General features: G+C 63.6%; 102 protein-coding genes and 1 pseudogene (2 of these 103 running past the window's edge). 51 read left to right on the top strand and 52 right to left on the bottom strand.

Annotated elements, in window-relative coordinates; translation table 11 throughout:
- Positions 1-890 carry the 5' portion of an AAA family ATPase gene (locus MJ8_RS23160; RefSeq protein WP_201415551.1) on the bottom strand. Its footprint begins 670 nt before the window's first position, so the window shows 890 of its 1,560 coding nt (coding positions 1-890); the start codon lies at positions 888-890; its stop codon lies beyond the left edge, outside the window.
- Between the two features lie 59 nt (positions 891-949).
- Positions 950-1,321, bottom strand: coding sequence for a c-type cytochrome (locus MJ8_RS23155; protein WP_412177071.1), 372 nt, complete (start codon positions 1,319-1,321; stop codon positions 950-952).
- On the opposite strand from MJ8_RS23155, the gene MJ8_RS23150 reads away from it, so the two are divergent.
- Together MJ8_RS23150 and MJ8_RS23145 are read left to right on the top strand one after the other, a co-directional pair.
- Positions 1,320-2,351, top strand: coding sequence for a universal stress protein (locus MJ8_RS23150; protein WP_318528189.1), 1,032 nt, complete (start codon positions 1,320-1,322; stop codon positions 2,349-2,351). The genes MJ8_RS23155 and MJ8_RS23150 overlap by 2 nt on opposite strands.
- A 142-nt stretch (positions 2,352-2,493) precedes the next feature.
- Positions 2,494-3,030: a cytochrome b gene (locus tag MJ8_RS23145; protein WP_201411026.1), complete on the top strand. Its 537-nt coding sequence runs from the start codon at positions 2,494-2,496 to the stop codon at positions 3,028-3,030.
- Between the two features lie 292 nt (positions 3,031-3,322).
- Here the strand turns inward: MJ8_RS23145 and MJ8_RS23140 are convergent, their stop codons facing one another.
- The 3 genes from MJ8_RS23140 to MJ8_RS23130 all read right to left on the bottom strand — a co-directional run bounded on the left by MJ8_RS23140 (position 3,323) and on the right by MJ8_RS23130 (position 5,284).
- Positions 3,323-3,532 carry a hypothetical protein gene (locus MJ8_RS23140; RefSeq protein WP_225248004.1) on the bottom strand — a complete coding sequence of 70 codons (210 nt, stop codon included), beginning with the start codon at positions 3,530-3,532 and terminating at the stop codon, positions 3,323-3,325.
- A gap of 259 nt (positions 3,533-3,791) precedes the next feature.
- The gene (locus tag MJ8_RS23135) at positions 3,792-4,271 is read right to left on the bottom strand and encodes a MaoC family dehydratase (RefSeq protein WP_201411025.1); all 480 of its coding nucleotides are present in this window, start codon (positions 4,269-4,271) and stop codon (positions 3,792-3,794) included.
- Positions 4,268-5,284, bottom strand: a complete 1,017-nt coding sequence (locus MJ8_RS23130; RefSeq protein ID WP_201411024.1) for an aldo/keto reductase — start codon at positions 5,282-5,284, stop codon at positions 4,268-4,270. Before MJ8_RS23130 ends, MJ8_RS23135 begins: the two co-directional genes overlap by 4 nt.
- A 160-nt stretch (positions 5,285-5,444) precedes the next feature.
- On the opposite strand from MJ8_RS23130, the gene MJ8_RS23125 reads away from it, so the two are divergent.
- The 4 genes from MJ8_RS23125 to MJ8_RS23110 are packed head-to-tail and all read left to right on the top strand — an operon-like array spanning position 5,445 to position 9,414.
- Positions 5,445-6,590: an acyl-CoA dehydrogenase family protein gene (locus MJ8_RS23125; RefSeq protein WP_201411023.1), complete on the top strand. Its 1,146-nt coding sequence runs from the start codon at positions 5,445-5,447 to the stop codon at positions 6,588-6,590.
- Positions 6,587-7,369: a 3-ketoacyl-ACP reductase gene (locus MJ8_RS23120; RefSeq protein ID WP_201411022.1), complete on the top strand. Its 783-nt coding sequence runs from the start codon at positions 6,587-6,589 to the stop codon at positions 7,367-7,369. Before MJ8_RS23125 ends, MJ8_RS23120 begins: the two co-directional genes overlap by 4 nt.
- A 27-nt stretch (positions 7,370-7,396) precedes the next feature.
- The gene (locus MJ8_RS23115) at positions 7,397-8,545 is read left to right on the top strand and encodes a dihydrodipicolinate synthase family protein (protein WP_201411021.1); all 1,149 of its coding nucleotides are present in this window, start codon (positions 7,397-7,399) and stop codon (positions 8,543-8,545) included.
- An 8-nt stretch (positions 8,546-8,553) separates the two neighbouring features.
- Positions 8,554-9,414, top strand: a complete 861-nt coding sequence (locus MJ8_RS23110) for a sugar phosphate isomerase/epimerase family protein (protein WP_201411020.1) — start codon at positions 8,554-8,556, stop codon at positions 9,412-9,414.
- Between the two features lie 121 nt (positions 9,415-9,535).
- Here MJ8_RS23110 and MJ8_RS23105 read toward each other — a convergent pair whose 3' ends face one another.
- Together MJ8_RS23105 and MJ8_RS23100 are read right to left on the bottom strand one after the other, a co-directional pair.
- Positions 9,536-10,306, bottom strand: coding sequence for an enoyl-CoA hydratase/isomerase family protein (locus MJ8_RS23105; RefSeq protein WP_201411019.1), 771 nt, complete (start codon positions 10,304-10,306; stop codon positions 9,536-9,538).
- On the bottom strand, positions 10,303-11,820 hold the full coding sequence (locus tag MJ8_RS23100; RefSeq protein ID WP_263649709.1) for an acyl CoA:acetate/3-ketoacid CoA transferase: 1,518 nt from the start codon (positions 11,818-11,820) through the stop codon (positions 10,303-10,305). Before MJ8_RS23100 ends, MJ8_RS23105 begins: the two co-directional genes overlap by 4 nt.
- Positions 11,821-11,985: 165 nt before the next feature.
- On the opposite strand from MJ8_RS23100, the gene MJ8_RS23095 reads away from it, so the two are divergent.
- Entirely contained in the window at positions 11,986-12,807 is an 822-nt protein-coding gene (locus MJ8_RS23095; RefSeq protein ID WP_201411017.1) for an aldo/keto reductase, read from the top strand.
- A 134-nt stretch (positions 12,808-12,941) separates the two neighbouring features.
- Here MJ8_RS23095 and MJ8_RS23090 read toward each other — a convergent pair whose 3' ends face one another.
- From MJ8_RS23090 to MJ8_RS23060, 7 genes are all read right to left on the bottom strand, one after another.
- Positions 12,942-14,546, bottom strand: coding sequence for a GMC family oxidoreductase (locus MJ8_RS23090; RefSeq protein WP_201411016.1), 1,605 nt, complete (start codon positions 14,544-14,546; stop codon positions 12,942-12,944).
- Positions 14,546-16,042, bottom strand: coding sequence for an aldehyde dehydrogenase family protein (locus tag MJ8_RS23085; RefSeq protein WP_201411015.1), 1,497 nt, complete (start codon positions 16,040-16,042; stop codon positions 14,546-14,548). The genes MJ8_RS23090 and MJ8_RS23085 overlap by 1 nt, the downstream gene beginning before the upstream one ends.
- Positions 16,043-16,113: 71 nt before the next feature.
- A complete protein-coding gene (locus MJ8_RS23080) occupies positions 16,114-17,145 on the bottom strand; it encodes a zinc-dependent alcohol dehydrogenase (RefSeq protein WP_201411014.1) in 1,032 nt (343 codons plus the stop codon).
- An 8-nt stretch (positions 17,146-17,153) separates the two neighbouring features.
- A complete protein-coding gene (locus tag MJ8_RS23075) occupies positions 17,154-18,095 on the bottom strand; it encodes an ABC transporter permease (protein ID WP_201411013.1) in 942 nt (313 codons plus the stop codon).
- Positions 18,096-18,104: 9 nt separating this feature from the next.
- Positions 18,105-19,610: a sugar ABC transporter ATP-binding protein gene (locus MJ8_RS23070; protein WP_201411012.1), complete on the bottom strand. Its 1,506-nt coding sequence runs from the start codon at positions 19,608-19,610 to the stop codon at positions 18,105-18,107.
- A 7-nt stretch (positions 19,611-19,617) separates the two neighbouring features.
- Entirely contained in the window at positions 19,618-20,583 is a 966-nt protein-coding gene (locus MJ8_RS23065) for an ABC transporter permease (RefSeq protein WP_201411011.1), read from the bottom strand.
- Between the two features lie 74 nt (positions 20,584-20,657).
- A complete protein-coding gene (locus MJ8_RS23060) occupies positions 20,658-21,770 on the bottom strand; it encodes a sugar ABC transporter substrate-binding protein (RefSeq protein WP_201411010.1) in 1,113 nt (370 codons plus the stop codon).
- 190 nt (positions 21,771-21,960) lie between these two features.
- Here MJ8_RS23060 and MJ8_RS23055 point away from each other — a divergent pair, with 190 nt between their 5' ends.
- The 6 genes from MJ8_RS23055 (at position 21,961) to MJ8_RS23030 (ending at position 29,418) form a co-directional block, all read left to right on the top strand.
- Positions 21,961-22,671, top strand: a complete 711-nt coding sequence (locus MJ8_RS23055; RefSeq protein WP_201411009.1) for a TetR/AcrR family transcriptional regulator — start codon at positions 21,961-21,963, stop codon at positions 22,669-22,671.
- Between the two features lie 1,041 nt (positions 22,672-23,712).
- On the top strand, positions 23,713-24,639 hold the full coding sequence (locus tag MJ8_RS23050) for an ArsR/SmtB family transcription factor (RefSeq protein WP_201415549.1): 927 nt from the start codon (positions 23,713-23,715) through the stop codon (positions 24,637-24,639).
- 102 nt (positions 24,640-24,741) lie between these two features.
- A complete protein-coding gene (locus MJ8_RS23045) occupies positions 24,742-26,247 on the top strand; it encodes an alpha-N-arabinofuranosidase (RefSeq protein WP_201411008.1) in 1,506 nt (501 codons plus the stop codon).
- 114 nt (positions 26,248-26,361) lie between these two features.
- Positions 26,362-27,636 (top strand): extracellular solute-binding protein, encoded by a 1,275-nt coding sequence (locus tag MJ8_RS23040; protein WP_201411007.1) that lies wholly within the window; start codon positions 26,362-26,364, stop codon positions 27,634-27,636.
- A 58-nt stretch (positions 27,637-27,694) separates the two neighbouring features.
- Complete coding sequence (locus MJ8_RS23035; RefSeq protein WP_201411006.1) at positions 27,695-28,579, top strand: carbohydrate ABC transporter permease; 885 nt, start codon at positions 27,695-27,697, stop codon at positions 28,577-28,579.
- Positions 28,576-29,418, top strand: coding sequence for a carbohydrate ABC transporter permease (locus MJ8_RS23030; protein ID WP_201411005.1), 843 nt, complete (start codon positions 28,576-28,578; stop codon positions 29,416-29,418). The genes MJ8_RS23035 and MJ8_RS23030 overlap by 4 nt, the downstream gene beginning before the upstream one ends.
- 161 nt (positions 29,419-29,579) lie before the next feature.
- Here the strand turns inward: MJ8_RS23030 and MJ8_RS23025 are convergent, their stop codons facing one another.
- Entirely contained in the window at positions 29,580-30,653 is a 1,074-nt protein-coding gene (locus MJ8_RS23025) for an ABC transporter ATP-binding protein (RefSeq protein ID WP_201411004.1), read from the bottom strand.
- A gap of 499 nt (positions 30,654-31,152) precedes the next feature.
- Between MJ8_RS23025 and MJ8_RS23020 the strand changes: the two genes are divergently transcribed.
- The 5 genes from MJ8_RS23020 (at position 31,153) to MJ8_RS23000 (ending at position 34,099) form a co-directional block, all read left to right on the top strand.
- Positions 31,153-31,311 carry a hypothetical protein gene (locus tag MJ8_RS23020; protein ID WP_201411003.1) on the top strand — a complete coding sequence of 53 codons (159 nt, stop codon included), beginning with the start codon at positions 31,153-31,155 and terminating at the stop codon, positions 31,309-31,311.
- A gap of 260 nt (positions 31,312-31,571) precedes the next feature.
- Positions 31,572-32,138, top strand: a complete 567-nt coding sequence (locus MJ8_RS23015) for a sigma-70 family RNA polymerase sigma factor (RefSeq protein ID WP_201411002.1) — start codon at positions 31,572-31,574, stop codon at positions 32,136-32,138.
- Between the two features lie 141 nt (positions 32,139-32,279).
- Entirely contained in the window at positions 32,280-32,441 is a 162-nt protein-coding gene (locus tag MJ8_RS23010; RefSeq protein WP_201411001.1) for a hypothetical protein, read from the top strand.
- A 115-nt stretch (positions 32,442-32,556) separates the two neighbouring features.
- The gene (locus tag MJ8_RS23005) at positions 32,557-33,363 is read left to right on the top strand and encodes a nucleotidyltransferase (protein WP_201411000.1); all 807 of its coding nucleotides are present in this window, start codon (positions 32,557-32,559) and stop codon (positions 33,361-33,363) included.
- Positions 33,356-34,099 (top strand): metallophosphoesterase family protein, encoded by a 744-nt coding sequence (locus MJ8_RS23000; RefSeq protein ID WP_201410999.1) that lies wholly within the window; start codon positions 33,356-33,358, stop codon positions 34,097-34,099. The genes MJ8_RS23005 and MJ8_RS23000 overlap by 8 nt, the downstream gene beginning before the upstream one ends.
- Positions 34,100-34,306: 207 nt before the next feature.
- Here MJ8_RS23000 and MJ8_RS22995 read toward each other — a convergent pair whose 3' ends face one another.
- Together MJ8_RS22995 and MJ8_RS22990 are read right to left on the bottom strand one after the other, a co-directional pair.
- The gene (locus MJ8_RS22995; protein WP_201410998.1) at positions 34,307-35,320 is read right to left on the bottom strand and encodes an ATP-dependent DNA ligase; all 1,014 of its coding nucleotides are present in this window, start codon (positions 35,318-35,320) and stop codon (positions 34,307-34,309) included.
- Between the two features lie 11 nt (positions 35,321-35,331).
- Positions 35,332-35,775 carry a PPC domain-containing DNA-binding protein gene (locus tag MJ8_RS22990; protein ID WP_201410997.1) on the bottom strand — a complete coding sequence of 148 codons (444 nt, stop codon included), beginning with the start codon at positions 35,773-35,775 and terminating at the stop codon, positions 35,332-35,334.
- Positions 35,776-35,975: 200 nt separating this feature from the next.
- On the opposite strand from MJ8_RS22990, the gene MJ8_RS22985 reads away from it, so the two are divergent.
- The 3 genes from MJ8_RS22985 to MJ8_RS22975 are packed head-to-tail and all read left to right on the top strand — an operon-like array spanning position 35,976 to position 39,902.
- On the top strand, positions 35,976-36,596 hold the full coding sequence (locus MJ8_RS22985) for a (2Fe-2S)-binding protein (RefSeq protein ID WP_225248003.1): 621 nt from the start codon (positions 35,976-35,978) through the stop codon (positions 36,594-36,596).
- A 1-nt stretch (position 36,597) separates the two neighbouring features.
- Positions 36,598-37,620: an FAD binding domain-containing protein gene (locus MJ8_RS22980; protein ID WP_201410996.1), complete on the top strand. Its 1,023-nt coding sequence runs from the start codon at positions 36,598-36,600 to the stop codon at positions 37,618-37,620.
- 2 nt (positions 37,621-37,622) lie between these two features.
- On the top strand, positions 37,623-39,902 hold the full coding sequence (locus MJ8_RS22975; protein ID WP_201410995.1) for a xanthine dehydrogenase family protein molybdopterin-binding subunit: 2,280 nt from the start codon (positions 37,623-37,625) through the stop codon (positions 39,900-39,902).
- Between the two features lie 333 nt (positions 39,903-40,235).
- Here MJ8_RS22975 and MJ8_RS22970 read toward each other — a convergent pair whose 3' ends face one another.
- Positions 40,236-42,692, bottom strand: a complete 2,457-nt coding sequence (locus tag MJ8_RS22970; protein WP_201410994.1) for a membrane-bound PQQ-dependent dehydrogenase, glucose/quinate/shikimate family — start codon at positions 42,690-42,692, stop codon at positions 40,236-40,238.
- Positions 42,693-43,607: 915 nt separating this feature from the next.
- Here MJ8_RS22970 and MJ8_RS22965 point away from each other — a divergent pair.
- The 3 genes and pseudogenes from MJ8_RS22965 (at position 43,608) to MJ8_RS22950 (ending at position 48,108) form a co-directional block, all read left to right on the top strand.
- A complete protein-coding gene (locus MJ8_RS22965) occupies positions 43,608-43,901 on the top strand; it encodes a hypothetical protein (RefSeq protein WP_201410993.1) in 294 nt (97 codons plus the stop codon).
- A 658-nt stretch (positions 43,902-44,559) separates the two neighbouring features.
- Positions 44,560-46,942: pseudogene (locus MJ8_RS22955) on the top strand (phosphoketolase).
- Positions 46,939-48,108: an acetate/propionate family kinase gene (locus MJ8_RS22950; RefSeq protein WP_201410992.1), complete on the top strand. Its 1,170-nt coding sequence runs from the start codon at positions 46,939-46,941 to the stop codon at positions 48,106-48,108. Before MJ8_RS22955 ends, MJ8_RS22950 begins: the two are co-directional and overlap by 4 nt.
- Positions 48,109-48,215: 107 nt before the next feature.
- Here the strand turns inward: MJ8_RS22950 and MJ8_RS22945 are convergent, their stop codons facing one another.
- From MJ8_RS22945 to otnK, 11 genes are all read right to left on the bottom strand, one after another.
- Positions 48,216-48,653: a DUF2267 domain-containing protein gene (locus MJ8_RS22945; protein WP_201410991.1), complete on the bottom strand. Its 438-nt coding sequence runs from the start codon at positions 48,651-48,653 to the stop codon at positions 48,216-48,218.
- 184 nt (positions 48,654-48,837) lie between these two features.
- Complete coding sequence (locus MJ8_RS22940) at positions 48,838-50,505, bottom strand: N,N-dimethylformamidase beta subunit family domain-containing protein (protein ID WP_201410990.1); 1,668 nt, start codon at positions 50,503-50,505, stop codon at positions 48,838-48,840.
- Positions 50,506-50,542: 37 nt separating this feature from the next.
- A complete protein-coding gene (locus MJ8_RS22935; RefSeq protein ID WP_201410989.1) occupies positions 50,543-51,388 on the bottom strand; it encodes an SMP-30/gluconolactonase/LRE family protein in 846 nt (281 codons plus the stop codon).
- Between the two features lie 23 nt (positions 51,389-51,411).
- A complete protein-coding gene (locus tag MJ8_RS22930) occupies positions 51,412-52,437 on the bottom strand; it encodes an ABC transporter ATP-binding protein (protein WP_412177124.1) in 1,026 nt (341 codons plus the stop codon).
- Positions 52,434-53,417, bottom strand: a complete 984-nt coding sequence (locus tag MJ8_RS22925; protein WP_412177123.1) for an ABC transporter ATP-binding protein — start codon at positions 53,415-53,417, stop codon at positions 52,434-52,436. The genes MJ8_RS22930 and MJ8_RS22925 overlap by 4 nt, the downstream gene beginning before the upstream one ends.
- Positions 53,417-54,181: an ABC transporter permease gene (locus MJ8_RS22920; RefSeq protein ID WP_412177122.1), complete on the bottom strand. Its 765-nt coding sequence runs from the start codon at positions 54,179-54,181 to the stop codon at positions 53,417-53,419. Before MJ8_RS22920 ends, MJ8_RS22925 begins: the two co-directional genes overlap by 1 nt.
- Positions 54,182-54,249: 68 nt before the next feature.
- Positions 54,250-55,263, bottom strand: coding sequence for an ABC transporter permease (locus tag MJ8_RS22915; protein ID WP_201410986.1), 1,014 nt, complete (start codon positions 55,261-55,263; stop codon positions 54,250-54,252).
- A gap of 30 nt (positions 55,264-55,293) precedes the next feature.
- Positions 55,294-56,781, bottom strand: a complete 1,488-nt coding sequence (locus MJ8_RS22910; protein WP_225248323.1) for an ABC transporter substrate-binding protein — start codon at positions 56,779-56,781, stop codon at positions 55,294-55,296.
- 358 nt (positions 56,782-57,139) lie between these two features.
- The gene (locus MJ8_RS22905) at positions 57,140-57,850 is read right to left on the bottom strand and encodes a GntR family transcriptional regulator (RefSeq protein ID WP_201410984.1); all 711 of its coding nucleotides are present in this window, start codon (positions 57,848-57,850) and stop codon (positions 57,140-57,142) included.
- A 127-nt stretch (positions 57,851-57,977) separates the two neighbouring features.
- On the bottom strand, positions 57,978-58,628 hold the full coding sequence (locus MJ8_RS22900) for a class II aldolase/adducin family protein (protein ID WP_201410983.1): 651 nt from the start codon (positions 58,626-58,628) through the stop codon (positions 57,978-57,980).
- Positions 58,628-59,905 (bottom strand): 3-oxo-tetronate kinase, encoded by a 1,278-nt coding sequence (otnK, locus tag MJ8_RS22895; RefSeq protein WP_201410982.1) that lies wholly within the window; start codon positions 59,903-59,905, stop codon positions 58,628-58,630. The genes MJ8_RS22900 and otnK overlap by 1 nt, the downstream gene beginning before the upstream one ends.
- Positions 59,906-60,013: 108 nt before the next feature.
- On the opposite strand from otnK, the gene MJ8_RS22890 reads away from it, so the two are divergent.
- Positions 60,014-61,246 (top strand): aminotransferase class III-fold pyridoxal phosphate-dependent enzyme, encoded by a 1,233-nt coding sequence (locus MJ8_RS22890; protein WP_201410981.1) that lies wholly within the window; start codon positions 60,014-60,016, stop codon positions 61,244-61,246.
- A 106-nt stretch (positions 61,247-61,352) separates the two neighbouring features.
- Here MJ8_RS22890 and MJ8_RS22885 read toward each other — a convergent pair whose 3' ends face one another.
- The 3 genes from MJ8_RS22885 to MJ8_RS22875 form a co-directional block, all read right to left on the bottom strand.
- Positions 61,353-62,030, bottom strand: coding sequence for a GntR family transcriptional regulator (locus tag MJ8_RS22885; protein WP_201410980.1), 678 nt, complete (start codon positions 62,028-62,030; stop codon positions 61,353-61,355).
- 102 nt (positions 62,031-62,132) lie between these two features.
- On the bottom strand, positions 62,133-63,110 hold the full coding sequence (locus tag MJ8_RS22880; RefSeq protein ID WP_201410979.1) for a transketolase family protein: 978 nt from the start codon (positions 63,108-63,110) through the stop codon (positions 62,133-62,135).
- Positions 63,107-63,994, bottom strand: coding sequence for a transketolase (locus tag MJ8_RS22875; protein ID WP_201410978.1), 888 nt, complete (start codon positions 63,992-63,994; stop codon positions 63,107-63,109). The genes MJ8_RS22880 and MJ8_RS22875 overlap by 4 nt, the downstream gene beginning before the upstream one ends.
- A 103-nt stretch (positions 63,995-64,097) precedes the next feature.
- Here MJ8_RS22875 and MJ8_RS22870 point away from each other — a divergent pair, with 103 nt between their 5' ends.
- On the top strand, positions 64,098-65,465 hold the full coding sequence (locus tag MJ8_RS22870) for an aminotransferase (protein WP_201410977.1): 1,368 nt from the start codon (positions 64,098-64,100) through the stop codon (positions 65,463-65,465).
- 11 nt (positions 65,466-65,476) lie between these two features.
- Entirely contained in the window at positions 65,477-66,940 is a 1,464-nt protein-coding gene (locus MJ8_RS22865) for an NAD-dependent succinate-semialdehyde dehydrogenase (protein ID WP_225248001.1), read from the top strand.
- A gap of 83 nt (positions 66,941-67,023) precedes the next feature.
- On the opposite strand, the gene MJ8_RS22860 is transcribed toward MJ8_RS22865, so the two are convergent.
- Positions 67,024-67,704, bottom strand: a complete 681-nt coding sequence (locus MJ8_RS22860) for a GntR family transcriptional regulator (RefSeq protein ID WP_201410976.1) — start codon at positions 67,702-67,704, stop codon at positions 67,024-67,026.
- Positions 67,705-67,785: 81 nt separating this feature from the next.
- A complete protein-coding gene (locus tag MJ8_RS22855; protein ID WP_201410975.1) occupies positions 67,786-68,340 on the bottom strand; it encodes a VOC family protein in 555 nt (184 codons plus the stop codon).
- Between the two features lie 133 nt (positions 68,341-68,473).
- On the opposite strand from MJ8_RS22855, the gene MJ8_RS22850 reads away from it, so the two are divergent.
- On the top strand, positions 68,474-69,394 hold the full coding sequence (locus MJ8_RS22850; protein WP_225248000.1) for an aminotransferase class IV: 921 nt from the start codon (positions 68,474-68,476) through the stop codon (positions 69,392-69,394).
- Entirely contained in the window at positions 69,361-70,161 is an 801-nt protein-coding gene (locus MJ8_RS22845) for an SDR family NAD(P)-dependent oxidoreductase (protein WP_225247999.1), read from the top strand. The genes MJ8_RS22850 and MJ8_RS22845 overlap by 34 nt, the downstream gene beginning before the upstream one ends.
- A gap of 3 nt (positions 70,162-70,164) precedes the next feature.
- On the opposite strand, the gene MJ8_RS22840 is transcribed toward MJ8_RS22845, so the two are convergent.
- From MJ8_RS22840 to MJ8_RS22825, 4 genes are all read right to left on the bottom strand, one after another.
- Positions 70,165-72,351 carry a thiamine pyrophosphate-dependent enzyme gene (locus tag MJ8_RS22840; RefSeq protein ID WP_201410974.1) on the bottom strand — a complete coding sequence of 729 codons (2,187 nt, stop codon included), beginning with the start codon at positions 72,349-72,351 and terminating at the stop codon, positions 70,165-70,167.
- Between the two features lie 144 nt (positions 72,352-72,495).
- Positions 72,496-73,911, bottom strand: a complete 1,416-nt coding sequence (locus tag MJ8_RS22835) for an FAD-binding oxidoreductase (protein WP_201410973.1) — start codon at positions 73,909-73,911, stop codon at positions 72,496-72,498.
- A complete protein-coding gene (locus MJ8_RS22830; RefSeq protein WP_201410972.1) occupies positions 73,911-75,032 on the bottom strand; it encodes an NAD(P)/FAD-dependent oxidoreductase in 1,122 nt (373 codons plus the stop codon). Before MJ8_RS22830 ends, MJ8_RS22835 begins: the two co-directional genes overlap by 1 nt.
- Positions 75,033-75,034: 2 nt before the next feature.
- A complete protein-coding gene (locus MJ8_RS22825; protein ID WP_201410971.1) occupies positions 75,035-75,724 on the bottom strand; it encodes a GntR family transcriptional regulator in 690 nt (229 codons plus the stop codon).
- A gap of 159 nt (positions 75,725-75,883) precedes the next feature.
- Between MJ8_RS22825 and MJ8_RS22820 the strand changes: the two genes are divergently transcribed.
- The 8 genes from MJ8_RS22820 to MJ8_RS22785 all read left to right on the top strand — a co-directional run bounded on the left by MJ8_RS22820 (position 75,884) and on the right by MJ8_RS22785 (position 87,106).
- Positions 75,884-77,254: an aspartate aminotransferase family protein gene (locus MJ8_RS22820; protein WP_201410970.1), complete on the top strand. Its 1,371-nt coding sequence runs from the start codon at positions 75,884-75,886 to the stop codon at positions 77,252-77,254.
- Between the two features lie 234 nt (positions 77,255-77,488).
- On the top strand, positions 77,489-78,547 hold the full coding sequence (gene torT, locus MJ8_RS22815) for a TMAO reductase system periplasmic protein TorT (protein ID WP_201410969.1): 1,059 nt from the start codon (positions 77,489-77,491) through the stop codon (positions 78,545-78,547).
- Between the two features lie 160 nt (positions 78,548-78,707).
- A complete protein-coding gene (locus MJ8_RS22810) occupies positions 78,708-80,195 on the top strand; it encodes a sugar ABC transporter ATP-binding protein (RefSeq protein WP_201410968.1) in 1,488 nt (495 codons plus the stop codon).
- On the top strand, positions 80,192-81,217 hold the full coding sequence (locus MJ8_RS22805; RefSeq protein WP_201410967.1) for an ABC transporter permease: 1,026 nt from the start codon (positions 80,192-80,194) through the stop codon (positions 81,215-81,217). Before MJ8_RS22810 ends, MJ8_RS22805 begins: the two co-directional genes overlap by 4 nt.
- Before the next feature lie 23 nt (positions 81,218-81,240).
- Positions 81,241-82,203 carry an ABC transporter permease gene (locus tag MJ8_RS22800; protein WP_201410966.1) on the top strand — a complete coding sequence of 321 codons (963 nt, stop codon included), beginning with the start codon at positions 81,241-81,243 and terminating at the stop codon, positions 82,201-82,203.
- 26 nt (positions 82,204-82,229) lie between these two features.
- Positions 82,230-84,290, top strand: coding sequence for a hydantoinase/oxoprolinase family protein (locus MJ8_RS22795; RefSeq protein ID WP_201410965.1), 2,061 nt, complete (start codon positions 82,230-82,232; stop codon positions 84,288-84,290).
- A 27-nt stretch (positions 84,291-84,317) separates the two neighbouring features.
- A complete protein-coding gene (locus tag MJ8_RS22790) occupies positions 84,318-86,111 on the top strand; it encodes a hydantoinase B/oxoprolinase family protein (protein ID WP_201410964.1) in 1,794 nt (597 codons plus the stop codon).
- A gap of 83 nt (positions 86,112-86,194) precedes the next feature.
- Positions 86,195-87,106, top strand: coding sequence for a DMT family transporter (locus MJ8_RS22785; RefSeq protein WP_201410963.1), 912 nt, complete (start codon positions 86,195-86,197; stop codon positions 87,104-87,106).
- 32 nt (positions 87,107-87,138) lie between these two features.
- On the opposite strand, the gene MJ8_RS22780 is transcribed toward MJ8_RS22785, so the two are convergent.
- The 4 genes from MJ8_RS22780 to MJ8_RS22765 are packed head-to-tail and all read right to left on the bottom strand — an operon-like array spanning position 87,139 to position 90,494.
- Positions 87,139-87,840, bottom strand: a complete 702-nt coding sequence (locus MJ8_RS22780) for an RraA family protein (RefSeq protein WP_225247998.1) — start codon at positions 87,838-87,840, stop codon at positions 87,139-87,141.
- Positions 87,840-88,955: a mannonate dehydratase gene (locus MJ8_RS22775; protein WP_201410962.1), complete on the bottom strand. Its 1,116-nt coding sequence runs from the start codon at positions 88,953-88,955 to the stop codon at positions 87,840-87,842. The genes MJ8_RS22780 and MJ8_RS22775 overlap by 1 nt, the downstream gene beginning before the upstream one ends.
- 2 nt (positions 88,956-88,957) lie before the next feature.
- Positions 88,958-89,743, bottom strand: coding sequence for an SDR family NAD(P)-dependent oxidoreductase (locus MJ8_RS22770; RefSeq protein WP_201410961.1), 786 nt, complete (start codon positions 89,741-89,743; stop codon positions 88,958-88,960).
- Positions 89,744-89,759: 16 nt separating this feature from the next.
- A complete protein-coding gene (locus MJ8_RS22765) occupies positions 89,760-90,494 on the bottom strand; it encodes a FadR/GntR family transcriptional regulator (RefSeq protein ID WP_201410960.1) in 735 nt (244 codons plus the stop codon).
- A gap of 185 nt (positions 90,495-90,679) precedes the next feature.
- On the opposite strand from MJ8_RS22765, the gene uxuA reads away from it, so the two are divergent.
- The 13 genes from uxuA to MJ8_RS22700 all read left to right on the top strand — a co-directional run bounded on the left by uxuA (position 90,680) and on the right by MJ8_RS22700 (position 105,255).
- Entirely contained in the window at positions 90,680-91,864 is a 1,185-nt protein-coding gene (gene uxuA, locus MJ8_RS22760) for a mannonate dehydratase (protein ID WP_201410959.1), read from the top strand.
- Between the two features lie 100 nt (positions 91,865-91,964).
- The gene (locus MJ8_RS22755) at positions 91,965-93,107 is read left to right on the top strand and encodes an extracellular solute-binding protein (protein WP_201410958.1); all 1,143 of its coding nucleotides are present in this window, start codon (positions 91,965-91,967) and stop codon (positions 93,105-93,107) included.
- Positions 93,107-93,958, top strand: a complete 852-nt coding sequence (locus tag MJ8_RS22750; RefSeq protein ID WP_201410957.1) for an IclR family transcriptional regulator — start codon at positions 93,107-93,109, stop codon at positions 93,956-93,958. Before MJ8_RS22755 ends, MJ8_RS22750 begins: the two co-directional genes overlap by 1 nt.
- Positions 93,959-93,985: 27 nt before the next feature.
- Positions 93,986-95,017, top strand: a complete 1,032-nt coding sequence (locus tag MJ8_RS22745; protein WP_201410956.1) for a sugar ABC transporter substrate-binding protein — start codon at positions 93,986-93,988, stop codon at positions 95,015-95,017.
- Between the two features lie 224 nt (positions 95,018-95,241).
- Positions 95,242-96,225 carry an ABC transporter permease gene (locus MJ8_RS22740; RefSeq protein WP_201410955.1) on the top strand — a complete coding sequence of 328 codons (984 nt, stop codon included), beginning with the start codon at positions 95,242-95,244 and terminating at the stop codon, positions 96,223-96,225.
- Entirely contained in the window at positions 96,215-97,747 is a 1,533-nt protein-coding gene (locus MJ8_RS22735) for a sugar ABC transporter ATP-binding protein (RefSeq protein ID WP_201410954.1), read from the top strand. Before MJ8_RS22740 ends, MJ8_RS22735 begins: the two co-directional genes overlap by 11 nt.
- A gap of 63 nt (positions 97,748-97,810) precedes the next feature.
- On the top strand, positions 97,811-98,806 hold the full coding sequence (locus tag MJ8_RS22730; RefSeq protein ID WP_201410953.1) for an ABC transporter permease: 996 nt from the start codon (positions 97,811-97,813) through the stop codon (positions 98,804-98,806).
- A gap of 1 nt (position 98,807) precedes the next feature.
- Positions 98,808-99,593, top strand: a complete 786-nt coding sequence (locus MJ8_RS22725; protein ID WP_201410952.1) for an SDR family NAD(P)-dependent oxidoreductase — start codon at positions 98,808-98,810, stop codon at positions 99,591-99,593.
- Positions 99,594-99,611: 18 nt separating this feature from the next.
- Positions 99,612-100,817: a CaiB/BaiF CoA transferase family protein gene (locus tag MJ8_RS22720; protein WP_140756038.1), complete on the top strand. Its 1,206-nt coding sequence runs from the start codon at positions 99,612-99,614 to the stop codon at positions 100,815-100,817.
- Positions 100,817-101,602 (top strand): enoyl-CoA hydratase/isomerase family protein, encoded by a 786-nt coding sequence (locus MJ8_RS22715; protein WP_225247997.1) that lies wholly within the window; start codon positions 100,817-100,819, stop codon positions 101,600-101,602. The genes MJ8_RS22720 and MJ8_RS22715 overlap by 1 nt, the downstream gene beginning before the upstream one ends.
- Positions 101,599-102,612 (top strand): hypothetical protein, encoded by a 1,014-nt coding sequence (locus tag MJ8_RS22710; RefSeq protein WP_201410951.1) that lies wholly within the window; start codon positions 101,599-101,601, stop codon positions 102,610-102,612. Before MJ8_RS22715 ends, MJ8_RS22710 begins: the two co-directional genes overlap by 4 nt.
- Complete coding sequence (locus tag MJ8_RS22705) at positions 102,609-104,396, top strand: CoA-transferase (RefSeq protein WP_201410950.1); 1,788 nt, start codon at positions 102,609-102,611, stop codon at positions 104,394-104,396. Before MJ8_RS22710 ends, MJ8_RS22705 begins: the two co-directional genes overlap by 4 nt.
- Before the next feature lie 10 nt (positions 104,397-104,406).
- Positions 104,407-105,255 carry an SMP-30/gluconolactonase/LRE family protein gene (locus MJ8_RS22700; protein ID WP_201410949.1) on the top strand — a complete coding sequence of 283 codons (849 nt, stop codon included), beginning with the start codon at positions 104,407-104,409 and terminating at the stop codon, positions 105,253-105,255.
- Positions 105,256-105,307: 52 nt separating this feature from the next.
- On the opposite strand, the gene pqqE is transcribed toward MJ8_RS22700, so the two are convergent.
- From pqqE to MJ8_RS22665, 7 genes are all read right to left on the bottom strand, one after another.
- The gene (gene pqqE, locus MJ8_RS22695) at positions 105,308-106,450 is read right to left on the bottom strand and encodes a pyrroloquinoline quinone biosynthesis protein PqqE (RefSeq protein WP_201410948.1); all 1,143 of its coding nucleotides are present in this window, start codon (positions 106,448-106,450) and stop codon (positions 105,308-105,310) included.
- A complete protein-coding gene (gene pqqD / locus MJ8_RS22690) occupies positions 106,447-106,746 on the bottom strand; it encodes a pyrroloquinoline quinone biosynthesis peptide chaperone PqqD (RefSeq protein WP_225247996.1) in 300 nt (99 codons plus the stop codon). Before pqqD ends, pqqE begins: the two co-directional genes overlap by 4 nt.
- Positions 106,743-107,501: a pyrroloquinoline-quinone synthase PqqC gene (gene pqqC, locus MJ8_RS22685; protein WP_201410947.1), complete on the bottom strand. Its 759-nt coding sequence runs from the start codon at positions 107,499-107,501 to the stop codon at positions 106,743-106,745. Before pqqC ends, pqqD begins: the two co-directional genes overlap by 4 nt.
- The gene (pqqB, locus tag MJ8_RS22680) at positions 107,498-108,430 is read right to left on the bottom strand and encodes a pyrroloquinoline quinone biosynthesis protein PqqB (RefSeq protein ID WP_201415540.1); all 933 of its coding nucleotides are present in this window, start codon (positions 108,428-108,430) and stop codon (positions 107,498-107,500) included. The genes pqqC and pqqB overlap by 4 nt, the downstream gene beginning before the upstream one ends.
- Positions 108,431-108,855: 425 nt before the next feature.
- On the bottom strand, positions 108,856-109,758 hold the full coding sequence (locus MJ8_RS22675) for a substrate-binding domain-containing protein (protein ID WP_201410946.1): 903 nt from the start codon (positions 109,756-109,758) through the stop codon (positions 108,856-108,858).
- Positions 109,730-110,254, bottom strand: coding sequence for a c-type cytochrome, methanol metabolism-related (locus MJ8_RS22670; protein WP_201410945.1), 525 nt, complete (start codon positions 110,252-110,254; stop codon positions 109,730-109,732). Before MJ8_RS22670 ends, MJ8_RS22675 begins: the two co-directional genes overlap by 29 nt.
- Positions 110,255-110,412: 158 nt before the next feature.
- On the bottom strand, positions 110,413-112,332 hold the full coding sequence (locus tag MJ8_RS22665; RefSeq protein ID WP_201410944.1) for a methanol/ethanol family PQQ-dependent dehydrogenase: 1,920 nt from the start codon (positions 112,330-112,332) through the stop codon (positions 110,413-110,415).
- Between the two features lie 694 nt (positions 112,333-113,026).
- Here MJ8_RS22665 and MJ8_RS22660 point away from each other — a divergent pair.
- Entirely contained in the window at positions 113,027-113,380 is a 354-nt protein-coding gene (locus tag MJ8_RS22660) for a hypothetical protein (protein WP_201410943.1), read from the top strand.
- A gap of 37 nt (positions 113,381-113,417) precedes the next feature.
- On the opposite strand, the gene MJ8_RS22655 is transcribed toward MJ8_RS22660, so the two are convergent.
- The 3 genes from MJ8_RS22655 to MJ8_RS22645 all read right to left on the bottom strand — a co-directional run.
- Complete coding sequence (locus MJ8_RS22655; RefSeq protein WP_201410942.1) at positions 113,418-114,158, bottom strand: ABC transporter ATP-binding protein; 741 nt, start codon at positions 114,156-114,158, stop codon at positions 113,418-113,420.
- Entirely contained in the window at positions 114,127-114,879 is a 753-nt protein-coding gene (locus tag MJ8_RS22650) for an ABC transporter permease (protein WP_225248322.1), read from the bottom strand. Before MJ8_RS22650 ends, MJ8_RS22655 begins: the two co-directional genes overlap by 32 nt.
- A gap of 71 nt (positions 114,880-114,950) precedes the next feature.
- Positions 114,951-115,343, bottom strand: partial view of an ABC transporter substrate-binding protein gene (locus MJ8_RS22645; RefSeq protein WP_201410941.1) — the 3' portion only. It continues 597 nt past the right edge of the window; 393 of the gene's 990 nt are visible here — the last part of the coding sequence; its start codon lies off the right edge, out of view — the gene reads right to left on this strand; it ends in the stop codon at positions 114,951-114,953.

The following is a 115,343-nucleotide window of genomic DNA, read 5'->3' as shown; positions in this document are numbered from 1 at the left end:
ACGTGAGCGCGCACCGCTGCCCGCACCGCCATCAAAAAAGGCAGAAGAATGAAGCCGTCCTCGTCATCGGCGTCGTCCAGATACCGGTTCATCACCAGATTGGCGAATTGCGGGAAGCCGCGATGCCACAAATCCATCAGCAGGAATGCGAGGTCGTAGAGGACGTCGACCGTGGCGATCCGGTCGTTGAACTCGATGCAGTCGAACAGGCGAGGCTCGCCGTCGAAGACGCAGATGTTGCGCAGATGCAGGTCGCCATGGCAGCGGCGGACCTTGCCTGCCGCCTCGCGCCGGTCAAGAAGGCCGGCATGGCGGGCGAGGGCATTGCGAAACGCCGCATCGAGCGCTTCGATCTCCCCTGCGTCGAACACGTGGCTCGTCGCAAATCCAGCCGCATTGATTTCAAGCACGCCGCCGATGTTCGCCGACCCGCGACCGGCATGGATCACCTCGGCGTTGCGGTGATATTGCGCGACCATGCGCGCCACGCCTGTCATCAGCGCGGGTGTCAGCGTCCCCGCGGCGGCCATGCGATCGAGAAGCTTCGACTGATCGAAGCGAACCATCTCGATGACGGCGTCGACCAGTTCGCCCGACCCATCAAAGGCAAGCCTGTCTCCTGCGCGCGTGATACGCTGGACATCGAGATAGAGGCCGGGCGCCGTTCTGGAGTTCAATTCCACTTCCTTTTCGCATGCGGCGACCCGCAACTGCGGCGTCGAAAAATCGACATAGGGCAGCTTGACCGCCCGCTTCATCTTGAATGCGCGCTGGCCGACGAGGAATATCCGGGAAATGTGGGTTTCAATCGTCTCGACGGGACTAGCCTCACCATAGGTGGCAGGGTCCTTCAGCATGTCGACCACGACGTCTTGGTTCTGAGCAATCATCATATGCGCCTTGACCTTGGTTGCATCCATCCTTCGGCTCGTCAGCTCCACATGTCGTGCTAGCGCTGGAGCGTCATGACGTAACCGGCCAGGTTTTGAATGCGTTCCGTGGTGACGGCCTCTCCACCGTAGGGGCCGTACTTCTTCACGTCGTCGGGTAGGAACTGGTTGCCCCAGACCGGCATGTCGCGCTCCCCATGCTCGGGCACGAGGCCGCGGCCGTCGATCGTCGCGTAGACCCGCCAGTACGGAAATTCCCCACCATTGCGCCTCGTGAGCGTGGTCAAATTCGCGGGGTGCTTCCGCAATACGTCGGCCATCGGTCCGTCGCCCTTGCCGTCCAAACCGTGGCAGACGGCGCAGGAATTCAGATATTCCTGCTGTCCATTGCTCATCTCCTGTGCCGTCGCGGCTCTCAGCGTCAGCGCCATGAAACACATCGTCGTCCGGAATTTCATTCGGTCCACCTCCAGCCATCGGATCAGGCCAAGGCGTATCGCGCGGTTGCGCGTTGACCGGGATCAATCTCGAGACGGGATCAGTTTGATCTGGCGCAAGGACGGTTTCCGACCATCTGGCTACCGCTACTCCTCTGTGAAATTTCCCGAACAAGGAGCTGCCGCTATGCCATCCAAGACATTGCTCACGGTTACAGGGCCCGATCAGGGAGATGACGATCTGAAGCTTGCCACCGGCCTGTGCGAAGAGATCAATGCCCATCTCTCGGTGCTTGTTCTGGTCATCGCGGCGCCCCCCTCTGGCGGAGCATATGCCGAGGTGGTTTCGCCGGCTTGGCTCGCGGAGCGACAAGCTGAAATGGAAATGCTGCAGAAGCGGATTTCGGCCGTTTCCAAAATGCTGTCGGCGAGCCCGGTATCGACGGACCTGAGCGACGACTACCCCGACCATGCCTGGGCAGATGAGGTCATTGGCCGGCGCGCGCGTTACGCCGATCTAACTGTCCTTGGGCCAGACTTGCTAACGAGCCAAACGCTCAAGGAGAAAGTCATCGAGGGCGCGCTGTTTTCGTCCGGGCGGCCACTGCTGCTTGTCCCCAAAGGGCCGACTGTGACGTTGAAGCCAAAACGCGTCCTCGTCGCATGGGACGCCAGCCTGGAAGCGTCGCGCGCTTTGCGGGAGTCGCTCAACATTCTTTCAGGCGCCGACGAGGTGCGGGTCGCCATGGTCAACCCGATCGAGGACGAACGGCATCACGGCGCGGAACCCGGGGCAGACGTGGCAAGCTATCTCTCCCGTCATGGAGTGAAGGTGGCAGTAGACCGACTGCCGAGCTCAAACCACTCTATCGCCGATGTTCTGCGCCGACATGCCGTCGACACTGGCGCCGAACTCATGGTCATGGGGGCTTACGGCCATTCCCGGCTGCGCGAGAGGATTTTCGGCGGCGTCACCAGATCGATGATCGAGGACCCGGGGCTGCCGATCATCATGGCTCGTTGAACCTGTATCCAGCGAGAGGCGAATGCCTTATTTTTCGCTGTCCGAGTGGCCCATATGTTGTCTCGGCGCCGGTGGAGCTATCTGGAACATATCGGCGTTTGTGCGATTGTGAGAGCGCCAAACGAGCTCAAGGGCACCTTTGATGCATCGCTATTCCCAGATCACGATCGCAATTCATTGGCTGACGGCGGTGCTCGTGGTGGTCGCGTGGCTCACGGCCGTAGGGGGCCGACACGCGCGGACAGATCCCTCCTACGTCCACTTTACGGTAGGCCTAGCCGTATTGCTGTTGGTTATTCCTCGCCTACTGGCCCGATGGCTGGGCGCCGCGCCCATGATCGAAGATCCGCAGAACCGATGGCTAGATCTTGCAGCGCGTGCCGCACACACTTTGCTCTACGTTCTCCTCATCGCGCTGCCGCTGAGCGGTTGGTACGCCGCCTCGCGGCTCGGCGTGCCGGTCTCGTTTCTTGGTATCGATCTGCCGAGCCTAGCGGCGCCAGTGCAAGGCGCGTCAGGAGAGATTGCCGACTTGCACGAAACCGGCGGAACACTGATCCTTTGGCTCGCAGGTCTGCACGCGCTGATAGCGCTCTGGCATCAATTCGTCATGAAAGACCGGACACTCGAGCGCATGAATCCGTTGGCGCCGTCCGATTTGAGGGGGGATCGTCGCTAGGGAGCGACCATCGAATCGTGTCGCATTGCGCGGGGATGGTATGTGTGTTCGCACTTGGCTTGCAGTTCGTACCGCGAGGGTGTTTTTGAGCACGTGATCCCTTTCGACGTCGGATTTGCGGCGGAACCATACGGGACGATGCGAGAAGCGTTCTGGTTTCGGCCCACGAAAAATGCAATAGAATCAATGGCCTGAATACGTCCTCCGGGCCCACCATCACCTTTGATTTTATTACGAAAAAGCGGCTTTGCCCACGGCTTGCCCGCGCTTTGCCCGCCATAGAAACTCCAGGTCAGACGCCTTCCTTCATTAGATAGAGATTCCTGATCATCGCACTACGCGCAGATCCGCCCGCCGCTTCATCTGGTCCCGCTTTTCTTCCCTCTGGTTGATTGCCCTCGCGATCATCGACGGCAATTCGTTTCTTGTTGGCCTCGCAGACGTAATCATCCGTCACGTCATCGAGGAATGCCCTATCGCTTCCATTACTGCGCGCTTGCATGTTGCATTCGGCGAGGTACGTGCCAAATGTGCGACGCAATCCATGAAGTCCGCGGTGAGCTCGATCATGGCTTCGACTGTTCTCAATCTCCGCCGACCGGCAATGGTGCAATCTTGATTCCGCTCGTCAGCCCACTCCTCCAGTTCTCCATGTGCTGAGTGGCTGCTTTGCGCCCATGTCGGTCGCAGAGCCAAGCTCCGTCGTTGCTTGGAAGCAGACTGCCTACTTGCGTCCCTTGAAAGGGCACGAGCGAGTTTTCTCAAGCGATGTCACGCCGATAAATCATCAACTCGTTCTCGCCTTCCTGTATGGCCCGTCCCCGCTGGTTGCGAACGACGAAACGCAGGCGAAGGATTGCGCGGGCCGGATTATGAGTGATCCGCTTGCCGGCGACCGCCACCTCGGCTCTTATGGTGTCGCCCGCAAGCACCGGGGCTGAAAACCGCCATGTCCAGCCGAGCGAGGCTATCGCCCGAAACCGGGCAACGGCATTGTTCTTCAGCCCATCGACAAGAGACAGCACAAGCAGGCCATGCGCCACGCGCGCCGGGAAGCCGTGCTGAAGTGCCGCCTCGTCGCTCATATGGATTTCGAACCTGTCACCGGTCATCTCCGCGAACGCTTCTATCGCGGCCGCCGTTACTTCCCTGGAAGGCGTTTCGAAATGATCGCCGACCTCAACGTCTTCGTAGCTTAGCTCGAAACCTGTGAGCGATTTTCCCTGGGCGTCGGCGCTCATGCCGGCACCGGGGCGTCTTCTCGCAACAGGCCGCCCTTCTTCAGCTCTTGCCAGAACTCGCCAGGAATAGGGTAGCTGAACCAGTCCAGGTTCTGCTCGAGTTGCCGGACCGTACGAGTGCCGGCACAGAAGGAGGGGATGGCCGGATGCGCCACCACGAACTGCAAGGCGGCGGCCGGCAGCGGCACGCCATGCGCGCGGCAGACCTTCTCGATCTTTGCCACCTTCTCCATGACGGGTTTTGGCGCCGGCGAGTAGTTGTACTTGGCACCGGGAACGGCACCGGTGGCCAGAATACCGGAGTTGAATCCACCACCGACGAGTACCGCCGCGCCGCGCTCGACGCAAAGCGGCAGGAACTCGTCGAGGGCTTCTTGCTCGAGCAGCGTATAGCGGCCCGCCAGCAGGAAGCAGTCGAAGTCGCGCTGCTTCAGTGCCTCGTGGCAAACCTGCCATTCGTTGACCCCAACGCCGATCGCCTTTACGGCGCCTCCCGAGCGCAGCTTCTCCAATGCCCGCCAGCAGCCATCCATCGCCTGCCGGAAGACTTCCGGCTGCTCGTCGCCACGGGTGAACCGATCGATGTCGTGGATGAAAAGCATGTCGATGTGTTCGAGCGCCAGGCGCTGCAGCGAGTCTTCGAACGACCGCATGGTGCCGTCATAGGAGTAGTCGAAATTCATGGTGTTCGGCGCAGCGTTCGACCACGGCGCGAAGTCGATCCCGGAGCGTTTCGCGGACTTGAGCACCCGGCCCACCTTGCTGGCGAGGACGAACTCGTCGCGCTTCTTCCAGCGCAGCGAATGCCCAGTTCGCAGTTCCGAAAGGCCGTGGCCGTACATCGGCGCGGTGTCGTAGAAACGTATGCCCGCGTCCCATGCGGTCTGGATCATTGCATTCGCGGTCTGCTCGTCTATCGGCTGAAGGAAATTGCCGATCGGAGCGGTTCCGAACGCGAAGGCCGTGACGTTGAGCCCAGACCGCCCGAATACGCGCTTGTCAGACGGCTTCATAGTATCCTCCGTTAGTAACCATCTGGTTATTTCTAGTTAAGTTCAGGCGGCGCCGCAAGTGCTTGTAGCGGCAACGCGTTGCGATGCGAAGTCCGGCCGCTTGACGTCGGCGGCGATTCCGGCGTAGGAGTAACTAGATAGTTACATACGGAGGTCGATCGTGCCGCTGACCGAAACGCAGCAGCAGGTGCGCGAGATGGCGCGCCAGTTTGCCGAGGATGTCATTCGTCCGGTTGCCGAGGCGCTTGATCGGGACGAGCGCTTTCCTGCGGAAATATATGAGCAGATGGGCGAGCTCGGCCTCTTCGGTATCGGCGTTCCGGAGGCCATGGGCGGTCCCGGCTTCGACACACTTACCTATGCGCTGGTGATGGAGGAACTGTCGCGCGGCTATGCATCCGTCGCCGATCAGTGCGGCCTCGTCGAGCTGATCAGCACCTTGCTTGTCCAGCATGGTACCGAGGCGCAGCGGCGGCAGTGGCTGGGTCCGGCCATGCGCGCCGAGAAGAAGGCCGCCTACTGTATCACCGAGCCTGAGGCTGGCACCGATGTTTCCGGGATACGCACCACCGCGACGCGCGACGGGGACGGATGGCGGCTGAACGGCGGCAAGATCTGGATCCACAACGCGCCGGTCGCCGACGTCGGTTTCGTGCTGGCGCGCACCGACAAGGACGCGGGTCATCGCGGCATGTCGATCTTCATCGTCGATCTGCACTCCAGGGGAATAGAGCGCGGGCCGAAGGAACATAAGATGGGTCAGCGAGCCAGCCAGGTCGGCGCGCTCAATTTCAACGATGTCGTCCTGGGTCCTGAAGCGCTGCTGGGCGAAGAAGGCCGTGGTTTCCACATGATGATGAGCGTGTTGGACAAGGGGCGTGTCGGCATCGCCTCGCTGGCCGTCGGCATCGCGCAGGCGGGTCTCGAGGCAGCGGTCGACTATGCGCAGCAGCGGCGCCAGTTCGGCAAGGCGATCGCCGATTTCCAGGGCGTGCAGTGGCTGCTTGCCGACATGGCAAAGGACATCGAGGCGGCTCGCCTGCTCGTTCGCAGCGCCGCCGAGAAGATCGATGCAGGAGAGAGTGCGACCAAGGCCTGCTCGATCGCCAAATGTTTCGCGGGAGACATAGCCGTGGCGCGCACTGCCGATGCCGTGCAGGTCTTCGGCGGCTCCGGCTACATACGCGGCTTCGAGGTCGAGCGCCTCTACCGGGACGCCAAGATCACGCAGATCTATGAAGGCACCAACCAGATCCAGCGCATGATCATCGCCCGCGAGCTCCTCAAGCATGGAGCCCGGGCGTGACCGTCGGATCGCGTCATGCGGTTTTCGTCACCGGATCAAGCCGCGGCATCGGGCTTGCGGCTGCGTTGGAGCTCGCCCGGCGCGGATTCGGCGTGGCGCTCAACGGTCCGGCCGATGATGAGGAACTGAAATCCGCCGAAGCTGCTGTCGCCGCCCTCGGCGTTCCGGTCGCGCGTGTCGCAGGCAATGTCGCCGATCTGGGCGGCCACGAGAGTATGCTCGACGCGGCCGAGGCCGTCATCGGGCCGCTGTCGACGCTGATCAACAATGCCGGCGTGTCGGTCATCTCGCGCGGCGACCCGCTCGACGTGACGGAGGAGAGCTATGACCGCTGTCAGGCAATCAACACGAAGGCGCAGTTCTTCCTGTCCCAGCGCTGGGCCAGGCGGCTGCTTGCCCGCAAACGCGATGACGGCCGCTTCTACAGCCTGATCAACGTCTCTTCCTCCAATGCGACGGCGGTGGCGGAGCCGCGCGCCGAATATTGCGTGTCCAAGGCCGGATCCGCGATGGTCAGTCAGGTCTTCGCCGTCCGCCTTGGCCGGGAGAACATCGCCGTCTACGACATCAGGCCTGGTCTGATCGAAACGGCCATGACCAGGGCGGTCAGCGAGACTTACCAGCGCCGCATCGATGACGAAGGGCTGACATTGATCCGCCGCCTCGGCAAACCGGAGGATGTCGGTCGCGTCATGGCGACGCTCGCCACGGGCGAGCTGCCATATACGACCGGCCATGTCATTGCCGTCGATGCGGGCATGCTGGTCCCGCGGTTCTGACGGCGGCGCAACGCCAGGGAGAACGCTATGATCATCCATCTGCCGGATAGCTTGGGCACACTTTCCGACTACCGGCTTCAGGACAAAACGATTCCGGCCGCGCGATTGCCGCCCGATGCGCCACGTACCGTGCTGTCGGCGGCCCATGTCGTGGCGGATCCTCTCAGCGCCAGCGACCCCGGCGGCCGCCCCGCCATCGACTGGAAGACAACGATCGCATTCAGGCGTCACCTTCATGGGCTCGGCCTCGGCATCGCCGAAGCAATGGACACCGCGCAGCGTGGCATGGGTCTCGACTGGCCTTCGGCCTTGGAGTTGATCCGCAGGACCAGGAGCGAATTGCCTGACGCGCTCATCTTCAACGGCGCCGGCACCGATCAGCTCGGACCTGACGATGCGCGCACGCTCGACGATGTCTGCCGAGCCTATTTCGAGCAGATCGAGGCCATCCAGAAGGTCGGCGGCAGATTGATCGTCATGGCCAGCCGGGCGCTGGCGGCCGTGGCGCGTTCGCCGGATGACTATGTTTCGGCCTATGGCGATGTGCTTGCGCGCTGCGACCGCCCGGTGATCCTGCACTGGCTTGGAGAGATGTTCGATCCGGCCCTCAAGGGTTACTGGGGAGCCGACTGCTTCGAGGATGCGCTCGAGACGGTCTTGGCGATTATCGGAAACAACACCGCCAGGATCGACGGCATCAAGATTTCGCTCCTCGACAAGGAGAAGGAAATCACGATGCGCCGCCGTCTGCCCGCCGGCGTGAAGATGTATACCGGCGACGACTTCAATTATCCGGAGCTGATCGCGGGCGACGAGCAAGGATTCTCGCATGCCCTTCTCGGCATCTTCGATCCCTTGGCGCAGGCCGCCGCCTACGCCGTCGACAGGCTCGGCCGTGGCGATATCCAAGGCTTCCACGCCACGCTGGATCCGACCGTGCCGCTGGCGCGCCTGATCTTTCGAGCACCCACCCAGTACTACAAGACGGGGGTCGTGTTCCTTGCCTGGCTGAACGGGTTCCAGGATCATTTCATCATGCTCGCGGGCGCCCAGTCGATGCGGCCGCTGCCCTATTTCGTGGAGGTGTTCAAGTTGGCCGACGGATGCGGCCTTTTGGTCGATCCCGAACTGGCCGCCGCGCGCATGCGCAAGCTGCTTGCTCTTTATGGCCTCTGACCAGAACCATGCGTGACTTCTCGAGGAACCATTCCGCGCTGGCACTCAATACGGCGACGCTCGGCCACAATCTCGACGGTCACGGCGCGGGCTGGTCGATCGAGCGTGTGCTCGATGCGTGCGCCGAGCGCGGCCTGCGCGGCATAGTCTTCTGGCGCCGCGAAATCGGCGGCCACGCCGTCGAGATCGGCGAGCGGGTTCGCGCGGCTGGCCTCAGTGTCGTCGGCTTGTGCCGCGCGCCTTATCTCACCGGCCCCTTGGCGCTGCCCGGCCGCGCGGCGATCATGGACGATTTCCGCGCCGCGATCGACATGGCCGCCGGTCTCGGCGCGCGTGTCCTGACCATCGTTTGCGGCGGGGTCGAGCCGGGAACGAAAGGCATCGGCGAAAGCCTCAAGCTGGTCGCGGATCGTGTCGCCGAAGCTGCAGCCTACGCGGCGGCCAGCAACGTTCGCCTGGCTCTCGAGCCGCTGCATCCGGTTTATGGTGGCGACCGGTCGTGTTTGGTGACGATGCGCGACGCGGTCGATCTTTGCGTCGCCGTCGGTGCGCCCAATGTGGGCGTCGCGGTCGACGTCTACCACGTCTGGTGGGATCGCACACTGGCCGCCGAATTGCTGCGGGCCGGGGCGGAACGCATTTTCGGCTATCACCTGTGCGATTGGCTGGCGCAGACAAGCGACGTTCTGCTCGATCGCGGCATGATGGGAGACGGCGTGGCCGACCTGAAAGCAATCCGCGCGGCGGTGGAAGCGGCCGGCTATGACGGACCGTGCGAGGTGGAGGTGTTCTCGGCGCAGAACTGGTGGAAGCGTGACCCCGGGGACGTCCTGGACGCCTGCGTGGAGCGCTTCCGCGCCGTTTGTTGAAGACAGAGGCTGGACAGCCGGGCAGCGCTCGCAGTCGTGGGGGTATCCCAGGTTCGGGACTGTTGAGCGGTCAGCCGCCGCCCTGCGAAACAGACTTCTGTCGCCTAGATTGGGCCCGAGATCAGTCTCCCGGCCGGTGGCTCTTTTCCCGGAAGGCAGCGAGGCCCGCCCGAAGGTCGTCGCTGCCGGCGGCGATACGTCCGGCAAATGCATCCAGGACACGCTCCCGTTCCTCGCCTTCAGCGGCGTTGATGAGCATCTTGGCGAGTTCGGTGGCGGTAGCGGACCTGCCTGCAACGATAGCGGCAAGTTCCTCGGCCGACGCGAGGCCGCTCCCCTTGTCGACCACCTTGTCGACAAGCGATAATCTCAAGGCCTCGTCGGCGGAATAGACCTCGCCGAAGAGCGACATGCGCCGGACCAATTGGGGGCCGAAACGGCGAGCCGTGCGCTGGGTGCCCGACCAGCCTGGTATGATCCCGAGGCTGGTTTCAGGCAGGCCGATGCGGGCGTGGCTCTCGGCGATCCGATAGTCGGCGCAGGCCGCAAGCTCCAGACCCCCGCCAAGGCAATGGCCGTTGAGGACGGCAATGACCGGTTGCGAGAGCCTGGCAAGAGCGTCGAAGCCGGCATGGCCGTCGCGGATCCAGTGGCGCGCGAACTGCTCAGCGCCGAGCGCGCTCCAGGCAGCGACGTCGCCGCCCGCGCAGAACGACTTCTCGCCCTCGCCGGTCAGGATCAGAACCTTCGCCGCGGAACGCTCCACCGTCCTGCACAACGGCACGAGCGCATCGACCATCGCGGCATCGAGCGCGTTGAGCTTCTCAGGCCGGCGGATGGTCATTCGCGCGACCGCTCCGTCGAAGCTGAGGTCGAGGCGCGGATCGCTCACAGCCGCAGTCCGATCGGCTGGTCGAGGAACAGCGCCGTGTCCATCAGCTTCAGCCCGGGCGAGACCGCGAGAGGAGACGCCGCCTGCCGCAGGACGTCCCGCTCGAGGTCGAGCCCAGGGGCTATTTCGGTGACGACCAGGCCATCGGAGGTCAGGCGAATGACGCACCTTTCCGTCACATAAGTGACGTCCTGGCCTTGGCTGACGGCGCGCCGTCCTGAAAAGCTGACCTGGTCCACTTTCGGGACGATCTTTGCGACCTTGCCTTCCTTGTCGATGATCAACTTTCCGTTCTCCAGCCGCATCTTCGCGCCCGCGTTGAAGTTACCGGAGAACACGATCTTGCGTGCCCGCGTGGTGATGTCCACGAAGCCGCCGGCGCCGGCGGTGCGATGTGGCGTCGAGGAGAGGCGCGAGACGTTGACGGATCCGTCGGAGCCTATTTCGAGGAACGACAGCAAGGAGCAGTCGAAGCCTCCGGCCTGGAAGTAGGTGAAAAGGTGCGGAGAGGCGACGAACGCTTCCGCGTTCGAGGCGCAGCCGAATTTGAAGTCGAGCAATGGCACGCCGCCCACCGGACCCTGTTCGATCACCCAGGTGACGGCGCCGTGCAGTCCTTCCTCGATCAGGATGCGAGGCACGTTGGCCGAGATGCCGAAGCCGATATTGACTGCCCAGCCCGCTCGAAGCTCCTGCGCGACGCGGCGCGCGATGACCTTGGAGACATTGTATTCCGGCGTGCGGAATGTGTGCAGCGGCCGGAACAGCTCGCCCGATATGGCCGGATCATATGCAGTGCCCGTTGTCTGCAGCTGATCCGGAGCCTCGACGATGAAGTCCACCAGAATTCCGGGGACCTGCACCTCATGCGGCCGCAGCGTGCCCGCAGCCGCGACGCGCTTGACCTGGGCAATGACGATGCCGCCGCAATTGCGCGCCGCAAGTGCCATCTCCATCGCGCCGAGGGTCGCCCCCTCCTGCTCGAAAGTGAGGTTTCCTTTCTCGTCCGCTGTGGTCGCGCGGATGATCGCCACATCCGGCCGGAGGGCTGGGAAGTGCAGCCACGTCTCGCCGTTGAATTCCACGCGCTGCACGATCGGCGATTTCCGCGCGACGGCGTTCATGGCGCCGCCCTCGAGCGCCGGATCGACAAAGGTATCCATGCCGACCTTGGTCAGCACGCCTGGACGGTGCGCCGCGCCCTCGCGCAACATGTCGAAGACGATTCCCGAAGGGAAGTTCCAGGCCGCCACGTCGCCGGCCAGAATGCGCTGCCAGATCAGCGGCGGCTCGGCATTGGTCGGCCCCGACGGATACGAGCCGCCGATGATGCGGCTGAGCAGGCCCGGCAAAGCGACGTGGTCGACACCCTTGGTGCCGAACATGTCGCCGGCGGCGATCGGATGGATTGTGGTGATGTCGCGCGGCGCTCCCTCCGTCGCGAAGCGTTTGCCAATGGCTTCAAGCACCGCGTCCGGACACAACAGGCCGGACGACGAATTGACCGCGACCATCGCTCCGTCGCGTATCGCTGCGACGGCCTGCCCTGCCGACCTGACCTTGCTCACGTTTCCTCTCCACTAGGCTTGGCAATAAGTAACTAGATAGTTATATCTGTATAGCCGTCGACCGCTTTCAAAGCAAGCGCCGCGCCGACGGCAACCAGTGGGAGGATTTCGATGAACATTATGTTCCAGAAGACGAACCAGCGGATGTTTGGAACTTTCCCTCTTAAGGGGGATACGCTGCGCGCTGCGGTCGCGGCTGCGATCGATGCGGGTTACCGCGCGTTCGACACGGCTCAGGCTTATGGCAATGAAGCGGACACGGGCCTGGCCTTGGCCGAGAGCGGCATACCCCGGGACGAACTCTGCATCACGACAAAGGTCACCGTGGAGAACTTCTCGCAAGAGCGGTTCATGCCGTCCGTCGAACAATCGCTGCAGGATCTGAAGTTGGATCGCGTCGACATCCTGCTGCTTCACTGGCCGACGCCAGGAGGCGACATCAGGCTTTCACTGGAACTGCTTCAGGAAGCGCAAGATCGGGGCCTCGCCAGCACCGTCGGAATTTCGAACTACACAGCGGCGATGATGCGTCAAGCGAAGCAGATCGCCAGCGTGCCGCTCGTAACCAATCAGGTGGAATTCCATCCGCTTCTTGACCAGCGCAAGCTGCTGGCGGCGGCGAGTGAAACGGGTATTCCTCTGTCATCCTACTGCTCGGTCGCGCGCGGCGAGGTCTTCAAACATCCGCTTTTCGCCGATATCGGCGCCACATACGGCAAGTCGGCCGCTCAGGTCGTGCTGCGCTGGATCCTGCAGAAGGGTTTGCCGATCAACACGATGTCCACCAGGCCGGATAACATCCGCACGAATTTCGACGTGATGGACTTCACCTTGTCGAGTATCGACATGGCCCGCATCGACGCCATGAATGCCGTCGGTTACCGCGTTGTCGGGAAGCGGCTGATCCCATATGCGCCGGATTTCGACGCCTAAAGCCAGGAAAAGTGTGAGTTTTCCGCTTGGAAGTGCGTAAAAACAAAGAGATAGAGCGGTTCACCGTTTCCATGAAACGGTGAACCGCTCTAGGCGTGAGACAAGAGCGAGCAGATCCGAGGCCGCTGGCAACGCTATCGGTTGCCCCGGATGAGGTCCGACGCATGCTCGCCGATCATGATTGTCGCCGCATTGGTGTTTGACCCCACCAGCGACGGCATCACCGAGCTGTCGCATATGCGAATGCCGTCGAGCCCATGCACCCGCAATTGCGGGTCGACTACCGACATCGCATCCTTCCCCATCTTGCAGGTGCAAGTCGGGTGATAGGAGGTGCGGCCGTAGCGTCGCGCATAGGCCTCATAGTCTGACTGCGAGCGCACGCTTGTGTCAGGGAAACGGAGCTCCTTGACGAATTTGCGCAGCGACGGCTGATTGAATATCTCCCGGCTGATCTTGATGCCTTCGACCGATATTCTGAGATCGTCGGGGTCAGCAAGGAAATTGGGGTCGACAATCGGATTGTCGCGCGGGTCCGGCGAACGGAGCGTCACGCTCCCGCGCGATTTCGGGCGCAGCGTATAGCTGTTCAACGTGATCCCCGATGATCCCTTCGGAACCGACGGCACGCCTGCTTCAGCGCCGGCGCCCGCCAGGAAATGGAATTGCAGATCGGGCACCGACTCCGCATGGTTCCCCGTGGAATGCCAGAAGGCACCACCCTCGACCACGTTTGACGTTATCGGTCCGCTCTTGAACACCGTATACTGGAGGCCGGCCCACAGCATCCAGTGCATCTTGTTGTACTTGTCGAGTGAATCGTGGCCTTTCAACTCCGCCACGATGTCGATGCCAAAATGATCCTGGAGGTTCTGCCCGACGCCCGGGAGATCCTGGATCGTCTCGATGCCGTGGTGACGGAGGTGATCGCCAGGGCCGACGCCTGACAGCATCATCAGCTTCGGCGTGCCGATCGCCCCCGAGGTGACCAGCACTTCGCTGTCGGCGTTTATGACCTTCAGCGAGCCGCCGACCGAGCATTCGACGCCAACGGCCCGGCGGCCCTTGAAGACGATGCGATGGACCAGCGCTCCTGTGATCAGCGTAAGGTTCGGGCGCCCGAGAGCGGGCTTGAGGTAGCCCACGGCCGCCGAGCAACGCCGGTTGTTCCGCGTCGTGATCTGGTAGATTCCGGCGCCTTCCTGTCTTGTCCCGTTGAAGTCGGGATTATACGGCAGCCCGTATTCCTGACAGCTTTGGACAAAAGCGCGTGAGACGATATTCGGATCGGGTATGTTCGACACCCCGAGCGGCCCGTCTGTGCCGTGCAGCCTGCCGGAGAGGATGGAGTTGCCCTCAGAACGCAGAAAATACTTCTGGATGTCCTTGAACGCCCAACCGTCCGCGCCTTCCTCGTTTGCCCAGCGGTCGTAGTCGGTCTGGTGCCCGCGTGTATAGACCTCGGCATTGATGGACGAACCGCCGCCAAGCACCTTTGCCTGCGCGTAAAGAATTTCACGGTTGTCGGCGTGCTTCTGCGGCGCCGTGACCAGTCCCCAGGTGAGCGGTCCCGTGGTCATCTTGGCGAAGCCGACCGGCATATGGATGTAGGGGTGGCTGTCCCTGCCGCCAGCCTCGATGATGCAGACCCTGACGGCCGGATTCTCGGACAGGCGCGCGGCAAGCACGCAGCCCGAGGAGCCTGCCCCGACGATCACATAGTCGAAACCTGTAGTCATCACTTGATCCAGTGCGCACGCTTGCCGACCTCGATGTGGACGGACTTGACCTGTGTGTACTCTTCCACGCCGTACATTCCCGCTTCTCGTCCCCAACCGGACTGCTTGAACCCGCCGAGCGGCATCTCCGGGCCGCCGGCCATGATCGTGTTCACCCAGAAGCGGCCGGCGCGCACGCGCCGCGTCACGACCAGCGCCTTGTCGATGTTCTTGGTCCACACGCTGGCGGCCAGGCCATAGACGGTATCGTTCGCGAGGCTGATCGCCTCCTCGATCGTGTCGAAATGGAAGGAAGACAGGACGGGCCCGAAGATTTCGTCGCGGGCTATAGCCATTCCGGGCGTGACAGCAGAAAACAATGTCGGCGCGATATACTGGCCGCCGCCGAGATCCAGGGCCTGTCCGCCGGCGACGAGCCTCGCCCCTTCGGCTTTTCCCTTGTCGATATAGCTCAGGATGGTCGAATTCTGCGCGTCGGTGGTGATGGCGCCGACCTGCGTCTTCGTTTGCAGCGGATCGCCGACGACGATCTTGGCCATCTTGGCGGCGAGGATTTCCTCGAACTCGCGCGCAGCCGAGCGCTCCACGATGACGCGGCTCGACGACACGCAGCATTGGCCGGTGTTGAAGCTTATGCCGAAAGCCGCGCCGTCCGCCGCGTCCTCGAGATCGCTGTCCGCGAAGACGATGATCGGGTTCTTGCCGCCGAGCTCCAGGCCGAGCTTCTTGAAGTTCGAATCGGCCGCGGCGTGCACGCAAGAGCGGCCCACCGACGTCGATCCGGTGAAGGACAGCATGTCCACGTCGGGATGCTCGGTCAGCGCCTGGCCAATCGTGCGACCGGAGCCGGTGACGACGTTATAGACTCCGTCCGGCGCACCGGCTTCGGAAAGGATCTCGCCAAGCAGCAGCGTGGTCGCGGATGTGACCTCCGAAGGCTTGACGACGACGGTGCATCCGCTGGCCAGGATAAAGGGAATGCGCTCGCACAGGATCAGGAATGGAAAGTTCCAGGGCGTGATGAGCCCGACCACGCCGACCGGCTCGCGCAGCACCATGCCGAAAAGGCCATCGCCGAGACTGTTGAAGCTGTCGCCATGCAATAGCCTTGCGGCGCCCGCGCCCACCTCGAAGCATGCAATGCAGTGATCGATCTCGCCGCGCGCCTGCGAGATCGGCTTGCCGTTTTCGAGGACTTCCCAATAGGCGATTTCGTCGCGGCGGCGGCGCAGGATATCGGCGGTCCTCAGAAGCACCGCCGCGCGGTCGGCTCCCGGCAGTCCGGCCCACCGGCGATCCTCGAATGCACGGCGCGCGGCGGCGACGGCGGCGTTGAGGTCGTCGACCGAGCATCTGGGCGTGAGCGTCACCGGCACGCCGTGGCCCGGCGACCGGCGCTCGAACATGGCTCCGCCCTTGCGCCAGGATCCATCCGACCAGAAACCGAATTCGCGCGGCGCATCCGGCAGGGTCGCGCGGTCAGTGAAATCAAGCATGCAATGCCTCCGTTCCGACGGGTACGCCGGCCGTTCGCGATCGCCGTCCCGGCGAGACGCGCCGGCCAGCCTTAGTTGAATATGATCTGCGTCTTCAGATCCTGGGGCCGTTCGGCCAAAGTCTCGAAGACGCGCTGGATCTGATCGAGAGGAAAGGCTGCACGGGTGAACGCCTCGGTCCGAAAGCGGCCGTGCGACAAAAGTGTCAGCGCGTCGTGCATGTCTTCTCCCATGCCGGCGACCGAGCCCTTGAGACTGTTCTCCTCAAGGATGGTGCGAAGGATGTCGACCGGCACCGTGTCCTTGGGCCCGGTAAGACCGAAGAATGCGACATGACCGCCCTTGCGGATGAGCTCGAAAGCGAGCGCGTAAAGCCGCGGCGAACCAACGCTCTCGATCACGAGATCCGCGCCGCGCCCGCCGGTCCTTTTCAGGACCTCCGCCTTAAGCTGGGCAGGATCGGCGACGGTCGCATCCGCTCCGGCTTCAAGGGCAAGACGACAGCGATCTTCCGATAGGTCGGCGACGATGATTGGCGCGGCGCCGCACAGGCGCATCATCTGGACGTGAAGGTTACCGATCGGCCCGGCGCCGAGAATGACGACGGATTGGCCGAAGGTCGCGCGTGCCTTGCGCGCAGCGCGCACCACGCAGGACACCGGCTCGGTAAGGGCAAGCACCTCGGCCGGCACATTGTCCGGAGCCGGTATGACAAGCCTGGCTGGCACGCATACATATTCCGCGAAGGCGCCGTCGCGTCCGATGCCGACCTGCGTCATGGACGGGCAGTTCAGGATCTCGTTGCGGCGGCACCAATAGCACTCGCCACAACCGATGTTGACGTCCGCGACGCAGGTCGTGCCGGGCTCGATGTGCTTCACATGCGCGCCCGTCGCGGCTACGGTCCCGGCAAACTCGTGGCCGGGCACCAGCGGCAGCCGGTCGGCGGCATAGTGACCGTTGAAGATATGGATGTCGGTCCCGCATATGCCGGTACGTGAGACGCGGATCAAGGCGTCGTCGGGGCCGACCTGCGGAATGGCGACCTCGCGCAGATCGAAACAGTGCGGAGCGGTCAGAACTGCGGCGCGCATTGTTGCCATGGTGTATCTCACTTCACCGTGCGAAGCTTGGAGCGGTCGATGGTCAAGGCGATCGCTACGATCAGCACCAGGCCGAAGACCATCTGTTGCTGCGTCGCCGCGATGCCGAAATAGAGCATCGATGCCCGGATCACCGCCACGATCAGCGTGCCGATTGCCGTGTTGAGCACGCCGCCGACGCCGCCCGTCAGCGGCGTTCCGCCGACAAGCACGGCGACGATGGCCGGCAACAGGAAGCCGTTGGCGATCGTCGGCGCGCCGCCCGACAGCTTGACGGAAAAGAGCAGTCCGGCCACTGCGGCCAGCGCTCCCGATATGGCAAAGGCGAGGATCTTGTAGCGGGAGACGTTAAGGCCGGACGCGGCCGCGGCGAGCTCGCCCGCGCCCACGGCCTTCAGCGCACGGCCGAGGATCGTTCGCCGTTCTATGAGCAGGCAGATTGCCAGCAGGCCCAGCGCGATGAAGAGTTCGTGGGGCACGATGCCGGTTCGAGCGATCATCCAGCCGAACGTCTCGTTGCGCTGAGTGGCATCCATGTTGAGAGCGCGGTTGCCGGACAGCCATTGCGCCACAGAAAAGCATAAGCCACCGACGGCCAGCGTGGAGATGAAGGACGGGACGTACATGCGGGTGGTCAGGTAGCCGGAAAGCGTCCCCAGCGTGAGCCCCGCAAGGATACAGAGCGCCGCGACCCAGATCCCGAGCGGCGCCAGATAGACCGAGGCGACGACTGTGATCATGTTCGCCATCGATTGGGCCGACAGATCGATGCCGCCGATGTAGATCGCGAAGGTCAAGCCCAGCGCCATGATGAACAGCGGCACGATGTCGCCGGCAAGGCTCAGCAGGTTGGCTGGCTTGAGGAAGCTGGGATCGGCGATGCCGACGATCGCGACCAGGATCAGAAGGGTGATCCAAGGCAAGTGCGGCTTGAGGCGTTGGATGTCCATGGAGGCTTCTCAGATCATGTAGTGCAGAAGATCGTAGAGCGTCGGCTTGGAGCCGGGAACGCAGTCGAAGCGCTTCTGAATCTCGCCGTCCTTGATAACGACGATTGTGTGGGAGAGGCCGATCGCCTCTTCAAGCGTGTCGGCGACCAGGACGACGCCGACCCCGTCGTCGCACATTTCCCTGATCATGTCGTACACATCCTCCTTGGCGCCGATGTCCAGGCCGCGGGTTGGATGATCGAGCAGCATGATGTCGGAGCCGCCCGACCGCCATTTGGCAAGCACGACCTTCTGCTGGTTGCCGCCTGAAAGGTTGCCGCAGTCGGCATATTCGGAGCTTGCCTTTATGGCGAGCTTGCCGATCCATTTGCGGGCAAGGGCACGCTCGTCGGCCACGTCGAGCCAGCCCATCCGCGCGTAGTGCGGCATTTGCGAAAGCGTCATGTTCTCGTAGACATTCATGCCGGCCACGATGCCTTCGATCTTGCGCTCGCGCGGCACATAGCCGACGCCGCGCTCCACCGCTCCCTGGGCGGTCAGCCTGGAGACGGTCTCGCCCTTGATCTTCAGGGTGCCCTTGGTGGGCGTGCGCATGCCGTAAATTGTTCGAAGGATCGCTTCGCGGCCGGAGCCCTCGGTGCCGACCAAGCACAAAACCTCGCCGGCATGCAGCGTCAGCGAGATATCGTGAACCCGTCCCGGTAGATCCACGCCCGACAGCTCGACCAGCGGCTTCGCCGCGTCGTAGGGCTTTTGCCGCTGTTCGCGATAATATTCCTTATCCACGTGGCGGCCGACCATCTTGTGCTGGATCGCCTCCGGCGTCGCTGCGCCGCGCGAGACGACATCGACCACCTGGCCATCCTTCATCACGTAGATCCGGTCGGAGAGCTCCATCACTTCGTCCATGCGATGGGACACGAAGATGAATGAAGCGCGCGTCGTCAGCTCCCGCACGAGCTTGAACAGCAGCTTCACCTCTTCCTCGGCCAGCACCGAGGTCGGCTCGTCGAGCAGGACGACCAGGTGACCCTGAACCCGTTCCTCCAGCGTCAGCACCTTGGCCAGTTCCACAAGCTGGCGTTGGGCGAAGGAAAGGCTTGAGGTGACGGTGCGCGGATCGATATCGAGCTTGACCTTGGCGAGCTGTTTCCTGGCAGCTTTGGCCATCGCCTTCCAGTTGATCACCCCGAAGCGCGAAAACTGGTCTTCATAGCCCAGGAAGATGTTCTCCATAACCGACAGGTTGGTGATCAGCGATTGCTCCTGGAACACCATGCCGATGCCCCGCTCCATCGCATCGCGGGGGCCGCTGAAGCGCACCGGCTTGCCGTCGATGAGGATTTCGCCGCCATCGGGCTGGTAGGCGCCGTAGATCACCTTCATGAGCGTGGACTTGCCGGCGCCATTCTCGCCCACCAGCCCAACGATCTCGCCGCGGCTGATGGAAAAGTCGACGGATTTGAGCGCCCTGACGCCCGGAAACTTCTTTTCGACCGCTCTCAATTCATACATGGCGCCCTCACTTGACGAACGCGACCGAGCGCCGGTCCGTCGACAGGATGACTGCGATGATGACGAGCAGCCCAAGAACGGCGGCCTGCAGGAAATCGGGCAGGCCGATGACCACCATGCCGTTGTTGATCACGGCGACGATGAGGACGCCGACCAGGGTGTTCCATACCCCGCCGATGCCGCCCCAGAGCGCCACACCGCCGACCACGACCGACGTGATCGACATGAACATGAAGTTGGATCCGGTGACCGATTCCGCCTGACCGAGCTTCGCCACCTGCAGGATCGCCGCGATCGCGTAGAAGAGGCCGGCAAGCGCGAACCCGGCCATCCGTACCCGCTGCACCTGCACACCCGAGGCATGGGCAAGGTCCTCGCCGCCTCCAACCGCGTAGAAATACCGCCCGAGGCGGGTATGGGCCTGGATGAACCAGGCAAGGACGAGACACAGGCCCGCGACATAGACCATCAGGGGAAATCCGAAAATGCGCCAGGTCAGAAGGGCGCGGAACGTCGGATCGTTGAATTTGACGATATCGCCGCCGGTCAGGAGAATCGCGGCGCCGGTGCCGACGAAGCCGAGCGCGAGGCTCGCCATGAAGGATGGTATCTTCAGCTTGACATGAATGAGACCGTTTACCAGGCCGATCGCGGCCCCGACGGTGAGAATGACCGGGATTGCGATCCAGCCGCCGGACGCGAGCGTTCCGCCGAGCGCCAGCATCAGGAAGCAGAACAGGACGGCCGTCAGGGAAACGACACCCTCCATGGACAGGTCGATGGAACCCATCACGATGATGAAGGTCACGCCGACCGCCACCATAAGCGCGGGCGCCGCCGCGATCGCGATGCGCGCGAAGTTGCGCTGCGACAGGAACGAAGGGTTCAGAGCCGTGAACAGGACTATGAGCGCGAGAAGCACCAAAAAGGGTGCCCAGCGGATCGCGTTCTCTCGCGTGAGGATGCGTGGCAACTTCGGCCTCCCGTCCAAGCGTGCCGTCATAGTGGGAAGCGGCCCGTTTCCGGGCCACCCGATCGAGCTTCTTGTTACTTGTACTTGATCTGCCCGTTGCTCGGCCCCCAGAAATCCTTCCAATTGTAGGCGGGGACTGAATCGAGATATTTGGCCTTGAAGTCTGCGGCATCCTTGTTCGTGACAAGGACCGTCGGACCGTAGAATTCGCGATGCTCTTTCGGCTCCTCGGAGGGCTTGAAGGCGCCGGTCGCGGCATAATAGGCGAGCGCCGCGGTGATGCCGCCACCCCAGTGAGGATTGGTGAAGACGGTCGCCAGAAGCTTCCCGTCCATCACCAGCTTCACCGCCTCGGGGTTCCCGTCATAGGCGACGATCGGCATGTCCTCGATGCCCTCGGCGCGCAATGCCTCGATAACGCCATAGGCGATGTTGTCGTTGGCGCAGTGAACGCCTTTGATCTTGTCACCGAAGCGCGTCAGGAAAGACGCCATCAGTTCCGTACCCTTGGTCGTGTCCCAATCGGCGGGCTGGGCGTCGAGAAGCTCGATGTTGGGGAAATCCTTGAGGGCGTTCTTTAGGCCGTTTAGGCGCTCGATGGCCGGATTGTTGGCGGCAATACCTCCCAGGTGCACGACGCCGCCCTTGCCGCCCATGGCCTCGAACAGGATGCGCGCCGTCTGTTCGGCGGGCTTCTCGTCCGACCAGGTCATGTGCGAGACGTAATTGTCGCCGATATCCCACGGATGCAGGTCGTCAGTCTTGTTCCAGATCGTGGAAATGTAGGCGCCGGCATCCCGTACCGCTTCGACCACGGGACGGGCATTCGGGCTGTCGTTGGCGTCGCAGGCGATCGCGCATTTGCCGTTGGTCTTGGCCAGAAACGCCTTGATGTCGGCTAGCGACTTTTCCGAAGAACCCTCATTGATCAGCGAGACGAGGGACTCCTTGGGCTTGCCGAGGGATTCCACGAACGCCTCGCCACCCGACACGATTGAGTTCCAGTAGGCCGAAGCGCGGTCGCGATAGGACCATGCGATGGCCGGGTCATTGATCGCCGCGCGGGCAGCGCCGCCGCCGAAGGCGAATGGTACGGCCATCGCCCCCATGCCGGCGGCCGTGGCTAGCAGGAAATTGCGCCGGTTGATGGTCTCGCGCTCGATGTAATCCTTGATGAAAGTCGACATGCTTCCTCCCATTTGGCAACGACCCGCAAAGGCGGGTCACCTATTGAGCAACCTTGAGGAGCCTGGCCGTCCGAACCGCCCCTTAGCCACTTAATGCACCATCTAGTTACTTCCTGAACGTGCGAGAGTCAAGCGGCGGCGCAATGCGCGGCCTGTTGACTTCTTGGGCAATTGAAATGACTTTCAGCGTATGACCGATCATCGCCTGTACGCTGGAACTGGAATCAAGGGAGCGGCCAAAGTGGACGCCACGTCCGAAAAATCAGGCAATGTCGCCAAGAAGAAGCGGCTTCGGGATGCCGAAGCGACCAAGCTTCGCATCCTGGAAGCAGCAAAGAGCGATTTCGCCAAGAATGGGCTCGGCGGCGCCCGCGTTGATGTTATTGCAGCGAAAGCCAAATCCAACAAACGTATGATTTATCATTATTTCGGGAGCAAAGACGGCCTTTTCCAAGCGGTGATCGAGAACGCTTATCTGGACATCCGTAGTGCTGAACAGAAGCTTCATCTTGACGATCTGGAACCTAGGGATGCTTTGGAACGGCTGGTCAGATTCACTTGGCAATATTACTTGAAAAACCCGGAATTTATCACCTTGGTCAACAGCGAAAATCTTCATCAAGCCAAACACGTGAAGAAGTCAGAGCTGATCAAGACGGCGAGTCGAAAATTTGTCGCGATGGTGGAGAGCATCCTTGAAAGAGGTGTGAGAAGCGGGGATTTTCGTGCGGGGATCGATCCAGTTCAATTAAATATTACGATCGCTGCGATAGGATACTACTACCTGACTAATCGTTTTACAGGATCAATCATTTTCGAGCGCGATCTGATGGACAAGGGTGCCCTCGATCAGCGCTTGGAATTCAATATTGATACCATTGTAAGGCTTGTCAGTACTTAGCGCTGACTGCAACCGCCACGGCGTCCAAGTGTTCCGCCCTCTAGAGTGGTGTTCCGCCCTCTAGAGTGCTGGTCGAAGAGGCGGCATAGCTATCCTGGCTTAGTGCCTGACGGTGAGAGGCTAGGGATGCGAGCGTCCCCGTCCACCGCGTCAAGCGGCCGCCAAAATATATGGAGCTCCGCTATTCGGTAGCAACCGCCTGCGGAATAGCGGGGACTCCGTAAGCTTTGCAAAGCAGCATTGAGCCATGGCAAAGTGCCGCTTGCACTGATTGAATGTCTGCTGATTGAGGCTTCACGCCAGTAGTCGCCAGTCCGCTTGCCGCCCCATTGTGGCGTTCGAGCGTTCTACAATTCGCGATCGACTGGCGTCCCGGAGCCTTTCGAATTTTTTGGATCACGCCCCAGCCCGAACTACAAGGCGGCTTGGCGGGTGTGCTGGGAATTCTGCAAATTCGCTGAGACAGCGCGGCCATGGCAGGCTGTGTTCAACGTCACCGATTCCCCGGAAGGGAAGTCACCATGACCAAGACTGAGTAAGGCCGCCAGCGCCGCCGTCAAAGGCATTTTGCTATCGAACTCGGACGGGCTGCGCGAAGTGATCCGTGCAGTGATGCGGTAGGTAATCGATGGACGAAGCGCTCGGCGCCTCGAAGGGCGAGCGGCCAGCGGAGCGAGCACAAGAAGCTCGCTCAGCGCCAAGCCGCGTGACCGGCTTCATTGACCGCCCTTTCTGCAAAATTTGGCGCACACAACCCCGCCTATATCCGGCCCGGCGGCCCCGCGGGGGCAACGCCGCCGCGGGGCCGTGCTGGTCAACTGCGGAACCGCGAAGGGGCTACGAAAGATATGCCAGCTAGATCATTTCACCGTTTCACGGAAACGGTGAAATGCTCTATCTCCTTGTTTTTACGCAATTCCGGGCGGAAAGCCGCTCACACTTTTCCTGGAATTACTCTAGCGGGTTCGCTTCATAACGCCACCGTCTTTATTTGTATCTGATCTGCTGATACATAACCTCGTCCGACGAGTGTGGGGCCATATGTCGAATGAAATCATGGTTGTCGATCCGCTTGAGCGGCTTGACTTGTTGAAGAGCCTCGCGAGCGAGGTGCGGGTCCGGATTCTCGATCTGCTGCACCGCAAGGGGCCAAGAAACGTCAATCAAGTGGCCGAAGAACTGGGTCTTCCGCAGTCGACGATTTCCGCAAACATCCAGGTTCTCGTCGATGTCGGTTTGATCGAAACCAAATCACAGAAAGCGCGCAAGGGAAGCCAGAAGGTCTGCTATTCGACCTTCTCCGAACTGGTCGTCGTCTTCAAAGACCGCACCCCGGCGCAGGACCCCGGCGTCATAGAAGTGGCGATGCCGCTTGGACTCTATACAAGGTGGGAAGTTTCCGCTCCCTGCGGTCTGTGTTCGAAGGACGGCGTCATCGGACTTCTCGATGTGCCCGACACCTTTCTCGATCCCGACCGTATGCGGGCCGGGCTGCTGTGGTTCACCCGCGGCTTCGTCGAATACCAGTTCCCCAACAATGCGACGCTTACCAACGCCAAGGTCGGCGGGTTGGAACTGGCGATGGAGCTTTCCTCCGAGGTGCCGGGCACGTCGAAGGATTGGCCATCGGACATCACGATCGCGATCAACGGACACGAGATAGATACCTGGACGGCGCCGGCCGACTATGGCGACAAGCGCGGCAAGCATACGCCCGACTGGTGGAAGCTGGCGGGATCGCAGTATGGCGACCTCACATGTTGGCGCGTCAAAAACAACGGCACCTATCGCAACGATGAAAAGGTTTCCGAATGCTCGCTGGCCGATCTGGAACTCGAGCGGCACCGCTCGATCCGCATACGCATCGGCGTGAAGGAAGATGCGCGTCATCCCGGCGGCATAAACATCTTCGGCAGCGGCTTCGGTAATTACAGCAACGATATCGTTCTGCGCCTGCTGAAGGCTTGAGAGCACAGTCGACCCTTGACGGGCAGACGAACTCCGCCCTTAACTGACCCGTGATCCGGATATAGACCGGAAAGTCAGATTGAATCCGCAGTGGGAGGGATCATGAAGGCCAGAGTCACGGCGAACGCGGCCTATGCCGTCGCGGATATCGACAAACGTCTTTATGGCTCGTTTCTCGAGCATCTTGGCCGGGCGATCTACACCGGCATCTACGAGCCTGGGCACCCGCAAGCGGACGCCGAGGGAATGCGCAAGGACGTCATCGAGTTGGTGCGTGCGCTCGACACGCCGATCTGCCGTTACCCGGGCGGCAACTTCGTGTCCGCCTACAATTGGGAAGACGGCATAGGCCCAAAGGAGAACCGCCCGCGGCGGCTCGATCTTGCCTGGCGCACCACGGAGCCGAACCTGGTTGGAATCCACGAATTCGCCGACTGGGCCGACAAGGCCGGCACCGAGATGATGCTTGCGGTCAATCTCGGTTCCCGCGGCCTCGACGAGGCGCGAGCCTTCGTTGAATACGTCAACCACCCCGGTGGCAGCTATTGGTCCGACCTCAGGGCCAAGAACGGACGCACCCAACCCTGGAACTGCCGCCTCTGGTGTCTCGGCAATGAAATGGACGGCCCCTGGCAGGTCGGCCACAAATCGGCGGGCGAATATGGCCATCTCGCCAACGAGACCGCCAAGGCGCTGCGCGGCCTCGATCCCACGCTGGAGCTGGTCGTTTGCGGCTCGTCGCATTCCAACATGCCGACCTATCCGCAGTGGGAAGCAACCGTGTTGGAAGCAACCTACGAGCAGGTCGACTACATCTCCCTGCATATGTATTTCGAGAATTACGAGAAGAATACAGCCGAATATCTGGCCCTCCCGGCCAAGCTGGACCGTTACATCGGCACGGTCGCGGGCATCATCGGCTATGTGAAGGCCAAGACTCGCTCGAAGCGGGACGTGAAGATCTCCTTCGACGAATGGAACGTCTGGTACCATCAGCGCAGGCAGGACGCAGAGCGCATGCGCGGCTGGGACTGGCCGGAAGCGCCCAGGCTTCTGGAAGACATCTACAATTTCGAGGACGTGCTGCAGGTCGGCTGCATCATCAACACCTTCATCCGACGGTCGGATATTGTTCGCATCGCCTGCATTGCGCAGCTGGTGAACGTTATCGCGCCTATCATGACCGATCCCGGCGGCAGCGCCTGGCGGCAGACGATCTACTGGCCTTTCATGCTGGCCTCCAGGCACGGCCGCGGGACCGCGCTGCAGCTCGCGGTCGAGGCGCCTACCTACGACGCGGCCGCGGCCGACAAGGTGCCATGGCTCGACATTGCAGGCGTGCATAATTCGAATGCCGGCACGCTGACCTTCTTCGCAATCAACCGGCATGGGTCCGAGGCGATAGAGGCCGACGTCGCCCTCGAGCGGTTCGCCGCCAAGTCCATCGAGCATACGATCATCCGTCACGACGATCTCGAGGCCCGCAACACGAAAGACGCGCCGGACAACGTCGCACCGGTCAAGGGCAACGGAGCAGCGCTCAGCAGCAAGGGAATGACGCTGACCTTGCCGCCACACTCGTACTCGATGGTGCGTGTGACACTCTGAGTCAATATCCGACTATCAGATATATACCGTAAAATCCGTTGCGGGCGGATTGGTTTGGTGTAGCATTGAAAGGTTCAAGGCGGGTCCAACCGCCGTACTCGGGAGGAAGCTGAGATGAACGTTCGCAGGATGATGGCCATAGCTGTGGTTGCGGCCGGAGGGTTCTGGTCCGCAGCGGCCCAGGCCGAAGAAACCGTCATATGGTGGGATTTCCTCGGCGGCGGCGACGGTGTGCGCATGAAGCAGATGATCGCCGACTTCAACACCGCTCACGCCGGCAAGATCAAGATCGACGCCACGACGCTGGAGTGGGGCACGCCCTTCTACACGAAGGTGCAGACCTCGGCCGCGGTCGGTGAGGCGCCAGACGTCATGACCTATCATGCCAGCCGCATCCCCTTGGCGGTGAGCCAGGACATTCTCGAAGAAATCACCGCCGACGACATGAGCAAGATGGGCCTCTCGGCCTCGGACTTCGCCCAGACGACGATGGATGCCGTGACGGTCGACGGCAAGCAATACGCAGTGCCGCTCGATACCCATCCAATCGTCCTGTACTACAATCGCGACCTCCTGAAGAAGGCAGGCGTGCTCGGCAGCGACGGCCGTCCCGTGGGCATGGGCAACAAGGAGGAATTTACCGCGACACTCAAGAAGTTGAAGGATGCCGGCGTCGAGTTCCCGTTGGGCAGCGTCACCGCCGACGGCAACTTCATGTACCGCACCATTTATTCGCTGGTGTGCCAGCAAGGCGGCGAGCTTCTGACGGGCAACGAGTTCCTCGCCGGCGACAATCCCGAAAAGCTGGAGAAGGCGCTAACGGTTCTGCAAGGATGGACGAAGGCAGGGCTGCAGTCGACCTACACGGACTATCCCGCAACCGTCGCCCTGTTCACCTCGGGCAAGGCCGCGATGATGATCAACGGTGTGTGGGAGGTTCCCACGATGACCGACCTCGCCAAGCAAGGCAAACTGTTCGACTGGGGCGCCGTCGAAATCCCGGTGATCTTCGACAAGCCATGCACCTATGCGGACAGCCACTCATTCGCAATCCCGAAGAACAAGGGCAAGGAGATCAGCCCGGAAAAGCGTGCCGCGGTTCTCGAGGTGATCTCATGGATGGACAAGCACTCGCTGTTCTGGGCTACGGCGGGCCACATCCCGGCATACAAGCCGGTCACCGGGACGGCCGAATACAAGGCGATGGAACCCAACGCGACCTACTCGACGCTGACGGCCAACATGATCTTCGATCCGAAGTCGCCCAAAGCCGGTGTCGCCGGGCCGATCTTCGACATCATGTCCAACTATTTCGTGCCGACCCTCAATGGAGAGATGGCGCCCGCCGAAGCGGTGAAATCCATCAAGGAGGAGCTGAACAGCATGTAGGACTCAAAGGCTGGGACCGTCCTGTCCAAGGCGGTCCCAGCTATATTGAGGAAGAGCCATGCTTCGCAACTTCCGCACTGAACGTCTGGTCGCACTGGTGCTGGTCGCTCCCTTCCTGGCGGTCTACTTGCTGGCGTTCGTGTATCCGACGGTCCAGATGTTTCGCATCTCCTTCACCGATGCGCCGCTGATCGGCGCGGGTCGGTGGGTAGGTCTCGACAACTACCTGCGGCTCGACAACGACCCGATATTCCGGCGCGCGGTCTGGAACACCGCTTACTTCGTGCTGATGACGGTCGTCCCCGGAACGCTTATCGCGCTGTTGATCGCGCTTGGCGTGTCGCGACTCAAGGGCCGGTTCCAGGCGCTCGTTCTGGCGCTGTTCTTCCTGCCCTACATCCTACCGGTCTCCGTGGTCTATCTGATCTGGGACTGGACGCTGAATTTCCAGTTCGGGATCGCGATGCATGTGTTGGATTGGCTGGGAATCCCGCGCGTGCCGGTCTTCAAGTCGCGCGTCTGGTTCTTGCCGGCGGTGGCCGGGGTGACGATCTGGTGGACCGCAGGCTTCTCGATCCTCCTTTTCCTCGCCGGACTGCGGTCCATACCGGCGGAGATCTACGAAGCCGCGGCGCTCGACAGCTCGACGCGATGGACCACCTTCCGGCGTATCACCTGGCCGCTGCTGTGGCCGATCACCTCTCTGGTGTTCACCATCCAACTCATCCTGCAGCTCAAGATATTCGACCAGGTCTATCTGTTCTCGATCGGCGGCCGGCCGAATGACAACATGGTGCTCGTCTACTATGTCTTCCAGAAGGCCTTCCAGCAAAACCAGGGAGGCAGGGCGGCGGCCGTCGCCGTTACCCTTTTCGTGCTTGTGGTCGTCGTCTCGGTCCTGCAATTCCAACTGCTCCGGTTCGCCGAAAGGCGGCGCCGATGAACGTCATGGCTGCGCAACGCTGGGACTTCCGGGGCGGGATAATCACGGCACTGACGCTCGTCTGGGCCATCCTCTGGGCGTTCCCGCTCTACTGGGGTGTGATCTCATCGCTCAAGCCGGACAGCGAGGTCGTCCGGCCTTACATCGAACTCTGGCCCGAGACGCCGACGCTGGAGAACTACATCAGCGCCCTGACCACCACGCAGATCGGTGCCTGGTACATCAATTCGGTGGCGGTCGCGGTCGGCGTAACGGCCATCACCATCTTCATCTCGATGCTGTGCGGCTACGCGATCTCGCAGTTGCGATTCCCGGGGCGGACCGCGCTATGGTGGCTGATCCTCGCCTCCTTCATGGTGCCGATTTCAGCGCTTATCATCAATCATTTCGTGCTGGTCGCCAATCTTGGCCTGATCAACAGCTGGGCCGGAATCATGTTGCCGCAGCTTATCCACCCCGTCATCGTCATCGTGTACAAGCAGTTCTTCGATCAGGTCCCGAAAGACTTCCGCGAGGCCGCGGTCATGGACAATGCGTCTGAATTCGGGATCCTCTTCAAAATCTACATGCCGATGAACTGGGGGGTAACGACGGCGCTGTCGATCGTCTGCTTCATCTGGACGTGGAACGCCTTCTTGTGGCCGTTCCTGTCGGTGACCCGCACCGAGATGATGACCATCACCGTCGGCATCACACAGGTCAACGACGCCTTCGGTGTCTACTACGCGCGCCAGCTGTCGGCAGCCGTACTGGCCGGCCTTCCCGTGGCGCTAGCCTACCTCTTCTTCCAGCGCCGGGTGACCGAAGCGATAACGCTCTCGGCAGGTATCAAGGGCTAGAGCAATTCCAGGAAAAGTGTGATCGGTTTTCCGTCCGGAATTGCGCAAAAACAAAGAGATAGAGCGGTTAGCCGTTTCCGTGAAACGGTGAAACGCTCTAGCCTCGGCCGCACGCGAACCGCGATGAAAAAGGGTACGACCCGCTCGGTGGTTCAGGCCCCTCAGCGCGCGTGCCAAGCCGATCCGTCGGCGGCGAAGAGATGCAGGGCAGCGGTGTCGAACTTCAGCCGAACGGCGTCGCCTGGTTTAACGCTCGAAAGCGCGCGATCCTGTGCCGTAACCTGCGTCCCATCCGCAAGCCGCGCATAGATGAGTGTGCGCTCACCAAGGCGCTCCACAACGGTGGCCGTTGCGGATATTTCATGGCCTTCGGAGACGACAGTCAGCGATTCCGGCCGCACTCCGAGTTCGCGCCAATCCACGTTCGCCGGCGCGCCCGGAAGTCCGACGAGCGATCCATCAGTCAAGCGCGCATTGAGCCTGTCGTCCGAGCCCGAAACCGTAACAGGCAGAATGTTCATCGCCGGAGACCCGACGAAGGTCGCGACGAATCGCGACGCCGGACGTGCATAGACCTCGTCGGGTCTCCCCATCTGCTCGATCCGGCAATCGTTGAGAATCACGATACGGTCGGCGAGCGTCATCGCTTCAACCTGGTCGTGGGTCACGTAGATCATCGTCGCCTTCAAACGGTGATGCAGTTCGGCGAGCTCGACGCGTGTACGGGCCCGAAGCGCCGCGTCAAGATTGGAGAGCGGCTCGTCGAACAGGAATGCCTTGGGCTCCTTGACGATCGCCCTCCCGATGGCCACGCGCTGGCGCTGCCCGCCGGAGAGCTGCGACGGTCGCCGGTGGAGCAGCGCTTCGATCTCCAAGATACGCGCCGCCTCAGCGATCCGTCGGCGTATGACATCCGGCGCGACCCGAATGTTCCTTAGCCCAAAGGCCATGTTCTCCGCGACTGTCATATGTGGGTAAAGCGCATAGTTCTGGAAGACCATCGCAACGTTGCGCCTGCCCGGCGCAAGGTTTTCCGAGCGCACCCCGTCGATCGTCAGCGTGCCCTCGTCAATGCTTTCGAGGCCGGCGATCATCCGCAGCAGCGTTGTCTTGCCAGAACCGGACGGACCGAGAAAGACGACCAGCTCTCCCGGCTCAATATCCAGACTCACGTCGCGGATAACCTCGACTGCGCCAAAGTGCTTTGATACGCGCGACAGCGCGATTCCCGTCATGCTCGCGATCCTTCTTTCCTGCATAATTTCGGATAAATACCCGATGTCAAGGAATGTGGAACTACGGCACAATGGCGATGGGACTGCCGCTCTGCTCGCCGATAAATCCGGTGTCAGAATGGCCACCGAATAGTCATACCGCGGTGCCGCGACGGCAAATCCTCAAGTAGTTTGCTTTGATCGGCGGTCTGCATCGTGGCGGACGCGAGGTCTGCTTGATAATTTATATATATCGATGGTTTGCGATTGATTTCTGGAAACTAAGCAAGCGTTGCCGAATAAATTCGCGAGATCGGGACGAAGATGATTTCGAACTCGCTGCTCGATCAACTGACGGCAATGTCGGATTGGATCCTCGGCAACCGAGGCGCGGCCACCTTTGCGCAACCGGAACATTCCGTCCATTCCGGGATTAGGCCGGCCTCCGGATTGCTGGCGACCCGGAGCTTGTTGACGGATCACAGGCGAGCGCCATGGGTTTTTCTCTAACGGCATCAAAATGTTGGATGACCTGTTCGTTCACACGCTCCAGGAACTGGCCGCCGCATTCGAGACCATTGCCGACGAACCGACGCCCCGACGCCTGTCCGAGCTGGCTCGGGAGCTCGAAGCGGCCGCACAACTGAAAGTCAAGAACGTCGACGGCAAGCTGCATTGAACGCATCGCCGTTCGGTATCCGCGCGGTGCCGGCGGCGTCCTCCTGGTCACCCCAAAATGGCACATTTCGTGGTCGGCTTCGGACGTGGGCCGAGGTCTGGACCGAAGATCCGGCGATTGCCCGGAGCAAAAGACGACACGCGAAATTACGACCGGAAATGAACGACAATCCTGAGGCGACAGGAACCTCCATGCCCCCAGCGCATTAGCCTTCTGGCAATCCCACCCAAACGGTTCCCTGCGGAGGCATTTTGCGGACGATGAATTCCTACTCGTCGGCCCTCCACAACGAAGCGACGATCGTCGATCTGATCCCGGCTTTGAGGGCTTTCGCGCGTACCTTCTGCAGGGACAAGACAGACGCCGACGATCTCGTGCAGGAGACCCTGCTCAAGGGGATAGCGCATATCGATCAATTCGAACCCGGCACCCGGATCAAGTCATGGCTGTTCACGATCATGCGCAATACCTTCTATACGAAGCACAAGGTCTACACGCGCGAAGCGCCGGCAGTGAATGACTGCGCATCGGCCCGTTCGATCACCTATGGCGACCAGGAATGGCATATTCGTAGCCAGGAGGTTCATGCCGCTATAGGCAAACTGCCTCCCCAGCAGCGCGAGGTCTTGGTGCTGATCGCCATCCTCGGCGTGAGTTACGAGGAGACCGCGGGCATTTGCGGCTGCGCCATCGGTACCATCAAAAGCCGGCTGAACCGTGCACGGATGTCATTGCTGGAAGACCTGGGCGAGACGTCTTCAGCCACGGCCGTGGACTCCTGCACCAACGTCCCATTGCCTTTTGGTCAGTCGTCAAGTCGGCGCTAGCGGATGATGCCGATGGATACGGCAATAGGCTGCGGATTGGTTGCCGCGCCGCCCGGAACATTCCAGCCCTTCACCGGTTAGCGTCATGACTAGCAACACCCTCTGTCGGAGGGGCACCTTCGATCCGGGAAGGGAAGACCAATGTCCGGCTCCGATTTGTGGCTCATCGTCGTCGCGGGCGGTCCCCTCATTCTCCTGCTGGCGATCGCCTACGTGCTCATTACCCGTCGCCGCCGGGGACCGGCGGAGCGGCGTGAGAGCGACCGGGCGGCCGAACACCTCTACCAGGAGGAAGGGGACTAGCGCCTCTGTCGTGGTGATGCTCGTCTTGGAAGCGTGGCGTCGAGCGCGGAACAACCCCGGATCACCGCTGTTTACCGGAACATGTGGATGAAGATCAAAACCGGAGCAACGGTTGATGACCAATGACGAGTTGCCGGGAGTGCTGGCGACGCTGCCGGTGATCGACGCGAAGGCGGAGCCGACGCTGAAGAGCGCCGAGGCGGAGGCCTTCTACACGAATGCCATCCGCGAGCTCGCCGCCACCGACATTCCCTTCCTGGTTGCCGGCACCTATGCGGTAAGCGCCTATACCGGCGTGGTACGCCAGACCAAGGACCTCGATATCTTCTGCAAGGCCGGCGATTGCCCGCGCATCCTCGCCCATTTCAAGGATATCGGCTACGCCGTCGAGATCGAGGATGATCGTTGGCTGGGGAAGGTTTTCGAAGGCCCGCATTTCTTCGATGTGATCTTTGCATCAGCCAACGGCACCATGCAGGTCGAGGACCAGTGGCTGGAGCATGCCCGCCAGGTCGAACTGCTGGGCAGCCGAGTCCGGATCATCGGACCGACGGAGCTCATCTGGTCGAAATGCTTCATCCAGGACAGGGGTCGTCACGATGGCGCCGACATCGCCCACACCATCCTCAAGGCGCATGAGCAGATCGACTGGCACAGGCTGCTTTCCTATCTGGACGTCCACTGGGAGGTGCTTTTGATGCAGTTGCTGAATTTCAGATGGATCTATCCCAGCGAGCGCGACCAGATCCCCGACTGGCTCCTTGACAATCTGCTCGACCGGCTCGCCAGGCAGCGGCAACTGCCTTCGCCGAGGATGAAGATTTGCCGCGGCCGGCTTTTGTCGCAGGTCGACTACGAGATCGACGTCAAGGAATGGGGATTTGCCGGTGTCGGCGGAGTTGGGGAATTCCGCGATGGCTGAACAAAGCAAGGCGGGTCGCAAAGCGAACGGCAAGATCAAGATTGCCGCGATGGGCGATCTGCATGTTCAGGAAGATGCGCAGACTTCCTATCGCGATTTGTTCGGCGAGGTTTCCCGCGAAGCAGATGTCCTGGTGCTTACCGGAGACCTCACCAATCTCGGAAAGCCGAAGGAGGCTGAGCTTTTGGCGGAAGATCTCAGGGCCTGCTCGATTCCCGTGGTCGCGGTGCTCGGCAACCACGACTACGAATCCGGCTGCGTCGAGCAGATCGCGGCGACGCTTCGCCAGGCAGGCGTTTATCTCCTCGATGGACAGGCCACGGAACTGATGGAAGTGGGCTTTGTCGGCGTGAAGGGCTTTGTCGGCGGTTTCGGCTCCAGGATGCTTGGGTCCTTCGGTGAGCCGGCAATCAAGGCCATGGTGGCCGAGAGCGTCAGCGAGGCGATGCGGCTCGAAAATGCCATGCGACAGGTCCGCGCCAAGCGCACGCTTGTGGTGCTTCACTACGCGCCGATCGCGGAGACCGTCGCCGGCGAGCCGCCGGAAATTTTCCCATTCCTGGGATCCTCCAGGCTTGCGGAAACGATCGACCGGTTCAAGGTGAGCGCCGTCGTGCATGGGCATGCGCATCGTGGCACTTTCGAAGGCCAGACTCCCGGCGGCGCGAAAGTCTATAATGTCGCCATGCACATCACGAAGCCGACGGGCCGGCCCTACGCGCTGCTCGAAATCTGAACCGATCAACCTTCAGAGTTCGTCGAAGCAGCTGCCTTCCTTGGAAGGATCGCGCGAAGGCATCCCAGTTCTGCTGTTCGATGGTCGGCGCTTCGGCTTGCCGTCCGGATCGCTGCATGTTGCGAGGTCCATCTCGTTCTCCAATACGCGGGCTGACTGTTCCTCTCAGGAAGAGCCCTGGCGATCGATTGGCCCGGCAAGGCGCAGCTACGCGATCTGCTCGAACGTGCATTGGAGCGGCGCTTTGTCGGGCCGCCAGCGCAAGAGCCTTGTGCCATGCCTGAAACGTCCGCCCGTGACATGGTCGAAACGAACCTCGACGACCAGCTCCGGCTTCAGGGGCTCCCATTCACCGCTGCGCTCCGTGCTCCAGCGGCTCGGCCCGCCCGGCGCCTTGCCGGTGAAGCCCGATCCGCCGCGCAACTCTTCGAGCCGCTCCGTGAGCGCTGCGCGCTCGTCATTGGCGATGGTCGAGGTGAAGCCAACATGATCCAGCTGTCCGTTGTCGTTATAGAGGCCAAGCAGCAGCGACCCGACCTGCCGCTTGCCGTTCAGATAGCGGAAGCCGCCCACGACGCAGTCGGCGGTTCGCAGCCGCTTGACCTTGACCATTGCGCGCTCGCCGGGCCGATAGGGTTCATCCAGCGCCTTGGCGACGACCCCGTCGGTCGAACCGTGGGTGTCTTCTTGCAACCATTGCTCGGCGATCGCGAAGTTCGTGGTGGAGGGCGAAAGTCGTAGCTTTGCACCGGCGGCTTTGGAAACGAAGGTCTCCAACTCCGTGCGACGGTCAATCAAGGACGCTTGGAGCATCGACCTGCCGCCCGGGGCGACGAGCATGTCGAACAGGATCAGCAGTGCCGGCGTCTCCGCGCTCAGCTTGCGGATGCGGCTCTCTGCCGGGTGCAGCCGCATCTGTAGCGTGTCGAAGGAAGCGCGGCCGTCGATTTCGATCACGATCTCGCCGTCGACGACGAAATCCTTGGCATCGAGGCTTTGCATCGTCGCGATCAATTCCGGAAAATATCGGCCAAGCGGCTTGCCCGATTTCGCCCGCAGGTCGACCGTCTCCGTGCCCTTGAAGGCAAGGCAGCGAAATCCATCCCATTTCGGTTCGAACTGCCAAGCACCGTCCCCTTTCGGCAGTTCTTCGGCCGTCCTGGCCTCCATGGGCGGTGTGTCGAGAGGAAGCGGAAACGCAACGTCTGTGGACTGGGCCATCGCGCCGGACGTCAGGCGTCGAGGTCGATCAGGGCGATGCCGAGACCCGGCCGTTTTGTGCGCCGCGAATGGACGGGCGCCTCGGTCACGGTGATTTCGAGCGTCGGCTGGACGATGCCTTCGAGCAGATGTCCGCCTCGGGTCGACCCGTCGCTCAGGCCGAGCACGGCATGGAGATGCAGGCTCGGCTTGCCGCTGTCGTCGACGGCGACGTCGCCGATGGCGCTCAGCACCTCACACTGCTCGTCCACGCGAATTTTCCGGTACGATCTCGAGCCGAAATCAAACCAGCCGACCGTCGCTCTCTCGAACGCGCCGATGGCCGTCAGCGAGGCGCCGGTAAGTCCCTTCTGACCGGCGAAATCGGTAAGGGACGCGAAGGCTTCCTCGCCCGGATCGAGCACGACCACGAATATTCTTTGTCCGGAGGTCTCGGCGACGAGCTTCGATTTCATGGTGCCCTGCTGACGGAGGGGTAGACTGAGACAGAACGCCCCGGGACCACGCATGTTCCAGCCCGGAGGGAGGCCTCGCTGCACTTCGGTCGGGTATGAAGCCTCACAGTTTGGTGAAGCGTCACGCTTCTGAGCTTAGCGTCGGAACAATGGCACCGTTGAAAGGTTAGCGCACAACACCAGCCAGCCAGGAGCGAGCCATGTCCCAGCCCTCAGCCCTGTCCACCAACGGTCTCAGCCGAAGAAAGTTCATGGCAGGTACGGTCTCGGCGGCCGCGACCGCGCCGTTGCTGGCTTCGCGGGCCGAGGCCGCGCAGCCGGTCGCAGCTCAGCCCAAGCTGAGGCAGCCGGTCGTAACGTCGCTCAGGATCAACAAGCAGACCTATGAGCTTTCACTCGATACCAGAACCAGCCTGCTCGACGCGTTGCGCGACCATATCGGGCTCACCGGCACCAAGAAGGGCTGCGATCACGGCCAGTGCGGCGCATGCACGGTGCGGGTCGACGGCAAACGCGTGCTCTCTTGTCTGAGCTTCGCCGTGATGAACGACGGCAAGGATGTGACGACGATTGAAGGGCTCGCCTCGACGGATGGCAGGTTGCATCCCATGCAGCAGGCCTTCATCGATCACGATGCCTTCCAGTGCGGCTACTGCACACCAGGCCAGATCATGTCGGCGATCGGCTGCGTCAATGAAGGTCACGCCGAATCCGAGAATGACATCCGCGACTATATGAGCGGCAACATCTGCCGCTGCGCCGCCTATCCCAATATCGTCGCCGCCATCCTGCAGGCGCGCGGCGAGACGAAGGGAGCGTGATATGCGTCCCTTCGTCTACGAACAGCCAACCGACATCTCCGCGGCGGTCGCGCTGGCGTCCAACTTCACGACCCGTGACGACCAGCCGACGCGGGCCAACGCGCAGTTCATCGCCGGCGGAACCAATCTCGCCGATTATATGAAATTAGGGGTCGCCGAGCCGAACCGCCTGCTCGACCTCAACCGGCTCGAGGAGCAAAAGCTCAGGCAGATCCGGGTAACGGAAGACGGCATCCGCTTCGGTGCCCTGGTGCGTATGGGCGAGGCCGCCGACCACGCCGAAGTGAGGCGCCGCTATCCGGTCATTGCCGACAGTTTGCGGCTGGCCGCGAGCGGCCAGATCCGCAACATGGCAAGCCTCGCCGGCAATGTCTTGCAACGCACGCGCTGCGAATATTTTCGCGAGACATCCTGGGCTTGCAACAAGCGTGTGCCCGGATCCGGCTGCGCCGCGATGGACGGCTTCAACCGGCAGCATGCGGTGCTGGGGGGCAGCGACGCCTGTATCGCCACCTATCATGGCGACTTCGCCCAGGCGCTGATCGCGCTCGACGCCGTCGTTTACGCCGAGGGCTCGCATGGCGAGCGCAAAATCCCCTTCGGCAGGCTGCATCGGCGGCCCGGTGATACGCCGCATGTCGAGACCGATCTCGCCGCCGACGAGATCATCACCGCCATTGAGGTGCCGGCTCTGCCGTGGGGTCGGCGCTCCCTCTACCTGAAGATCCGCGACCGCGAATCCTATGCCTTTGCGCTGGCTTCGGCGGCCGTCGCGCTCGACCTCGACGGCGAGACGGTGCGCGAGGCGCGCATTGCGCTCGGCGGCGTGGCGACCGTGCCTTGGCGCGCCAGCGCGGCCGAGGAGGTCCTGCAAGGCAAGAGGCTCGACGAGGCATCGGCGGGAGCGGCGGCGGACGCCGCTTTCGCCGAGGCCCAGCCGCGCCAGCACAACGCATTCAAGATCGAGCTCGGCAAGCGAACGCTGGTGCGCGCGCTGCTCGAAACCCGCGACATGAAGGTGTGACCATGGACGCTGCCGCTCCAAGACCCAAGGAAAACCAGGGCGAACCGCTGCCGCGCGTCGATGCGCGGCTGAAAGTCACCGGGCAGGCGCATTACCCCGCCGACCTGCCGACCGCCAACCTCGCTTATGGCGCGCTGGCCACCAGCAGCATCGCCAAGGGCAGGGTGACGAAGCTTCGTCTCGACGATGCCCGCGCGGTGCCGGGCCTGCTCGACATCGTCACCTATGGCGACATGGACAAGGTCGACAAACCGAAATTCGGCAATTCCAGCGCCACATCGGTCGGACCGCTGCATGACCGGACGATCTTCCATGACGGCCAGATCATCGCACTTGCGGTCGCCGAGACTTTCGAGGCGGCCGAAGAGGCGGCGCAGTTGATCCGCGCCGAATATGAGGAGGAGAAGCCCACCGCGAGCTTCGACAGCCCGGGCACGAAGACCGTTGCGGCGGCCGGCAAAAGCCCGATGTTCAAGGAAGACGTGAAGGCCGGCGACTTCGACGCTGCCTTTGCCGCGGCGGCGGTCAAGATCGACCAGCGCTATTCCACGCCAACCCAGCACCACAATCCGATCGAGCTGTTCTCGACGACCGCGTATTGGCAGGGCGACCAGCTCGTGGTGCATGAGCCCTCGCAGAACGTCACCGGCTGGAAAGTCGAGCTTGCCAGACAGTTGAAGATGGATCCGGCGAATGTTCGCATCGTAAGCCCCTTCATCGGCGGCGCCTTCGGCTCGAAAGGGCCGATGACGCCGCGTACAGCGATCGTCGCCGTCGCTGCCAAGCGGCTCGGGCGTCCGGTGCGCTGCGTAACAAGCCGCATGCAGGCGTTCGGCACGCAGACCTACCGAGCCGAAACCCGGCATCGCATCCGGATCGGCGCCGGCAAGGACGGCCGCATCACCGCTTTCGCGCATGAAGGCTGGGAGGTGACCTCGCGGCCCGACCTCTACGTCGTCGGCGGCACGTCGGCCACGGGCCGCATGTACGGCTACGGCTCGGTGCTGACCCATGTCTCGCTGGTGCAGGCGGACCGCAACACGCCGGGCTACATGCGTTCGCCGCCCGAGACGCCTTATGTCTACGCGCTCGAAAATGCGATGGACGAGATGGCGGTGGCGCTTGGCATGGATCCGGTCGAGTTCCGCCGGATCAATGAACCCAAGACGGAACCGATCGGCAAGAAACCGTTCTCCAGCCGCTCGCTGATCCAGTGCTACGACCAGGCGGCGGAGGCCTTCGGGTGGGCCAAACGCGATCCGAAGGTCGGCGCGATGCGCGACGGCGACTGGCTGGTCGGCATGGGCTGCGCCACGGCGATCTATCCCACCGCCGTGGCGCCATGCGCGGCGCGCGTGCGTCTGACGGTGGACGGCGATGTGCGTCTGCAATGCGGCTCGCATGAGATCGGCACCGGTGTTCGCACCGTGGCCGGCCAGATGGCGTCGGAACGGCTCGGCGTCGCTATCGACAAGATCAGTGTCGAAATGGGCGACAGCAGCCTGCCGCCGGCGCCCGTCTCGGGCGGCTCGATCTCGACGGCCAGCGTGTGCTCGGCGGTGCTCAAGGCCTGCGATGCCATTCGAGCCAAGCTATATGCTGCCGCTACTGCCGAGGGCGGTCCGTTGGCCGGCTCCCATAATGAGGAATTAGACCTTGCCGACGGAAAGATCGTGGCGAAGAGCGGCGCGTCGGCTAAGGTCGAGGACGTCCTGAAAACCATGCAGGTCGGTGCGATCGAGGAATATGCCGAATTCGCGCCCAATGGCGCAACGCCGGAGGCGCTGAAGAAGCTCTATGCCGGCACGCCGGAATTCCACGGAGGCGAGCAGGACGAGGATTCGGTGAAATACGCCTTCGGCGCCGAGTTCGTCGAAGTGCGTATCAACCGCTACACCAGGGAGGTCCGCGTGCCGCGCATCGTCGGCGCGTTCGCGGCCGGCCGCATCATGAACACGCGCACGGCACGCAGCCAGCTGATGGGCGGCATGATTTGGGGCATCGGCCAGGCGCTGCATGAGGCGACCGAGGTCGACAGGCGCTATGCGCGTTACGTTAATCGCGACCTGCAGGACTATCTCGTGCCGGTCAATGCCGACATCAAGGACCTGCAGGTGATCCTGGTTCCGGAGGTGGACCATGCGGTCAACCCGGCCGGTGTGAAAGGCTTGGGCGAACTGGGCAATGTCGGTACGGCCGCCGCCGTCGCGAGCGCCGTCTATCACGCGACGGGCAAGCGCATCCGCGACCTGCCGATAAGGATCGATCAGTTGCTCGCCTGAGCACGCCTGCGATGAACGCGCACGGCTGTTTTCACTATGTCTCTGGCAGGGCGAAACCCATGTTCGCCTTGGCAGGTGATGCTGCCCGCCGGGGCATTCCTCTGGTCCTGATCTGGACTTCCTCGCCCAGGCGCCGAGTTGGCGGCCGGCCAAGCGGAGGTTCTCGCGACCGACCAGGCGTCGTCGCAACGACCTAAGCGCTGAAGTCTCCAGAGCATTTCACCGTTTCACGGAAACGGTGAAATGCTCTATCTCCTTGTTTTTACGCAATTCCGGGCGGAAAACCGCTCACACTTTTCCTGGAATTGCTCTACCGTAGCTCACCGACCTCTGTCATCCGGCCGGCAAAGCATAGGCGATGACTTCGTCGCCAACCTTGGTTTCCATGAAGTGGTGGCCGCCGGGCGCGATGACGACATATTGTCTGCCGTCGACCTCATAGGTCATCGGCGTCGTCTGGCCGCCGGCGGGAAGATCGGCCTGCCACACCTCCTTGCCGGTCTTGATGTCCAGTGCGCGCAGCTTGTTGTCGGTTGTTGCGGCGATGAAGATCAGTCCGCCGGCCGTCACCAGCGGACCGCCATTGTTCGGCGTTCCGATGGTCAGCGGCAGCATCGAAGGAATGCCGAAGGGGCCGTTATTCTCGGCGCTGCCGAGCGGCTCGTCCCACAGCGTCCTGCCGGTCTTGAGATCGATTGCGCGGATATGGCCGTAGGGCGGCTTCGAGCACAGCAGGCCCGTGGGCAGGCGCCAGCCGGCATTGACTGCGATGGCGTAGGGCGACCCGGCCTGCGGGTCGCCGATATCCTTCACCTTCTTCGGGCTGCCGCCCTTGTCTATGGGCCTGAAGCCCATCTCGTCCGCCTTCTTGCGCGGAATGAGCTGGTTGTAGTTCGGCATGTCGTTGTAGTTGGCGATCAGCACGCCGCTGTCGGTGTCGACGGCGATGCTGCCCCAGTCCGTGCCGCCATTGTAGCCGGGATATTCGATGAACGGCCGATCGACCGTCGGCGGTGTGTACTCGCCCTGATAGGAAGCGCGATGGAACTGGATGCGGCAATAGAGCTGATCCAGCGGGCTCATGCCCCACATGTCCTTTTCGGCCAGCACCGGCTGGTCGAGATGCGCGTAGCCCGAATAGGGCTGCGTCCTGGAGAGCTTGTCCGGCTCGACGCCGCCGGAAGGAGCCTTGCGTTCCTCGACCGGAAAGAGCGGCTTGCCGGTCTTGCGGTCGAGCACGTAGATCTGGCCTTGCTTGCTGGGCACGATAATTGCCGGGATCTTGCCGGTCACGGTCGGGAAGTCGACCAGCGTCGGCTGCGAGCCGAGGTCGTAGTCCCAGAGATCGTGATGCACCGTCTGGAAATGCCAGACCGGCTTGCCCGTCGTGACATCGATGGCGACGATCGAGGAGTTGAATTGGTTCTCGAAATCCTTGCGATCGACGCCGTAATAATCGACTGCGGCATTGCCGAGCGGCAGGTAGACATAGCCGAGTTGCGGATCGGCGGCGGCGACGGTCCACATGTTAGGCGTGCCGCGCGTGTAGGTGTCGCCTTGAGGCGGCGCGCCGGTGCGGTCGGGATGGCCCATGTCCCATGCCCAGGCAAGCTTGCCGGTGGTGGCGTCATAGCCGCGCACGACGCCCGAAGGCGCGTCCTCGGCCTGACCGTCCTTGACCTGCGCGCCGACGACGGCGATGCCGCGCAGGATGGTCGGCGGCGCCGTGACAGAATACCAGCCGGGCACGGTCTCGCCGATGCCTTGGTTCAGATCGACGCTGCCTTGCTGACCGAAATCCGAGCAAGGTTTCCCTGTCTTGGCGTCGATGGCGATCAGCCTTGCATCCAGCGTTCCGAAGATGATCCTTGTGGCGCAGGCTTGGCCGGCATTTGCGCCTGGAGCGGCGAAGAAGGCGACGCCTCGGCAGCTCGCGCCATAGGGTATCGCGTTATCCGGCACCTTCGGGTCGAAGCGCCATTCTTCCTTGCCGCTGCGGGCATCGGCGGAAATGACGATGTCCTTGGCCGAACAGGCGAAGAGATGGCCGCCGATTTCCAGCGGCGTGTTCTCGGGCGAGTAGAGGTCCTTGGTCGCGCCGTTCGGCATGTCGCCGGTGTGGAACGACCATGCTCGGGTGAGCTTGGAAACGTTGGCCGCCGTGATCTGGTTCAGCGGCAAATAGCGTGTCGCCAGTTCCGAGCCGCCATAGACCGGCCAGTCATTGCCGGCCTGATGGATCGCGGCATCCTGCGGCGCCGGCGCGCCGTTCGGCGAGGGCTGCGCGGCAGGCACCGGCGGTTGCGCCGGTTGTGCCTGCGCCAAGGCGTTGACGTGCAACAAGCCGAACGCGCCCAAGGCAATGACCGGCAGCAGCAAGCCGGTCACATAAGCTGCGTTTCGGTTCCCGCCTCCCATCCGGTCGCGGAAGGCGGGGATCGTGAGCAGCACGAAGATCAGGATGATCGTAGGAGCAAGGGTACGCGGCATCAGGGCCCAGCCGTCGAAACCCACCTCCCAATAGGCCCAGGCAAGCGTTGCGAGCCATGTCAGGACGTAAAGCCAGACACCGGCCATGTTTCCTGCGAGCAGCAGAATGCCCGCGAGCAGCAAGGCGATGCCGGCGGGCAGATAATACCACGAGCCGCCGAGCGCTATCAGCCAGGCCCCGCCGCCGCCGATCAGCAGGCCGAGGACGATCAGCAGAATGCCGATCAGCGCCCTCCACCAGAAAGCGATGCCGCGATGGCGTACAAGGCGATGAGGGGTATTTGCAGTGGCGTCCGTCATGGCGTTTTCCAACGTGAAACAGATCGTGATATCCGGCGAACGCATGCGGGGGGCTGTGGTTGCGGACTAAAATTGCGACGTGTTCCCGGTTGCGGTCACCATTCCGTGATCCTGTTGCGGCTCGGAACCTTCGTGGCGAAGGCACCGTCGGGTGTCGTCAACTCGGACTGCCCCTGTTGCCACCACGACGTGGAGACGTCATCTTCGGCGGGTCCGCCGGCCGTGCGCCATTCGCTGCAGATGCCCTGACAGGCGTCTGCCCAGATCGGGGACACCTGATCGGCCCGTGCCTGTCCTTCGCATGTGCCGGCCTCAGGCCTCGGCCGGGCCTGGCGCCGCCGTGAGGATGCCGCCGAGAAAGCGGGCACCAGGCGCACGCAGGTGCCGGCGACCCAGGTGGATTTGGCTTGTGGCGGATGCGCAGGATGCCGCTGAGAACGAAAAGCCACGCGAGGGCATGGGACTCACCCGGCGACAAGGTGAGGTCGGTCCGGCGACCGGAAAGGGTTCAGCAGCCGGCCCGGTGGTCGTCGAGCATTCCGGGAAGTCAAGGCGTGCAGGGACAGCGCCCATGTGAAGGAATGAGCGGAGCCCGGCACATGGAACATAACTTGCACTTCCAAGTTCGGTAGCGCGCTCCGCGGGCGATGCCTGTATCCCGGCGGAGGATTTGGGACCGGAATTACCCTGGGCTTCGGCAAAACACGGCGACCGGCGATGAACGGAACAGCCTCGAGCGGACACTCCTGGAAACGGACCGGCGCGTTAGATCGTGATGGCATTTCGTTGAATCGCCCTCACGATCCAACTCGTTGTTGGAGCATGATCTTTCTCCGAAAACCGGTTCCCGCTTTTCGGGATCATGCTCCAGCGTGCCGCTCGTCCAATCGGCGCCGATCGAAGGCATGGCTGGTTTTGCCTGCAAGTGTCCTGGCCAGTTTCCTTTGCACACCGGCATCGGCGCACCAGGCGCCGGCTGGCTGGCAGTACGACCCATCCTGCTGCGCCGGCATGGATTGCTACCAGGCGCCGCCCTCGGATGTGAAGGAGACGAAATACGGCTACCAGCTTTCGACCGGAGAACTGATCCCGTACACCGATCACCGCATCAAGCGATCCCGCGACGAATATTTCCATGAATGCAAGCCTGGCGGCGACGCCAGATCCCAGCATTCCTTCTGCCTCTATGTTCCGGACCGAGGAATGTGAGCCGGAACGGCTCAATTGGAGAGGTTCAAAGCGGCAGGAATGAAATTTCGGGCTGTTGAAATCCGTCGAGGATAGCCTTTGGTCAGCGCGGCCCGGGCATAGGTCGACGGTTCGGTCTGCCACGGCGTCAGGCCTCGCGCATCGCCGCCAGGATTTCCCGATCCTTTATGCCGCGGCGGGCAAGGTGAACATCGACCATTCGACGGCGCTCGCGGGAAAGATCGAGCACATCGGAATTCTCTCCTATTCTCCCGCCTCCATCATCGTCTGCCGGCTTGGTTTCCGAACCATCAGGACCCGGTTGGTTCCCCCGGTTGGTTCCCTTGCTGGCGGCCGCAACAAACCGCCCAGAATACGCTCAATCGCCGAAAGCCTCTCAATGCACGCGTCAGCGCTCGATAGGAAAACGCGACAGGAGCCGGCCAATTTGGACGGGACCGAGTCCGTATCCGCCGGCCCCGTCCAAGAGCGGGATTCGGCAGCGGCGAGGGAACGCCAGGCGGCCCTTCGGGTTGAGGACAATTGGGTGGCGCGGGGCGGTGTGCCGGTTCCGGGGCAGAAATGTCGGGGTCATCGCAATCCTCTCAGGCATCAATCGCCGTGACTCCAGTGTGTTCCGCGAGGGCATGAGCCGGTAAAGCGTCGAAGGAGCGAGGCCATGAACAGCAGGTTACCGCAGTTCGCAATGATGGATCGATACTGGCGGGCGGCGAACTACGTGTCGGTCGGTCAGATCTACCTGATGGACAACCCGCTGCTTAGGGAGCCTCTGCGCGCCGAGCACGTGAAACCGAGATTGCTCGGACATTGGGGAACTACCCCTGGCCTGAACTTCATCTACGTGCATTTGAACCGGCTGATCAGAGAGCGTGACCTTGACATGCTCTTCATCTGCGGGCCGGGTCATGGCGGCCCGGCCATGGTTGCCAATACATGGCTGGAAGGGACCTACAGCGAGATCTATCCCGATGTCGGTCGCGACGCTGAAGGCATGAAGAAACTGTTCAAACAGTTCTCTTTCCCGGGCGGCGTGCCAAGTCATGCCGCGCCGGAGACGCCCGGCTCGATCCATGAGGGGGGCGAACTCGGCTATGCTCTGGTCCACGCCTTCGGCGCGGCGTTCGACAACCCGGATCTCGTGGTCGCCTGCGTCGTAGGGGACGGCGAAGCCGAGACCGGGCCTCTGGCGGCCGGCTGGCACTCCAGCAAATTTCTGAATCCCCGGACCGACGGTCCTGCCGATCCTGCATCTCAACGGCTACAAGATCGCAAATCCGACATTGATGGGCCGAATGAATGACGATGATCTGCGAAGTCTTTTCATCGGATACGGATATGAGCCGTTTTTCGTCGAGGGCAGCGATCCGGAGCCCATGCATGCGCTCATGGCTGCAACGCTTGACGAGGTCATGGAGCGCATCCGCGATATCCAGGCAATTGCCCGGACAACGACCGGAATCACCGGGCTGCCGCGCTGGCCGATGATCGTGCTTCGGAGTCCGAAAGGTTGGACCGGGCCGAAGGAAGTCGATGGCAAAAAGGTGGAAGGTTTCTGGCGCGCGCACCAGGTTCCGGTCTCGAATGCCCGCGGTGACGATGCGCATCGAAAGATCCTCGAGCAATGGATGGGCAGCTACGGGCCGGACGAACTGTTCGACCCGCAAGGCCACCTTCTGCCGGAGATCGCCGCGCTTGCGCCTGAAGGAACCAAACGCATGGGCGCATCGCCCCATGCCAATGGCGGTTTGCTCAAGAAGGATCTTGCACTACCCGATTGGAAGAGCTTCGCCGTCGATGTGCCGGCGCCTGGCGGGCGGACGGCGGAAGGCACACGGATCCTGGGCGCCTACCTGCGCGACGTCGTCAGGTTGAACGCCGCCTCGCGCAATTTTCGATTGATGGGTCCAGATGAGACGTCATCGAACCGCCTCGACGCTGTTTTCGAGGCCACGGATCGCGTCTGGATGGAAGGCATCGAACCGTATGACGTCGATCTCGCCCCCGAAGGGCGGGTGATGGAAGTGCTTTCCGAGCATCTGTGCCAAGGCTGGCTAGAAGGCTATCTGCTGACAGGCAGGCACGGCCTGTTCTCCTGCTACGAAGCCTTCATCCATATCGTCGATTCCATGGTCAATCAGCATGCCAAATGGCTGAAGACTTCAGCGGAGCTTTCCTGGCGCGAACCGATCGCATCGCTCAACTATTTGCTGACTTCGCATGTCTGGCGCCAGGATCACAATGGTTTCAGCCACCAGGATCCGGGCTTTTCGGATTTCGTGGCGAACAAGAAGGCTGATACGGTGCGGCTGTATTTTCCACCTGATGCGAATACGTTGCTATGGGTCGCTGACCATTGCCTGCGCACATGGAACCGCATCAATGTCATCACCGCCGGTAAGCAACTGGCGCCTCAATGGCTGACGGCTCAAGAGGCGGAAGGCCACTGCAAGGCCGGCGCGGGCATATGGGAATGGGCCTCGACCTGTCCTGCCGATGAGGAACCCGACCTTGTGATGGCTTGCGCCGGCGACGTGCCCACCATGGAGACGCTTGCCGCCGTCGATCTCCTTGCCGCAGCTTCGCCCGGGCTGCGGATCAGAGTCGTCAACGTGGTGGATCTGATGACGCTGCAGGCCCGCAGCGAACATCCGCATGGATTCACCGACGGAACGTTCGATGCGCTGTTCACAAAGGATAGGCCGGTAATCTTCGCCTATCATGGCTACCCCTATCTCATTCACAGGCTGACTTACCGACGCGCCAACCACGACAATATCCACGTCCATGGTTTTCGCGAGGAAGGCACGACGACCACGCCTTTCGACATGGCGGTGATGAACCAGATCGACCGGTTCCATCTTACTTTGGCGGCGTTGCGCTGGCTTCCGCAGCTGTCCCAGCGCTCCGCTCGGTTCTCGGCCTCCCTTAAGAGGAAGCTCGAAGAACATAAGGCCTATGTTTACGAGCATGGTGAGGATCTGCCCGAGATCCGCAACTGGACGTGGCGGCGCGAGGCGGCGGCCGGGGCCGACGTCCGATGAACAGGACAGTCCTGGCGCTGAATGCTGGTTCATCCAGCCTCAAGTTTGGGGTCTACGACGTCGGCCGCGCAGGCGAGCCGCATATGGCAGCGCGTGGATCAGTGGGGATAGGTCTCTCGGCACACATCAAGGCAGAAGCGGAGAAGGGAAAGCCCCTGGTCGATCGAGCCTTGCCGGACAGCAGCCTGGAAGATGTCCTCGAGGCATTGCTGACTTGGATCGAGACGGAATTCGGCGGGCGCCGCGTCACGGCCTGCGGCCATCGTATCGTCCACGGCGGAACGTCGTTTTTCGATCCTGTCGTGTTAACGCCTGAGCAGATAGACGCCATCGATGCGCTCTCACCGCTCTCGCCGCTGCATCAGCCTCGTAGCGTTGGCCCGATCCGCGCCATCGTAAAAATGAGGCCGCGGCTTCGACAGATCGGGTGTTTCGATACTGCCTTCCACCGTACAATCAGGCCGCCGGCGAACCGCTTCGCCCTGCCGAGAGCCTATGAGCGGAAAGGCATTCGCCGCTATGGGTTCCATGGCCTCTCCTATGAATCCATCGCAAGCCGGCTTCAGGCAGTGGGAAAATCGGACAGACGCACGATCGTCGCCCATCTCGGCAATGGAGCCAGCCTGTGCGCCTTGCGAAACGGCGTCAGCGTCGATACGACCATGGGCTTTTCTGTGCTGGACGGGCTGGTCATGGGGACGCGTTGCGGAGCACTTGATCCGGGCGTGCTGCTCTACCTGTTGCAACACGAAGGCATGGCGCCGCGCGAACTTCAGCACCTCCTTTACGAGAAATCTGGCCTGCTCGGCATTTCGGAAATGTCCGCAGACATGCGCGAACTGGAGGCGAGCGCGGATCCGAAGGCCCGCGAAGCCTTTGAGCTTTTCGTCTTCCGTGCGACACGAGAGATCGCCGCGCTTGCCAACACATTGGGCGGCCTCGACTGCCTCGTCTTTACGGCGGGAATTGGCGAACATTCCGACGCTGTCCGAGAGGCTATCTGCCGCAGGCTGGGCTGGCTGGGCGTCGCGATCGACGATGATGCAAATCTGCGCCACGCGCCGACGATCAGCGTACCCGCCAGCACTGTCGAAATCAACATAATGCCGACCGACGAAGAGAGCGTCATTGCACGACACGTGCTTAAGGCAATCGGTGAAATCTAGCCGCATATGTCCCCAGGCGGGGCGCCATCAACATCGTCCCCGGCATATTCGGCGTGATCATTCGCAATCCAAATCCGAGAGGGCCATCATTTCCTTCCGGCGTCCGCCTATGCACCCACGCTGCCCGGCCAAAGCGTCTGAATGTCGCTGGGCAGGGCGTCGCGCACCTTGGCCGATTGGCCGAGATCGACATGATGGACAAGTGTCTTGAAAACCGCGCGCGCGGCATCGCCGGGATCGACCGGCCGCGCGGCCTTCAATCCATCCGCAACTGGGTCCAGAAACTCGTCGATGGACCGGTCGCGGCTTGGCTGATTGGACGGATTGTACTGATCGTAATAGGCTCCGCGAATCAGGAGCGGCAACTCGGCGGCGAGATTGGCTCCCAGGTCCGGCGGCAGCCTGTCGCGCAAGGTCCGCAGCACGACGCCGAGGGTATGCCATGCCAACTGCCGATCGGGCCCAAGATCATCCATGATCTCCTTCAGCCAGATATTGGTGGTCTGTATCGTCTTGTCGAAAACGTCGAGGCCATTAGCGCTCATCATCGCCTCCAGATGGGAAATGCCCACACGCCCATCGAAGGCAGAACACGCTACCGGAGTTATTGTTTCGTCCGTTTGGGAATTGTTTTGATCGGCTTTCCGGAAGCGTCCTCGTCAACGAGGCGCCAAGGTCCGCTTCCGGTCCAAATCGGTCATCCATCGAGTTGGAATGCGCGCTCGAACGTCATGCGTTTGTGAACCGATCAAGCACGTTGCGGGTGATCTGCTCGGTGAAGCGGTCGCCGCGCTTGAGGCCCATGACCCACTCGCATGTCGCGGCAGTCAGCACCTCGCCCTTGCCGCGCGTCATGTGAACCATCATGCCGGCACCGTATTTGTAGCGGGCAAGTCCTTCCGGCGTCACCTCGCCGGTGACGCATTTCACCAGTCCTTCGTGGTCGCTGCCGCGGACGTAGTAGCGGAAGCCTTCGCCGTCCGGCTCGTCCTCGGCAAGCACCGCCGGCGCCATGGCGAGGATCTCGATTGTTTCCGGCTGACCGTCGACCGGGACAGGGTAGGGGAGGCCATGCCGGAACGTGTAGTCGAGGCCGTCGACCTCGTAGGCAAAGATGCGCTCCTTGTCGCCGAAGATGTCGGCATAGTGCAACCCGGTGCGGGCAAACGCCCAATGCTCGGGCCTGTAGACGGTGAAGCCTTTCTGGCCGTGCGGCGCGAAGCCGCCCCAGGATGCATAGAGCCCATGCAGTCCATTGACGCCGACCGTCGAGGCGCCCGGCCATGCGACGTCTTTGTCTTCCCAGGCGGTCGACAGCAGATGCGCCTTGTCGGTGCCGGCGACAGGATCGTTGTTGATGGCGTTGAACTTGTGGCAGATCTGGCGCTTGCCGTCGTCCTCCAGGCGGATCTGCCAGAGGAAGTTGGCGCCGAAGCGCGCTAGCCTGCCGCCGCGTTCGACATAGGCTTCGATCGCCAGCCGCATCTCGTGGGTCCAGTATTCGTCATGGCCAATAATGGTCACGCACGGATAGGCATCGAGCAGCTCCGGCCTGTAGTGCAGGTCGGTCTGCGTGATCATGTCGAGCTCGTAACCTTCCTTCTCCGCCCACAGCACGAAGTGGCGGTCGAACTGCGCCCAGCCGGCGGCGGCGTAATATTGGCCGAAACCATTGGCGTAGGCCCATTCCTTCATAGGGTAGCGCGGCGCGTCGCCGAACTCCGGCAGCGGATCGGCGCAGATGCGCGGCGCTCCAGGCGGCAGCCAGACGATGCCGCGGGTCCATGGGCGCTCGAGCGAAAGCACGGGCGAGGGCTGGTCGTTGCCCCGACCGGCAACGCCGAAATAGTGGTTGGCGCCGCCGAAATCATTATAGGCGGTCCAGGTGCCGGTCGGCAGGATCATCAGGATCTTCGCGCGGCGCGTCGCCGCTGTCGGCCGCACAACGAAGAAATGATGCTGGACGAACTTGCCGCCATTGGCGCGGGCGCAGGTCGAGACGACACGGTAGAAGCCCGAGCGCAGATCGGCCGGCAGGCGCCAGCGGTGGCTGACGGGCCACCCGCAGCCGGCGCTGTAGGCATCCGCAGGCGTCGGCGCGAAGACGCCGGCGATGCCCTCGACCTTGTGCACGGTCTCCGGCCGATAGCCGTCGCGGTAGATTTCCAGCGTCCATTGTGGCGCGGTTGTCGAGGAGTGAAAGACGACCTCGTCGCCCGGATCGTAGGACATCGTGTCAGTGTAGGTATAGACCTCGGGCAGAGCAGGGTCGCCGCGCGGCGCTTCGTACCAGGGATTGGAGTGCCAATGCTCGTCGGCGGACATGGCCCAGGCCTTGCGAGGGCGGATGTTGACGGGGCCGAGTTCGGGCGGAACGAAATCGTCTTCACGGGACATGGGCTTACTCGTTCGATGATGGTCTGAGAGGCGTTGGTCAAAGAGCGTAGGAGACGAGCTGGCCGGGCAGGCCGAGCGTCACCCAGAGCCGGCCGTGATGGACGCAGCAATTGGTCGGGTCGCTGCCTTGGCCGCAATCGATCATTTCGACGAGCCGGCCTGTGGCGTCGATGATTGCGACCCGGTCGCCGGTGCTGCCGGTGACGTAGAGCAGGCCGTCATGGAAGACCATGCCGTCGGGATTGAAGCGGCCGTCGAAACGAACCCATTCGGTCATCGCGCCGACGCTGCCGCCGTTCCAGTCGAAGCGCAGCAGACGATGCTCCATGGTGATGCCGACGATCAGCGAGCCGTCGGGATGGAACACCAGCCCGTTGGGGAAGCCGGTCATCTTGGCCAGCGCACAGACCTTCCCGTCCCGTCCCGCCGCAAGCAACTGCCCGCCATGGTAGGCCGGGCCGTCGGCGCCGAGCACCTCCCAGTTCTGCGGATCGGTGAAGACGATCTCGCCCTGGGGTGTGAAGATCAAGTCGTTCGGCCGCGAAGGCTTTGCGCCGGGCAACTGGTCGGCAAAATTCTCCCAGCGGCCATCGAGCCGCAGGCGCTGGATGCAGCCGGGGATCATCGGCTCGGCGAAATGCAGCTTCTCCAACGATTCCGGCGCGAGGCCGCCATTGTTGCAGATGTAGAGCGCGCCGTCGGGGCCGAGCCGCATGCCGTTCGGCGCGCCGGGCAGCGTTGCCAACTCGCGCACGGCGCCGTCCTTGAAGGTGCGGACCTTGGCGTGCAGCAGGTCGACGAAGGCGATCGAACCGTCCGGAAGCGCCACCGGTCCCTCCGGAAAGCCCAGGCCCGTCACATGGATTTCCTTCGACCGTTTCATTGCTCCCTCCCTTCGGTGTGCTTCTAACCTGCCACAGCCAGCCCACGCCGCGCGCGTCCGACCTCGGCGCCGGTGCGCGCCGTCTCGTCGGGCGCGAGGTGGCAGGCCACCATCTGGCCGGTGCCGGGCATGGCGCGCAGCGGCGGCACTTTTTCCCGGCAGATGTCGCGGGCCAAATGGCAGCGCGGATGAAACCTGCAGCCGGGTGGCACGTCGGCTGGATTGGGCGGATCGCCGGTGAGCATGATACGCTTCCAGCCGACCTGGCGACGCGCGGCAAGCGTCGGCGCGGCCGACAAGAGCGCCTGCGTGTAAGGATGCAGCGGTTGTCGCATGATCTCGTCGGCCGTGCCCTGTTCGATGATGGTGCCGAGATACATAACCGCGATGCGGTCGGCGACATGGCCGATCACGTCGAGGTCATGCGAGATGATCAGGTAGGAGATGCCGCGCTTGCGCTGGATCTGCAGCATCAGGTTGACGATCTGCGCCTGGATCGACGGATCGAGCGCGGAGGTCGGCTCGTCGGCAACGATGATTTCCGGTTCGAGCGCCAGCGCCCTTGCGATGGCGATGCGCTGCAGCTGGCCGCCGGAAAATTGGCCGGGCAGCTTTTGGATGTCGATGTTCTCCAATCCGACGAAGGAGAGAAGCTCGCGAATGCGCGTCTCGAGCCCGGCGCCAAGCTTGACGCCATGCGTATCGAACGGCTCACGCATCACTTCGGCAATGGTCATGCGCGCGTTGAGTGAGGCGAGCGGATCCTGGAACACGGCCTGCAGGCGACGGCGGATCGGCAGCATGCGACGGCCGGCGAAGCCGGTCACGTCGACGCCGTCGAAGCGCACGCGCCCGTCCGTCACGTCGACCAGCTTGAGCGCCAGTCGGGCAAGAGTGGACTTACCGCATCCACTCTCGCCCACCAGCCCCAACGTTTCTCCCTTGCCCACGGTGAGCGAAACACCGGCCACCGCCTGCACGGCGCGGCCGCCGCGGCGCTGCGAGAAGGTCTTCGAGACAGTATTGAGCTCGAGAAGCGCCATGGTCAGCTCCTCGCGACATGGAGAGGCATCGCCGCCTCGATCGGATGATGGCAGGCAAGCTCCGCTGCGCCGAATTTGCGCCGCGTCGGCTCGATGGCCCTGCAGTCGTCCTGTGCGCGAGGGCAGCGCGGATGGAAGCGGCATCCCGACGGGAAGGCGCCTAGCCCGGGGGCGCCGCCGACGATGGCGTTGAGCTCCTGCTTGGCGGGCGTCTGCGAGATCATGGCGCTGGTCATCAGCGCCGCCGTGTAGGGATGCGAGGGCTGCAGCATGATGGCGTCGGCTGGCCCGACCTCGGCGATGCGGCCGGCATAGAGCACGAGGATCCGGTCGGCTACCTCCGCGACCACGCCCATGTCGTGGGTGATCAGGATGATCGTCAGCGAAAGCTCGCGCTTCAGTTCGGCAAGCAGCTCCAGCATCTGCGCCTTGATGGTGACGTCGAGCGCCGTCGTCGGCTCGTCGGCGATCAGCAGGCTCGGGCCGGCGGCCAGCGCCATCGCGATCATGGCGCGCTGCCGCATGCCGCCGCTGATCTCGTGCGGATAGGCGGAGGCGACGCGGCGCGGGTCGGGAATGCGCACGCGCTCCAGCATTTCCACGGCGCGCCTTCTTGCCTCGGCGCGGCCGGCAAGGCCGTGCGCGGTCAGCGTCTCGGCGATCTGGTCGCCGACCGGCCAGACCGGGTTCAGCGAGCTCAGCGGGTCCTGGTAGATCAGGCCGATCTCCGGGCCGCGCAGCTTGCGCAATTCGGCATCGGGCCGCTTCAGCATCTCGCGGTCCTTGAAACGGATCGAGCCGGAGACGAAGGCGGTGGGCGGCTGGAGGCCCGCGATCGACATCCCGGTCAGCGACTTGCCCGAGCCGGACTCGCCGATGATGACGAAGGTCTCGCCCTCGGCGACATCGAAGGAAATGCCGTCTACCGCGACAAGGCTCTGGCCCGCGCGCTGGAAGCCGATTGCGAAGTCGCGGACCGACAGGATCATGCGGCCCGCCTCGACGCGAGTGCGTCGCCGATCAGCGAGAAGGCGGTGGCGGTCAGCATGATCATGGTGCCGGGAAAGACCAGATACCACCAGGCGGAGCCGAAATAGGGGCGCGAGTCGCGGATCAGCAGGCCCCATTCCGGCGTCGGCGAATTGGCGCCGAGGCCGAGGAAGGAAAGGGCGGTGACGGCGACCAGCGCGTAGCCGATGTCGGTGGTGACGCGCACATTCACCTCCTGGACAACGAAGGGGATGATGTGGCGGCGCAGGATGGTCATCTCGGAGACGCCGAGCGCGCGGGCGGCCTCGACATGCGGCCGCTCGCGCAGGCGCAGCACCTCGCCGCGCACCAGCCGCGCATAGCCAGGCCACCAGATGATGGCGAGCGAAAGCGCCACGCTGTCGAGGCCGCGGCCGATCGAGGCTGCGACGGCCAGCGCCAGCACCAGCGCGGGGAAACCGAAGAACAGGTCGACGATGCGCATCATCAGATTGTCGATGCCCTGGCGCGCCATGCCGGAGACCGCGCCATAGACCACGCCGAACAAAGCCGAGGCAAAGACGATGGCGGTCGCCACGCCTAGCGAATATCGGGTGCCGTAGACGATGCGCGAAAAGACATCGCGGCCGCCCTCGTCCGTGCCGAAGATATGCGTGAGACTCGGTGGTTTCAGCCGGTCGGCCATGGCAAGCGCGATCGGATCGTGCGGCGCGATCAGGCCGGGCAGAAGGGTGAAGGCGGCAAGGATCACCAGCACCAGCAGCGCCAGCGGCAAGAGCACGCCCTTCGGTCTTGCGGTGGTCCGGCGCGCGGGCTGGGTGGAAATACTCATGAGCCGACACTCTGCACGCGCGGATCGATCACCGGATAGAGAAGGTCCATCACCAGGTTGATGATCACGAAGCCGGCCGTCGACACGATTGCCAGCGCGATGACCGGCGAATAGTCGAAAACCTGGAAGGACTGGTAGGCATAGAGGCCGATGCCGGGCCAGTCGAAGATGACCTCGACCAGGATCACCCAGCTGATCATGTAGCCGAACTGCATGGTGGTCGCCGTCAGGATCGGCGAAAGCGCATTGCGCAAGATGTGCTTGAACAGGATGCGGTTGGGCGACAGGCCCTTGCCGCGGGCGGTACGCACATAGAGCCGGCTTTGCTCCTGGATGAGGGCGGCGCGCGACAGCCGCGTGCCGACCGCGAGCAGATTGACGACGATGGTCGCGGCAGGAAGCGTCAGATGCTTCAGACTGGCGAGAAAGGCCGTGAGACTGCCGGCCAGCAGGGAGTCGACCAGCAGGAAGCCGCTGACCACAGGCGGCGCCGTCTCGCGGATGGGGAAGCGCGCGCCGAGCGGCAGCCAGTGCAATTTGTAGAAGAAGAAGAACTGCAGCGTCATGCCGAGCCAGAACACGGGGATGCCGGTGCCGATCATGGTGATGAGGCGGATCGCGCCGTCCACCGCGCCGCCGGGGCGGCGGGCGGCAAGCACCGCCAGCGAGAAGCTGACCACCAGATAGAGAACGAAGCTGACGACCAGGAGCTCAAGCGTTGCTGGCAGATACTGCTTGAGGTCGGTGCTGACGCTGCGGCGCGTGCGGATGGACTCGCCGAGGTCGCCCTTGGCGAGGCCGATCATATAGGAGGCGAACTGTTCCGGCAGCGGCCGGTCGAGACCGTGCTCGACGCGGATGCGCTGCACGGTCTCCTCGGAGGCGTTCTGGCCTGCCAGGAAGGCCGCGGGGTCGGCCGGAACGACGCGGCTGAGGAAGAAGGTTATGACCGCGACGGCGATGAGGACGACAAGGCCCCAGACCAGACGCTTCAACAGGAAGGCGATCACAACCGTGCCGTCCGCATGCTCACCCCGCTGTCACTTGCTGTACATTTCCCAGAAGCGGGCGTTGATGTACTCGGCCGGGTCGATGCGGTAGCCGCCGATCCGATCAGGCTCGGGCACAACGGTCTTCGGCCGCGCGGTCCAGATGATGTAGTGGGAGTCCACCACGATATCGGCCGCCTGCTTGAGCAGCTTGCCGCGCTCGGCGGCGTCCGAAATCGTCGGCAGCTTGGCCACGAGGTCCTGCAGCGTCTGGTCGAAGAATTTGCCGGAATTGTAGAAGCCGCCCTTGAGATAGTGCGCGGAGAAGAACTTGGTCGCGTCGGATGGGCTCAGATTGGCGTTGCCGAGCACGAAGCAGTTGCTCTTGTCGGATTTGATGGCGGTGATCGCCTCGACGAAGGGCTGCTCCTCGATCTCGACGGTGACGCCAAGCTGCTGGGCCGAGGATTGAAGCACGGTCGCGGCGAAGCGGAATTCCGGGAAACCGGCGGGCACCGAGCATTTCATCTTGGCGTTGGCGAGCCCCGATTTGGCAAGTGCTGCCTTGGCACCGTCGAGGTCGGTCTTGATCTCGGCCTCTTCCTTTTCCGGGCTGCCGGGGAACCAGGACGGGACCGGGCCGCGGCCGACTTCGGCCTTGCCCTGGAAGGACTGCACCATAGCGTTGTAGTCGAACGCCTTGACCAGCGCCTCGCGGAAATCCTTGTTGTTGGTCGGCGCCAGATCCATGTTGAGATAGATCGCCGGCCAGGCCCACAGATTATTGCCTTCGACGAGATGGAAGCCGCTGCTGGTGCCGATACGCAGCGCCTCGTCAAGCGGCACGAAATTGGCGAGATCGAACTCGCCGCCTTCAAGGCCACGGGCGCGGTTGGCGCCGTCGGTGACGAAACGGTCGAGCACGCGGTCGAAGGGCTTTTCCGGGAACTTGCCCCACCATTTGTCGTTGCGCTTCAGCTCGATCTGCGTGCCGCGCGTCCAGGACACGAATTCGTAGGGGCCGGTCCCGTTGGCGTTCTCGTTGAACCAGGCCTGGCCGAGGTCGTCCTTGTGCTTGGCGATGTCCTCGTCGGACAGCATCTCGATGCGGCTGAGGTTCGAGGCGAGGAAGACGGTCGGCGCCTTGGTCTCGATCTTGACGGTCTTGGGATCGACCACGGTGACGCTGGCGATGTCGTCGACCAGATAGGACTGGCCCTGGCCGATCTTCAGCAGCCGGTCGAGCGTCGCCTTGACGTCGTTGGCGTCGAAGGCGGTGCCGTCGTGGAAGGTGACGCCGTCGCGCAGCTTGAAGGTCCAGACCTTGCCGTCCTGCGTCCATTCCGTCGCCAGCGCCGGCAGCAATTTGGACGGATCGGAGAGGTCGAAGTCGACGAGGCGATCGTAGATGTTGCGGGTGACCGTGAACTCCCAGTTCACATTGGCCTTGGCCGGATCGATGGTGCTCGGCTCGCCGGCATCGGCATAGACGAAGGTGGACGCGTCGTCGGCGAAGGCCGAGTGGGAGACGCCGCCCATCAAAAGGCCGAGCGCCAGTCCCAGAATCCCATTGCGAAGCTTCATTGTTCTCCCCTTATTTTTGAACTCTGGAAATAGAATATATCATATATGATCAAGGTCGCAAGCTTGCATAATGAGGTTTCCGCGCCGCGTGGCGAGCGGTGAAAACAGGGCGGACGAAAGCGTTGGAGCGCGGCGAAAAGGCTGTGTACCCGCGGCCCGTCCGGAGATTTCATCGGGCGGAGCGGGGCCTTGATGTCGGGTTTTCTGAAAGGTGCCGGCTAGAGCGGTTCACCGTTTCACGGAAACGGCGAACCGCTCTAGCTCTTTGTTTTTATGCAGACGGAAAACCGCTCACACTTTTCCTGGAATTGCTCTAGCGCCGCGACCGCCGTGGCGGCTCGTCTTCGGCGTCTTCCTTGCTCTCGATGGCGGCGAGGTGCTCGACGAATTTGCGGCCGCCTTCGATCAGGTCCTGCTCGAAGGCGTGCCGCAGCGCCGCCTCGTCCTTGGCGCGCAGGGCGGCGATCACGTTGACGTGCTGGTGCTGGCCTTCATAGGTCGGGTGGCCATGCGGGTAGAGCAGGCTGAGCAGCGGGCCGGCCTGGATCCACAATCTCTCGATCATCTCGATCAGATGCGGCATTTCCGATTTGCGATGGACCGCGAAGTGGAAGTCGTAATTGTACTGCAGTGCGGCCGCGTAATCTTTGGTGCGCTCGGCCTCGATCAGCTTGTGGTGGATATCCTCGAGGGTCTTGAGGAACGGCTCGTCGATATGCGGCATTGCCTTTGCCGCGGCATAAGGCTCGAGCACCAGCCGTATGTCGCGCAGCTCCAAATATTCCTTGAGGCTGATCCGCCGCACGCGGATGTAGTAGCCCGGCTTCATTTCCAGCGCGCCGTCCTTGACGAGTTGGAAGATGGCCTCGCGCACCGGCGTTTCGCTGGTGCCGAGCTGCTGGGCGAGATCGCGGATCTTCAGCCGGTCGCCGGGATGGAGGCGCGCCGACATCAGCTCCTGGCGAAGACGCAGGTAGATCTGCGAAGACAGGCTCGTCGCCTGGATCTCAGGCAGGTTCTGCATTCGTCAGCGGACTCGCTTCTCGCATCTGGCCAATGGTTCTCAAGATCATACGCCGCCGGACCTGTCCATATCGCGCGCCCGCAGCCATTCGAAAATCCAGTTCATAAGAACGGTGCCTCCGTGCTTGCTAGCCCGGCAACAAACCCGTTCCGTAGTTGCCGTATCGTTTTCCGACCCGCTCCATTTCCGCTTCGGGAAGCAGGGCTGGCTCGCCGACCTGCAACGCCATCAGATACTGACGCGCCAGCGTCTCCAGTTTCACCGTGGTCTGGAAGGCGGCTTCCAGTGTCTTGCCGATGGCGATCATGCCGTGATTGGCGAGCAGGCAGGCGGTGCGATCCTTGAGCGCCTCGACCGCCGATGCGCCGAGGTCGACCGTGCCGAAGGTGGCGTAGCGGGCGCAGCGCACATCGGTGCCGCCGAAGGCCGCGACCATGTAATGGAAAGACGGCAGCGGCTTGCGCAGGCAGGCGAGCGCCACGCAGGCATCGGCATGGGTATGGATCACCGCGTTGGCCGCTGGGTAGGCATTGAGGATCGCGGCGTGCATGTGCCATTCGCTGGATGGGATGCATTCACCCGTCACGACGCCGGCGGCATCGACATGGACGAGCCGGTCCGGCGTGAGATTGGCGCTGTTTGCTCCGGTCGGGGTGATCAGCATGCCGCCAGATAGGCGGCGGCTCACATTGCCGCTGTTGCCGTGATTGAAGCCCTTGTCCTGCAGACGGCGGACCGTTTCGACAATGGCGTTGGGAAGATTGCCTTCGTCGATCATCAGTGCTCCGGATGCCGCATGGATTCCAGCGTCGGCAGGAACATGTCCACCGGGCCCAGCTTTCCCGATTTGAGGCTGAGCGCAACGATCTCGCCTTCTTCCGTCGTCGCGCGCGCGATGCCTGGACCCTGGTAGGCGCCGATCCTCAGGCGATCTATTCCAAGCTGCTCGACGACCGTGCCGGACGTCTCGCCGCCGGCGACGAGGAAGCGCCGGACGCCGCGCTTGCGCAGTTGCACGGAGAGCCGGCCAAGAATGGCCTCGGCGAAGCTTGCCGCGCCTTCGCGCCCATGTCTTGCCTGTGCGGCGCCGACCTGCTCGGGGCCGGCGGAGGTGGCGATCGCGATCGGGCCGCCTTCAAGATGTGTGCCCGCCCAGTCGAGCGCCTTCCCGACCGCCGCATCGACGCTTGCGACCGAAGCGATGTCGATGCGGTGCACAGGCCTTGTCCGTTCGAACGCGGCGAGCTGCTCCAACGTCCGTTCGGCGCAACTGCCTGCCAGCACGACACCGGGGCTTTCGACCGCCGGCAGAGGGCGCTTCGGCGGCGCGTCGTTCAGCCAGCCGCGCTTGCGCCAGAGCGCCGGGTAGTGGCGGACGACCGGCGCGTTGCCGGTCATCAGCGGCCAGTCGACGGTCAGCGCGGCGACCGCGGCAAGATCTTCCGCATAGATAGCGTCCATGATGACGTGCCGGACACCTTGCGCGACCAGGTGGTCGAGATAGGCTTGACGGCTGGCGGGCTCCGCCCGCACGACATTGTGCGGCAACAGGCCGACAGGGAGCTTCGACTGCCGCTGCAGCACGCGCACCAGGTTGGGATCGGTCATCGGGGTGAGCGGATCGTGCCGTTTCGGCGATTCCGAAACGAGCTGCGCGCCGACGAAGAGATGGCCCTGGAAGACGCTGCGCGCGAGATCTCCGGAGCTCGGACAAAAGCCGGTATGGGAAGCCCGCGTCAGGGCCAGCAGACTGTCGGCCACCGGACCGATATTGCCGTCGTCGGTCGAATCGAAGGTGGCGCAATATTTGAAGAACAGCCGCCTCGCGCCGATGTCGAGCAGCCGCTGCGCCGCTTCTTCCGATTTCCGCACGGCCTCGGCGGCGGAAACGACGCGGGTCTTCTGCGCGACGACGACAGCTGGCGAATCGGCGAAATGCCGGACCAGGGCGGCCCTGGTCACGAAGCCGCAATCGACGCCGAGCGCCACCAGCATCGCTGCCGTTTCCATGCCGCCGGTGAGGTCGTCGGCAACGACGCCGATGATAGGCTGCATTTTCTCCGCGTCCCAAACTATTGTGTGGGGATGATACATGATATATCGAATGCTGCAAACAAGTCTTGGCGAGTCGGGCGGAACGACGCCGGACGGGGGCATCCTTGCATGGACCAGCATTCGAAGAGCATCGACGGCGCCTTGCGTGTCCGGGCAAAGCGCGTCATTCCGGGCGGCATGTGGGGGCATCAGAATGCACCGCGCCTGCCGGTCGGCTATCCGCAATATTTCTCGCGTGCCCAAGGGTGCCGCACCTGGGACGTGGACGGGCGCGAGTACATTGATTTCCTCTGCGGCTGGGGGCCGATGATCCTGGGCCATGGCGACGCCGACGTCGAGGCGGCGGCCGACAGGCAGCGCGCGCTTGGCGATGCGATGAACGGGCCGAGCGAACGGCTTGTCGAATTGGCGGAACTGATGGTCGAGACCGTCCCGCATGCCGACTGGGCGATGTTCTCGAAGAACGGCACGGACGCCACGACGGCCTGCCTGACGATCGCCCGCGCGGGCACCGGGCGCCGCAAGATCCTGGTCGCGCGCGGCGCCTATCACGGCGCCATTCCGTGGTGCTCGCCATCAGTTGCGGGCGTTACCCAGGAAGACCGCGCGCATCTGGTCTATTACGATTACAACAACGTCGAGAGCCTCGATGTGGCGGCCGAGCAGTGCAGGGGTGATCTCGCTGCGATCCTCGTCTCGGCCTTCAAGCACGACCTTGGCAAGCCGCATGAATTGCCGACCGCAGCGTTCGCGCGAAAGGCGCGGGCGCTCGCCGACGCCGCCGATGCAGCGCTGATCGTCGATGACGTGCGCGCCGGCTTCCGCCTCGATATGGGCGGCAGTTGGGAACCGGTCGGCGTGCGGCCCGACATGGCCGCCTGGAGCAAGGCGATCGCCAACGGCCATGCGCTGGCCGCCGTCACCGGCAACGATCGTTTCCGCGAGGGAGCGACGCGCATCTTCACGACAGGCTCTTTCTGGACCGCCGGCGTGTCGATGGCGGCGGCCATCGCCACGATCCGGAAGCTCAGCGCGGTCGACGCGGTGGCGCATATGCGGGCCATGGGCCAGCGCTTCCGCGACGGCCTCGATGCGCAGGCGCGAAAACACGGCGTGCCCTTGCGGCAAAGCGGGCCGGTGCAGATGCCGGTGCTTTTGTTTGAGAACGATGTGGATCGGAGGCTCGGCGACACGTTCTGCCTGGAAGCGCTCGCCCGCGGTGTCTACCTGCATCCGGCGCACACGCTGTTCCTGTCGGCTGCCCACCGGGAGGCCGATATCGACGAGGCGCTGTCGGTTACGAACGAGGCTTTGGCAGCGGTCGCGCGGCTGCAAGCCTGACGGGTGCGTTTCACCGTTTCAATGAAACGGCGAAACACCCCATCTCTTTGTTTTACGCAATTCCGGACGGAAAACCGCTCACACTTTTCCTGGAATTGCTCTAGGGTCAGGGCGCCACGAAGCCTTCGTGTTCCTGCAGGAAGCGCAGGAAATCCTCGCCGCCCAGGATGAGGTCCCGCTCCATCGCGGCGCGGGCCTTTTCCGAATTCTTCTCGCGCAAGCCCTCGATCACCGTCATGTGCTCGGCGGCGCCGACATATTTATGCTCGCCTTCCTTGAAGAAGACGGTCAGCATCGGCCCCATCGAAACCCACAGGCTCTCGATATGGGCGACAAGCATTTCCATGCCGGAAAGCCGGTAGACGGTGAAATGGAAGTCGCGGTTGTAGCGGAATGAGAGTTCCGGATCGCCGGCTCGGTCCGCTTTCTCGAACACTTTCTGGATGGCGGTCAGCGTATCGATGTCATCCTTCGTCGCGTTCTGCGCCGCGAGCCCGGCGGCGAGGCCTTCCAGCGCGAGCCTTATGGTGCGCACCTCCATGTAGCGCGCCAGAGTCAGCGCCGGCACGGTGACGAAGCGACCCGAGCGCAGCTCCAGGCCGCGCTCGCTGACCAGCCGCAGGCAAGCTTCGCGGGCAGGGGTGACGCTGGTGCCGAGCTGGTCGGCAAGATCCTGCATCACAAGGCGCTGGCCCGGCCGGAACTGCCCCGCGATCAACCCTTCCCGAAGGGCGACATAAGCGCGCGCGGACAGATTGCCTTGCTCAAGCGGCTGAATGTTCATGGCAAAGGTCTCCTCGGCATTGTTGTCTGGCGTCTTCTGCCGGCGGTGATTCTACAAGATATAACCAATAGACGCTTTTTCTCTCCTTGTATTGTCGGCCTGCTAAGCTAGCAGGGATTGCGCGACGCTTTCGACACCCGCAGCATCGAGCTTGTAGTGACGGTAGAGATGGGTCGGCGGCGCGATGAGGCTGTACTCGTCCTTGATGCCATGCCGGACTAGCCGTGCGCCGCCACCTTCCTCTGCCAGGACTTCGGCTACGGCGCCACCCAGGCCGCCGAGGATATTGTGCTCCTCGACGGTGAGGATGATGCGCGACTTGCGTGCGGCCTGCATCACCGCCGCGCGGTCGAGCGGCTTGATCGTATGCATGTCGATGAGGCCGACGGAGTGGCCCTTGTCGTTCAAGGCCTCCATCGCCTGTTTGGAAGAGTGCACCGCCATGCCGCAGGCGATGATGGTGAGGTCGTTGCCGATGCCATGGACCACCGCCTTGCCGAATTCGAACGGCGCGTCGTCGGGGTAAACGACGGGATCGTGGCCGCGCGAGATGCGGAAATAGATGGGCTGCGGATGATTGACGGAAGCGCGCAGCGCCGCGGCGAACTGCGGGCCATCCGCGGTCGAGACGACGGTGAGGTCGGCGATCGAGCGCATGATGGCGATGTCTTCCGTCGCGTGGTGCGAGGTGCCGTAGAAGCCGAGCGAAATGCCGGTGTGGTGACCGATCAGACGGACCGGCTGTGCGCAATAGGCGACGTCCATGCGGATCTGCTCGCAACAGAGCAGCGCGAGGAACGACGCGAAGGTGGCGACATAAGGCATGACCCCGGTCGTCGCCATGCCGGCTGCGGCCGAGACCATGTTCTGCTCGGAGATGCCGAATTGCGTGAAGCGTTCGGGAAAGCGCCGCGCGAAGCCGACGAGCCCGTTGGAGTGCTGCAGGTCGGCGGTGCCAGCGACGACCGGATGGCCGGCTTCGGCGAGCTCGATCAAAGTGTCGGCGAGGGTTGCCAGCGAGGGCGCGCGCTTGTTGAGCTCGCGGTACTGCCAGCTGTCGGGATGCAGGGCCGCGCTCATTCCGCACCTTCCAGGATCATGGCGCGGGCGCGCGCTTCGTCTTCCGGCGCGAGATAGCCGAGATGCCAGCCGGGTTCGGTTTCCATGTAGTCGATGCCTTTGCCTTTGACCGTCCTGGCGATGATGCAGCAGGGCTTTTCTCGGCTGGTGTCGGCCTTGACCTTGCGCAGCAGGTTGGCGAGCGCGACGACGTCGTGGCCGTCGACCTCATGCACTTCCCAGCCGAAGGCGCGCCACTTCTCGTCCAGCGGCTCGACCGCGGCGACATCGTCGACCTTGCCGTCGAGCTGGTATCCGTTGCGGTCGACGATCGCGACGAGCTTGCTCAAGCGATGGGTGGCGGCGCTGATCGCGGCCTCCCACACCTGGCCCTCCTGCATCTCGCCGTCGCCGAGCAGGACAAAGACGTTGAAGCCCTTTCCGTGGAAGCGACCGCCGAGCGCCATGCCGACGCCGTTGGACAGGGCATGGCCGATCGAGCCGGAGCTGAAATCGACGCCGGGCACCTTGCGCATATCGGGGTGATCGCCGAGCGGGCTGCCGAGGCGGGTGTAATCGTCGAGCCAGGAACGGTCGAAGAAATCGAGGTCGGCCAGGATCGGAAACTGGCCGACCGCCGCATGGCCCTTGCCCATCAGGAAGCGGTCCCGATCCGGCCAGCCCGGCTCGCCGCGGCGCAGCCGCATCGTGTCGTAGTAGAGCGTCGAGAAGATCTCGGCGCAGGAGAAAACTGACGAATAGTGGCCGACCTTGGCGATCGAAATCAGCCGGATCGTCTCCAGCCGCACGAAGCGGGCGCGCTCGCGCAGTCGGGCAGCCTGCTCGTCCGAGATCTCGTCATCGCCGCTGTTGCTCGGCCATCGGCCCGCGCCTGAGGACGCCATGCTCAATCTCCTCCATTTCGGTTTATCGACCCTCGACAACTTATAAGTTATAAGATATTTGGTTGAGCCGCAAGAACAATCATCCGGCTCCAGGGAACAGGAAATGCTGCACAATTCGGCTCGGCCGATCGACATGAGCCTGCATCTGCATTCGCAGACGGACCCGCGGCGGCACGAGCAGGATGGGCCGCTGATCATCTCCGGCGGCGACGGCGTCTATGTCCGCGACGATGCCGGCAACCGCTATATCGAAGGCATGGCTGGCCTATGGACGGCATCGCTCGGCTTCAACGACAATAGGCTGGCCGCCGCGGCGGCCGCGCAATTCGCCAAGCTCGCCAACTATCACACCTTCAACCATCGTTCGAACGAGCCCTGCATCGACCTGATCGAGCAGCTCGCGGCGGTCTCGCCCATTCCGGATTGCAGGATATTCCTGGCCAATTCGGGCTCGGAAGCCAACGATTCCATGATCAAGCTCGCCTGGTACTATCAGGCGGCGCGCGGCAAGCCCGGGAAGCGGCGCATCATCAGCCGCAGCGGAGCCTTCCATGGCAGCACGGTGATGGGCGCGGTGCTGAGCGGCCTGCCGCATATGCACCGCTCATTCGGCATGAGCACCGACGACATCCTCTATGCCGGCAAGCCGCATTTCTACCGGGAAGGACAGGAGAGCGAGAGCGAGGAGGCGTTCACGGACCGCCTGATCGGCGAACTGGAGGCGATGATCCTGGCGGCCGGGCCAGATACGATCGCCGCCATGATCGCCGAGCCGGTGATGGGAGCGGGCGGTGTCATCGTGCCGCCGCAAGGTTACTTCCCCAGGCTGCGCAAGCTGCTCGACAAGCACGACATCCTGCTTCTGGCCGACGAAGTGGTCTGCGGCTTCGGAAGGACCGGCAACTGGTTCGGCAGCCAGACCTTCGATTTCAAGCCAGACATGTTCTCGGTCGCCAAGGGATTGTCCTCGGGCTACCTGCCGATCGCCGCCGTGGTCGTGTCGGACGCGACCTATCAGTCGATTGCGGACGAAGCGCACCGCAACGGCGTCTTCGGACATGGCTTCACCTATTCGGGCCATCCTGTCGCCTCGGCCGTCGCCGCCGAAGCCTTGCGCATCTATCACGAGATCGATGTCGTCGCCCGCGCTCGGATACTGGGCGCGCGGATGTTGGCAGCGCTGCGCGACGCGCTCGCCGATCATCCGATGGTCGGCGAGGTCCGTGGCGTCGGCCTGCTGGCCGGCGTCGAGCTGGTCGCCGACCGGCGCACGAAACAGGGCTTTCCGGCCGAGGCCAGGGTGGGCGCTCAAGTCGAACGCGCCTGCCGGCAACGCGGCATCATCCTGCGCAACATGGGCGACGTGCTGGCGCTCTGCCCGCCTTACATCATCGAGCCGGACCAGATCGACGAACTCGTCCGCGCGCTTTTCCTCGCCATCGAAGACACAAGGGAGAGCCTCTCGCTCTGAGGCTTGGCTCCATGACAATCACCATCAGACAGGGCAAAACCATGTATCCCGAGGTCGGGCTTTTCATTGACGGCGAGTGGAGGCCGGCCGTTGGCGGCAAGACGCTCGAGGTTCGCAACCCGGCCACCGACGAAATCATCGGCTCGGTCGCCATGGCAAGCGCAGCCGATCTCGACAGGGCGCTTGCGGCGGCCGAACGCGGCTTCAGGATCTGGCGCAAGGTCTCGGCCTTCGAGCGCGGAAAGGTGATCCGTGAGGCGGCGCGGCTGATGCGCGAGCGTGCCGGCAGGATCGCCGGCCTGCTCAGCCTGGAACAGGGCAAGCCGCTGAGCGAGGCGACGATCGAAGTTATGGCGTCGGCCGATATCCTCGACTGGTTCGCGGAGGAGGGGCGCCGCACCTATGGGCGCATCGTGCCGGCGAGAGCCAGCAACGTCCATCAGCTGGTCGTGCGCGAGCCGGTCGGGCCGGTCGCGGCGTTCACGCCATGGAACTTCCCGGTGTCGCAGACGATCCGCAAGATCGGGGCCGCGCTGGCTACCGGATGCTCAATCATCGTCAAGCCGCCGGAAGAAACGCCGGCTTCGCCCGCCTGCCTCGCCGACGCGTTCAAGGACGCCGGCCTTCCCGACGGCGTGCTCAACCTCGTCTATGGCAATCCGCCGGAGATTTCGAGCTACCTGATCCCGCATCCAGTGATCCGGAAAGTGTCTTTCACCGGCTCCGTCCCCGTCGGCAAGCAACTCGCCGCGCTTGCGGGGCAGCATATGAAGCGCGTGACCATGGAACTCGGCGGGCATGCGCCGGCGATCGTCTTCGACGATGCCGACCTCGACAAAGCGGCGAGCCTGCTGGCGGCGGCCAAGTTCCGCAATGGCGGCCAAGTCTGCGTCTCGCCGACGCGTTTCCTCGTCCAGGAGAAATCCTACGCGCCGTTCATCGACAAGCTCGTCGGCCACGCACGCGGCCTCAAGGTCGGCGATGGGCTGGCCGAAGGCACGCGCATGGGGCCGCTGGTCAACGAGCGGCGGCTGCAAGCCGTAGAGGCGATGATTTCCGAAGCGGTGGCCGAGGGCGCCAAGCTTGAGACCGGCGGCAAGCGCATCGGCAACAAGGGAGCCTTCTTCGAGCCGACAGTGCTCAGCGATCTCAGCCCCGGCATGCGCATCATGAATGAGGAGCCGTTCGGCCCGGTGGCCCTGATCATGCCGTTCGGGACGTTCGACGAGGCGGTGGCCGAGGCAAACCGGCTACCCTACGGGCTCGCGGCCTATGCCTTCACCCGGTCGCTGAAGACGGCGACCGAGCTCGGCGCCGAGATCGAGACCGGCATGCTGACGACGAACCATCTCGGCCTGGCCCTGCCGGAAGTGCCGTTCGGCGGCGTCAAGGACAGTGGCTACGGCTCCGAAGGCGGCTCGGAAGCGCTGGAAGCCTATCTCGTCACGAAGTTCATCAGCCAAGCGGGATTCTAGGGCATGATCCCGAAAAGTGGGAACCGGTTTTCGGGAAAGATCATGCTCAAAACAAAAGGAATGGGTTCCCGCCGGTGCCCGGGCTAGGCGAACATCTCGGTGTGCTGTTCCAACTGCAGGCGGGTGCGGCGGATGTGGCCGTAAAGGATGAGGCCTGCCTGTTCGCCGTCGCGCCGCTTCAGCGCTTCGAGGATAAGCCGATGCTCGTGATGCACCGCCGCCATGCCGGCCTTGCCGGCCGACGCGGCGAAAGCGCGGCGGTATTGCTGGGTGGTGTTCCAGAATTTATGGATCATTTGGGCGAGTTGGGGCATACGCGCGCCTTCATAGCTCAGGAGATGAAATTCGCGGTCGAGCTGCAGGAACTCGTCGATGCTGCCGGCGGCTTCTATGCGCGAGACGAGGTCTTCCAGGCGTGCAAGCGTTTCGGGCGAAAGATTGACGCTGCTTTCGGAAAGCGCCAGCGGCTCCAGCCGCTCGCGGATCTTGTAGATCTCGATGCATTCGGCGCGGTCGAGTTTGGAAATCCAGGCGCCGCTGTTGGGCACGAGGATGACCAGCCCCTCGCTTTCCAGCTGCCTCAGAGCTTCGCGCACCGGGATGCGGCTGATGCCGTATTCCTCGGCGAGTTCCTCCTGGCGGATGCGGCTGCCCGGCCGCAGCCGCCCCGACAGGATGGCATTGCGCAGCGCATCGGTGACGCGGCCGCTGGCCAATGCGGCGCCGTTGCTTTCGGTTCCGCCACCCGCGCGTCTGCCGGCCATGATCTCAGTTCCCCGCACCGTGTCCATCCCGAAGATGTTAGTGCATCGGCGAGCGGCTGGGAATCGGCACGAACCAACCGCTCACAGATGAGGGCTGGCCGGATGCCAGAGCCGGCGGTCCGTCTCGCGCTCATAGGCCTTGCCCGTGGGGAAGGAGACCAGCTCGAGCTGCATGCCCCAGGGACTCAGGAAATAGACCCAGCTCTGACCGGCGCTCGGCCCCTCGGTGCGCACCGTCGGCTCGCCGAGCACGCGCACGCCCCGCGCCTTGAGATAGGCGACGGCCTCGTCAATATCGTCGACATAGAAAGCGAGGTGGTGTCCGCCGACGTCGCTGTTGCGGGGCTGAGAGGCGTTTCGATCGGGCGCGGAATATTCGAAGATCTCGAAATTGGAGCCGTGACGGCAGCGCAGGAATTTGAGCCGCTTCATCACCGTTCTGGGATGGACGTTAAGCTGGGTTTCCATCCAGTCGCCGTCGGACCGGAAAGGTCCGAGCTCGTAGAACGGCTCGCAGCCGATCACCTCGACGAAGAAACGGACGGCTTCGTCGAGATCGGGAACTGTGAAGCCGATATGATCGGTGCCCCGCAGGCCCGGAAGGCCGTTGCAGGCATGGCTGATGTCATGAGGCATTGCTGGTCCGGCATCTATAATCCGGCACGAGCGTATCCAATGTATGCCGCTTGGCAAGAAAATTAGACGATCTGGCCGAATAAATCCAGAGGATTGTATCCAATAGTAAGATTCGACATTGGTGGAGGATTTCATGACAGACAGGACCGCTTACGATCCGGCATTGGGCATGGCCTATGTCAATGGCAGCTATATGCCGCTCGCGGAGGCGGCCGTTCCGATCACCGATCGCGGCTTCGTGCGGTCCGATGCGACCTATGACGTCACCCATGTCTGGAAAGGCCGTTTCTTCAGGCTCGACGACCACATCGAGCGCTTCCTGGCCTCGATGCGCGGCTTGCGGATGAGCCTGCCGCTGTCCAAGGCCGAGATAGCCGACATTCTGGTCGAATGCGTGCGCCGGACCGGATTGCGCGATGCTTATGTGCAGATGACCTGCACGCGCGGGGTGCCGCCGGCCGGCACCCGTGACCCCCGGCTCTGCCAGAACCGGTTCTATGCCTTCGCGCAGCCCTTCGTGTGGATCGCCAATGAGGAGCAGCGGCGCGATGGGCTGAAGATGGTGGTGAGTTCGGTGCAGCGCATCCCGCCGGAATCGCTCGATCCGCGCCTGAAGAATTTCCACTGGCTCGACCTGACGATGGGCATCTTCGAGGCCTATGACAAGGATGCCATCGTCGCAGTGCTCAACGACGGCAAGGGCAACGTCACGGAAGGCGCCGGCTTCAACATCTTCGCGGTGAAGGGAAACGTCATCACCACACCTGAGCGCGGCGTCTTCGAGGGCATGACGCGCCGCACGGTGATGGAGCTTGCGGGTCAGGCGGGCGTTGCCTGCGAGGTGCGGCCGCTGCCGATCGAGGAATTGCGCGCGGCCGACGAGATATTCATCTCGAGCTCGGCCGGCGGCATCATGCCGGTGACGGTGCTCGACGGCCGCATCTACGGTAACGGCAAGCCCGGGCCGGTCACCAACCGCATCCACGACCTCTACTGGGCCGCGCACAGGGAAGGGCCGCTTTGCACTCTCATCGATTACGGAGCGGCGGCCTGAGCGCCAAGGACGCTGAGCGCGTCTTCCTGGTGACGGGCGGCACGCGCGGTATCGGCGCGGCCTGCGTCGAGCGGCTGGCGGCGGAGGGCGCGCGGGTCGTCTTTACCGGGCGCGACCGGGCCGCCGCCGATGATGTGATTGCCGCGGTTCCAGATGCGGTCTTTGCCGCAGGCGATGCGACCAGCGAGGCCGATTGCAAGCGCGCGGTCGACGTCGCGCTGGAGATCGGCGGCGGACATATCGCCGGCCTGGTCAACAATGCCGGCGCCGGCGGGCGCGCCGCCTTCGACCAGACGACGCTCGATGACTGGAACAGGACGATGACGGCCAACGCCACCTCGGCCTATCTGTTCACGCGTCATGCGCTCGCGGGCCTGCGGGCCGCGCGCGGCGCCGTGGTGACGATCTCGTCGGTGGCAGGCCTTGTCGGCGAGGAGGGACTCGCGATCTATACCGCCTCCAAAGCGGCCCTGATCGGCCTCACGCAAGCGCTGGCGCTCGAATATGGCTCGGAGGTGCGCTTCAACGCCGTCTGCCCGGGTCAGATCGCCACGCAGATGATGGCGAAGACGCTGGCCATCCCGGGAAGGCGCGAGAAACTGGAAAAGCGCATTCCCGCGTCGCGCCTCGGCACGCCGGAAGATGTCGCGGAGGCGGTCGGCTGGCTGCTCTCGCCGGCCGCAAGCTTCGTCAACGGTGCGGTGCTCAGCGTCGACGGCGGCGAGACCGCCGGCTTCATGACGCCGCGCGACGATCCGAAGGCCTGACTTTCAGCTCAGCGGCCGCCCCTGATCGGCCATGACCTGGCGCAGACCCCGTTCGATATCGGCGGGCCGCGCGCAAGCGGCGGCCTCAAGAACCTTGGAGATGCTCGGCGAAGCCTCGCCGCCATGGACACGCTGGACAGGCTGGTCGAGCCAGTCGAAGCAGCGGTTCTGAATTTCGGCCGCGAGTAGGCCGCCATAGGACGTGCCGCGTGCGCCTTGCTCCACGACGAGCACATTGCCGGTCTTGCAGATCGAGGCTTCGATGGTCTGCCAGTCGAGACCGGCGTGGTCGAGCGAGCGCAGGTCGATGACCTCGGCGTCGATGCCGAGGCGTTCCACCGCCTCGAGCACCGGCCGCACCATGGCGAGGTAGGTGAGGATCGTCATCGCCGTGCCCCGGCGCACCACCTTGGCCTTGCCGAGCGGGATGAAGTAGTCCAGATCGTCGACGGGCGCCGGACCGGTGGAATTGTAAAGCTCGACATGCTCGATCACCAGCACCGGGTCCTTGCAGCGCAGGGCGCTGTTCATCAGCCCGACATAATCGAACGGCGTCGAAGGGGCGACGATGCGCCAGCCGGGCGAGGTGGCGAAGATGCCGGCCGGGTCCATAGAGTGCTGCGAACCGTAACCGGTGCCCATCGCGACCTTGGTGCGCAGCACCAGCGGCACGTCGATATCGCCGCCGAACATGTGGCGCGCCTTGCCGATCTGGTTGAAGACCTGATCGGCCGCCACCCACATGAAGTCGGGGTACATGAACTCGACGACCGGAACATAGCGGCCGTCCATGGCGATACCGCCGCCGAGCCCGGTGAAGGCGGCTTCGCTGATCGGCGTGCCGAGCACCCGGTCCGGGAAAGCGGCGGCAAGGCCGCGCGTCGCGCCGTTCGTGCCGCCCTTCAGCCGATGCACATCCTCGCCCATGATCACGATGCGGTCGTCCGTCGCCATGCGCCGATGCATGACATTGGCGACCGCGTCGATGAATTTGGCGCTGCCGTCGATCGCGCCGCCGAAGGTTTCAAGCTCCTCCGTGCGCTGGCCGGATAGCTCTGAAAGATCGCCGCGTATGCCGTGGTCGCGAAAACCTTCGTCGGGCCAGAGCGCGGGCTTGATCCGGTTCTTGCCGTCCACCTGCTCGATGAGTTCGGCCGCGACATCGGCCATCAGCGCGAGCGCGCGTTCGCGTAGCGCCGAAACGCCGCTGGCGCCGATGATCTGACGCTGTTCCATTTCATTTGCCAGCCGGTCGAGCGGGTCGCGCGCCCGCCACGCCGCTTCCTCGGCCTTGTCGCGATAGCCGAAGGCGCTGCCGGGCAGGGGACCGTTCTGATGGAAATAGCGATAGACGTCCGCCTCGATGATGGCCGGCCCACCACCGTCGCGCATCAGTTCCATGGCTTCCTTGGTCGCAAGATAGACGGCGAGGGGATCCATGCCGTCCACTTTCCAGGCGGGAATGGCGAAAGCCGATCCGCGTGCCGACAGGCGCGGCTCGGCCGTCGCTTCCTCGACATGGGTCGAGACCGCATAGCGGTTGTTCTCGATGAAGAAACAGAGTGGCAGCTTCCAGGCGGCGGCGATGTTCATCGTTTCCAGGACGGAGCCGATGTTGACGGCGCCGTCGCCGAAATAGGCAAAGGCCACGTCGCCCTTGCCGGCACGCTTATGCGCCCATGCCGCGCCCGCCGCCAAAGGCACGCCGCCGCCGACGATGGCGTTGGTGCCGAGATTGCCGGCCTCTGCCCAGCGCAAATGCATCGAGCCGCCGCGACCGCGGCAGAAACCCTGCGCGAGGCCGAGAATCTCGGCGAGCGCCTTCTGGGCCAAGCCGCGAATGGCCGGCGAGAAATCGCCGGCGGGGGCCAATCCCGCAGGCGCGACATAGCGGATCGACTTGGCGAGGAACTGGTGATGCGCGCGATGGGATCCATTGACCTGATCGGTGGCGCGCATCAGAGCGGCCGAACCGACGGCGCCGCCTTCCTGGCCGACGGCGGAATGAGCCGGACCATGCACCAGGCCCTGGCCGGCGAGATCCAGCACTTTCTCCTCGAAAGCGCGGATCAGATGAGCCGAAACCAGCATCGATTCCAGCACAGCCGGGCCGGCATCGTCCCAGTCGCCGCGCGTCGTACGGAGCTCGCGCCAAGAAGCCGATGAGGCCAAAGTCGTGTAGTCAGGCATCCGGGGCTCCCGAGGAGGATCGACGGCATTGGATACAATTCTGCCGCTAGAACCAACTTAAACCCGAAAAACTGCCTACGTCCGCGACAATTGGATACAATCTATTAAGCCAGACGGCCGACTGCTGGAGAGCCGGGGGTTGGGTCAGACCACCTTGCCGGGGTTCATGACGGAGCGTGGATCCAACGCGGCCTTGATGCCGCGCATCAGCGCCCGCTCGACGGGCGACCGGAACCCATCCGCCAGCGCCACCTTGGCTTGACCAAGGCCATGTTCGGCAGCCATCGAGCCGTTGTGGCGGGTCACCACGTCATAGATCGCCTCGGACAATTGCTGGTCGCGGCCGGCAAAGTCTCGGCTTCCTTCGGCCGGCGAGAGGTTGAAATGTACATTGCCGTCGCCGAGATGACCAAACGGGTTGATCCTGACGCCGGGCAGGACGCGCTCAGCCGCGCGGGAGGCTTCATCGATGAAGGCGGCCAGCCGCGCCACGGGCACCGAGACATCGTGCTTGATCTGGACGCCCTCCAGCCGCTGGCCTTCCGGCATCTCCTCGCGCAGGCGCCAGAGGGACGCCCGCTGCGCCTTGCTTGCCGCCATCACGCCGTCGAGCACGGTGCCGTCTTCCAGAGCTGCCGCCAGTGCATTCTCGAGAATCGTGTCGAGAGCTATATCCGGCACGGATGTGGCGAGCTCGACCAGAAGGTAGGTTGGGCCCGGCGTGTCGATCAGCCTGTCCAGGCCCTCGACATGCTTCAGGGCCAGGGCAAGACCGATCTCGCCGAAGAACTCGATGGCCGTCAGCAGATCGCCGGTGCGAGCACGAAAGAAGGCGCCGACGCGAAGAGCCGCTTCGAGATCCGGCAGGGCAAGCAGCGCCGTTGCATAGGCAATGGGCAACGGCGACAGTCGCAGCACCGCCCGGGTGACGACGCCCAAGGTCCCCTCGGCGCCACAGAACAGCTTGCGCAGCTGATAGCCGGCATTATCCTTGATCAGCGCGCGGGCGCCGTCCCAGACCTCGCCGTCGGGCAACACCACCTCCATCCCAAGCACCAGGTCCTGCATCATGCCGTGCCGCATTGCGTGGCTGCCGCCGGCATTCGTGCCGATCAGGCCGCCGATGCGGGCGCTGCCTTCGGCGCCAAGGTGAAGCGGCAAGGCGAGACCGTGCCCAGCGAGTTCGTCGTGCAGCGCGCCCAGCACGACGCCCGCCTCGACTGTGGCGGTGAGACCCACCGGGTCGATCGCCAGGATGCGATTCATCCGCGCCAGCGAGAGCACGATCCCCACCTGTCCGTCGTTCAGCACGCTGCCGCCATTGAGGCCGGTGTTGCCGCCTTGTGGGGTGATCGTCACGCGGTGCTCGCCGCATAGCCTGACGACCGCGGCGACCTCCCCGGTCGAGGCGGGGCGGGCGACACCGAGCGGCGGATGGCCGTAGCGATCCAGCCAGTCGCGGCCATGCGCGGCGAGATCGGACGGATCGGTCGACCAGCCGCGCCCGCCGAGCAACTCGCCCATCGCGGCATAGAAGCTTGCCAGCTTCCGATTATCCATCAATGCTCCCCCGGCGCGAGGAGGCGCGCCACCTCATCGGCTATCGCCAGGCTGGAGGTAAGGCCGGGGCTTTCGATGCCGAACAGGTTGACCAGGCCGTGGATGCCGTGCGTTGCCGAATCCTGGATCACGAAGTCGCTGCTGGCTCCGCCCGGACCCGACAGCTTCGGCCGAATGCCGCTATAGGCGGCCTGCAGGCTGCCGTCGGCCAGATCGGGCCAGTATTTGCGGATTGCGGCATAGAAGCGCTCGCCGCGCGCCGGATCGACGCGGTAGTCGAGCGTGTCCGTCCATTCGACATCCGGTCCGAAACGGGCCGTGCCGGCAAGGTCCAGGGTGAGATGGACGCCGAGCCCGCCAGGTTCGGGCACCGGATAGACAAGATGTGAAAAGGGCGCGCGCCCGGCTACCGAGAAATAGTTGCCCTTGGCGTAGCGAAGCGTCGGCAGGAATTGCCGACCAAACCCGTCGAGCGAGCCGGCCAGGGCGACCGCGCCGAGGCCGGCCGCGTTGACGAGGCGGGGCGCGGCGATCTCGAACTCCTCGCCGCTCGCCTTGTCCATCGTCCGCAGCACGATGCGGCCGGCCTCCACGCGGCCGGCGACGATACGGGTGTTGAGCGAAAGCATCGCGCCGTTCTCCTCGGCGTCGCCAAGCAGGGCGAGCATCAGCCCGTGGCTGTCGACAATGCCGGTCGAGGGCGAGAGCAGCGCGGCTGTGCAATGCAGTGCCGGTTCCAACGCCTGCGTCTCCGCGGCGGAGAGGAAGCGCAGGTCCTCGACGCCGCTGGCTGCGGCGTTGGCGCGGATAGTGGCCAGCACCGGCTCCTGCGTCTCGTCTGTCGCGACGATCAGCTTGCCCGAGCGGCGGTGCGCGATCGAACGCTCGGCGCAGTAGCGGTAGAGCATGTCGCGTCCCGCCACGCACAACCGCGCCTTCAGCGAGCCTGGGGTATAGTGGATGCCGGCATGGATGACCTCGGAATTGCGCGAACTGGTTTCGGTACCGATGGCGTCCGCCGCTTCGAGGACCAGCGTCTCAATACCCCGCGCGGCTAGGGTACGGGCAACCGCGAGGCCGATCACGCCGGCTCCGGCGACGATGCAGTCGACCTGCTCCATGCTCAGTTCGCCTGGCTGGCGCCCGCGGCGCGTCTGCTGAACAGCCGTTCGAGAATCACGTTTCCGCCCTCGGTGATGTCGGCGATGATCGCACGTTCGGCGGCATCGGCATCCCTCTTTTCGACCGCAGCGAGAACCGCGTGGTGATTGTCGATCATGGCGCGGCCGCCTTCGTGGTAGGACTCGGCGATCAGCGGCCCCATCTGCAGCCAAAGCCGGTTCAGGATGCCGCGCAGCACCACCATGTCGCCTATGTCGGCAAGCGCGAAGTGGAATGTCTGATTGAGCTCCAGCCCTTCGGTCCAGTTCCTGTCGGCAATCGCGCGCTCGTTGCGCGCGATCAGATCGCGCAGCCGCTCGACATCCCTGGGCGTCGCCTTGAGCGCGGCCTCGCGCGCGGCGAGACCTTCGAGCTTCAGCCTGATCTGGCGGATCTCGCGATAGCGTTCCAGCGTGATGATGGGAACACGCACCTCGCGCGCCGATTTCTGCACCAGGGCCTCATCCTGGATGAGGCGCAGGATAGCATCGCGAACCGGCGTGACGCTTGTGCCGAGCGATTGAGCGAGATCGCGGATGGTCAGCCGCGCGTCCGGCGCGAAGCGTCCCTTGATCAGCGCCTCCGCGACGCGCGCATAGACCGTCTCGCCGAGATTTTCGCGCTCGAGCGTCTCGAAGCTGAAGCTCGTCATGCCGTTCCCGTCCCCACTCGGTCATCGCCCCAAAAGGGCTTGACAGTATATCTTATAAGAAACATGATGCATCAAACAGCATATTGCAAGAGGGAACCGCGGCCCTTCGAGAAGGGGCAGGGGCAATTCCCGCTTGGACGCCTGCAGACAGGAGCAGTGATGGACGCCAGACCTAATTCCCCCGAAGCCCGCGACATTCGCTATCACCTGCATGGCTACACCAACGCCCGTAAGCATCAGGAGGCCGGGCCGCTTGTGATCGAAAAGGGCGATGGCGTCTATGTCGAGGACATCGCCGGCAACCGCTACATCGAGGCGATGGCGGGCTTGTGGAGCGTTGCCGTCGGCTTCTCGGAAAAGCGGCTGGTGGACGCCGCGACGAGGCAGATGTCGAAGTTGCCCTTCTATCACGACTTCGGCTCCAAGGCGCACTCGCCGTTGATCGACCTTGCCGAGAAGCTGGTGCAGATGGCGCCGGTGCCGATGAGCAAGGCCTATTTCACCAATTCCGGTTCCGAGGCCAACGATACCGCGATCAAGATGATCTGGTATCGCTCGAACGCGCTTGGACAGCCGGCGCGCAAGAAGATCATCAGCCGCAAGCGCGGCTATCATGGCGTAACCATCGCCTCGGCCAGTCTCACCGGCCTGCCCAACAACCATCTCTCCTTCGACCTGCCGATCGCCAACATCCTGCATACATCGACGCCGCATCACTGGCGCGACGCGGAGTCCGGCGAGAGCGAGGAGCAGTTTTCCGCCCGGCTCGCCGACGAGCTGGAAAAGCTCATTCTCGCCGAAGGACCTGAAACGATCGCTGCCTTCATCGGCGAGCCGATCATGGGCGCCGGCGGCGTCGTCGTGCCGCCTGCCGGCTACTGGGAAAAGATCCAGGCGGTGCTGTGGAAATACGGCATCCTGCTGGTGGCCGACGAAGTGATTTGCGGTTTCGGCAGGACTGGCGAGATGTTCGGCTCGCAGACCTTCGGCATCAAGCCCGACATCATGGTGCTGTCGAAGCAGATTTCCTCCTCCTACCTGCCGATCTCGGCGCTGCTGATCAACGACAAGGTGTTCGAGCCGATCGCCGACGAGAGCGACCGGATCGGCACCTTCGGCCATGGCTTCACCGGCGGCGGTCATCCGGTCGCCGCGGCGGTCGCGCTGGAGAACATCAAGCTGATCGAGGAGCGCGACCTCGTCGGCAATGCGCGCAAGGTCGGCGCGCATCTGCAGGCAAGGCTGCGCAAGCTCGCCTCGCATCCGCTGGTGGGCGAGGTGCGCGGCGTCGGTCTCATTGCCGCTGTCGAGCTCGTCGCCGACAAGGCGACCAAAGCGCCGTGGGGCAAGCCGGCGGCGCTCGGCGCGCTGGTCAACAGCTTGCTGCAGCAGAACGGCGTCATCTCGCGCAACATGGGCGACGCGATCGCCTTCTGTCCGCCGCTGATCATCACCGAGGCGCAGGTCGCCGATCTGGTCGATGCGTTCGAGCGTTCGCTCGACACGGCGTTGCCGCAAGTCCACCCGTAGGGCTGAAGGGCTTCGTCAGATGTCCCGCCGCGGATGGGGCAGTCGCTCATTCTCACGTTGACATATAAGATATAAGATGTAAGTTTCCCTCTTATTGGATACATTGTCGTTGTAATTTGTCGCTTTACGTCATGAAATGCCAACACAGAAGTGGCAATTGGATACAAAAAGGCAACCAAAGCCGAAATCGAGAAAACTCCAGCCCGGCAGGGCGCTGAAAAATGGGAGACTGATATGCGAGGATTGAAGAAATCACTGGCCTTGGCGCTGTCGGCGACGGTGCTGTCGGCCGGAATGGCGCATGCCGCCGACTGGTGGCCGTTCAAGATCGCCTCGGCGAAGGACGGCGACCTCAAGAACGTCGGAGAGATCGAGTACAAGCCGCTCGACAAAGCGGAGAAGCCCTGGAAGCTCTGCGTGCTCTTCCCGCATCTGCAGGACAGCTACTGGGTGTCGGTGGACTACGGCATCGTCGAGGAGGCGAAACGTCTCGGCGTCAAGGTGACGGTGCTGCAGGCCGGTGGCTACACGGCCCTGCCGAAGCAGATCTCGCAATATGACGACTGCGTCGCCTCGGGCGCCGACGCCATCCTGATCTCGGCGATCTCGGAAGCCGGCGTGGCGGCCAAGATCAACGAAGGCATGGGCAAGGGCATCGTCAACATCGCCGTCGCCAATCCGATACTGGAGACGCCGATCACTGCCCGCATCACGCCCGACTTCTATCAGAAGGGATTTCAGACCGGCGAGTATGTGAAGAAGTATCTCGGCGACAAGCAGGGCACCGCAGTGGCGTTCCCCGGACCGCAGGGCAGCGGCTGGGCCGAGACCTACATGAACGGCTTCCGCGACAGCACCAAGAGCGGCAACGTCAAGCTGGTCGGCGAGATGTTCGGCGAGGCCAGCGTCCCGGCGCAGCTCAAACTGGTCGAAGACGCACTGCAGACCCATCCGGACGTCAATGTCATCTGGGGCGGCGCCCCGACGGCGGAGGCAGCGATCGGTGCCGTGGCCGATGCCGGCTTGAGCAACGTGACGATCATGTCATCCTATGAAAACCAGACCATGCTGAAGGCCGTCAAGGACGGCTCGGTGCTCGGCTTCGCCACCGAGTATCCGGTCATCATGGGACGCATCGGCGTCGACCTCGCGGTGCGCGCGCTGGAGAAGAAGGATCACGAAAAGGTCCTGCTGGTTGCCCCCGGCATCATTACCAAGGACAATGTCGACAAGATCGACACGACCCAGATCTTCGCGCCGGACAACTGGCGCCCGGTGTTCTCGGTCGAATAGCAACGAGGCCGCCGGCGCGGCCTTCAGCTTCGCGATTGTATCGCGATCCTCCCGGCCTGACCGCCTTGCAGAAGGCGGTCAGGCGACTTGACGCAATTCCGGGCGAACCGCCGCGCGGTTTGCTTGAATTGCTCTTGCCGGTTTTGGGCCTTTGGACGAGATGCTGGAAGTTACAGGGTTCACCAGGAGATTCCGCGGCATCGCCGCGCTCGACAATGTCGACTTCTCCCTCAACGAGGGCGAGGTCCACGCGTTGCTTGGCGAGAATGGCGCCGGCAAGTCGACGCTCATCAATCTCATTGCCGGCACGTTTCCCTGGGCCGAAGGCGTTTACCGCATCAACGGCCGCACAATCACCAGCCTGACGCCGCAGGTGGCGCAAGAGATCGGCATTGCCGCGGTCTTCCAGGAATTCAGTCTGGTTCCCGACCTAAGCGTGGTCGAAAACATCTTCCTCGGCCGCGAGCAGTCGTCCGGCCTCTTCCTCAAGCGCAAGCAGATGCGCCAGGCCGCAGCCGAACTGCTCGATAGTCTCGGCTTCCATTTGCCGCTCGACGAGAAGGTCGCCTTCCTGTCGCGCGCGCAAAAGCAGATGGTCGAGATCGCCAAGGCGCTGCGCATGCGGCCGAAGGTGCTCATCCTCGACGAGCCGACCGCGTCGCTCACCGACGGCGAGGCGGAGAAACTGTTCAACGCCGTGGCGCTGCTCAAGGCGCGTGGCGTCGGCATCATCTATGTCTCGCATCGCATGAGCGAGATCCGCAATCTCTCCGACCGCGTCACCGTGCTGCGCGGCGGCAAGAAGATCGGCACGGTGGTCACGGCGGAGATTTCGGACGAGGGCCTGATCGAGATGATGGTCGGCCGTCCCGTCGAGCAGCTCTTTCCTAAGATCGAGCACAAGCCCGGCGCGGTCAGGCTCGAGGTGCGGGACCTTACGACGCAGAAGCACTCCGTCATCGGGGCTTCCTTCACCGCTCGCGCGGGCGAGGTGGTCGGACTTGCCGGTCTTGTCGGCTGCGGGCGCAGCGAGCTCTGCCGCGCCGTGTTCGGCCTTGAGACGATCGAGGCGGGCACGATCAGTCTGGGCGACCGGCCGGTCGAGCGGCCGACGCCGACATCAATGCTTGCCGCCAATGTCTGCTACTTCCCCGCCGATCGCGGATCGGAAGGCCTGGCACTGGCGCGATCGGCGCGCGAGAACGCGACCATGAGCTCGCTCGACCTGCCGCAACTGTCGTCCGGACCGGTACTGAAGTTCTGGCGCGAGAACGAGGCGATCAGGGGACCGCTCGGCAATCTCGCATTGCGGCCGATGGCGCCCGAGCGCAAGGCCTCCGCCTTCTCCGGCGGCAACCAGCAGAAGCTGATGCTGGCGCGCGGCCTGATGAAATCTTTCGATGTCTATCTATTCGACGAACCCACCGTCGGCATCGATGTCGGCGCCAAGGCCGATGTCTACAACCTCATCAAGTCGCTGGTCGAGGCCGGCGCTTCGGTCGTGGTCTCGACGTCCGAATTACCGGAGCTGATCAATCTCGCCTCGCGTGTCTATGTCATGCATGAAGGCAAAATCGTCGCCGAGCTTGCCCAGCACGAGCTCAGCGAAGCCCAGGTGCTGTCGCACTATTTCGGAGGCCGCGCATGAGCTCTGAAACGGCGACCATGGCCGTTGCCAACGCGCCATCGCACCGCGCGAGCCGGCTCGACCGTTTCCTCATGCAGGGCGGCATCGTCATCACCTTCCTGGTCGTGGCGGTGGTCGCGACGGCGCTGATCGAACCGCGCTTCCTCAATCGGCTCAACCTGCTCAACGTCATGCGCAATTTCGCGCTGCTGCTCATCCCGTCGCTGGCGCAGATGCTGGTGATGACGGCCGGCGGCTTCGACCTGTCAGTGGGGGCGGTGGTGGCGGCGACCTCGGTCGTTACGGCCGCGGTGATGCTGGTCGGCAGCGGGTATTTTCCCGGCATGGAATTGTCCATCATCATCGCCTCGCTGGTGGTTGCTCTCGGTGTCGGGGCGCTTGTCGGGGTTGTCAATGCCGGCCTGGTGTCGATCTTCTCGCTCTCGCCCTTCATGGTGACGCTGGCGATGATGTCGGTGCTGATGGGCATCGCGCTCTATTTCACGCAGGGCATTCCGATCTACGGCGTGACGGATTCCTTCGTCGCCAATGTCGGACGCGGCCAGTTCCTGGGCCTGCCGATCGTGCTTTGGGTGGCGCTTGGCGTGCTTGCCGCCTGTATCGTCATGCAGCGTTTCACCGCGCTCGGCCGTCATATCTATGCGGTGGGCAGCGACCAGCGCTCGGCGCGCCTGTCGGGCGTCGCTACCGGGCGTACGCTGATCGCGGCCTATATGCTCGCCGGCCTGCTCGCCGCGCTCACCGGCTTCCTGATGACGTCGCGGCTTGGCTCCGGCCAATCCACCATCGGCGGTACGCTGGCGCTCGAAACCATCGCCGCCGCGGTCATCGGCGGCGTGTCGCTGCGCGGCGGCGTCGGCCGCGCCGAACTGGTGGCGCTGGCTGCGCTGTTCCTGTCAGTTATCGCCAACGCCATGAACCTGGTGCAGGTGAACAGCAAATATCAAACGCTGGTGCTTGGCGCGGTGCTGATCGTGGCCTTGGCCATCGAACGGCTTCTGTTGAGAAAGCGGCAGGCATGAGCACGGAGGCCAAGACACAACCGATGGCCCAGGCTACCGGCCTCTCGCCGAAGGAAATCCTGCGCGCCGCGCGGCTGCCGATCGCCATCCTCGTGGTGCTTGTCCTGTTTGGCCTGGTCGAGCCGCGCGTGCTTTCCGTCGGCAATTTCCGCAACATCGCGCTGCAGGCGAGCTATCTCGCCATCTTCGCCATGGCGCAGACCATGGTGCTTTTGACGCGTGGCTTCGATCTGTCGCTCGGCTACACCGTCTCGCTCGTCAGCGTCGCTGCCTCGATGGCGATGGTGGCGATGGGGGGCGGCGACGTTTCGATCCTCTATGGCATCGGCGCGGCGGTTCTGATCGCTGGCACGATCGGCCTCGCCAACGGCCTCCTCATCGCAGGCATCGGCATCAATCCGCTGGTGACGACGCTCGGCATGGCCAACATGGTGCTGGCCTTTGCCTCGACGATCAGCGGCGGCTTTCCGGTCACGGGCCTTCCGAAGAGCCTTACCGCCGAATTCGCGGAGCGCTCGCTGCTCGCAATCCCGATGCCGATCTGGATCGCCGCGCTGGTGTTCGTGCTTCTGTTCCTGGCGCTCAAGGCGACGCGTTTCGGCCGCAGCCTCTACATCATCGGCGCCAATCCCAAGGCGGCGGTGGCGGCTGGCATCCGCACCGTGCCGGTGCTGGTGCTGGCCTATGTGCTTTGCGCGCTGCTGGCGGCGCTCGGCGCGCTGCTGCTCACGGCGCGCACCGGCTCGGGCGAGCCCAATCTCGGCGGCAATCTCACGCTGGAGGCCATCGCGGCCGCCGTGGTCGGCGGCGTGCGCCTCTCCGGCGGCGAGGGGGGCGTAGGCGCCGCCGTGCTCGGCGCGCTGTTCGTCACAGTGCTCTCCAACGGCATGAACCTCGTCCAGATCGACGGCTATCTGCAGCAGATCTGCCTGGGCGTCATCATCATCGTCAGCCTGATCGTCAATCGCGACGAAGCCAGGCGCTGATACTCCAACCTCTTCGGGAAGCTCGTATGGCCTATCAAGTTTGCATCGACATCGGCGGCACCTTCACCGACTGCCTCGTCTCGAACAGCAAGGGCGAGATCGCGATCTTCAAGTCGCCGACGACGCCTGGCGAATTCGAAAAAGGCTTCATCAACGTGCTGCATGTTGCGGCCGAGGGCTATGGCCTGAGCGGCGCCGACTTCATGAGAGAGATCGACCTCATCGTGCACGGTTCGACCGTGTCCACCAACGCGCTGGTCGAACGCAAGACCGTCAAGGTCGGCCTCATCCTGACCGCCGGTCACCAGGATATCCTCGTGCTGCGCGAGGGCCCGCGCAAAGGGGCTTTCCAGTGGCGGCTGAACTATCCCGATCCCTATGTGCCGCGCCATCTCACCAAGACGGTCGCCGGCCGCATCGACGCGCGCGGCCGCGAACTGGCGCCTCTGTCGCTGGATGACGTGCGCAAGGCGGCCGCCGAATTCCGCGGCCTCGGCGTCGAGGCGATCGCCGTCGGCCTGCTGTGGTCGGTGGTCAACCCGGCGCATGAGCTTGCCGTGCGCGAGATCCTGGACAAAGAGCTGCCGGGCATTCCGGTGACGCTCAGCCATGAGATCAACCCGATGCCGCGCGAATACAAGCGCATCATCGCGGCCGCGATCGACGCCTCGATCAATCCGATCGTGCGCACCTATATCGAGAAGCTGAAGACCGCGCTCGACGAGGAAGGTTTCGCGGGCGAGCTGCTGCTTGCCAATTGCGTCGGCGGCATGATGCCTTTGGCCGACATGATCCGGAAGCCGATCTACAGCGTCATGTCCGGCCCGACGCTGGCGCCGATGGCGGCGCTCGCGCTCTCCGACGAGCCTGACATCATCGTCGGCGACATGGGCGGCACGACCTTCGACGTCTCGGCGCTGCGCGACCACCAGATCATCGTCACGCCGGACAGCATGATCCATGACGATTCGCTCGGCATTCCCAAGGTCGACGTGCGCTCGGTCGGCGCCGGCGGCGGCTCGATCGCCTTTGTCGACGAAGGCGGCCTGCTGCAGGTCGGCCCGCGCAGCGCCGGCGCGCGGCCGGGGCCTGCCTGCTACGGTCAGGGCGGCACCGAGCCGACCGTGACCGATGCCAATGTCGTGCTGGGTATCGTCGATCCGGATTACTTCCTCGGCGGCAAGATGCAGCTGAAGCGCGAGCTGGCTGAGGCCGCGGTGGACAAGATCGCCGCGCGGCTCGGCGTGACGCGCGAGCAAGCCGCCTACGCGATCTACACCACCTCCAACCACAACATGGTGGCGGCGATCGAGGAGATCACCGTGCGCGAGGGCATCAATCCGCGCGACTCTTTCTTCGTCTGCGGCGGCGGAGCCACCGCCATCCACATCGCCGAGATGGCCGACATCCTCGGCCTGAAGCGCTATATGGTGCCGCGTTTCATGGCCGGCCTCAGCGCCTTCGGCGGCCTGATCTCCGACATCCGCTCGGAAGAGAGCGCGGTGCTGCTCACCTCCGATGCCGACTTCAACGTCGCCGGCGTCAACGACGCGCTGAAGCGGCTGAAGCAGGCCGGCGACAACTTCCTCGCCGAAGCCGGCGTGGCGCCTGAGAACCGCCAGTTCGAATTCTCCTTCCTCGGCCGCTACGAATACCAGTCCTTCGAGATCGAGGTGCCGTTCGAGGCAAAGGACGGAGTGGTGTCCGAGGGCGATCTGCCGGGTCTGGTCGAGGCCTTCCACAAGATGCACGAGCGCATCTATTCGATCCGCGCCGACAACGACGTCGTCGAGTTCACGGCGTGGAAGCTGCGCGCCATCGGCAAGCGCTCGGGCCAGGATATCTGGCAGAAGAACACGCTGCCCGATCAGAATGGCCCGATCGACCTGAAGGCCAGGCGCGGCATCTACCAGCAGGAAAGCGGGCGTGTCGAAACGGTTCCGGTCTACGAACTTGCGCAGCTGCGCGCCGGCGCGCAGCTTGCCGGCCCCTGCCTGGTCGAAGCCGAGACCTTCACCGCCTATCTCAAGGACCAGCATCAAGGGCAGATCGACCGCTACGGCAATCTCGTCGTCAACATCGCCTAGTTCAACAATCACGTGAGAGAACGACCCATGGACTCCATCAACAGGCTCGAGCTCGACGTCGCTGAACGCCGTGTCGACCCCTTCCTGATGTCGGTGCTGAAGAGCCGCTTCGAGGCGATCGTGCGCGAGATGACCCTGGTCGTCATGCGCGCCAGCCGCTCGGCGGTGATCAAGAATGCGCGCGACTTCTCCTGCGCCATCCTGACCTACGACCACAGGCTGGTTTCGGTCGAGGACGCGCTGCCGATCCATGTCATGTCGATGGACATGGCGACGCGGCCGCTGACGGATCTCTTCGACGACATTGCGCAAGGCGACATCTTCCTCAACAACTGTCCCTATACCGGCGGCACGCACCATGCCGACCTGATCATGGCGATGCCGGTGTTCTTCGAGGGCGAGCCGCTGTTCTGGGTCGTGGCGCTGTCGCACCACGCCGACACCGGCGCGCCGGTGCCGTCGACCTACCTGCCTTTCGCCAAGAACATCTTCGAGGAAGGCATGCATTTCCCCTGCGTGCGCGTCGCGCAGAACTACGAGGAGAAGAAGGACATCCTGCGCATCGGCACGATGCGCAACCGCGTGCCGGACATGTGGCTGGGCGACGTTCGCGCTCAGATCGGCGCCTGCCGCACCGGCGAAAGGCGTATCGGCGAATTGTTCGCGCGCTATGGCCGCGACACGATTCTCGGTTTCGTCGAGGACTGGTTCGACTACGGCGCGCGCTGCGCCAAGGCGGCGATCGCCAAGCTGCCGGCCGGCAGCTACAGCTACGAGACGCGCCATGACCCGGTGCCGGGCGTCGCCGACGAAGGCATCCCGGTCAAGGTGACGATCAATGTCTATCCGGAGAAGGGCGAGATAGTCGTCGACGTGCGCGACAACATCGACAACGTGCCGGGCGGCCTCAACCTGTCGGAGAACACCGCCACCGGCTCCTGCCGCATCGGCGTCTTCAACAATCTCGACGAAAGCATCCCGCACAATGAGGGCGCGAAGTCGCAGATCAAGGTGCTGCTGCGCGAGGGCAGCGCCATCGGCAAGCCGAAATATCCGGTCGGCACTTCGGTCGCCACGACCAACGTCAACGACCGGCTGATGATTGCCGGCAACTGCGTATTCTCGCGCATGGGCGCGCCTTACGGCCAGGCCGAGAGCGGCTCGCACCTGCCGGCAGGGGTCGGCGTCATCTCCGGTCAGGACCCGTTCAAGCACGGCAAGTCCTACGTCAACCAGGTCTTTGTCGGCTATGCCGGCGGCGGCGCCCGCCACGGCTTCGACGGCTGGCTGACCTATTGCGGCCCGGCCAATGCCGGTCTCATCCAGCTCGACTCGGTCGAGGTCGACGAGTCGATGTATCCGATCGTTATCGAGCGCCGTGGCGTGCTGCCCGGATCGCAGGGTTTCGGCGAGTTCGAGGGCGCGCCGGCGACCGGCGGCGTCTTCTATCCGCTCGACCACGACATGACGATCGTCTACGCGGCCGACGGCACCAGCTTCCCGCCGCGCGGCGTGCTGGGCGGCGGCGACGGCAAGGAGAGCGAGACGATCAAGCTCAGGGCCGGTGAGAAGATCGTGTTGCCGGCCTTCAGCGAAGAGACGATCGAGGATGGCGCCCGCATCGAGTTCACCGCCTGCGGCGGCGGCGGTTACGGCGATCCGCTGAAGCGCGATCCGAGGCGTGTCGCGGCGACCGTCAATCGCGGCTGGCTGAGCCGCGAGGATGCCGAGACGGTCTACAAGGTGGTTCTGGTCGAGGCCGACGAGCCTGGCCTGCTCCAGGTCGACGAAGCTCGTACAGCCGCCCTCAGAACGGTCTGACTCCGATAGGTGGAACAGGTCTGCGGTGGACCTCGAATTCCGGACTATTGGTTGGGAAAAGGGCGCCTAACGGGGGGTGTGCCATGCGTGACGACCGAGTTGTAGCTCGCAAGGGCCTGCCGCCGACCGACGCCGCTCTTCTGCTCTTGGCAGCGGCGATCTATGGCGGCATTTTTCCGGTCAACCGGCTGGCCGCCGAAACGCAATGGCCGCCCGTGGGCTTCGCCTTCGCGCAATCTCTTGCGGCAGGCGTGACACTGGTCCTGGCGGCCGCCGTCACCGGCGGTCGGTTTGCCCTTACCGCCGGACAGGTGCGTACGTACCTGATCTTGGGTGGCCTGGTGGTTGGCCTGCCGATCGGCATCCTGGTTTCAGCGGCTCCGCATGTCGACGCCTCGGTGCTGACCCTGGTGCTCTGCCTTTCTCCCATATTCACCCTCTGCATCGGCGCGCTGGCGGGCCTCGATCGCTTCGATTGGCGCACTCTCGCCGGAATGCTGCTCGGCGTGGCCGGCGTGGCTGTCCTCGCGCTGCCCGACGCTGGCGTTGTCGGCTCCGACGGCGTCGTCTGGTTTCTGGTGGCGCTCCTTGCGCCGGTCATGTTCGCTGCCGCCAACAACTGCGCCAAATGGCTGCGTCCCGAAGGCGCGTCCTCCGCGGTAATGGCGGCCGGAACGTTGCTGGGAGCGGCCGTGGTTGCCGGCGTCGTCATGCTTGCGCTCGGCGGTGCAGCGTTGCCTTCCGAGTGGACCGGCAGGACCGCGACGCCGCTCGTTCTCGCGACGGCGATCAATGCCATCTTCTTCGTCCTGTTCTTCGAGCTGGTCGCCCGGATGGGGCCGACGCGTTTTTCGATCTTCAATTATCTGGCCGTGGCCGCCGGCATCCTCTGGAGCCTGGCCGTCTTCGACGAACGACCGGCCGCGTCGTTCTGGCTGGCCCTGGTCCTGATGCTCGCAGCCATGTACCTGGTGCTGTCGCGCAAGCCCGACTGACCGTGTGATGACCGCTGCCGGGCAACGACCTTTCACATGATGCCGAAGGTCTTGTAGGCATCGACCGCGCTCATGCCTTCGCGGATCGCCTTGGCGACGAGCTTCTCGCCGCGGACTTTTTCGAGCGCCAGCCGCACCACCTCTTCTTCCGCCTGGCGTGGGATGACGAGTACGCCTTCCTTGTCGCCGAAGAGGAGCGTTCCCGGCTCTATGCGCACGCCGCCGATCTCGAGCGCGCAGCGATAGTCTATAACCTTGCCGCGCAAGCCCTGGTCTTGCGCGTAGTAGCCGGTGCAGAAGCAGGGAAATCCCAGCGCCTTGATGCCGTCGGTGTCGCGGGCGAAACCGTCGACCAGCGCGCCATGCGCGCCGAGGATCTTGGCACGTGTCGACATGAGCTCGCCCCACAGCGCGTAGCGGGGCGAGGCGCCGCTGGCGACGTAGATTTCGCCTGGTTTCAGATCGTCCAGCGCCTCGAACATCAGCCCGAACGGCTTGCTCATGAGCGGATTGTGCGTCGCCTCCCCGGAGGGAAAAATATCGGTCTCGAGCACGGGCATGGCCCGGCCGAGCAATCGCGTCTTCTCGTCGACGGGTTTGAACACCGGCGGCAGGAACTGATGCTGCAGCCCCAGCGTATCCATCACATCGCCGACCACGGCGACGAAGAGCTCTTCCTCGAACAGGCGGTACATTCCGGCATCGTCGGCATAGAGACGTGTCGATCTGGTCATCAGGCTTGCATCCGGATGTTGGTGGATTGAACGGTCCGCGAAGGTCCCAGCGCCTCGGCGTTCTGCACCAGCGCGCGCATATAGCCGAGCGCGAAGGCCTTCCCCGCATGCCAGGGCGCGTCGCAGGACATTTCCGGTGTGTGGTCGGGGATGATGACGCCGTCATAGTTTTCGTCGCGCAGGATGCGGACGATTTCGGCCATGTCGATGTCGCCGTCGTCGACGAAGGTTTCGTGGTAGTTCGGCACCTTGCCGCGCACGTTGCGGAAATGGATGTAGCCGATGCGCTTGCGTCGGGCGAAGCGCCGGACATGCCCGTAAATCTCGTCGGCGCCCGGCATTTCCTGCAGCGAGCCGAGGCACAGCTCCAGTCCGTTGGACGGCGAATCCACGATGTCCATCAGCCGGTCGTATTTCTCCGGACGGTTGACCAGTCGCGCCGCGCCCCGCAAAGCCTCGGCCGGCGGATCGTCCGGATGGGCGGCGAGCACCACGCCGGCTTCCTCAGCCACGGGAACGACGTCGCGCAGGAAGGCGCCGAGCCGCTGCCAAAGCTCATCGCTGCTCACCCTCACCGGCGCTGCGCCCGGCCGGCCGGCGCGGTAGCGCATGTTCCAGACCACGCCATCGGGCAGGGGCAGATGGGGATCGATCGCCGCAAGGTCGAGCCCCACCGACATCGCACCGCCGCGCGCGAAGGGTCCACGCGACCAACCCCAGACCCCGGCGATGGAGAAGTTGTAGCCGATGCAAGGGATGCCGGCGCGCCCGGCATCGCGGATGAGCCGTTTCAATCCCTCAATCTGCTTCGCCCGATCGGGACCGTCGAGCAAGATATCGGACCAGAAGCGGGGCGAGAAATTCTCGATCGCTGCGATTTCCAGGCCGTTGTCGCGCACTGTCTTCACCAGGCCGGCGAAGTCCTCATAGTTCCATAGCTCATCTGTGGAGCAGTCGCCCCAGCCCTCCGTCTCGCTGCCGGCCGACAGCGAAGGATCGCGCCCGCGAAAGTAGTTGGTGAGGTGGGCGACGATGTGCGTGGCGCCTGCCTGACGGGCAAAGCGGAAATTGTCTGATGTCAACGATTCCCGGTAAAGGCCAAGACCGATCTTCATGGTCACTTCACGCCGATGCCGGCGGTCAGGCCGCCATCGATCTTGTAGTCGGCGCCGGTGCAGAAGCCGGCCTTCGACGAGCACAGAAAGGCGATGAGCTCGGCCACTTCCTCGGGTTCGCCGATGCGGCCGAGCGGATGGGCCGCGCCGAAGCGCTTGTAAGCCTCCTCGACATCGGCGTCGCTGCCGTTGTCGCCGCGCGCGGCCTTTTCCAGGATCGGTGTGCGGATCGAGCCCGGGCTGACCGAATTGACCCGGATGCCGGCCGCCGCATAGTCGAGCGCCAGCGAGCGTGTCAGCGTGTGGATCGCGCCTTTGGTGGTGGCATAGGCGGCGACGTTCTGCTGGCAGGCGAAACCCTGCACCGAGGCGACATTGACGATCGTGCCGCCGCCGCGCTTGACCATTTCCGGGATGCCGAAATGCGCGGTCAGGTAGATCGAGCCGACATTGACGGTCATCGCCTTGTTCCAGGTTTCCCAGTCGGTCGTCGTCGCGGTCCCATAGGGATGGACCGCCGCCGAATTGACGATCACATCGAGGCCGCCGAAACGCTCGACGCCGGCTGCGACGGCATCGCGGACCTGCTCCGGCACGGAGACGTCGGTGTCCACGATCAGCGCTCCGGCCCCGGAGCTTTCCAACTCCGCCCGCATCGCGGCATTGGCCGCGCGGTCGATACCGCAGGCGACGATCGCGGCGCCGCCGGCGGCGAGGCGCCTGGCGGTCGCGAGGCCGATCCCGGTCGTTCCGGTCACCAGCGCGACCTTGCCTTCAAAATCCTTCATAGCTGAAACTCCTTGGTCACGTCTCGGAAGCCGGTTCTTCCGGCAGGAAGCGCAAGGCGAAATCGAGATGGCGGCTCATCAAATAGGCGTAAGCCAGCCTGTCGCGGGCGCGCAGCGCAGCGATGATCTCGCCATGCGCGGCACGGGTGTCGGCCAGCACCGGGCGCATTTCCTTGCCGATGGTCATGATCCGCAGGATCACCGGGGACAGGAAGGAATACATGTCCGTCAGCATGCGATTGTCCGCCAGGCCGATCAGCGCCATGTGGAAATTGAAGTCGTTTTCGGCGGCTTCCTCGATCGAGCGGCTGTCGACGATCCTGGCGTTGATTTCGTCGAGCGCCTCGATCTGCTCGCTTGTGGCGTTAAGCACGATGTGGTCGCCGATGCCGACCTCGATGATGCGCCTGAAACCCTGGATGTCGGCGAAGGACGAGCGCGAGACATCCATATGCGCTGCAAAGAAATTCTGGATGGCGATGCTCTGTCCGTTGGCGAGCACCGCGCCGACACGCGGCTTGGGCTCGATCAGCCCGTAGGTGCGGATGGTGCGCAGCGCCTCGCGCACGGTATTGCGGCTGGCGCCGGTGATTTCGCTGAGCTCACGCTCCGTCGGCAGCACGTCGCCGACATTCAATTGCCGCGCGCGGATGAGGTCCAGGATCCGTCCGGCGGCGGTGTCGACCGCGGAGCCGCCGCCGGCGCGGCGGGCGGCGACATTGTCGCGCACGGCTTGGGGGTTTTCCGGCATCGATCCTCCTAATTGTTGGACCAGAATATCGTATGGTTTGAGGAAAACAACCGGTTTGAACTTGGACTTGGTAATTTTCCCCGGGATGAACCTGGCGCGCAACCACTCACAAGTGTCAAATTTTAATTTGACTCTCATTGTGGTCCAACAATAAGTTGCCGACCTCTCACGAAGGAAGGCGGCAAATGGAACAAACCTGGCGCTGGTACGGTCCCGACGATCCGGTGACCCTCGATCACGTCAAGCAGGCGGGCGCGACCGGCGTGGTTTCGGCCCTGCACGACATCTATGACGGCCGCGTCTGGCCGCTGGAGAACATCCTGGAGCGCAAGCGCATCATCGAGGCGGCGGGGCTGACCTGGTCGGTGGTCGAGAGCATTCCGGTCCACAACTCGATCAAGATCGGCTCGCCGGAGCGGCTCCGCTATGTCGGCTTCTACAAGGATACGATCCGGGCGCTGGCGAAGGCCGGCATCGCGACGATCTGCTACAACTTCATGCCCGTGGTCGACTGGACGCGGACGGATCTGGCCTATCGCTTGCCGACGACAGGTTATGCGCTGCGCTTCGATGCGATCGATTTCGCCGCTTACGACCTGTTTGTGCTGAAGCGCCGGAATGCCGAAGCCAGCTACACGCCCGCCCGCATCGCCGAAGCGGAAGCGCGGCTGAAGGAACTTGACGATGAGAAGATCGACAGGATCGAGCGCAATCTCATCGCCGGCCTGCCCGCAACCGAGCGCGCCTACAACCGCGACAGTTTTCGCGAGGCCTTGGCTGACTATGATGCGATCGGGCCGAAGGAATTGCGCGACAATCTCGCCTGGTTCCTGCGCGAGATCATTCCGGTGGCCGAGCAGGAAGGGGTGCGCATGTGCATCCATCCCGACGACCCGCCATTCTCGCTCTACGGCCTGCCGCGCATCGTCTCGACCGCCGAGGATGCGCGCTTCATCCTCAATGCCGTCGATAGCCCGGCCAACGGCTTGACCTTCTGCACCGGCTCCTACGGCACGCGCGCCGACAACGACATCGTCGCCATGGTCAAGGAGTTCGCCAGCCGCATCCATTTCGTCCATCTGCGCAACGTCACCATCGAGGATGACGGCTCTTTCCATGAGGCCGAGCATCTCGAGGGCGGCACCGACATGGCGCATGTCATCCTCGCCCTGATGCAGGAGGAGGCGCGTCGCCGCAAGGAAGGCCGCGCCGACTGGCGCATTCCGATGCGGCCGGACCACGGGCACCTGCTCGCCGACGACATCGGCAAGACCAGGATCAATCCCGGCTACTCGCTGATCGGCCGGCTCAAGGGCCTCGCCGAATTGCGCGGCATCATGCGGGCCGTCGAGCGGTTCGGGCTGGCTTGAAGTGGTTTGCGTATGTAAAAACTATTTGCTCAGGTAAAAATACCTGCTAGTGGTTTGCGGACCGGGCACGTGGCCCGGTTCCAGGGAGGAATTGCCGGATATGACAAGACTGCGCGGTCTTGCGTGGGATCATCGACGTTGCTGGGGTCCGCTGGACGCCAGCGTCGCGCCGTATTGCGCCGCCAATCCCGGTCTGGAGATCGAATGGGACCGCCGCAGCCTCTATGAATTCGGCGAGGGCGCGCTAGGCCCGGTGCTCGGCGAATACGACCTGGTGGTGTTCGACCATCCCTTCATCGGTGACATCGCGCAGGACGAGCTGATGGTGCCGTTCGACGGCTTTCTGTCGGCGGAGCAGGTCCGTTTCTTCGAACAGGACTCCGTCGGTCCGTCCTGGCGGTCCTACGAAAAGAACGGACGCCAATGGGCGCTGCCGATCGACGCCGCCTGCCACGTCGCTTCGTATCGTCCGGATCTTCTGGAGCGCTACGGACCGGTGCCACGCACGCATGAAGAAGTCGTCGAGCTCGGCCGCCGCGCATGTAAGGACGGCAAATGGCTCGGCCTGCCTTTCGTGCCGACGGATGCGATGTGCCTGCTTTTGACGCTCGGACATCCGCAGGAACATGGCGACCAGTTCATCGCGACCGATATGGTCGACCATGCCATCGGGCAGCTGCGCGAACTGGCGGCGCTGTCGCATCCGAACTCGTCCAAATGGAATCCGATCCGCTGCTACGACCACATGGTCGCGCATGACGATGTCGTCTATGTGCCGTTCGCCTTCGGCTATGTGAACTACGCCGCGAAAACCGACAGGCCGTATCTGCGCTTCGCCGACGTGCCGACCGCGCGATCGGCCGGCGCACTACTCGGCGGCGCCGGCATCGGCGTCAGCGCCCAGTCGATGCACAAGCAGGCGGCGATCGACTACGCGCTTTTCCTATGCTCGCCCGACTATCAGCGCGGCGACTATGTGAGGTCGGGCGGACAGCCGGGATCGCTGGCCGCCTGGAAGGATGCCGAGGTCAATCGCCTCTCCGGCGATTTCTTCGCCTCGACGCTGCGCACGATCAGCTCGTCCTATCTGCGCCCGACGCATCCGGGCTTCATCGCCTTCTTCCGCGAATGCGCGCCGCGCGCGGCCGCCGCCATTGCTGGCGACATCTCGGTTGCGGAACTCGCCGATCACGTCAACCGCCTCTATCGCGAAACCAGGCAACCGGAACGGAGCGTCGCGTGATGGCTGCCGGTATTGCCGAAACGCTCGAGGAAAGCGAAAGCGGCCGCAACGGATATCGCGTGCCGGCGGTGGAGAAGGCGCTCGACGTGCTGGAGTTCATGGCTGCAAGCGCCGAAGCGATGACCCAGACCGAGATCGCCACCGGCCTCGGCAGGTCCATCCACGAGATCTACCGCATCCTGCTCTTACTGGAGAAGCGCGGCTACCTGTTCCGCACGCAATCGGACCGCTTCCGGCTGTCGCTGAAGTTGTTCGAGCTGGCGCATATGCATCCGCCGGTGAACAGGCTGGTCGAATGCGCGCTGCCGGTGATGCGCGAATTGACCGCCAATGCCGACCAGAGCTGTCACCTCGTGGTGCGCGAGGGACAGAACGCCCTGGTGGTGCTGCAGATCGATTCGCCGCTGCCGATGCGCTACTCGGTTGCGCTCGGATCGCATTTCCCGATCCTCGAAACCAGTTCCGGCGCGGTGCTGCTCGCCCATTCGAACCGGGCGGAGCGCGACCGCATCGTCGAGCGGATCGTCGCTGCCGGCGAAGGGCAGGGGACGCGCGAGGAAATCGAGGCGCGGCTGAACGAGGTGGCCAGGCTCGGCTACGAGATGCGCGCGTCGTTGGCCGTCGAGGGCTGCACCAACATCTCCATGCCCGTGCGCGACCATGTCGGCGCCGTCATCGCCGCGCTCACGGTCCCGCTGCTGCCTCAGAAGGCGGCGCGCTTCGACCGTCAAACCGTCTTCGAACGAACCCGGACCGCCGCCGAGAAGATATCGGCCGCGCTCGGTTGGGGCGAAGCCAACAGCTCTTCACGTGCCGACCCGGAACGGCGGGACTACCCGTTCAGCGACTGAGATAAACGAAAAACCTGGGAGAGAAAAATGCACTGGTCCAAATCAATCCTGCTCGCATCCGCGGCCATGCTGGCCATAGGCGCGGCGGCGGCGCGCGCCGAGAACATGCCCAAGCACATCGGCTACGTCACCAATTACGCCACGCATGAGTGGTACCAGAACGTCATCAAGGGCATGAAGGCGCACGGCAAGGAACTCGGGATCGACGTCGAGGTGCAGGACGCCAATCTCGACATAGCTAAGCAGGTCGCCGCTGCCGAAGACTTCATCGCCAAGGGCGTCGACGTGCTCATCATCACCCCGGTGAATGAGGAAGGCGTGGTGCCGCTGCTGCGTCAGGCCAAGGCCGCCAACATCCCGGTGGTGCTCGAGGGCAACCCGGTCAAGGGCATGACCACGATGGTCGCCATTTGCGACTACGACACCGGCTACTTCTCCGGCGTCGAGGCCGGAAAATATGCCAAGGAAAAGCTCGGCGGCGTCGCCAAGGTGATGAATGTCGGCCTGCCGCTGCTGTCGGCGACGGTGCTGCGCTCGCACGGCTTCATGGATGGGCTTAAGACCGTCATCCCCGATGCTGTGATGGTGCATGACCTCGACGGCGGCGGCAATCCGGACCGCGCTCTGGAAGTCTCCTCGGCAGCGCTCGCCAAGAATTCCGACATCAACATCATCTACGGTGTCAACGATTCTTCGTCGCTGGGCGGTCTGCAGGCATGGAAGGCCGCCGGAAAGTCGCAGGACGGCCTGCTGACGGTCGGCACCGGCGGCGAAGGGCTCGCCTTCATCAACGCCATGCAGAACGAGCCGTCCTACCGCATCGAGGCCGCCATGTTCCCGGAGAAGGAAGGCTTCACCACCATCGACGCGGCGGTCAAGCTTTTCAACGGAGAGCAGGTGCCGGAGCACATCGTCAGCCCGACCGCGCCGATGACTGGCGACGACTGGAAGAAATACTATGACTATGACGGCAAGACCCGCACCATCAAATGGGACGCCGTCAATGCGCTGCAGCCGCCGGCAAAGTGCATGAAGACCTCGGCCGACCTGAAGAAATAGGTCGATCGACACGGCCCTTCCCGCGTCGCGGGAAGGGCTGCCTGCCAGTCGCCGATGGCCGGCAAGGACATGGGCGCCGGTGCCTGACCTTAGAGCCGGATGATTTCAGGTCTGTTCGACCTGAAATCTGAATCCGTCTCTAAATCCGAGAGATAGAGCATGATGTCGTCCGAAACCGCCTCACACTTTTCGGCATCATGCTCTAGCGACGGGAACGGACTGACATGAGCGAGCTTACTCACGCTTCCGCGCAGAAGCGTCCTATCGGCGGCCAGCTTCTCGGCAGCAGCCAGTTGGTGCTGGGCGCCATCCTGGCGGTGCTTTGCATCGCCATCTCGATCGCGGCGCCGCAGTTCTATTCGGAAGCCAACATCATCGCCATCCTGCGCCAATGCGCGCTGGTGCTGATCGTCGCCTCGGGCATGACCATGCTCATCATCACGGCGGAAGTCGACCTGTCGGTCGGCGCATCGCTCGCCTTTGTCGGCTGCATCGGCATGGCGGTGCTCAATTCCACGCACAGCCTCGCGCTCGGCATGCTGGCAGCGCTTGCCTTCGCCGGGGGAGTCGGTCTGTTCAACGGGCTTGTCGTCACCAAGCTCAGGGTGAACTCGCTGATCGCCACCATCGGCACCATGATGATGCTGCAGGGCGGCGTCTATCTGTTCACGCGCGAAGCCGTGCAGAACCACAACCAACTGGCAAGCTTCACCGATCTCGGCGCCGGCTATGTCGGCGCGGTACCCGTACCCGTCATCATCGCCGCGCTGATCTTCGTCGTCGCCTATGTGACGCTGCGCTTCACCACGCTCGGTCGCTATCTCTACGCGGTCGGCGCCAATGAAAGGGCGGTGCGCCTGTCCGGCCTGCGTTCGGAACGGCTGAAGCTGCTTGCTTTCGTCGTCACCGGCCTCGCCGTCGGCGTCGCCGGCATGATCCTGTCGTCATTGATGAATGCCGGCCAGCCGACCGCTGGGCGCGGCTTCGAGCTGACGGTGATCGCCGCCGTCATCCTTGGCGGCACCAGCCTGCTCGGCGGCCGTGGCTCGCTGTTCGGCACGCTGCTCGGCGTGCTGGTGCTCAAGGTGATCGACAACGGCATCATCATCCTCGGCTGGAACCAGGACTTGCAGATGGTGGTACCGGGAATCGTCATCATCCTGGCGACCTATCTCGACATCATCCGGAACAAAGCCAATGTCCGTTGATTTCCTTCATCCCGGCGAAGGCGCGCCGATCGACACGAATGTGTCGGCGCTGGAGATGCGCGGCATCGGCAAGCGCTTCCCGGGCGTGGTGGCCCTGGACAATGTCGACTTCACCCTGGAGCCCGGCAAGATCCACGCCCTGATGGGCGAGAACGGCGCCGGCAAGTCGACGCTGATCAAGATCATGGCCGGCGTCTACGGCAAGGACGCCGGCACCATCCGCATGCGCGGGCGGGAGGTCGACATCAAATCGCCGCGCGACAGCCTGAAGGAAGGCATCAAGGTCGTGTTCCAGGAGATCGCGCTGATCTCCGAATTCACCGTCGCGGAAAACATCTTCCTCGAAGGCTATCCGACCGGCAGGACCGGCTCGATCGACTGGAAGAAGATCCGCGCCGACTCGGCGGCACTCTTCAACCGCATCGGCTTCGACGTCGATCCAGCGGCGCGGACGGGATCGCTGCCGGTCAGCCAGCAGCAGATGGTCGAGATCGCCCGCGCGCTCGCCCACGAGGCGCGCGTGGTGGTTATGGACGAACCGACGTCCTCGCTGACGCCGAACGAAGTTGCGCTGCTGTTCACCGTCATCCGCCGCCTGGCGGCGCTCGGCATTGCCGTGGTCTATGTCAGCCACAAGCTCGACGAGGTGTTCGAGATCGCGGACACGGTGACGGTGCTGCGCGATGGACGCCACATCTCGACCAAGCCGATCGGCGAGCACACCAACGACACGCTGATCCAGGACATGATCGGCCGCCGGATCGACAACCTCTTTCCGCGCCAGCGCGGCGCGGCGGGCAGCAAGGTGGCACTGTCGGTTGAAAACCTCAGCACGGCCAAGAAGCTCATCGACGTGTCCTTCGAGGCACGCGCCGGCGAGGTGCTCGGCTTCTTCGGTTTGATGGGCGCCGGCCGCACCGAGCTCGCCAAGGCGATCGTCGGCTACGACCCGATCACCTCTGGCATCATCACGGTCGACGGTCAGCGCCTTGCGCCGCACGACACGCGCACCGGGGTGCGGCTCGGCATAGGCCTGCTCACCGAGGACCGCAAAAGCGAGGGCCTGATGGGCGAGCTGCCCGTGTACCAGAATGCCAGCCTCGCCTCGCTCGGCGCGTTCGCCCGATTGGGTTTCGTCGACAAGGCGAAGGAACACCAGGCGGTGCAGGACTATGTCGACCGCTTCCGCATCAAGACCCCCAGCCTGTTCCAGCAGATCAAGAACCTCTCGGGCGGCAACCAGCAGAAGGTGCTGATCTCGCGCTGGCTGATGCGCGGCCTGAAGGTCATCGTCGTCGACGAGCCGACACGCGGCATCGATGTCGGCGCCAAGTCGGAAATCTTCGCGCTGATCGACCGGCTCGCCGGCGAGGGCTTGGCGGTGGTCATGATGACGTCGGAGATGCCGGAACTGCTCGGCCTCGCCGATCGGATCGCGGTGATGTGCGAGGGCCGCCTGACCGCGCTGATGCCACGCGAGGAAGCCACGCAGGAGAAGATCCTCAATGCGGCGATCGGATAGAACCATGGCGCATCGCCTCGGCATTCCTTGCGATAAGCGCCATTCCCTCGGAGGAGGCAAGCGATGAGCCTTGCAAGCACGGCTTCCGCGAAAGACCAGCCATCCCTGCTGGCGCGGCTCTTTGCCCGGCAGGAACTGGCGTTGCTCGTCTGCCTCGTCCTGGTGCTGGCGTTCTTTTCCGCAACGGTCGAGAATTTCTTCTCCGTGCGCAACATGACCAACGTGCTGGGGCAGGCCTCGCTGGCGCTCACCGCCGGCATCGGCTGCGCCATCGTCTTCATTTCCGGCGAGGTCGACATTTCGATCGGCTCGCTGCTGGCGACCATCGCGCTGCCGCTGATCATCATCATGAACGACACCAATTCGCTGCTGCTCGGCGTCGGCGGCGCGCTGCTGTTCGGCCTGATCATCGGTGTGGTGAACGGTTATCTCGTCGCCTATGCCGGCATCAACTCGCTGATTGTGACGCTGGGCACCATGTTCATCATGCGCGGCGGCGTCTATCTCTATACCGGCCAGCGCGCGATCCCCGACGATGCCAGCCTCGACTCCTTCATCGCGCTCTCCGACGGGCGCCTGTTCAACATCATCCCGTATTCGGCGGTGATCGCCATCGTGCTCCTCGTCGCCTTCGGCTACATGATGCAGCACAGGCCTTTCGGACGGCAGATCTATGCCGTCGGCGGTAATCAGGAAGTGGCGCGGCTCGCCGGCTACGACGTGCGGCGCGTCAAGTTCATCTGCTTCATCATCAGCGCACTGCTGGCGACCGTCGCGGGCATCATCCTGGCGGCGCGTGTCGGCTCGGCGCAGCACACGGCGGGGCTCAATTTCGAATTCCAGGTCGTCGCCGCGACGGTGCTCGGCGGCGTGAGCCTTGCCGGCGGCATCGGCAGCCTGACAGGCATGGCGCTGGGCGTGCTCATCCTGCAGTTCTTGTCCAACGGCCTGCGCGGTCTCGGCCTGCCGACCGAATGGCAGCTCGTCATCACCGGCATGATCATCATTGCCGCGGTCGCCTTCGACGAAGCGAAGCGCCGGCGCGCGAATGGAGGCTGATATGGCTCGTCTTGCAGGAAAAACCGCCGTCATCACCGGTGCGGCCGACGGCATCGGCCACGCGATCGCCGAGGCGATGGCCCGGGAAGGGGCGCATGTGTTCCTCGGCGACATCGCCGACGACGCAGGCGAGACGTTCGCGGCAGCGCTACGCGCAGCTGGCTGCCGTGCCGACTACGTCCATTGCGACGTCTCCCAGGAAGCCGACATCGCCGGCCTGATCGACAGCGCGGTGAACAAGACCGGACATCTCGACATCCTGGTCAACAACGCCGCGATCGCGATAGGCGGCATGCCGGTGCACGAGATGACTGACGAGCAATGGCACCGGCTGATCGCGGTCAACCTGACCAGCGTGTTCCGCGGCTGCAAATACGCATTGCCGCACATGATCGCGCAGAAGTCCGGCTCGATCATCAACATGGCCTCGGCGCAGGGCCATATCGGCCTCGACGGCTGGACCGCCTATGCCGGTGCCAAGGGCGCGGTGATGGCGATGACGCGCCAGATGGCGGTCGAGTTCGGCCCGCTGAACATCCGCGTCAACTCGATCTCGCCGGGCACCATCAACACACCGATGAACGACAGGCTGATCAAGGAAATCGGCGGCAGCCTCGCCAAGGCGTGGGTCAAGATGCATCCGCTTGGCCGCATCGGCGAGCCTTCGGAGGTGGCCGAGGCCGCCGTCTATCTGGCTTCCGATGCGGCCGGCTTCACCACCGGCACCGACCTGCGCGTCGATGGCGGACTGACGGCGGCGCCCCGCTACGTTCCCGAACTGCTTTGAAACGAAACGAGACATGAAATGAACAAGGCCCTCGAAGGCGTCCGCATCCTCGACTTCAGCCATCTGCTGCAGGGGCCGTTCGCCACGCAGTTGCTCGGCGACATGGGCGCCGACGTCATCAAGATCGAGCGCGCGGGCGCCGGCGACATGTTCCGCGGCATGACCTTCTTCGCCAAATGGGTGGGCGGCTCCGAGAGCCCGAACTTCCTCGCCTGGAACCGCAACAAGCGCTCGATCGCGCTCAACCTGAAGAGCCGCAAGGTGCATGCCATCATCATGGAGATGGCCCGAACTGCCGACGTGGTGGTGCAGAATTTCCGTCCCGGCGTGCTGGCCAAGCTCGGCTACGGCTACGAGGATTTCAAGGCCGTCAATCCGCGCATCATCTACTGCTCCGGTTCCGGCTATGGCGAGGAGGGGCCTTACGTCGAGCGTCCGGGGCAGGACATGCTCATCCAAGGGCTGGCCGGGCTGATCGCCAATACGGGCCGCGGCGACCAGGCACCGGTTCCCGCCGGCGCCGGCCTCGCCGACCAGATCGGCGCCATGAACATGGTCTACGGCATCCTGTCGGCGCTCTATTATCGCGAGAAGACCGGCAAGGGTCAGAAGATCGAGGTCAATCTGCTGGCCGGGCTGCTGGCGCATCTCAACCAGGAATATGTCGCCGTGCTCAATCTCGGCGAGGATTTCGTGCGGCCCAATTCCGGCATCGGCCATCCCGGCATGCAGGCGCCGTTCGGTATCTACGAGACGAAGGACGGCGGCTACGTGTCGATCGCCATGAGCCCGTTCAAGACGCTTTACGAGGTTCTGGAAGCGCCGCAGCTCGCCGCCTATGACGATTTGAAAACCTTGTTCGACAAGCGCGACGAGGTGTTCGAGAAGGTCAATGCCGAGACCAGGAAATTCGCCACGCAGGATCTGCTGGCGCGGCTTCTCAAAGCCGACATCTGGTGCGCGGAGGTGAAGGACATCCGCCGCGCGGCGGAGGATCCGCAGGTCACGCATATGGGCATGATCACCAGCTACGAGCATCCGCGCGGCGGCAAGGTGAGGGTGGTGGCGCCCGCCGTCAAGATGAGCGAGACGCCCGCGACCATCGAGCGGCCGGCGCCGCTGGTCGGTCAGCATGGCCGCGAAATCCTGGCCGAGTTCGGCCTGTCGAAGGACGAGATCGCAGCGCTCGAGGCGTCCGGCGACATGACCGTGGACGCCGCCTGATGATGGGCGCCTACGAGACACTCACGGTCGAGATCCAAGGTCGCGTCGCGGTGGTCACCTTCCGGCGCGCCGATCAGCTCAACGCCATGAACCGGCAGATGCAAGGCGAGATCACGGAGGCGTTCGAGGCGCTGTCGGGCGACGAAAATGTCGGTGCGATCGTGGTGACCGGCGAGGGGCGCGGCTTCATGGCCGGCGCCGACATCAAGGAATATGCCGCGCAGACCTCGGCCGAGTTCGACACGTTCCAGGCCGCCGGCACGCGCATGTACGCGGCGATCGAGGACAACCGAAAGCCGGTGATTGCGGCGGTCAACGGCTTCGCGCTGGGCGGCGGCATGGAGCTGGTGCTGTGCTGCGACATCGTGATCGCCAACCAGTATGCCAAGCTCGGCCTGCCCGAGATCAAGCTCGGACTGATCCCCGGCGGTGGCGGCACGCAGCGCAGCGTCGCCAAGCTCGGGCGCAACCGCGCCAATCTTCTGCTGATGACCGGCGCCATCGTGCCGGCGTCCGAATTCGTCGATGCCGGCCTGGTCAACGAGATCGTCGATGTCGAAAGGCTGATGCCGCGCGCACTCGAACTGGCCGCGATGATCGCCGCCGAGCCAGCCGCCGCGATCGAAGGCCTGAAGGCCCTGACGGCGCATGCCGTGTCGGGCGGTCTGGCGGATGGCCTCGCCATGGAGCGCAACATACTGGGCGGCCTTTATCGCAGCGAGACCGGCCAACGGCGCGTCAAGGAGTTCGCCGAGAGGAGCGCGGTGAAGAAGGCCGGCTCATGAGGGACGACGACTATCGTGGCCTCGGCTGGGCGCATGGCGCGCTGACCGTGCAGCGGCTCGGCGCGATGCTCGCGCCGGTCACGTTTGTGCTTTCCGACGGCCGGCAGGTCTCGCCGATGCATGTCGCACCCTGGGCAAACGAACCGGAATCGGAAGCGCTACCGGGCATTCTGCGCAAGCTGCGCGGCGAATGGCCCTGCGTGCCCTTCGGCTATTCGGTGCCTGCCGAAGGATGGCCCGAGAGCTGGGCGCGCGTCATGCGGCCGCCGGCTCCGGACGAGGAAGTCCACGGCCACAGCTCCAATCATGACTGGGCCTGGCGCGCCAGTGGGAGCGGATCGCTGTCGCTGGCGCTTGCCTATCCCAACGCAAGCCCGGTCGAGCGTGTCGAACGGACGATAAGGCCCGATCCGTCGGCGCCGGCAATCGACATTGAGTTCCGGATATTCGTCCGCCGCGCCTGCCGCCTGCCGATCGGTCTGCACCCGGTGTTCCGGCTGCCGTTCGAGACGGGCGCCGCCACACTCGAGCTTGATGGCTTCGACGAAGGCCGCACCTATCCACACGATGTCGAACCCGGCGGTTCACTGTTTGCCGGGAACAAGACCTTCTTCGAGCTGATATCGGTGCCGGCGCGCACCGGGGGCACGATCGACGCCTCCCGTTTGCCCCTGGCTGCGGCCACGGAGGAGTTGCTGCAGATCGAGGGCGTCGACGGTACCGCGGCGCTCGTCAACCATGAGGACGGATACCGGGTGCAGCTATCCTGGCAGAAGGAGCATTTCCCGAGCCTCCTGCTCTGGTATTCCAATCGCGGACGCAAGGCGGCGCCCTGGAACGGGCGTCATGTCGCGATCGGCATCGAGCCGATCTGCTCGCCTTTCGGGCTCGGCCCGGCGACCGCGCTCGCCGACAATCCGATCGCGCAATCCGGCATCGCGACGGCGCTGGAATTCTCGCCCGGGAAACCGTTCGTGACCCGCTACCGCATCGAGGCATCGGCGCTGTGACAGATCACAGGTCAGTTTCCCTGGTCAAGCCGAACCGGCCCCGCTTCACCGATATCGAGGGGCTGGCGGCGATGGTCCGCGACGGCGACGCTTTCGGCGTCGGCGGTCACCACTTCGCCCGGCTGCCGATCGCGTTGCTGCGCGCGATCGCCGGGTCCGGCGTGAAAGATTTGCGCTATGTCTCGTGGGCCGGCGGCCTGCCGCTCGAACTGCTGCTCGGGGCGGGCGCGGTGGCGGAAATCGAGCTGTGCTTTTCCAGCCTGGATATCCTCGGGCTGCCGCCGAGGTTTCGCGCGGCGGCGGAGAACGGCACGATCCCTGTCCGTGATTGGACGGCACTGGCCATGATCCAGGCGCTGCGGGCAGCGCAGCAGAACCTGCCGTCGATGCCGTTCCAGCTTCCTGAAGGATCGGACATGCTGGCGCGCATGCCGACTGCGGCCGCCAGGCCCGATCCGCTGGCCGGGACCGATACGGGGTTCGTCCCGCCGCTCAGGCTCGACACCTTCATCGTCCACGCCCAGCGCGCCGACGAAAGCGGCAATGTCGAGATCATCGGACCGCGGGCGCTGGACTTCGCGATGGCGGGCGCGGCGCGGAAAGTGCTGGTCACGGTCGAGGAGATCGTGCCGGTCGGCGCGTTGCGGCGGGACGGCCGCCAGAGCGTGCTTACCCGCAACCAGGTTTCGGCGATAGCGCTGGCACCGGGTGGCGCCTACCCGGCCTCATGCCTGCCGTTCTACGTCACGGATTATCAGGCATTGTCGGAGGCGTTCGCGACGAAGGACGCGGCGTTGTGGGACAAGCTAAGCCTGCCTTCGGGCGGCCTGCCGGAACGGCTCAAGAAGGCGGCCAAAGTCAGCGCCGGGACCGTCCTCGCGATGCCTGCATTGGTGCAGGGCGAGCGGGAAGCATCCGTCGACGAAATCATTGCCGCGCGGATCGCCCTCGAGCTCGACAATGAGAGCTTCGCCAGCGCCGGCGCGGTCTCGCCGCTCGCCAACGTCGCCTACCGGCTGGCCAAGGCGGCGCACGCGCCGGACATGATCATCGCGACGATGAGCTGCGGCCATCTCGACATCGCGCCGAGCCCGATGGTGCTGTCGCTGATCGAAAGCCTCGATTGCGAGACGGCGGTCGCGCATGCCGGCGGCGACGACACCTATTCGACCTATTACCAGGCGGGCGCGGTGACGCATGAGATCGTCGGCGCGGCGCAGGTCGACCGGCACGGCCGGGTCAACACCATCGCGTTGCGCAAGCCGAGCGGCGGGTTGATCCGGCTGCCGGGGCAGGGCGGCATGGCCGATGTCGCCAACATGCATCGCGACTACCTGCTTTACATACCACGTCACTCGGTCCAGTCCCTGGTAAACGAGGTCGAGACGGTCAGCTCGGCGCGCGGTCTGCTGACGCCGGCCGAACGTAAGCCGATGGGCTATAGGACAGGCAAGGCGCTGGTCTTCACCGACCTCTGCGTCCTCCGCCTCGTCGAGGCATCACGGGAATTGATCGTCATCGAAACCATGCCCGGCGTCACCCGGCAGCAGATCCGTGACGCCACCGGGTTCGAAGTGACATTCGGCGCCGATTGCCGCGAGGTGCCGGTGCCCTCCAGCGATACGCTTGCCTTGTTGCGTAACCGCATCGATCCGCTTGGCTTGCGGCGTCTGGAATTCGTCAGCGCCAAGGAGCGTGGCGCGCTCATCGCCGAGATCCTCGCGGCCGACCGCGCCATGGTCGAGCGCTGCGTCGCCGCGCAGAGATTACCTGCCGCAAGCTGAGGAGCGTTCCATGGCAAAGCCGTTGCTCGATATGTCCGCCGCCCGGATCTTCTTCGACGGCATCTTCAGCAATCCGCGCGTCGCGCATCCCGAGGGCGTGGCTGTCCATCGCGACGGATCGATCTGGTGCGGCACCGAGACCGGCGACCTCTTGAGGCTTTCCGCCGATGGCGGTTCGGTCGAGCGCATGGGCTGTACCGACGGCTTTCTTCTCGGCATTGCCTTCGACGGCGCCGGCAATTGCTTTGCCTGCGATCTCAAGCATGCCGCGATCTTCCGCTGGGATGCCGCGACGGGTCATATGGAGCGCTTCGCTTCGTCCGGCATCCGCGTGCCGAACTATCCGGTCATCGACGAGGCGCGAGGCCGGCTCTACGTGTCTGACAGTGTGGGCGAGGAAAAACGTTCGGGCATCTTCCGCTACGATCTGCGGACGGGTGAGGGCGGCCTGTGGTGCCGGGAAGCGATGTCCTTCGCCAATGGCATGGCCATGGCGCCGGACGCCAACGGGCTCTATGTGGTTGAGAGCGACGCGCCCTGCATCAGCTATGTGCCGATCCTCACCGATGGTACGGCGGGACGCCGGCAGGTCGTCGTCGAAGACGTGCGCAATGTCCCGGACGGGCTCGCCTTCGCTTCCGACGGCTCGCTGCTCATCTCATGCTACGAGCCGAGCCGCATCTATCGCTGGCGAAAGGACAGCGGCCTCGAAGTGCTGATCGAGGATCCGGCGGCGACGACGCTGGCGCATCCCACCAACATCGCCTTCAAGGGCGACAAGCTCTACACCGCGAACCTTGGCCGCTGGCACATCACCGAGATCGATCTGGCCGGGATTCCGGGCTTGAGCGGCGCCTGATCGGCAAGAGACACAAGGCGATACCGCCAAGGAAGAGAAATCCTTCGGGCCGTTACCGGTGGGCAGGCTCGGCGCGCGTGTCAGGTCGGATTTCGGCGCCGATCCGCCGGAAAATGAAGCTTTCATTTCCCTCCGACGCGGCCTCCGCCTGCGCAGCGTCGGTCAGTATCGCCATTCGATTGTGGATCGGCGACTTGACGCAGGCCGGATCCGTTGCGGTGGCATCGCCGGCAATCGCCATCGCCTGACACCTGCAGCCGCCCCAATCGATCTCGCGGCGCTCGCAGCTTCGGCACGGCTCGTGCATCCAGTCGGTGCCGCGGAAGACGTTGAAGGCCGGTGAATCGGTCCAGATTTCGGCGAGCCTGCGGTCTCCGAAGCGCTCGAAGCGGAGCGAGGGAATCGTCTGGGCGGCATGGCACGGCAATATGGTGCCGTCGGGAGCGACCATGAAGGCGTCGCGCGCCCAGCCGCCCATGCACGGCTTGGGATAGATGGCGAAATAATCCGGCGTGACGAAATCGATGGTCATGATGCCGACGAGCCTTTCGCGCGCCGCCGCGACGATGTCCGCCTGGCGGTTGACCGCTGCCAGGTCGGGCATCAGCCTGTCGCGGTTGGCGAGCGCCCAACCGGCATACTGGACGTTCGCGATCTCGAGCCGCTCGGCATCCAAGGAGAGGGCGAGATCGATGAATTCCGGCACTTCCTCGATGTTGTGCCGATGGACCGGCGCATTGATGGTGAGGGGAAGCCCGGCCGCGCGGGCGCGGCGCGCCGTCTCCAGCTTCTTCTCATGGCTGCCCCGGTGGTTGCCGATACGGTCGGTGGTTGCCGGACGGGCGCCCTGGAAGCTCAGTTGCAGGTGGTCGAGCCCGGCTTCGGCAAAGGCCTCGATGCGGCCCTCGGCAATGCCGACACCGGCGGTGATGAGGTTGGTGTAGACACCGCGCGCCGAGAGCCCGGCGATCAATTGCTCGAGGTCGCGGCGCAGCGTCGGCTCGCCGCCGGAAAGATGCACCTGCAGGACACCGAGATCGGCGGCCTGCGAGAAGAGATCGAGCCAGGTCTGCGTGTCGAGCTCGCGGTTGGCCTTCAGCAGTTCGACCGGGTTGGAGCAATAGGGGCACTGCAGCGGGCAGCGATGCGTCAGTTCCGCCAGCATGCCGATGGGGGGCAGGAGGGGCTCGCTCATAGCTTCACCAAGAGCTTGTCTGACCATTCCTGCAGGAAGGCGACGACGTCGGCCGCCACGTCCTGCGGATCAGCGTCGTAGTCGGCAGCAAGATCGGCAATGATGCGCTCGACGCTGGACTGGCCGTCACAGCGGCGCAGTATGTCGAGGCTGATCTCGTTCGGCCAGAACACCTTCTCCGGCGAAAGCACGGCGAAGGCCTGCCGCACGGGATCATACTGGATGCGCACATGCCTGGGCAGCGATGGCACCGATCGCGACGACACGATGGCTCTTTCGCGCAGCGCCGTCATCATAAGGCCGCCTCCGGGCAGAAGGCTCCGGGCGGTATGTTTCCGGGGGTGCCATAGGCATGCTGGAGCGCATCGAGCATGGCCCAGAGGATATCGCATTTGAACACCAGGGCATCGATCGCCCGCTGCTGGCGTTCGGCCGTGTCGGCATGGGCCAGCACATAGGCGAGGGCGAAATCGGCGTCACGCTTCGCCTGCTCCGGCCGCTGCGTGAAATAGGCCAGCGTGTCCTCGGTGATGTAATCGTATTTCGCCAGCATCGCCGGTACCCGCTCGCCGATGATCCGTGGCGAGAACATCTCGGTCAGCGACGATGCGACCGCTTCCAGCAGCGTCCGATTCGTGCAGAAGGAAAGATAGGCGCCGACGGCGAAACGAGTCGCCGGCAGCGCCAGCCTTTCGCTCTTGACGGCTTCGGCATCGAGCCCGAGCGAGGTCGCCAGATGCAGCCAGCGGGCGATGCCGCCGCTCCAGCCGTCCTCGCCGTCATGGTCCTCGATGCGCTTGCGCCAGGCGGCGCGGAACGCCGGGTCTTCGGCACGTGCGAGGATCATGGCGTCCTTGCGTGGAATGACGGCCTGGTAGCAATAGCGGTTCAGCGCCCAGGCCTGCATCTCGGCCTTCGACAGCGCACCGCCGGTCATCCTGTGATGGAAAGGATGGCGGTTGTGATAGCGCTCGTCGCCGACCCGCCGCAGCACGGCCTCGAGATCGCGCTTCGACAATCCGTCTCGGGCCACGTCGTGGAAATCGCTCAAAATTCCATCTCCATGCCATCGCTGGCGACTTCCCATCCAGCCGCCTTGACCGCCGCGTGCTCGGCGGAATTCTCGTCCAGAACAGGATTGGTGTTGTTGATATGGATGAAGATACGGCGACCGATCTTCACATCGGCGAGGCCGGCGATCGAACCTGCTTGTCCCGACATCGCGATGTGCCCCATGCGCGCGCCGGTTTTATGGCCGACGCCGGCCGCGATCATCTCGCCGTCCGTGTAGACGGTGCCGTCGAACAGAAGGCAGGCGGCGCCGGCCAGGCGCGTGCGCAGCGCGGCATCGATGCGCGCGCAGCCCGGTATGTAGAAGACCGCGCCGCCGGAGCCGGCGATGCGGATCCCGACGGTGTCGCCGGCATCGGAACTGAAATCGGCATCCGGATGGTCTTTGTCCTCCAGATAGAGCGCAACCTTGCCCGGCACCGGAAAGCTCTCGATCACGACGCCGGTCTCCCGGCCCGCCGCATCGCGGATCGTCATCTCCTCCGTCGGCGCCAGCAGGCGCCGGGGTACGATCGCCGGATCGAGAACATTGAAGATCGAGTTGGCCTCCAGTGTCGCCAGCACCTGCGCGCTCGCATAGATCGCGAATGGCTGTCTTTCACGCAGGCTGAGCAGGCCCGCGACATGGTCCACGTCGGCATTGGTCAGCACCACCGCGCGGATCGGCGTCGAGCGCCGCGGTGCGTCGGACGCGGGCTGCAGTTCGGGCGCTTGCGCAATCTGCTGGCGGATGTCGGGCGACGCGTTGAAGAGAACCCAACCTGTCCCGTCCGCCGATACTGCGATGGACGATTGGGTTCGTGGACGCATGCCGGGCACGCCGGCGCGGGCCGCGCGGCTCAGGCGGTAGTTGCAGTTCCACTGCGGAAAGCCGCCTCCCGCCGCCGATCCGACGATCTTCACGCGCATGGCAAATGCCCGCTCCGCGGCCCATCCGACCGGCTTGTCGGCGGCAGAGAGTTTCGTATCCGTGTTTTGCGCTGCAATGCCCTCACATGCGGCGGGGTGCATGCCCCTGCTGCCAGGGACATGCACCCTTGCGGCCTACTTCCTGGGAGGAATTTCGGCAGGCAGATACCGCGAAATTTCGAAGCCCGCAGCAACCTGGCACATAGTCGGTTTCTTCCAGCTCTTCTTCATCGCATTCTCCTCTTCTGCCAGCCCGAGGGGGCCGGTCATGTCGTTGGCGCCATTGCGGGCGGGTGCAATGGCTCGTCCATCACTTCACAAATGGACAAATGAAACACCGGGTCCTCAAACAACTAAAAGAAACTGTCCGTATCGAAGATCGGTTCCTTACCTCCATCGCCTCTGCTGCTTCCGCTCCATCGCGCTCACCCCGGCGTCGCCGTGATCGGGTTGTCATGTTCGTCGATCAGCGGCACGTTGTAGTCGAGCAGGAGCTTGTTGATCTCCGCCTGGTTCTCGCGGATCACCTTGTTGAGGGTACGCTTCCATTCCTGGTCGGATGGGCGCACTCCCATGGTGATGCGGTAGGACATGCGCGAACCTGTCTTTTCCTTGACCAGCGGGACGATCGCGACATTCGCGTCGAGCTGCTTGGCATAGTAACCGGCCATCGGTCCCCACAGGATCGCCGCGTCGATCTTGCCGGCGAGCATGTCCTTGATCATGACCTCTCCCATCGACGGGGTGACGCGCGTGTCGACGGCCAGCGGGTAGATCTTTGCCGTCCGCAAGAGCTTGTTGGCGGCCATGTTGGCGGTCGGCGGCGTGCGTTCGACGACGCCGATCCGCTTGCCGGCGAGTTTCGGATCCTCGATCGTCTCGACACCTTCGAGGCCGTCGCCCTTGGGATGCACAAGCACATAGGAGGAGCGATAATAGGCGTTGGTGTTCTGCACCAGCTCGTCGCCCTGGGCATAGCCCATGATGACGTCGCATCGGTTGGCGGCAAGCGTGTTGCGCACGAAGCCGATCACGGTCGGAAACCAGGTGTAGGCGACCGACTTCCGTCCTGTCTTCCTGGCGACCAACTCGGCCAGCTTGTTTTCGAATCCCTGGCCGTTCTGGTCGGTGAAAGGCATGTTCGAAGGATCGGCGCAGACGCGCAGAATGTCGGGGTCGACCAGTTCGCCCGCGGCGCCAAGACCGGCGCCTTGCGCCCAGGCGGCCGATGGCAGCAAGGCGAGCGCGCCGAGCAGAGGCAGAACGAAACGCGGCTTCGATGCAACCCGGCCGGTCACGTCATCCTCCCATGCAGGATTTTTCGGCATCCTTGGCCGCCTGGGGTTTGTCCTCGTGCTTGGGCGGCCTGCCGCGCGGCGCGGCGCCGTCGGCGCGGGCGCGCAGATAGACGTAGAGGTCATCCAGATAGCAGTAGACGTTCTTGTTGTCGCCAAAGGCAGGCATGACATTCTCCTTGCCGTTGGCGGTGTTCTTGCGGCCCTGGGCGACGATCGAGAGGAATGTGGGGTAGTCGATCGTTTTAAGGCTGTTCGCCAGGGCCGGGGCATAGGTCGAACCCATCCCGTCCTGCCCGTGGCAGACATGGCAGTCCGAGTGGTAGCGGCGATAGCCGCTGAACGTGTACCAATCCACGGTTCCGTTCTCGATCTTGTAGGTTGGATTTCCATCCGCATCCAAATATTTGCCGCCCTCGTCCTTGACCGCCTTGGCTTTGTCGGCGCTGTCTTCGGCCTGCGCCGAAATCGAGCCGGCCAAGGGCAGAAGGGTCAGGGCGAGAACGGAAACTGCGATGCGGATGAACATTCAGACACTTCCTTGTTTTGCCAAAGGACGAGGGGTTGCCGTCGCGAGCGGGCGTTGACGGTGTTCGGGTGTGCTTCAGATCGAGAGCCCGGCCGTTGCCTGGGGATGATCCGGGCTCTCGATCTTTCTGCCTTCGGTCTTAAGGTTTTTCCGGGAGATCAATCCGGAAGACCGAAGACGGTGAGCTGGCCGCCCAGCGTCGTGTAGTCGGCAAGCGCCGCGTAGCCACCGACCGCTCCGAGACCGGCGGTTCCGACGACCGCGGCCTGATCGCCCTGCGCGCGGCCCTGATCGACGGCGCCGTGCCAGGCAGCGGCGTTGTCGGGTGACAGCAGTCCGCCGGCGAGGCCGATGCCTGCCCAGCCGCCGACACCGGACAGAACGGCGATATATTGCTTGCCGTTGTGCTCGAAGGGCGTGACGTTGCCGATGATGCCGGATGGGGTCTTGAACTTGTAGAGTTCCTTGCCGTGCTCATCGACCGCCTTGATGTAGCCTTCGAGCGTCCCGTAGAAGATGACGTCGCCGGCGGTCGCCAGCGCGCCCGACCACACCGAGAACTGCTCGGGCTTCGACCAGACGATCTCACCCTTGGCGGCATCCCAGGCAATGAAGTTGCCCATGTTGCCGTCGCCGCCGGGCGCCGGATACATCGATACGGTGGCGCCCACATAAGGCTGGCCGGCGGTGTAGCTCACCTTGTACGGCTCATAGTCCATGCAGACGTGGTTGGTCGGCACATAGAATAGCCCGGTCTTCGGCGAGTAGGTGGCCGGCTGCTGGTCCTTGGTTCCAAGCGCTGCCGGGCAGATACCCGTCGAGTTTGTGTCTTCGCCGTTCTGCTGCGTGGAATATTTGGCCACGACCTGCGGGCGGCCGTATTCCTTGCTGTTGGGGTCCATATTGACTTCGGTCGCCCAATTCACCGCCGGATCGTACTTCTTGGCGACGAGAAGCTCGCCGGTGGCGCGATCCATGGTGTAGGCGAAGCCGTTACGGTCGAAATGCACCAGCACGTCGTGCTTCTTGCCTTTGACCTCCATGCCGTCGACGAGGATCATCTCGTTGATGCCGTCATAGTCCCATTCGTCATGCGGGGTCATCTGATAGACCCACTTGGCCACGCCGGTGTCGGCATCGCGGGCGAAGATGGTCATCGACCAGCGATTGTCGCCGGGACGTTGGACGGGATTCCAGGTCGAGGGATTGCCGGTGCCGTAATAGACGAGGTTCAGCTTGGGATCATAGGAATACCATCCCCATGTCGTGCCGCCGCCTGTCTTCCACTGCTCGCCTTCCCAGGTGTTCGTGCCGGAGTCCTTCCCCACCGGCTTGCCGAGCTGCGTCGTCTTCTCGGGATCGAGCAGCGTGTCCGCGTCCGGACCTTCCGAATAAGCCTTCCAGGCGAGCTTGCCGTCCTTCAGATCGTAGGCGGCCAGCCAGCCGCGGACGCCGAACTCCGCGCCGGAGACGCCGACGAGGACCTTGTCCTTGACGACCACGGGCGCCGAGGTGCCGGATTCGCCCTTTCCGCCGTCGGTGTTCTCGCCGTTCTTGACCGACCACACGACCTTTCCGGTCTTGGCATCGAGCGCCACGACCGTAGTGTCGGCCTGGTTGAGGATGACCAGCGCCGGGCGGTCGCCATCGGCAGGCGCATAGGCAACGCCGCGATTGACCGTGTCGCAGCACATGATCGGAATGACGTTGGTGTCCTGCTTGGGCTCGTACTTCCACAGGATCTTTCCATCCTTGTTGAGATCGAGCGCATAGACGGTGTTCGGGAACGGGGCGTGAACATACATCACGTCGCCGATGATCAGCGGCCCGCCCTCATGGCCGCGCAGCACGCCGGTCGAGAAGGTCCACTTGACCTGCAGGTTCTTCACATTGTCCTTGGTGATTTGCTTCAGTGTGGAGTAACGGGTGTTGGCGTAATCACCCGTCTGCATCACCCAGTCTTTCGGGTTTTCGGCCATCTTCGCGAGTTCTTCGTTGGCGGACGCTGTATAGAGCGCGCCCAACGACAGTAGCGCAGTGGTAGTTGCGATGTAGGTAGCTTGCGTAAGTGCGCGCATCAAATTCCTCCCGAGTTGACAACAAGAAATCGTATTCAAGCTCGCAAGAGCTTGTCCAAGCGATTCATCCTGGGAAGTATTTCCGGCAGCTGTCACGACCTAAGCTGCAAATAGCAGAGGAACGTTTCTGCCCTCTACCAAGTCAGCCTAGCCTGCACCCGCCCGGTTGGCCTACGAAAGACACCCGCCGCTCCCTTGTTACGGCGAAGTCCTTGAAGCCGGAAACAGGGTAAGGCTATGTCATTGCAAAAAGTCAGGCAAGGAAAAAGCCCTGTTGGGATTGTGCATCGCAACATACATTTGATGCGGCGCAATATAAAATTGGCAGATAAAAGATATTGGAAACTTCAAGCCATGTGCCAGTGCAAAGTTTGTTAGTCATATATATAGAATCCTATATTTGTGCATTTATGATTGTAATAACTTTGAATTATGTTTTTGAATATTATTTCGTCTTTTATCGCTGGATTTTTTTGGCGTTTCATATTGATCTGGGGGTAAAAGGTACTCGTGAAGGTTGGTTCTGAGGTGGGCCGTGAAGCTGCCTTGGAGCGCTGCTGTCCGTGGGCAAAGCATTCCTCCTTTGGTCCTATACCGGGGCGGTGGGAGCTTGACCGGGCTTGCGGCGTGCCGCCAACTGGGCACGATGGTGCCGCCTCGGTGCGGCGCGGGCGGGCAATAGGAGGAATTTCCAATGGTCAGATATGCTGGATTTTCGATCCTGACGCTTCTCTTCTCGTCGGCAACGGTCTTTGCAAACCCTGCTGGCGCCGCAGGAGATTATCCAACCGCGACGATCGTCGACTACGTGCTCGGCTGCATGCGCACAAACGGCCAGACACGCCAAGCGCTGGAGAGTTGTTCATGCTCGATCGATGTCATCGCCTCGATCCTGCCTTACGACCATTATGAGAGGGCCGAGACCTTCAAGAGCATGTCTCTGACAACGGGCGAGAATGCAGGTCTGTTCCGCGAAAGCGCGCCGGCGAAAGCCGCGCGAACGGAGCTGAAGCAGGCGCAGGCGGAAGCGGACGTTCGTTGCTTCTAGAGAGGTTCGCCGTCACACGGAAGCGGTTTCCAGGCGGTCAGGTCACGCCCGGAAATTTCTGATGGAAGGATCGCAAAAGGTCGTTCGCCGCCTCGGGGCTGCGGTGCTGCCTGGGCAGTCCTATGTCAAAAACGCCGAGCACGTGCGAGGGCCGCGGCGCAAGCACGATGATGCGATCCGAAAGCGCCAGGGCTTCGGTCAGGTTGTGCGTCACCATCAGGGCTGTCGTGGGCCGGGCCGACCAGACATCAAGAAGCAGGCGCCGGAGCTGCCCGGCGGTCCGTTCGTCGAGCGAGACGAACGGCTCGTCGAGGAACAGCACCGCAGGTTCGATCGCGAAGGCCCGTGCAAGGGCTACTCTTCTTGCAAGGCCGAGCGATAGCTCGGACGGATAGAGGGAGCGCATGCCGGTGAGGCCGAGCGTGTCTAACAGCGCGTCGAGATTTTTCATGCGCAGACTTTTCGGCAGCGCAAGCCTGACATTCTCTTCCACCGTTCGCCAGGGCAGCAGGGTGGGTTCCTGGAACACGGCGGCTATGCGGTTCGAGCCACCTCCGGGCAACTGGAAAGAACCGGAGAATTGTCTGTCGAGCCCGAGCAGAATGCGCAGCGTCGTGGTCTTGCCGCAGCCCGATGGCCCGAGCAGGCAGACGAATTCGCCTTGCCGGACCTCGAAGGAAAGGTTCTTGAGCGCTGTGACCGAGACGCCGTGCGCGGATCTGAAGGTCTTCTCGGCGATGTCGACCCTAAGCGGGGCGGCGGCGCCAACGGGTTGCATGTCGTTCAACGGGCTGCACCAGAAGTAGTTCGATCACCAGCATCACCGCCACGAATGCCAGCGTGTAGGCAAGAATGGCGGCGACGTCGAAAAGCTGGAAATAGAGATGGATCTGGAAGCCAACGCCATTGGAGCGGCCGAGCAGTTCCACCACCAGGACGATCTTCCAGATGAGAGCGATGCCGGAGCGCGAGGCCGCCGCCAGATAAGGCTGCAGTTGCGGCAGCAGGATGTGGCGAAGGCGGTCAAGCGGACCGAAGCGGTAGACCGCCGCCATTTCGGCGTAACGGGGGTCCAGCGCCCTAGCGCCTTCGCGCATTGTCACCACGACATTCGGGATCTTGTTAACGGCAACCGCGCCGATCGCCGCCGCCTCGTTGAGGCCGAACCAGATATAGGCCAGCACGATGATCACCAGCGCGGGAATATTGAGGAACAGGATGACCCAGGGGTTGAAGAACCGGTCCGCGCGGCGGTAGCTGCCGAGGAGGATGCCGATTACCGATCCGACGATCATCGCGACGAGGTATGCGGCCGCGACTCGGCCGAAGGTCGCGCCGAGGTGGTAGAAAAGGTCGCCGCTCGCCGCCTCTCTCAGCAATACCTGCCAGACCTGTCCCGGTCCCGGAAAGGCGCGGCTCGGCCAGGCATTCGCCGCCAGGCTCCACAGCAGTCCGAGCCCGAGCAGGGAGATCGTCACCGTCAGCGCGGGCATCAGCATTGCCGCCGAGACGGAACCTTTGGAAATGCCGGCCGCTTCGCCAAGCGTGTGCCCGCCGCCATCTTTTACCGTCATTGCGGCGGCTCCCGCCAGAATGTGCCAGGGGCCATCTCCGGCGCGCTGCCGACCAGCTTTTCGCCGCCGATTGCGGCCAGCACCCGATAGAGCTTGCCGGCATCGGCCGCTTCCTCGGCGACCGGCCGCCTGGGGATACCCTCGCGGTAGCGGTCGCGCAGCTTTGCCAACTCCTTGCCGTCCGCGCGGATGACCGGCGCGAGGCGCAGCCACTCTTCGTCGGACCTTGCCAGCAGATCCTTGGCCTGCGCGGAAGCCTTGAGGAAGCCGCGGGCGGCCCGCGGGTTCTCGTTCGCCCATTTGTCGTGGAATACATAGCCAAGCGCGGATACCGGGCCCGAGGCGCCGAGCGCTATCTGCGCGCCGTCGGCGCCGATCAGCCGGCGAAA

It is taken from the genome of Mesorhizobium sp. J8 (assembly GCF_016591715.1).
In the GTDB taxonomy this organism is placed as follows: domain Bacteria; phylum Pseudomonadota; class Alphaproteobacteria; order Rhizobiales; family Rhizobiaceae; genus Mesorhizobium.
Note: the sequence above shows the minus strand (reverse complement) of the source record. Positions and strands in the feature narration are given on the sequence as shown.

Bases quoted from the DNA above. Each gene is read 5' to 3' on its own strand.
- MJ8_RS22795 (WP_201410965.1), top strand. From the start codon at position 82,230: ATGGCCTATCAAGTTTGCATCGACATCGGCGGCACCTTCACCGACTGC.
- MJ8_RS23025 (WP_201411004.1), bottom strand. From the start codon at position 30,653: ATGACGGGAATCGCGCTGTCGCGCGTATCAAAGCACTTTGGCGCAGTC.
- MJ8_RS22745 (WP_201410956.1), top strand. From the start codon at position 93,986: ATGCACTGGTCCAAATCAATCCTGCTCGCATCCGCGGCCATGCTGGCC.
- MJ8_RS22870 (WP_201410977.1), top strand. From the start codon at position 64,098: ATGCTGCACAATTCGGCTCGGCCGATCGACATGAGCCTGCATCTGCAT.
- MJ8_RS22885 (WP_201410980.1), bottom strand. From the start codon at position 62,030: ATGAACATTCAGCCGCTTGAGCAAGGCAATCTGTCCGCGCGCGCTTAT.
- MJ8_RS22985 (WP_225248003.1), top strand. From the start codon at position 35,976: ATGTCCCAGCCCTCAGCCCTGTCCACCAACGGTCTCAGCCGAAGAAAG.
- MJ8_RS22730 (WP_201410953.1), top strand. From the start codon at position 97,811: ATGAGCCTTGCAAGCACGGCTTCCGCGAAAGACCAGCCATCCCTGCTG.
- MJ8_RS22780 (WP_225247998.1), bottom strand. From the start codon at position 87,840: ATGACCAGATCGACACGTCTCTATGCCGACGATGCCGGAATGTACCGC.
- MJ8_RS22755 (WP_201410958.1), top strand. From the start codon at position 91,965: ATGACAAGACTGCGCGGTCTTGCGTGGGATCATCGACGTTGCTGGGGT.
- MJ8_RS22940 (WP_201410990.1), bottom strand. From the start codon at position 50,505: ATGTCCCGTGAAGACGATTTCGTTCCGCCCGAACTCGGCCCCGTCAAC.
- MJ8_RS23010 (WP_201411001.1), top strand. From the start codon at position 32,280: ATGTCCGGCTCCGATTTGTGGCTCATCGTCGTCGCGGGCGGTCCCCTC.
- MJ8_RS22750 (WP_201410957.1), top strand. From the start codon at position 93,107: ATGGCTGCCGGTATTGCCGAAACGCTCGAGGAAAGCGAAAGCGGCCGC.
- MJ8_RS23020 (WP_201411003.1), top strand. From the start codon at position 31,153: ATGTTGGATGACCTGTTCGTTCACACGCTCCAGGAACTGGCCGCCGCA.
- MJ8_RS22880 (WP_201410979.1), bottom strand. From the start codon at position 63,110: ATGAGCGCGGCCCTGCATCCCGACAGCTGGCAGTACCGCGAGCTCAAC.
- MJ8_RS22770 (WP_201410961.1), bottom strand. From the start codon at position 89,743: ATGAAGGATTTTGAAGGCAAGGTCGCGCTGGTGACCGGAACGACCGGG.
- MJ8_RS22990 (WP_201410997.1), bottom strand. From the start codon at position 35,775: ATGAAATCGAAGCTCGTCGCCGAGACCTCCGGACAAAGAATATTCGTG.
- MJ8_RS22830 (WP_201410972.1), bottom strand. From the start codon at position 75,032: ATGGAGCAGGTCGACTGCATCGTCGCCGGAGCCGGCGTGATCGGCCTC.
- MJ8_RS22935 (WP_201410989.1), bottom strand. From the start codon at position 51,388: ATGAAACGGTCGAAGGAAATCCATGTGACGGGCCTGGGCTTTCCGGAG.
- MJ8_RS22945 (WP_201410991.1), bottom strand. From the start codon at position 48,653: ATGAGCGCTAATGGCCTCGACGTTTTCGACAAGACGATACAGACCACC.
- MJ8_RS22860 (WP_201410976.1), bottom strand. From the start codon at position 67,704: ATGGCCGGCAGACGCGCGGGTGGCGGAACCGAAAGCAACGGCGCCGCA.
- MJ8_RS22775 (WP_201410962.1), bottom strand. From the start codon at position 88,955: ATGAAGATCGGTCTTGGCCTTTACCGGGAATCGTTGACATCAGACAAT.
- MJ8_RS22995 (WP_201410998.1), bottom strand. From the start codon at position 35,320: ATGGCCCAGTCCACAGACGTTGCGTTTCCGCTTCCTCTCGACACACCG.
- MJ8_RS22910 (WP_225248323.1), bottom strand. From the start codon at position 56,781: ATGGGCGGCGTCTCCCACTCGGCCTTCGCCGACGACGCGTCCACCTTC.
- MJ8_RS23060 (WP_201411010.1), bottom strand. From the start codon at position 21,770: ATGTCGACTTTCATCAAGGATTACATCGAGCGCGAGACCATCAACCGG.
- MJ8_RS22950 (WP_201410992.1), top strand. From the start codon at position 46,939: ATGAACAGGACAGTCCTGGCGCTGAATGCTGGTTCATCCAGCCTCAAG.
- MJ8_RS23015 (WP_201411002.1), top strand. From the start codon at position 31,572: ATGAATTCCTACTCGTCGGCCCTCCACAACGAAGCGACGATCGTCGAT.
- MJ8_RS23145 (WP_201411026.1), top strand. From the start codon at position 2,494: ATGCATCGCTATTCCCAGATCACGATCGCAATTCATTGGCTGACGGCG.
- MJ8_RS23035 (WP_201411006.1), top strand. From the start codon at position 27,695: ATGCTTCGCAACTTCCGCACTGAACGTCTGGTCGCACTGGTGCTGGTC.
- MJ8_RS22975 (WP_201410995.1), top strand. From the start codon at position 37,623: ATGGACGCTGCCGCTCCAAGACCCAAGGAAAACCAGGGCGAACCGCTG.
- MJ8_RS22890 (WP_201410981.1), top strand. From the start codon at position 60,014: ATGGACCAGCATTCGAAGAGCATCGACGGCGCCTTGCGTGTCCGGGCA.
- MJ8_RS22665 (WP_201410944.1), bottom strand. From the start codon at position 112,332: ATGCGCGCACTTACGCAAGCTACCTACATCGCAACTACCACTGCGCTA.
- MJ8_RS22800 (WP_201410966.1), top strand. From the start codon at position 81,241: ATGGCCCAGGCTACCGGCCTCTCGCCGAAGGAAATCCTGCGCGCCGCG.
- otnK (WP_201410982.1), bottom strand. From the start codon at position 59,905: ATGCAGCCTATCATCGGCGTCGTTGCCGACGACCTCACCGGCGGCATG.
- MJ8_RS23110 (WP_201411020.1), top strand. From the start codon at position 8,554: ATGCGTGACTTCTCGAGGAACCATTCCGCGCTGGCACTCAATACGGCG.
- MJ8_RS22660 (WP_201410943.1), top strand. From the start codon at position 113,027: ATGGTCAGATATGCTGGATTTTCGATCCTGACGCTTCTCTTCTCGTCG.
- MJ8_RS22865 (WP_225248001.1), top strand. From the start codon at position 65,477: ATGACAATCACCATCAGACAGGGCAAAACCATGTATCCCGAGGTCGGG.
- MJ8_RS22785 (WP_201410963.1), top strand. From the start codon at position 86,195: ATGCGTGACGACCGAGTTGTAGCTCGCAAGGGCCTGCCGCCGACCGAC.
- MJ8_RS22765 (WP_201410960.1), bottom strand. From the start codon at position 90,494: ATGCCGGAAAACCCCCAAGCCGTGCGCGACAATGTCGCCGCCCGCCGC.
- MJ8_RS23135 (WP_201411025.1), bottom strand. From the start codon at position 4,271: ATGAGCGCCGACGCCCAGGGAAAATCGCTCACAGGTTTCGAGCTAAGC.
- MJ8_RS22725 (WP_201410952.1), top strand. From the start codon at position 98,808: ATGGCTCGTCTTGCAGGAAAAACCGCCGTCATCACCGGTGCGGCCGAC.
- MJ8_RS22790 (WP_201410964.1), top strand. From the start codon at position 84,318: ATGGACTCCATCAACAGGCTCGAGCTCGACGTCGCTGAACGCCGTGTC.
- MJ8_RS23040 (WP_201411007.1), top strand. From the start codon at position 26,362: ATGAACGTTCGCAGGATGATGGCCATAGCTGTGGTTGCGGCCGGAGGG.
- MJ8_RS23155 (WP_412177071.1), bottom strand. From the start codon at position 1,321: ATGGCGCTGACGCTGAGAGCCGCGACGGCACAGGAGATGAGCAATGGA.
- MJ8_RS22735 (WP_201410954.1), top strand. From the start codon at position 96,215: ATGTCCGTTGATTTCCTTCATCCCGGCGAAGGCGCGCCGATCGACACG.
- MJ8_RS23130 (WP_201411024.1), bottom strand. From the start codon at position 5,284: ATGAAGCCGTCTGACAAGCGCGTATTCGGGCGGTCTGGGCTCAACGTC.
- MJ8_RS22980 (WP_201410996.1), top strand. From the start codon at position 36,598: ATGCGTCCCTTCGTCTACGAACAGCCAACCGACATCTCCGCGGCGGTC.
- uxuA (WP_201410959.1), top strand. From the start codon at position 90,680: ATGGAACAAACCTGGCGCTGGTACGGTCCCGACGATCCGGTGACCCTC.
- MJ8_RS22875 (WP_201410978.1), bottom strand. From the start codon at position 63,994: ATGGCGTCCTCAGGCGCGGGCCGATGGCCGAGCAACAGCGGCGATGAC.
- MJ8_RS22850 (WP_225248000.1), top strand. From the start codon at position 68,474: ATGACAGACAGGACCGCTTACGATCCGGCATTGGGCATGGCCTATGTC.
- MJ8_RS22710 (WP_201410951.1), top strand. From the start codon at position 101,599: ATGAGGGACGACGACTATCGTGGCCTCGGCTGGGCGCATGGCGCGCTG.
- MJ8_RS23055 (WP_201411009.1), top strand. From the start codon at position 21,961: ATGACCGATCATCGCCTGTACGCTGGAACTGGAATCAAGGGAGCGGCC.
- MJ8_RS22905 (WP_201410984.1), bottom strand. From the start codon at position 57,850: ATGCAGAACCTGCCTGAGATCCAGGCGACGAGCCTGTCTTCGCAGATC.
- MJ8_RS22715 (WP_225247997.1), top strand. From the start codon at position 100,817: ATGATGGGCGCCTACGAGACACTCACGGTCGAGATCCAAGGTCGCGTC.
- MJ8_RS23005 (WP_201411000.1), top strand. From the start codon at position 32,557: ATGACCAATGACGAGTTGCCGGGAGTGCTGGCGACGCTGCCGGTGATC.
- MJ8_RS22810 (WP_201410968.1), top strand. From the start codon at position 78,708: ATGCTGGAAGTTACAGGGTTCACCAGGAGATTCCGCGGCATCGCCGCG.
- MJ8_RS22825 (WP_201410971.1), bottom strand. From the start codon at position 75,724: ATGACGAGCTTCAGCTTCGAGACGCTCGAGCGCGAAAATCTCGGCGAG.
- torT (WP_201410969.1), top strand. From the start codon at position 77,489: ATGCGAGGATTGAAGAAATCACTGGCCTTGGCGCTGTCGGCGACGGTG.
- MJ8_RS22835 (WP_201410973.1), bottom strand. From the start codon at position 73,911: ATGGATAATCGGAAGCTGGCAAGCTTCTATGCCGCGATGGGCGAGTTG.
- MJ8_RS22840 (WP_201410974.1), bottom strand. From the start codon at position 72,351: ATGCCTGACTACACGACTTTGGCCTCATCGGCTTCTTGGCGCGAGCTC.
- MJ8_RS23075 (WP_201411013.1), bottom strand. From the start codon at position 18,095: ATGGACATCCAACGCCTCAAGCCGCACTTGCCTTGGATCACCCTTCTG.
- MJ8_RS22820 (WP_201410970.1), top strand. From the start codon at position 75,884: ATGGACGCCAGACCTAATTCCCCCGAAGCCCGCGACATTCGCTATCAC.
- pqqE (WP_201410948.1), bottom strand. From the start codon at position 106,450: ATGAGCGAGCCCCTCCTGCCCCCCATCGGCATGCTGGCGGAACTGACG.
- MJ8_RS23045 (WP_201411008.1), top strand. From the start codon at position 24,742: ATGAAGGCCAGAGTCACGGCGAACGCGGCCTATGCCGTCGCGGATATC.
- MJ8_RS23090 (WP_201411016.1), bottom strand. From the start codon at position 14,546: ATGACTACAGGTTTCGACTATGTGATCGTCGGGGCAGGCTCCTCGGGC.
- MJ8_RS22670 (WP_201410945.1), bottom strand. From the start codon at position 110,254: ATGTTCATCCGCATCGCAGTTTCCGTTCTCGCCCTGACCCTTCTGCCC.
- MJ8_RS23150 (WP_318528189.1), top strand. From the start codon at position 1,320: ATGAAACACATCGTCGTCCGGAATTTCATTCGGTCCACCTCCAGCCAT.
- MJ8_RS23000 (WP_201410999.1), top strand. From the start codon at position 33,356: ATGGCTGAACAAAGCAAGGCGGGTCGCAAAGCGAACGGCAAGATCAAG.
- MJ8_RS22675 (WP_201410946.1), bottom strand. From the start codon at position 109,758: ATGCCGAAAAATCCTGCATGGGAGGATGACGTGACCGGCCGGGTTGCA.
- MJ8_RS23100 (WP_263649709.1), bottom strand. From the start codon at position 11,820: ATGGTCGCGGTCAATTCGTCGTCCGGCCTGTTGTGTCCGGACGCGGTG.
- MJ8_RS23080 (WP_201411014.1), bottom strand. From the start codon at position 17,145: ATGGCAACAATGCGCGCCGCAGTTCTGACCGCTCCGCACTGTTTCGAT.
- MJ8_RS22805 (WP_201410967.1), top strand. From the start codon at position 80,192: ATGAGCTCTGAAACGGCGACCATGGCCGTTGCCAACGCGCCATCGCAC.
- MJ8_RS23030 (WP_201411005.1), top strand. From the start codon at position 28,576: ATGAACGTCATGGCTGCGCAACGCTGGGACTTCCGGGGCGGGATAATC.
- MJ8_RS23050 (WP_201415549.1), top strand. From the start codon at position 23,713: ATGTCGAATGAAATCATGGTTGTCGATCCGCTTGAGCGGCTTGACTTG.
- MJ8_RS23070 (WP_201411012.1), bottom strand. From the start codon at position 19,610: ATGTATGAATTGAGAGCGGTCGAAAAGAAGTTTCCGGGCGTCAGGGCG.
- pqqD (WP_225247996.1), bottom strand. From the start codon at position 106,746: ATGATGACGGCGCTGCGCGAAAGAGCCATCGTGTCGTCGCGATCGGTG.
- MJ8_RS22655 (WP_201410942.1), bottom strand. From the start codon at position 114,158: ATGCAACCCGTTGGCGCCGCCGCCCCGCTTAGGGTCGACATCGCCGAG.
- MJ8_RS22900 (WP_201410983.1), bottom strand. From the start codon at position 58,628: ATGATCGACGAAGGCAATCTTCCCAACGCCATTGTCGAAACGGTCCGC.
- MJ8_RS22650 (WP_225248322.1), bottom strand. From the start codon at position 114,879: ATGCTGATGCCCGCGCTGACGGTGACGATCTCCCTGCTCGGGCTCGGA.
- MJ8_RS22740 (WP_201410955.1), top strand. From the start codon at position 95,242: ATGAGCGAGCTTACTCACGCTTCCGCGCAGAAGCGTCCTATCGGCGGC.
- pqqB (WP_201415540.1), bottom strand. From the start codon at position 108,430: ATGCGCGTGAAGATCGTCGGATCGGCGGCGGGAGGCGGCTTTCCGCAG.
- MJ8_RS22855 (WP_201410975.1), bottom strand. From the start codon at position 68,340: ATGCCTCATGACATCAGCCATGCCTGCAACGGCCTTCCGGGCCTGCGG.
- MJ8_RS23085 (WP_201411015.1), bottom strand. From the start codon at position 16,042: ATGCTTGATTTCACTGACCGCGCGACCCTGCCGGATGCGCCGCGCGAA.
- MJ8_RS23095 (WP_201411017.1), top strand. From the start codon at position 11,986: ATGAACATTATGTTCCAGAAGACGAACCAGCGGATGTTTGGAACTTTC.
- MJ8_RS23140 (WP_225248004.1), bottom strand. From the start codon at position 3,532: ATGCAAGCGCGCAGTAATGGAAGCGATAGGGCATTCCTCGATGACGTG.
- MJ8_RS22970 (WP_201410994.1), bottom strand. From the start codon at position 42,692: ATGACGGACGCCACTGCAAATACCCCTCATCGCCTTGTACGCCATCGC.
- MJ8_RS23115 (WP_201411021.1), top strand. From the start codon at position 7,397: ATGATCATCCATCTGCCGGATAGCTTGGGCACACTTTCCGACTACCGG.
- MJ8_RS22720 (WP_140756038.1), top strand. From the start codon at position 99,612: ATGAACAAGGCCCTCGAAGGCGTCCGCATCCTCGACTTCAGCCATCTG.
- MJ8_RS22700 (WP_201410949.1), top strand. From the start codon at position 104,407: ATGGCAAAGCCGTTGCTCGATATGTCCGCCGCCCGGATCTTCTTCGAC.